The sequence below is a fragment of the Chryseobacterium sp. X308 genome, assembly GCF_020733145.1.
Lineage (GTDB): Bacteria > Bacteroidota > Bacteroidia > Flavobacteriales > Weeksellaceae > Chryseobacterium > Chryseobacterium cupriresistens.
Genome location: NZ_JAJFZH010000003.1, coordinates 57,672 through 164,970 on the forward strand (window position 1 = coordinate 57,672; position 107,299 = coordinate 164,970).

At 38.2% G+C, this 107,299-nt stretch carries 81 protein-coding genes (1 of these 81 running past the window's edge); 48 read left to right on the forward strand and 33 right to left on the reverse strand.

The genetic code is table 11. From position 1 onward, the window contains the following. Positions 1 to 92, forward strand: partial view of a hypothetical protein gene (locus tag LIV57_RS05750; protein WP_227941821.1) — the 3' portion only. 202 nt of this gene lie to the left of the window's left edge; the window shows 92 of its 294 coding nt (coding positions 203-294); its start codon lies off the left edge, out of view; the stop codon is at positions 90 to 92. Between the two features lie 207 nt (positions 93 to 299). Here the strand turns inward: LIV57_RS05750 and LIV57_RS05755 are convergent, their stop codons facing one another. From LIV57_RS05755 to queA, 7 genes are all read right to left on the reverse strand, one after another. Beyond that, positions 300 to 1,094 (reverse strand): hypothetical protein, encoded by a 795-nt coding sequence (locus tag LIV57_RS05755; protein ID WP_227941822.1) that lies wholly within the window; start codon positions 1,092 to 1,094, stop codon positions 300 to 302. A gap of 259 nt (positions 1,095 to 1,353) precedes the next feature. Next, positions 1,354 to 2,331, reverse strand: coding sequence for a polyprenyl synthetase family protein (locus tag LIV57_RS05760; RefSeq protein ID WP_110010439.1), 978 nt, complete (start codon positions 2,329 to 2,331; stop codon positions 1,354 to 1,356). Between the two features lie 71 nt (positions 2,332 to 2,402). Continuing rightward, positions 2,403 to 3,311 carry a hypothetical protein gene (locus tag LIV57_RS05765; protein ID WP_227941823.1) on the reverse strand — a complete coding sequence of 303 codons (909 nt, stop codon included), beginning with the start codon at positions 3,309 to 3,311 and terminating at the stop codon, positions 2,403 to 2,405. 230 nt (positions 3,312 to 3,541) lie between these two features. Continuing rightward, the gene (locus LIV57_RS05770; protein WP_062672048.1) at positions 3,542 to 4,492 is read right to left on the reverse strand and encodes a sterol desaturase family protein; all 951 of its coding nucleotides are present in this window, start codon (positions 4,490 to 4,492) and stop codon (positions 3,542 to 3,544) included. A 74-nt stretch (positions 4,493 to 4,566) separates the two neighbouring features. Continuing rightward, positions 4,567 to 5,601, reverse strand: coding sequence for a 23S rRNA (adenine(2503)-C(2))-methyltransferase RlmN (gene rlmN / locus LIV57_RS05775; RefSeq protein ID WP_120231776.1), 1,035 nt, complete (start codon positions 5,599 to 5,601; stop codon positions 4,567 to 4,569). A 32-nt stretch (positions 5,602 to 5,633) separates the two neighbouring features. After that, positions 5,634 to 5,981, reverse strand: a complete 348-nt coding sequence (locus LIV57_RS05780; protein ID WP_227941824.1) for a four helix bundle protein — start codon at positions 5,979 to 5,981, stop codon at positions 5,634 to 5,636. Positions 5,982 to 6,022: 41 nt separating this feature from the next. Beyond that, entirely contained in the window at positions 6,023 to 7,072 is a 1,050-nt protein-coding gene (queA, locus tag LIV57_RS05785) for a tRNA preQ1(34) S-adenosylmethionine ribosyltransferase-isomerase QueA (protein ID WP_034696367.1), read from the reverse strand. 154 nt (positions 7,073 to 7,226) lie between these two features. On the opposite strand from queA, the gene LIV57_RS05790 reads away from it, so the two are divergent. The 7 genes from LIV57_RS05790 to LIV57_RS05820 all read left to right on the forward strand — a co-directional run bounded on the left by LIV57_RS05790 (position 7,227) and on the right by LIV57_RS05820 (position 12,625). Continuing rightward, on the forward strand, positions 7,227 to 7,940 hold the full coding sequence (locus tag LIV57_RS05790; protein ID WP_227941825.1) for a hypothetical protein: 714 nt from the start codon (positions 7,227 to 7,229) through the stop codon (positions 7,938 to 7,940). Between the two features lie 31 nt (positions 7,941 to 7,971). After that, complete coding sequence (locus tag LIV57_RS05795; protein ID WP_047433734.1) at positions 7,972 to 8,664, forward strand: AIM24 family protein; 693 nt, start codon at positions 7,972 to 7,974, stop codon at positions 8,662 to 8,664. 56 nt (positions 8,665 to 8,720) lie between these two features. Then, positions 8,721 to 8,873, forward strand: a complete 153-nt coding sequence (locus LIV57_RS05800) for a hypothetical protein (RefSeq protein WP_227941826.1) — start codon at positions 8,721 to 8,723, stop codon at positions 8,871 to 8,873. Beyond that, the gene (locus LIV57_RS05805; protein WP_227941827.1) at positions 8,870 to 9,055 is read left to right on the forward strand and encodes a hypothetical protein; all 186 of its coding nucleotides are present in this window, start codon (positions 8,870 to 8,872) and stop codon (positions 9,053 to 9,055) included. Before LIV57_RS05800 ends, LIV57_RS05805 begins: the two co-directional genes overlap by 4 nt. Positions 9,056 to 9,274: 219 nt before the next feature. Further along, positions 9,275 to 10,672, forward strand: a complete 1,398-nt coding sequence (locus LIV57_RS05810; RefSeq protein WP_227941828.1) for a Gfo/Idh/MocA family protein — start codon at positions 9,275 to 9,277, stop codon at positions 10,670 to 10,672. Next, entirely contained in the window at positions 10,662 to 11,576 is a 915-nt protein-coding gene (locus tag LIV57_RS05815) for an NDP-sugar synthase (RefSeq protein ID WP_227941829.1), read from the forward strand. The genes LIV57_RS05810 and LIV57_RS05815 overlap by 11 nt, the downstream gene beginning before the upstream one ends. Continuing rightward, positions 11,567 to 12,625 (forward strand): phosphotransferase enzyme family protein, encoded by a 1,059-nt coding sequence (locus LIV57_RS05820; protein ID WP_227941830.1) that lies wholly within the window; start codon positions 11,567 to 11,569, stop codon positions 12,623 to 12,625. The genes LIV57_RS05815 and LIV57_RS05820 overlap by 10 nt, the downstream gene beginning before the upstream one ends. Positions 12,626 to 12,786: 161 nt before the next feature. Here LIV57_RS05820 and LIV57_RS05825 read toward each other — a convergent pair whose 3' ends face one another. Both LIV57_RS05825 and LIV57_RS05830 read right to left on the reverse strand, forming a co-directional pair. Further along, entirely contained in the window at positions 12,787 to 13,278 is a 492-nt protein-coding gene (locus tag LIV57_RS05825) for a DNA-deoxyinosine glycosylase (protein WP_227941831.1), read from the reverse strand. Positions 13,279 to 13,602: 324 nt separating this feature from the next. Further along, positions 13,603 to 15,597: a S9 family peptidase gene (locus LIV57_RS05830; protein WP_227941832.1), complete on the reverse strand. Its 1,995-nt coding sequence runs from the start codon at positions 15,595 to 15,597 to the stop codon at positions 13,603 to 13,605. Between the two features lie 276 nt (positions 15,598 to 15,873). Between LIV57_RS05830 and LIV57_RS05835 the strand changes: the two genes are divergently transcribed. Beyond that, the gene (locus LIV57_RS05835; RefSeq protein ID WP_062672070.1) at positions 15,874 to 16,128 is read left to right on the forward strand and encodes a hypothetical protein; all 255 of its coding nucleotides are present in this window, start codon (positions 15,874 to 15,876) and stop codon (positions 16,126 to 16,128) included. Between the two features lie 56 nt (positions 16,129 to 16,184). Here LIV57_RS05835 and LIV57_RS05840 read toward each other — a convergent pair whose 3' ends face one another. From LIV57_RS05840 to LIV57_RS05855, 4 genes are all read right to left on the reverse strand, one after another. Further along, on the reverse strand, positions 16,185 to 16,529 hold the full coding sequence (locus LIV57_RS05840) for a phage holin family protein (RefSeq protein ID WP_062672072.1): 345 nt from the start codon (positions 16,527 to 16,529) through the stop codon (positions 16,185 to 16,187). Positions 16,530 to 16,647: 118 nt separating this feature from the next. Then, on the reverse strand, positions 16,648 to 17,070 hold the full coding sequence (locus tag LIV57_RS05845; RefSeq protein WP_227941833.1) for a PaaI family thioesterase: 423 nt from the start codon (positions 17,068 to 17,070) through the stop codon (positions 16,648 to 16,650). Positions 17,071 to 17,191: 121 nt separating this feature from the next. Beyond that, positions 17,192 to 18,745 carry a GMC family oxidoreductase gene (locus tag LIV57_RS05850; protein WP_227941834.1) on the reverse strand — a complete coding sequence of 518 codons (1,554 nt, stop codon included), beginning with the start codon at positions 18,743 to 18,745 and terminating at the stop codon, positions 17,192 to 17,194. An 11-nt stretch (positions 18,746 to 18,756) separates the two neighbouring features. After that, on the reverse strand, positions 18,757 to 20,163 hold the full coding sequence (locus LIV57_RS05855) for an aldehyde dehydrogenase family protein (RefSeq protein ID WP_227941835.1): 1,407 nt from the start codon (positions 20,161 to 20,163) through the stop codon (positions 18,757 to 18,759). 102 nt (positions 20,164 to 20,265) lie between these two features. Here LIV57_RS05855 and LIV57_RS05860 point away from each other — a divergent pair, with 102 nt between their 5' ends. From LIV57_RS05860 to LIV57_RS05875, 4 genes are all read left to right on the forward strand, one after another. After that, on the forward strand, positions 20,266 to 21,135 hold the full coding sequence (locus tag LIV57_RS05860) for a helix-turn-helix domain-containing protein (RefSeq protein ID WP_227941836.1): 870 nt from the start codon (positions 20,266 to 20,268) through the stop codon (positions 21,133 to 21,135). Positions 21,136 to 21,227: 92 nt separating this feature from the next. Continuing rightward, complete coding sequence (locus LIV57_RS05865) at positions 21,228 to 21,650, forward strand: hypothetical protein (RefSeq protein ID WP_227941837.1); 423 nt, start codon at positions 21,228 to 21,230, stop codon at positions 21,648 to 21,650. 260 nt (positions 21,651 to 21,910) lie between these two features. Next, the gene (locus tag LIV57_RS05870; protein WP_227941838.1) at positions 21,911 to 22,765 is read left to right on the forward strand and encodes a helix-turn-helix domain-containing protein; all 855 of its coding nucleotides are present in this window, start codon (positions 21,911 to 21,913) and stop codon (positions 22,763 to 22,765) included. Between the two features lie 190 nt (positions 22,766 to 22,955). Further along, entirely contained in the window at positions 22,956 to 23,447 is a 492-nt protein-coding gene (locus LIV57_RS05875; RefSeq protein WP_227941839.1) for a hypothetical protein, read from the forward strand. A gap of 343 nt (positions 23,448 to 23,790) precedes the next feature. Here LIV57_RS05875 and LIV57_RS05880 read toward each other — a convergent pair whose 3' ends face one another. From LIV57_RS05880 to LIV57_RS05920, 9 genes are all read right to left on the reverse strand, one after another. Next, positions 23,791 to 25,917, reverse strand: coding sequence for a type IA DNA topoisomerase (locus LIV57_RS05880; protein ID WP_227941840.1), 2,127 nt, complete (start codon positions 25,915 to 25,917; stop codon positions 23,791 to 23,793). Between the two features lie 458 nt (positions 25,918 to 26,375). Next, on the reverse strand, positions 26,376 to 27,251 hold the full coding sequence (locus LIV57_RS05885; protein WP_227941841.1) for a pirin family protein: 876 nt from the start codon (positions 27,249 to 27,251) through the stop codon (positions 26,376 to 26,378). Between the two features lie 478 nt (positions 27,252 to 27,729). Next, positions 27,730 to 28,314 carry a Crp/Fnr family transcriptional regulator gene (locus tag LIV57_RS05890; RefSeq protein ID WP_227941842.1) on the reverse strand — a complete coding sequence of 195 codons (585 nt, stop codon included), beginning with the start codon at positions 28,312 to 28,314 and terminating at the stop codon, positions 27,730 to 27,732. Positions 28,315 to 28,324: 10 nt separating this feature from the next. Continuing rightward, the gene (locus LIV57_RS05895) at positions 28,325 to 28,636 is read right to left on the reverse strand and encodes a hypothetical protein (protein WP_227941843.1); all 312 of its coding nucleotides are present in this window, start codon (positions 28,634 to 28,636) and stop codon (positions 28,325 to 28,327) included. Positions 28,637 to 28,913: 277 nt separating this feature from the next. Continuing rightward, complete coding sequence (locus LIV57_RS05900; RefSeq protein WP_227941844.1) at positions 28,914 to 30,524, reverse strand: Na+/H+ antiporter; 1,611 nt, start codon at positions 30,522 to 30,524, stop codon at positions 28,914 to 28,916. Between the two features lie 401 nt (positions 30,525 to 30,925). Next, entirely contained in the window at positions 30,926 to 31,546 is a 621-nt protein-coding gene (locus LIV57_RS05905; protein WP_227941845.1) for an alpha/beta hydrolase, read from the reverse strand. A gap of 5 nt (positions 31,547 to 31,551) precedes the next feature. Continuing rightward, the gene (locus LIV57_RS05910) at positions 31,552 to 32,505 is read right to left on the reverse strand and encodes a VOC family protein (RefSeq protein ID WP_227941846.1); all 954 of its coding nucleotides are present in this window, start codon (positions 32,503 to 32,505) and stop codon (positions 31,552 to 31,554) included. 192 nt (positions 32,506 to 32,697) lie between these two features. Next, a complete protein-coding gene (locus LIV57_RS05915; protein ID WP_227941847.1) occupies positions 32,698 to 32,994 on the reverse strand; it encodes a GNAT family N-acetyltransferase in 297 nt (98 codons plus the stop codon). Positions 32,995 to 33,195: 201 nt separating this feature from the next. Continuing rightward, positions 33,196 to 34,128: a ring-cleaving dioxygenase gene (locus LIV57_RS05920; RefSeq protein ID WP_227941848.1), complete on the reverse strand. Its 933-nt coding sequence runs from the start codon at positions 34,126 to 34,128 to the stop codon at positions 33,196 to 33,198. Positions 34,129 to 34,674: 546 nt separating this feature from the next. Here LIV57_RS05920 and LIV57_RS05925 point away from each other — a divergent pair. The 5 genes from LIV57_RS05925 to LIV57_RS05945 all read left to right on the forward strand — a co-directional run bounded on the left by LIV57_RS05925 (position 34,675) and on the right by LIV57_RS05945 (position 41,020). Beyond that, on the forward strand, positions 34,675 to 35,673 hold the full coding sequence (locus tag LIV57_RS05925; RefSeq protein ID WP_227941849.1) for an EamA family transporter: 999 nt from the start codon (positions 34,675 to 34,677) through the stop codon (positions 35,671 to 35,673). 18 nt (positions 35,674 to 35,691) lie between these two features. After that, complete coding sequence (locus LIV57_RS05930) at positions 35,692 to 36,720, forward strand: methionine ABC transporter ATP-binding protein (protein ID WP_227941850.1); 1,029 nt, start codon at positions 35,692 to 35,694, stop codon at positions 36,718 to 36,720. After that, positions 36,713 to 37,369: a methionine ABC transporter permease MetI gene (gene metI / locus LIV57_RS05935; RefSeq protein ID WP_120231802.1), complete on the forward strand. Its 657-nt coding sequence runs from the start codon at positions 36,713 to 36,715 to the stop codon at positions 37,367 to 37,369. The genes LIV57_RS05930 and metI overlap by 8 nt, the downstream gene beginning before the upstream one ends. A 131-nt stretch (positions 37,370 to 37,500) precedes the next feature. Beyond that, positions 37,501 to 38,310: a methionine ABC transporter substrate-binding lipoprotein MetQ gene (gene metQ / locus LIV57_RS05940; protein WP_227941851.1), complete on the forward strand. Its 810-nt coding sequence runs from the start codon at positions 37,501 to 37,503 to the stop codon at positions 38,308 to 38,310. A 499-nt stretch (positions 38,311 to 38,809) separates the two neighbouring features. Then, on the forward strand, positions 38,810 to 41,020 hold the full coding sequence (locus tag LIV57_RS05945; protein ID WP_410673362.1) for a glycoside hydrolase family 3 C-terminal domain-containing protein: 2,211 nt from the start codon (positions 38,810 to 38,812) through the stop codon (positions 41,018 to 41,020). Positions 41,021 to 41,246: 226 nt separating this feature from the next. On the opposite strand, the gene LIV57_RS05950 is transcribed toward LIV57_RS05945, so the two are convergent. From LIV57_RS05950 to LIV57_RS05965, 4 genes are all read right to left on the reverse strand, one after another. Further along, positions 41,247 to 43,433, reverse strand: a complete 2,187-nt coding sequence (locus LIV57_RS05950; RefSeq protein ID WP_227941853.1) for an outer membrane beta-barrel protein — start codon at positions 43,431 to 43,433, stop codon at positions 41,247 to 41,249. Positions 43,434 to 43,751: 318 nt separating this feature from the next. Further along, positions 43,752 to 44,303 carry a DUF2652 domain-containing protein gene (locus LIV57_RS05955; protein WP_227941854.1) on the reverse strand — a complete coding sequence of 184 codons (552 nt, stop codon included), beginning with the start codon at positions 44,301 to 44,303 and terminating at the stop codon, positions 43,752 to 43,754. Between the two features lie 110 nt (positions 44,304 to 44,413). Then, a complete protein-coding gene (locus LIV57_RS05960) occupies positions 44,414 to 45,160 on the reverse strand; it encodes a metallophosphoesterase (protein WP_227941855.1) in 747 nt (248 codons plus the stop codon). A 121-nt stretch (positions 45,161 to 45,281) separates the two neighbouring features. Continuing rightward, on the reverse strand, positions 45,282 to 46,670 hold the full coding sequence (locus tag LIV57_RS05965) for an MFS transporter (RefSeq protein ID WP_227941856.1): 1,389 nt from the start codon (positions 46,668 to 46,670) through the stop codon (positions 45,282 to 45,284). Between the two features lie 142 nt (positions 46,671 to 46,812). Between LIV57_RS05965 and LIV57_RS05970 the strand changes: the two genes are divergently transcribed. Beyond that, positions 46,813 to 47,283, forward strand: coding sequence for an Lrp/AsnC family transcriptional regulator (locus LIV57_RS05970; RefSeq protein ID WP_131435042.1), 471 nt, complete (start codon positions 46,813 to 46,815; stop codon positions 47,281 to 47,283). A 78-nt stretch (positions 47,284 to 47,361) separates the two neighbouring features. On the opposite strand, the gene LIV57_RS05975 is transcribed toward LIV57_RS05970, so the two are convergent. Both LIV57_RS05975 and LIV57_RS05980 read right to left on the reverse strand, forming a co-directional pair. Continuing rightward, the gene (locus LIV57_RS05975; RefSeq protein WP_227941857.1) at positions 47,362 to 47,877 is read right to left on the reverse strand and encodes a hypothetical protein; all 516 of its coding nucleotides are present in this window, start codon (positions 47,875 to 47,877) and stop codon (positions 47,362 to 47,364) included. Positions 47,878 to 47,890: 13 nt separating this feature from the next. After that, a complete protein-coding gene (locus LIV57_RS05980; RefSeq protein ID WP_137904720.1) occupies positions 47,891 to 48,892 on the reverse strand; it encodes a hypothetical protein in 1,002 nt (333 codons plus the stop codon). Between the two features lie 500 nt (positions 48,893 to 49,392). Between LIV57_RS05980 and mnmE the strand changes: the two genes are divergently transcribed. The 5 genes from mnmE to LIV57_RS06005 all read left to right on the forward strand — a co-directional run bounded on the left by mnmE (position 49,393) and on the right by LIV57_RS06005 (position 55,656). Next, positions 49,393 to 50,778 (forward strand): tRNA uridine-5-carboxymethylaminomethyl(34) synthesis GTPase MnmE, encoded by a 1,386-nt coding sequence (mnmE, locus tag LIV57_RS05985; RefSeq protein WP_110010585.1) that lies wholly within the window; start codon positions 49,393 to 49,395, stop codon positions 50,776 to 50,778. Between the two features lie 268 nt (positions 50,779 to 51,046). Beyond that, positions 51,047 to 51,280, forward strand: coding sequence for an AAA family ATPase (locus LIV57_RS05990; RefSeq protein ID WP_227941858.1), 234 nt, complete (start codon positions 51,047 to 51,049; stop codon positions 51,278 to 51,280). A gap of 55 nt (positions 51,281 to 51,335) precedes the next feature. Then, on the forward strand, positions 51,336 to 53,291 hold the full coding sequence (locus tag LIV57_RS05995) for an AAA family ATPase (protein ID WP_227941859.1): 1,956 nt from the start codon (positions 51,336 to 51,338) through the stop codon (positions 53,289 to 53,291). Then, on the forward strand, positions 53,278 to 54,126 hold the full coding sequence (locus LIV57_RS06000) for an HNH endonuclease (RefSeq protein ID WP_227941860.1): 849 nt from the start codon (positions 53,278 to 53,280) through the stop codon (positions 54,124 to 54,126). Before LIV57_RS05995 ends, LIV57_RS06000 begins: the two co-directional genes overlap by 14 nt. A gap of 270 nt (positions 54,127 to 54,396) precedes the next feature. Continuing rightward, positions 54,397 to 55,656, forward strand: a complete 1,260-nt coding sequence (locus LIV57_RS06005) for a hypothetical protein (RefSeq protein WP_227941861.1) — start codon at positions 54,397 to 54,399, stop codon at positions 55,654 to 55,656. Between the two features lie 113 nt (positions 55,657 to 55,769). On the opposite strand, the gene LIV57_RS06010 is transcribed toward LIV57_RS06005, so the two are convergent. Next, positions 55,770 to 56,468, reverse strand: a complete 699-nt coding sequence (locus LIV57_RS06010; protein ID WP_227941862.1) for a DUF1826 domain-containing protein — start codon at positions 56,466 to 56,468, stop codon at positions 55,770 to 55,772. Between the two features lie 196 nt (positions 56,469 to 56,664). On the opposite strand from LIV57_RS06010, the gene LIV57_RS06015 reads away from it, so the two are divergent. Continuing rightward, a complete protein-coding gene (locus LIV57_RS06015) occupies positions 56,665 to 57,483 on the forward strand; it encodes a helix-turn-helix transcriptional regulator (RefSeq protein WP_227941863.1) in 819 nt (272 codons plus the stop codon). 2 nt (positions 57,484 to 57,485) lie between these two features. Here the strand turns inward: LIV57_RS06015 and LIV57_RS06020 are convergent, their stop codons facing one another. The 3 genes from LIV57_RS06020 to LIV57_RS06030 form a co-directional block, all read right to left on the reverse strand. Then, complete coding sequence (locus LIV57_RS06020; protein ID WP_227941864.1) at positions 57,486 to 57,929, reverse strand: YybH family protein; 444 nt, start codon at positions 57,927 to 57,929, stop codon at positions 57,486 to 57,488. 144 nt (positions 57,930 to 58,073) lie between these two features. Continuing rightward, the gene (locus LIV57_RS06025; protein WP_227941865.1) at positions 58,074 to 59,936 is read right to left on the reverse strand and encodes a T9SS type A sorting domain-containing protein; all 1,863 of its coding nucleotides are present in this window, start codon (positions 59,934 to 59,936) and stop codon (positions 58,074 to 58,076) included. Between the two features lie 70 nt (positions 59,937 to 60,006). After that, a complete protein-coding gene (locus LIV57_RS06030; RefSeq protein ID WP_227941866.1) occupies positions 60,007 to 64,899 on the reverse strand; it encodes a PKD domain-containing protein in 4,893 nt (1,630 codons plus the stop codon). Positions 64,900 to 65,432: 533 nt separating this feature from the next. On the opposite strand from LIV57_RS06030, the gene glsA reads away from it, so the two are divergent. The 19 genes from glsA (at position 65,433) to LIV57_RS06125 (ending at position 99,700) form a co-directional block, all read left to right on the forward strand. Next, on the forward strand, positions 65,433 to 66,446 hold the full coding sequence (glsA, locus tag LIV57_RS06035; RefSeq protein ID WP_227941867.1) for a glutaminase A: 1,014 nt from the start codon (positions 65,433 to 65,435) through the stop codon (positions 66,444 to 66,446). Positions 66,447 to 67,377: 931 nt separating this feature from the next. Continuing rightward, positions 67,378 to 74,418, forward strand: a complete 7,041-nt coding sequence (locus LIV57_RS06040) for a type I polyketide synthase (protein ID WP_227941868.1) — start codon at positions 67,378 to 67,380, stop codon at positions 74,416 to 74,418. 20 nt (positions 74,419 to 74,438) lie between these two features. Continuing rightward, positions 74,439 to 78,692, forward strand: a complete 4,254-nt coding sequence (locus LIV57_RS06045) for a type I polyketide synthase (RefSeq protein WP_227941869.1) — start codon at positions 74,439 to 74,441, stop codon at positions 78,690 to 78,692. Beyond that, a complete protein-coding gene (locus tag LIV57_RS06050; protein ID WP_034696900.1) occupies positions 78,680 to 78,979 on the forward strand; it encodes an acyl carrier protein in 300 nt (99 codons plus the stop codon). The genes LIV57_RS06045 and LIV57_RS06050 overlap by 13 nt, the downstream gene beginning before the upstream one ends. Then, entirely contained in the window at positions 78,970 to 79,752 is a 783-nt protein-coding gene (locus LIV57_RS06055; protein ID WP_227941870.1) for an alpha/beta fold hydrolase, read from the forward strand. The genes LIV57_RS06050 and LIV57_RS06055 overlap by 10 nt, the downstream gene beginning before the upstream one ends. Next, positions 79,745 to 82,147 (forward strand): glycosyltransferase, encoded by a 2,403-nt coding sequence (locus LIV57_RS06060; RefSeq protein ID WP_227941871.1) that lies wholly within the window; start codon positions 79,745 to 79,747, stop codon positions 82,145 to 82,147. Before LIV57_RS06055 ends, LIV57_RS06060 begins: the two co-directional genes overlap by 8 nt. Positions 82,148 to 82,162: 15 nt before the next feature. Further along, positions 82,163 to 83,434, forward strand: a complete 1,272-nt coding sequence (locus LIV57_RS06065; RefSeq protein WP_227941872.1) for a condensation domain-containing protein — start codon at positions 82,163 to 82,165, stop codon at positions 83,432 to 83,434. Continuing rightward, a complete protein-coding gene (locus LIV57_RS06070; protein ID WP_227941873.1) occupies positions 83,431 to 84,684 on the forward strand; it encodes a phthiocerol/phthiodiolone dimycocerosyl transferase family protein in 1,254 nt (417 codons plus the stop codon). The genes LIV57_RS06065 and LIV57_RS06070 overlap by 4 nt, the downstream gene beginning before the upstream one ends. Next, positions 84,681 to 85,229 carry a hypothetical protein gene (locus LIV57_RS06075; RefSeq protein WP_202839129.1) on the forward strand — a complete coding sequence of 183 codons (549 nt, stop codon included), beginning with the start codon at positions 84,681 to 84,683 and terminating at the stop codon, positions 85,227 to 85,229. The genes LIV57_RS06070 and LIV57_RS06075 overlap by 4 nt, the downstream gene beginning before the upstream one ends. 207 nt (positions 85,230 to 85,436) lie before the next feature. Beyond that, positions 85,437 to 86,267 carry a helix-turn-helix domain-containing protein gene (locus LIV57_RS06080; RefSeq protein WP_227941874.1) on the forward strand — a complete coding sequence of 277 codons (831 nt, stop codon included), beginning with the start codon at positions 85,437 to 85,439 and terminating at the stop codon, positions 86,265 to 86,267. A 46-nt stretch (positions 86,268 to 86,313) separates the two neighbouring features. Beyond that, the gene (locus tag LIV57_RS06085) at positions 86,314 to 86,730 is read left to right on the forward strand and encodes a hypothetical protein (protein WP_227941875.1); all 417 of its coding nucleotides are present in this window, start codon (positions 86,314 to 86,316) and stop codon (positions 86,728 to 86,730) included. A 315-nt stretch (positions 86,731 to 87,045) separates the two neighbouring features. Then, positions 87,046 to 87,570, forward strand: a complete 525-nt coding sequence (locus LIV57_RS06090; protein WP_142017356.1) for a hypothetical protein — start codon at positions 87,046 to 87,048, stop codon at positions 87,568 to 87,570. Positions 87,571 to 87,645: 75 nt separating this feature from the next. Continuing rightward, positions 87,646 to 88,449, forward strand: a complete 804-nt coding sequence (locus LIV57_RS06095; RefSeq protein WP_227941876.1) for a molecular chaperone — start codon at positions 87,646 to 87,648, stop codon at positions 88,447 to 88,449. Next, positions 88,442 to 89,470, forward strand: coding sequence for a hypothetical protein (locus tag LIV57_RS06100; protein WP_227941877.1), 1,029 nt, complete (start codon positions 88,442 to 88,444; stop codon positions 89,468 to 89,470). The genes LIV57_RS06095 and LIV57_RS06100 overlap by 8 nt, the downstream gene beginning before the upstream one ends. A 41-nt stretch (positions 89,471 to 89,511) precedes the next feature. Beyond that, positions 89,512 to 92,268, forward strand: a complete 2,757-nt coding sequence (locus LIV57_RS06105) for a hypothetical protein (RefSeq protein ID WP_227941878.1) — start codon at positions 89,512 to 89,514, stop codon at positions 92,266 to 92,268. 426 nt (positions 92,269 to 92,694) lie between these two features. Continuing rightward, positions 92,695 to 94,242, forward strand: coding sequence for a type I restriction-modification system subunit M (locus tag LIV57_RS06110; RefSeq protein ID WP_227941879.1), 1,548 nt, complete (start codon positions 92,695 to 92,697; stop codon positions 94,240 to 94,242). After that, positions 94,239 to 95,432, forward strand: a complete 1,194-nt coding sequence (locus LIV57_RS06115; protein WP_227941880.1) for a restriction endonuclease subunit S — start codon at positions 94,239 to 94,241, stop codon at positions 95,430 to 95,432. Before LIV57_RS06110 ends, LIV57_RS06115 begins: the two co-directional genes overlap by 4 nt. Before the next feature lies 1 nt (position 95,433). Continuing rightward, positions 95,434 to 96,606 (forward strand): AAA family ATPase, encoded by a 1,173-nt coding sequence (locus tag LIV57_RS06120; protein ID WP_227941881.1) that lies wholly within the window; start codon positions 95,434 to 95,436, stop codon positions 96,604 to 96,606. Continuing rightward, on the forward strand, positions 96,593 to 99,700 hold the full coding sequence (locus LIV57_RS06125; RefSeq protein WP_227941882.1) for a type I restriction endonuclease subunit R: 3,108 nt from the start codon (positions 96,593 to 96,595) through the stop codon (positions 99,698 to 99,700). Before LIV57_RS06120 ends, LIV57_RS06125 begins: the two co-directional genes overlap by 14 nt. A gap of 80 nt (positions 99,701 to 99,780) precedes the next feature. Here LIV57_RS06125 and LIV57_RS06130 read toward each other — a convergent pair whose 3' ends face one another. Further along, positions 99,781 to 100,188 carry a helix-turn-helix domain-containing protein gene (locus tag LIV57_RS06130; protein ID WP_227941883.1) on the reverse strand — a complete coding sequence of 136 codons (408 nt, stop codon included), beginning with the start codon at positions 100,186 to 100,188 and terminating at the stop codon, positions 99,781 to 99,783. 297 nt (positions 100,189 to 100,485) lie between these two features. On the opposite strand from LIV57_RS06130, the gene LIV57_RS06135 reads away from it, so the two are divergent. From LIV57_RS06135 to LIV57_RS06150, 4 genes are all read left to right on the forward strand, one after another. After that, a complete protein-coding gene (locus LIV57_RS06135) occupies positions 100,486 to 100,998 on the forward strand; it encodes a hypothetical protein (RefSeq protein ID WP_227941884.1) in 513 nt (170 codons plus the stop codon). Between the two features lie 1,601 nt (positions 100,999 to 102,599). Further along, positions 102,600 to 104,459, forward strand: a complete 1,860-nt coding sequence (locus tag LIV57_RS06140; RefSeq protein ID WP_227941885.1) for an McrB family protein — start codon at positions 102,600 to 102,602, stop codon at positions 104,457 to 104,459. Then, entirely contained in the window at positions 104,459 to 105,925 is a 1,467-nt protein-coding gene (locus LIV57_RS06145) for an McrC family protein (protein WP_227941886.1), read from the forward strand. The genes LIV57_RS06140 and LIV57_RS06145 overlap by 1 nt, the downstream gene beginning before the upstream one ends. A gap of 672 nt (positions 105,926 to 106,597) precedes the next feature. Further along, the gene (locus tag LIV57_RS06150; RefSeq protein ID WP_227941887.1) at positions 106,598 to 106,918 is read left to right on the forward strand and encodes a GIY-YIG nuclease family protein; all 321 of its coding nucleotides are present in this window, start codon (positions 106,598 to 106,600) and stop codon (positions 106,916 to 106,918) included. Positions 106,919 to 107,299 lie beyond the last annotated feature (381 nt).

The window sequence follows — 107,299 nt, forward strand, 5'->3', positions numbered from 1 at the left end:
ACACGTTTGAGAACATTGCGGATTATTTATTTTTAATCGCTTTATTTTGTATAGTTCTAGCCGTTATCATTGTAACCCTGAAAATTATTTAATTTAAATTTTTCGCTTAATTAAACAATCAAAGGTAATAAATAGGGATTATTATATGAAGATAAAAAAATTTATTAAGCAGCTCTTTCTCATTTTTATACTGAATCATTATCAGATTCTGAATTTAAAAAGAAAAGTGCTGTATATACATTTTCAGTTTCCCGAAAATCTATATACAGCACTTTAGTTTAATTAAAATAAAAATAGAATCAGATCTTCTGAACAGTTACATTGGTAACATTTCCACTTCCTGTAGATCCGGTTTCTGTCGAAATAATCGTAGAATTTTGATTCGGCGCTGCCGTAAAACGGATCTGATACCCGGCTGTAGGTGCAACAACCACGGTTGTATAATTCATCAGTTCACCTACAGTTCCCGAAGCAGCAACTGCGTTATAATGGCTTCCTCTTCCCAGATAATTCGCATCCGGTACAGGTCTGATACCAATGAGCAGCTGTGTTCCTGCGGGCATATTGGTAAAACTAGCCTGCAGCGTTACCAGATAATTTCCAGGCTGGTTAAAAGTCATCACCCCAGTTCCGGTATTATAAGAATAGAAAGGGGAAGTCGCTATCGGTGCAGCGAATAATAATGTCGTGATCGTAGAAGAACTGATGTTCTGGTTCGCTGCCAAACGCGCATGAAACAGTGAATAAGCTGTAAAATCTATGGTCTTCAGAATTCCGGTAGCATCAGCTACAACCACCCTGTCGGTGCCTCCGATACCTACATTCGAATTAATATTACGGATACGGGCATTTCCAGACGCTACATCCAATTTTTCAGTGGGTGAAACTGTACCAATCCCTACTTTAGCACCTGAAGTTACACTGAAATCATTATCCTGTTGAGCCACAGAAGGAATTCCTGTTGCAGGATTGTCTTTAGAACCGTCAATATGAAAAGTTGTCTGGGGATTTTGAGTACCTATTCCCACTTGTGCGTACGCGATGAAGCTTGAACTGATAGCACACGCTATCATCATAGTTTGAATTTTTCTCATTATTTGTTGTTTTTTTCTAACCACAAATAAACAAAAATTATATTGAAAATCAATGAATTATTAGTAATTATTTTGCTTAAGTAATGCAAAATGTTAATTTACAGTAATTTAATCTTACAAAAAAGCAAACTAATCACAACTCATTGAATTATTGGAAGATAAGATTATTTTTCTTTCAATAATGAGGATCCGTTACACCATGCGGGATTACAGGAAAAAGGAAAATAAAAAAATTAAAACTGACCAAAAAGTGTTACTATCAGAATTTTCTTTCAATGACATAATCCAGCATAATATGCAGCGATTTTCTTGCTTCAGAATCCGGAAACTCATTCAGAATATCTTTTGCTTTCTGCTGAAATTCTTTCATCACTGTAATGGCATAATCCAATCCACCTGAACTTTTAACAAATTCTATAAGCTCTTTTACACGCTTAGGATTGTTATTATATCGTTTTATGGTATCGAAATAGTACTTTCTGTCTTTTTCACTGGCGATTTTTAAGGTATGAATCAAAGGCAGCGTCATTTTCTGTTCTTTAATATCAATTCCAACAGGCTTACCGATAACATTTGAACTTAAATAATCGAAAAGGTCATCTTTGATCTGAAATGCCATTCCGGTAAAAGTACCAAAATCCATCATCTTTTTGGCTAAAGCTTCATCCGCATTGTTGGAAAGAACTCCTATTTCACAGCATGCCGCAATCAGTGTTGCTGTTTTCTGCCGGATAATTTCATAATAAACCTCTTCCGTAATATCCAGCTTTCTGGCCTTTTCCAGCTGAAGAAGTTCTCCTTCAGACATTTCACGGATCGTTCTGGAAATCACGCCAAGCAGATCATAATCTTTGTGGTCTGTAGATAGTAAAACTGATTTTGATAAAAGGTAATCCCCCACCAAAACTGCAATCTTATTTTTCCACAGTGCATTGATTGAAAAGAAATTACGACGTTTAAAACTTTCATCCACCACATCATCGTGTACCAGAGTAGCGGTGTGGATCAGTTCGATCATTGAAGCACCCCTGTATGTTTTTTCCGTCACCTCACCCACCAGTTTGGCACAAAGAAACACAAACATAGGACGCATCTGCTTTCCTTTGGTGGTAACAATAAAACGGGTTACTTTATCCAATAAAGCTACTTTACTCTGCATTGACTCATAAAACTTCTGTTCAAAAAGTTTCATTTCATCATTGATCGGTCGTTTAATCTCTTCTACAATGTTTGCCACAATCTGCGATGCTGGGTGAATAATTATTAATTCTCACAAAGATAATTTTTTTCGCTCAATTTTAAGGCAAATTAATCTTTGAGTTGTTCTTTCGGGATAAAATAAAATGAAGGTTTTGCAGTTCCCAACGGAGATCTGAACTTTTCCCCTGAAATATAAATTCCCGTTTCATCTGCACTTATTCCCTCAATCTGTGCTAATGAAAGCGCAGTCCCGAGGTAATAATGCTTTGGTTTTTCTTTAAAAAATATTCCGGGTTCTGTTTCTGTAAAAATATCTAAAAAGACTTCTGTTTTCCTGGTATATCCTACTAAGTAAAGCTTTTTATCAAAGTAAGAAGCATCTGTAACCACGAAGCCTGTTTTATAGGTTTCTATTTTTTCTGCTTTTTGCATTTCTGAGAGTTCAGGATCTACGATATAATGCGTGGTTACTTTTGAAGCCCATTCTTTGGTAAATATGTGCAGCTTTCCATTCAGATAAATCATGGCTTCTGCATCGAAATCGTTCTTTGTGTTTTTAGAAATAAACTCAGTCTGTTCGGGATAATAAAACAGAATTTTCGTTCCATCAAAGGCCCTTTCCGAACCTGGAATTTTAATAACATTAGACTCATCGAGACGCTCGTATGGAACTTTGTAAATCGTCAGATCCTTTCTTGTTCCGGTATTATTTCCGAAATCCCCGATATAAAAATTCTCTCCGTCATTGGCTAACGCTTCCCAATCTGTATTGATTAAATTGGTTTTCAGTATCCTGATAATTTCTCCACTTTTTTTATCCAATTCAAAAAGCTCGGCAGGATTTCCACTGTCATTGAATGTATACAGCTTTCCATTGAAAATATTCAGTCCTGAAGTTTCTTCAATTTTATCATCGAGATAATTAACTCTGTATTTTTTTATTTTCAGAAAATCAGTCCGCTGGGAAAATGCAGATTGGCCAACGAAAAGAGCAACAATCAGAAGGAGTTTTTTCATAAGACAAAAATAAGGTTTTATTGTGAGTTAGAGAGTTGAAGAGTTGGAGCTAAAAGCGTTTGCATGTGATGCGAGATACGAGTTTCGGGATGCGGGTTTGAGATAAGAGTGGAGATTCCTACGGAATATAAATACTGTAAAGCCTTCGAAAATTGCCCATTCTAAAAATAGAAAAACGGACTAAAAATAGCCCGCTTTTCCCTTAGATTTCTATTGATTTAAATCAGAAGTTAAGCCGTTTTCTGCTCTTTCTGATTTTGCTGTTGTTCTTTCTTTTGTGCCTGTCTTGCAAAATATTCTTTCTGGTACTGCCTTACGGTTTTTCCCGTCCCGTCATGTCTCCATCCCGGAGAATTAAAAATATAATTGATTCTGTCTGTGAATTTTAATCCTGGCTGCTTCAGATCTTTCCAGATTTTTCTCCATTCATAAAATAATACCGTATCCGGTCTGTTATCCGGCATTTTTGGATAGATTCCATATTTCACGGGTACATTCGGATCTTCTTTTTGGAAGGTCCCAAATATTTTATCCCAGATAATGAGACACATTCCCATATTTTTATCCAGGTATTTCACATTACATGCGTGGTGTACGCGGTGATGAGAAGGTGTTACCAGAATATATTCCAGGAATCCCATACTCTTCACAGTCTGCGTATGTACCCATGTTCCATATACTTGTCCTATGGCGTATGCCACCATAATATGCCAGGGATTGAATCCTAAAAATGCCAGCGGTGAAAAATATAGATATCTGTAAAGCGGCTGTAATACGGGACTTCTGAATCCTGTTGTCAGGTTAAAATATTCTGAACTGTGGTGCGTAATATGAACTGCCCAGAATGCTCTGGAACGGTGGTCTACATAATGCAGCACATAATAGGCAAAGTCTGTGATGATAAAACAAGCCAGCAAATACCATACGCTAAGGTCCCAAGAGAAAAGCCTGTGATGATAAAAGAAGAACATCACCCCCATGGCAAATGCCTTCATGATAAGGTCAAGGCCAAAGTTCATCAATGCAAGATAAACATTGGTGGCAAGATCTTTCCCGCTATATAACTTAGCTTCTGAAACGTGGCTGTAAATCATTTCCGCTAAAATAACAGTGGCATGCAATGGGATAGCCCATGCATACACATTTTCCAGCCCGTCCTCGCTCATAAGAAAATCCATCATCACAAAATAATTTGTGCAAAGGTAGGGTTTTAAGCTATTTTTTAAGAAAGTTTTAGGCTTTTTTTAAGGAAATTTTAATCTGTTGTTTTGTTGGCCAACTGCCCGCAGGCGGCATCAATATCACCTCCACGGCTTCTTCTGACCATTACGGTAATCCCTGCATTTTCAAGCTGACGGATGTAATTTTCTTCTGCCTGCTTGTTGCATTGGTCATATTTTCCGTCCCCGATCGGATTGTATTGAATCAGGTTTACTTTTGAAGGAACCTGTTTGCAGTATTTGATTAAAGCTTTAATGTCTTCATCGCCATCATTGATTCCTTTCCATACGCAGTATTCAAAAGTAATCACAGAACCTGTTTTTTGATACCAGTACTGAAGAGCCTCCATAATATCCGTCAACGGGAATTTATCAGAGAAAGGCATGATCTCATTACGCTTGGATTCGATAGCAGAGTGAAGGGATAAAGCCAGCTTCACGCGCAGTTCATCATCTGCAAGCATTTTGATCATCTTAGGGATACCGGATGTAGAAACGGTAATTCTTCTTGGAGACATTCCCAATCCTTCCGGCTGGGTAATTTTTTTGATGGCTTCCACTACGTTTTTGTAATTCATCATCGGCTCTCCCATTCCCATAAATACGATATTGGAAAGCGGTCTGTCGAAATACATTCTGCTCTGGCTGTCAATCAGGGCTACCTGATCTACAATCTCAGCTACTTCAAGGTTTCTCATCCTTTTCAGTCTTGCTGTAGCACAGAATTCACAGTTTAATGAGCATCCCACCTGCGAAGATACACAGGCTGTAGTTCTTGTTTCTGTAGGAATAAGAACAGATTCCACCATCAGTCCGTCATGAAGTTTCACTCCGTTTTTGATGGTTCCGTCAGAACTTTTTTGAAGAAGGTCTACGGAAACAGGATTAATGGTATATTCTTCCGAAATTCTCTCACGAAGTGATTTTGAAAGATTCGTCATTTCGTCAATCGAATGGAGGTTTTTACTCCATAGCCAGTCATAGACCTGTTTCGCACGAAACGGCTTTTCTCCTAAAGACACAAAGTAGTCTTTAAGCTGGTCTAGTGATAATGTACGGATATCTTTCATATTATTAAAGAGCCAAGTTAAAAGTAAAAGGTTTAAAGTTTAGTATTGTTAACTATTGCAGCCAAAATGTTTTTCAATTCGTTACTTTCATTTAATAAAGCTTTAAATTCCTCAGAATCATAACCATCTAATCCTTCTAAAACCCGAAGCCAAAAATGACTTTCTCTGGCTTCTCTTAAAGCAATTTTTACTTTATTTTTAAAATCTGCTTTGGAGGATCCTGCCTGGGATTCTTCATAATTAGCGCCTATTGAAGTAGCTGATTTCCCGAGTTGAAATCTTATTAATTTACTTTCAGAATCATTGGGGAGTGTTCTTAAAAACTTAAGACAATTAACTCCAAATGTAAAAGTTCTGATAAGTAAATCATTTTGTCTCATCTCTACTTGTATTACCTTTAACTTGGCTCTTTTTACTTTTTTTATAGAATTAACATTGCGTCACCGTAAGAATAGAATTTATACTTTTCTTTTACGGCTTCTTCATAAGCATGCATTACGAAATCTCTTCCGGCAAATGCAGCAATCATCATGATCAAAGTAGACTTCGGTGTGTGGAAGTTCGTAATCATTGAGTTAGCAACTCCGAAATCGTGAGGAGGATAAATGAATTTGTTTGTCCATCCGTTGAAAGCAGAGATTTTTTTGTTTGAAGAAACAGAAGTTTCCAATGCTCTCATGGTAGTAGTACCTACTGCGCATACTCTTCTGTGAGATTCAACTGCTTTATTAATGATCGCAGCATTTTTCTCATCAATGATAATTTCTTCAGACTCCATTTTGTGCTTAGAAAGATCTTCTACCTCAATCGGGTTGAATGTTCCCAATCCTACGTGAAGGGTAACCTCAGCAAAATTGATTCCTTTGATCTCTAATCTCTTCATCAAATGCTTAGAGAAGTGAAGACCTGCTGTAGGGGCAGCTACTGCTCCTTCTACTTTTGCATAGATTGTCTGATATCTCTCTGCATCTTCAGGTTCTACAGCTCTTTTGATATATTTTGGAAGCGGTGTTTCTCCCAATTCTTTTAGTTTTGTTCTGAATTCGTCGTAAGATCCGTCGAATAAGAATCTTAATGTTCTTCCTCTTGAAGTTGTGTTATCAATAACCTCAGCTACCAAAGACTCATCTTCAGTGAAGAATAATTTGTTACCAATTCTGATTTTTCTTGCAGGATCTACCAAAACATCCCAAACTCTGGTTTCTTTATCAAGCTCTCTTAATAAGAAAACTTCAATTTTAGCACCTGTTTTTTCTTTATTTCCGTAAAGACGTGCAGGGAAAACTTTTGTATTGTTGAAGATGAACAAATCTTCTTCATCAAAATAATCCACAACATCCTTGAATAATTTGTGCTCGATAGTCTGTGTTTTTCTATCAAGTACCATTAATCTCGCTTCGTCTCTGTGCTCTGATGGGTGTTCTGCTAATAATTCCGCAGGAAGATCAAAATTAAAATCTGATGTTTTCATTTTTTAAATTACGGTTTAAAAATTATTGAAATTACAAGGTGTAATTTTCGGAGTGCAAATATACGACATTGAACACCCCTTTGTCAAGTATTATTTACAATCAAATATAAAACCGTGATTTTACGGGGAGTTTCAAGACATAAAAAGAGTATTTTTGGAAAAATTAAAATTCAATATGGAACCTGTAAGTAAAATATACTTCATTGATAATCCGTATCCTGACGGTCATACAATTGAAAATTTCAGCTGGAGTGGAAGAATTGATGAATATGGATTTATCTGGTTTGATTTTCATTTAAAAACTGAAAAATATTATACCAATGACGATGAAAACAATGAAGAAGAAGACGAAGATCTGTCCGACTGGGACTCCAAAATCGTATGGAGAAACTATCATGCCTGTACACTCTCGTCCAACTATTGGGGTGAACAGAGAGGAATCAGAATTAATAATCTTGATGAAAAATTAGATTTCGATGCTGTTGTTCAAAATGATCTTTTCAGTAATGATCTTCCGTCTGAGCAACATCCTGATGATGATGATCTTGCTTTCAACATCTACCTGCTGGGGCATGACAGCTGTGCAGGACATCAGTTCCGGTTTTCAAAAAAAGAGAATCACCAGTATGATATTATATGGACAGGCAAAATAGCACTGACCTACGCAGGCGATCATGAGTTTTCACATGATTTCAAAGCAGAAATTTTCAATGCAGAATTTGAAGGTTTTCATTATCCTAAAACCTGGTCACTGGAAAAGGCAACTGAGATGTTCAAAACCAGACTTGCCGGTTTTGAAGCGTATGAATTTGTGGATCTGAATCCTAAAAGTAACAAAAGAGAGTATAAACTCGACAAACTAAAATAATAACACTACATCAACCAATAAAATTATCATTATGAGCAAATATTCGATAGAAGCATTTATCAACGAAACAAAAGAAAATCCACAGCAAAGAGATTATTTTGAGCTGGAAACAAAGCATCTTCTGGAAATCAACCTTAATAATCAGGCGGTATGGACCAAAAGAGGAAGTATGGTAAGCTATGTGGGAAATATCAATTTTGAAAGGCAGGGAATGCTTTCCGGAGGACTTGGAAATCTTCTGAAGAAAGCGATCAGTGGTGAAGGTGCCAGGTTGATGAAAGCAGAAGGAACCGGAAAATTATATGTTGCTGATTCCGGGAAGAAAGTCCGTATTCTCTACCTGAACAATGAATCTGTTTGTGTAAACGGAAATGATATTCTTGCCCATGAACAAAGTGTAAAAAGTGATATTACTATGCTGAAAAGCATCGCTGGAATGATGTCCGGAGGTCTTTTCCAGGCCAAACTTTCAGGAACGGGCCATATTGCTATTACGACTCACGGAGATCCTTTAACCTTGCTGGTGACTCCTGATACGCCTGTATTTACAGATCCGAATGCTACTGTGGCATGGTCCGGAAACCTCAGCCCGGAACTGAAAACCAATGTTTCTTTCAAAAGCCTTATCGGCAGAGGAAGCGGTGAAGAGTTTCAGATGAAATTCTCAGGTCACGGATGGGTACTGATTCAGCCTTATGAAGAGGTATATTATATGGAAAAATAAAAGAGACAAATTGTGAAGTGATTTAGTGTTTTTCGTAATAATTAAAATTGCAGCGCATGAATATTCTTATAAAGCTATTTTTCGTAATCATTATAATGCCTAACCTGATGATTGCACAGACTTCAAAGAAAAATTACGAATACACTATAGATCTTCTTCATATGTCCAATGACGAAGTCCGGGTATCTTTGATGAAATTACAAAGATGACCTATCCTGAAATACGTACATTTTTCAGAGATTATATAGAAGGCACCCATCATCTTATTCCTTTGAAAGAATACCTGGGAAAGGCAGGTTTCAACTATGATGAAACCACCGGAACAATAAGTACGCTGCCAAATCCGGATTCAAAACAGCTGACCTTGAGAAAGGCATGGATCAATCAATAAATTTCATGCAGATAACAAAATATTTTAAAAAAATACAAATGAGCAAAACTGCTAAAAAAGTGAAAATTAACAACCTATAATCCTATAACTATAAAACTGTTCAACTTTAAAATCCAATAACCCTCAAATTCTTACAAACCACCTTCATCACTTCATTCTCTAATTATCTATCACCTTACCGGGATTTACAAAAGTTTTAATATATTTAAAAAAAAATAGATGGACAATAGTAACTCCCGCAGAAACTTTCTTAAGACTGCCGCTTTAGCAAGCTTTGGGGCATTGGTTTTACCCAATTCTTTATTTGCTTATTCCAATGATTTTAAAACAGATAAAAAAGTCCGCGTCGGTTTTATCGGTGTAGGTCTTCGTGGCCAGGAGCATGTAAAATTACTGGCAAAACGTAATGATGTAGAGATTGTTGCATTTGCAGATCCGGAGAAAAGAATGCTTGCCGCGTCTCAAAAAATCTTAAAAGACAACAATAAACCGGCAGCTCAGGAGTTTTCGAACGGGGAATACGATTATAGAAATCTGTTGAAATTAAAAACAATAGATGCTGTTGTGATCGCTACTCCATGGGAATGGCATCTTACCCAGGGTGTGGAAGCTATGCGTGCTAAAAAAATTGTAGGCATGGAAGTTTCCGGGGCGATAAAGCTTCAGGACTGCTGGGAATTTGTAAAGGTATATGAAGAGACGAAAGTTCCTATCTTTATGATGGAAAATGTATGCTATCGAAGAGATATTATGGCCATCCTGAATATGGTCCGTAAAGGAATGTTCGGAGAACTGATACATGGAAGAGGCGGTTATCAGCATGATCTGAGAGGTGTTCTTTTCAATGACGGAGTTACTCCATACAATTCCGGCGCTGAGTTTGGAGAAAAAGGCTTCAGTGAGGCAAAATGGAGAACTGAACATTACGTAAAACGCAACGGGGAACTTTATCCTACCCATGGCCTAGGACCGGTTGCTATGATGATGGACATCAACCGAGGAAACCGTTTAACAAGGCTTTCTTCATTCTCTTCAAAATCCGTGGGGCTTCACAAATACATTGTTGAACATCCAAAAGGTGGAGAAAACCATCCGAGTGCCAAAGTAAAATTCAACCAGGGAGATATTGTAACCACTCAGATTGCCTGTGCCAATGGAGAAACCATTCTTCTTACTCATGATACAAGCTTACAAAGACCTTATGATCTTGGTTTCAGAGTTCAGGGAACTGAAGGGTTGTGGCAGGATTTCGGATGGGGAGATTTCAACCAGGGACATATTTATTTTGAAAAAACCATGAACCATACCCACCGTTGGGACAATACCGAAAAATGGATGAAAGAACACGATCATCCGATGTGGAAAAAGTTTGAAGCTACTGCTGCAGGTGCCGGACATGGCGGAATGGATTTCTTTGTAATGAATACTTTTATTGAATGTATCAAACGGAATATAGAGTTCCCGATGGATGTGTATGATCTTGCATTGTGGTATTCGATTACGCCATTAAGCGAAGAGTCTATTGCCAAAGGCGGTCAGGTAGTTGATATTCCTGATTTCACCAATGGAAAATGGAAAACCCGTAAACCTGTATTTGGAATGACCGATGAGTTCTAAGAAAACATTACTTATACTGGCAGGCGGATTAGGCAGCAGATACAAGGGGCTTAAACAGGTAGACGGAATACTCGATAACGGTTCGCCAATTCTTGAGTATTCCATCTTTGATGCACTGGAAGCCGGTTTCCAAAAAGTCGTTATTATTGTCAACAAACTGATTCCTGAAAGTTATATTGAAAGGCTCAACGGCATTTCAAAAGCTAAAAATTTTGAATTGATCTGGGTATATCAGGAGATAGACAGCATTCCTATTTCACTGGAAGGTTTTGATTATCCTGATCGTACTAAGCCATGGGGAACCGCTCATGCCGTACTTTGCGCCAAATATTCAATACAGGAGCCTTTTGTGATGATCAACGCGGATGATTTCTACGGAAAAGAAGTGTATCAGCTCGCTGCACATGAAATTAACCATCATCATATATCAGATACACAATTAGGGATGATTGCTTATCCTGTGGGTACAACATTGAGTGGAAACGGTACTGTAGCCAGAGGAATATGTACGCTGGATGCTGAAAACTACCTGATCAAAGTGGTGGAACAAACATCCATTCAAAGAATAAATAACTCAATTGTTTACATTGAAAACGGAGAAAGTATACAACTGGATCCTGACACCCTGGTATCGATGAATTTTTTTATTTTCCACCCTCACATTTTCTGTTATCTGGACACCTATTTTTATGATTTCATAGAATCTGATCCACTGCCTGATCAGGAATTTTATATTCCTTCTGCAGTACAAAGAATGATGGATGAAAACAGAGTAAAGGTAAAGGTGAAAGTATCTCCTTCCCCATGGATGGGAGTTACGTATGCTGATGATAAAAAGGAAGTTAAAGATTTTCTGATTTCAGAGATTAAAAACAACAGATACCCGGAAAATTTATGGAGCTAAATGATATTGTTGCTGAATTTATCGGTACGGACAGTTATGACCTTACTCCTATTACTGACGGGTTGATCAATACCACCTATCTTCTGGAGGATAAAGGCCAGGGAAAAAAGTTTATTCTGCAGAAAATCAACAATCATGTTTTTAAACAGCCGGAAGTGGTCGTTAATAACCATTTACTGATTAATGAAATTCTCAGGTCCAATCATTATCGCTTTCAGATTATTGAACCTATCCCGTCTCTGGCCAATGAGCTGCTGGTAGAAGATATAAATGGCCAGCCCTGGCGCATGCTCAATTTTATAGAAAACAGTATTACTTTTCTTACTGCTCCCTCTTTGCAGACGGCTTTTGATGCTGCTAAAACCTTCAGTTATTTTCTCAATACGGTAAATACTGAAAAACTGCCTGCTATTGAAGATTCTCTTCCCAACTTTCTGAATTTTGAGAAAAGGGTTACGGATTATAAAAATGCACTCAAAGATGCGGCTCCTCAGTTAAAAGAAAATGCTAAAGCTGAAATTGAAATCACCAATCAGCTTTTGTCCTTGCCCGATCAATGGATCAAAATGGAGAAAAACAACCAGATCCCAAAAAGAATCATTCATGCAGATGTAAAGATCAGTAATATTCTCTTTGATCAGAATCATCAACCTTTAGCGGTGATTGATCTGGATACCATGATGATATCCACTATTCTGTATGATTTTGGAACCATGATTCAGTCTTACACCAATACCACTCAGGAAGATGATGGAAGCGCCATAGACAATTTCAACCCTGAAATGTATAAAGTCGTAAAAGAAGGATTTTTATTTCACTTAAAAGAAAAACTGACATGGCTGGAAGCTGAGAATCTCGATTATGCAGCACAGGTCGCCATTTATATTCAGGGACTTCGTTTCTTAACCGATTATCTGAATGGAAGTACCTACTATTCTATTACGCATCCTGAACACAATCTGGACAGAACTAAAAACCAATTGGAACTGTTAAAAGGATTGAGAGAATATCTGGGAGCTGGTGGAGAGTCGGAGAGTTTGAGAGTTTGAGAGTTTGGTTTGTAAATGCATAAATTCTACGGAATGACAAAGTGTGCGGATAAATAAAGCGCTCTGTTTGCCATTCCGTAAGAATCTAGCTTTATCTTCTCACTCTCAAACTCTACCACTCAATATCCCGAATCTCGCAACCCGAATTCCAGAACTCCTAATCATCCCAAAAACTTCAGAACCCTCTTCCACTCTTCCAGCTTCTTTTCAAAGGAAACCGTATGAAGCGGACTGGTAGAAGGCAATAAAAAAACGGGAAGTTTATAATTTTTTCCCAACAGTTTTTGTACGTTTTTGTAAGACTTTCCGCCATTGCAGAAAATAGCTTTGATGTTCGGATGTTCTTCTAACAATTCTGCAATCTGATTGGCTTCTTCATTCCTGATTTCAGAATCCAGGCTTCCTTTTCTCTCGCAGGAATCAATCACATCCCAGAGGGCAATATGATGTTTCTTTATCGTTTCAATTCTTTGTATGTAATCATCAGTAAATTCTTCGTTCAGCAATTCAAAAATGATTTTCCAGAATTTGTTTTGAGGATGGGCATAATACTGCTGTTTTTCCAGTGATTTCACTCCGGGAATTGATCCTAAAATCAGAATTTCAGACTGAGCATCAATAATGGGTGGAAATGAAGAAATACGCTTTTGCATATTCAAATATAGAGATTTAATTTATTTTAATTTTTAATTAGGCTGGAAGCCGGGAGCTTGAAGAAGGAAGCTATTGAAGGTTATGAAAAACTGGTTATCTGTATTTTCATCTTTTTAATAGTGATATCATTAATTTATGAAAACCTCTATAAATGTTAAGATTAACAGCAACTTCCAGCTTCCCTCTTCCAGCTTCCAATAGCCTGAATTTAATTTGCTAAACCCAACGTAGTTTATTTAGGTTTTGGCTCTAAAGCCATTGGATTTTTTAATTATAAAAAAACGGGCTAAAGCCCGTTTCTATTGATATCTTATATTGTTTGTCTATAAAGTTTCCTTCAGCCAGTCGAAGAATTCTCTCTGCCATACCAACCCGTTTTGCGGATGAAGGACCCAGTGGTTTTCGTTCGGGAAGTAGACCAGTTTAGATTTTAATCCTCTTAATTTTGCAGCCTGGAAAGCTTCCTGACCCTGCTCGTAAGGAACGCGGAAATCAATTCCTCCCTGAACAATCATGATCGGCTTGTTCCATTTTTCTACGAAGTTGCTTGGATTGAATTCTGTGTATGCTTTTGGAAGTGGTTTTTCCCATGGAGAACCAAGATCCCAGTTGGCAAACCATAGTTCTTCGGTAGTCAGATACCATGATTTCATATCAAATAAACCATCATGAGCGATGAAAGTTTTGAATCTGTTCTCATGGATTCCTGCCAGCATAAATACACTGTATCCTCCGTAACTAGCCCCTACAGCTGCTACTCTGTCACCGTCCACGTATGGTAAAGTTTTCGCAAAATCTGTTGCCGCCAGATAATCTCTCATTGGCTGCCCGCCCCAGTCTTTTGAAATTTCTTCGTTCCATTTTGTTCCCCAACCCGGCATACCTCTTCTATTCGGAGCTACCACGATATAATCATTAGCTGTCATTAAGGCAAAGTTCCATCTTACACTGAAATATTGAGTAAGTGCAGACTGTGGACCTCCCTGGCAGTATACCAGCGTTGGGTATTTTTTGTTCGGGTCAAAGTTCGGTGGATAGTGGAACCAAACTCCCATTTCCTTACCGTCTGAAGTTTTCACCATTTTAAGTTCAGATTTCCCCTGAGCCAGCTTAGCATACGTTTCCTTGTTCGCTTCAGTTACCTGCTTCATTTCTCCATTCTTAACGTTTACAGAGAATAATTCTGTAGCATGGTTTACATCTGTTCTTCCTACCAGAAGTGAAGTTTTATTGTCTGTAAAGATTTCGTTTACGTCAAAATCTCCTTTGGTGATCTGCTGTACTTTTGCTGATTTTGAATCCAGCGAGAAAAGCTGTTTTGTACCTCTGAATGCCGCTGTGAAGTAGATCGTTTTTGAATCTGCTCCCCAAAGAACGTCTCCTGAAACACTTTCATCCCAGCCAGAGGTAAGGTTAGTGGTCTTCCCTGACTTCCAATCCAGGATTTTCACATCATTTTTATCTGCTTCATATCCATCTCTGGCCATACTCTGCCAGATCAGAGATTTTCCGTCCGGGCTGAATTTTGGGTTTACATCATATCCTTTGTTGGATTCTGTAAGGTTTTTGGTAGTACCTGATGCCAGATCATAAGCAAAGATATCGGTATTGGTACTTGTAGCATATTCTTTACCACTTTTAGGTTTGGTAACATATAAAAGCTGGGCAGAATCCGGGCTCCAGATAAAATCTTCAGCACCACCGAAAGGTCTCTGAGGAGAATCCCAGGTTTTTCCTTCCAGAAGATCTTTAGCTCCTTCTACCTTATCAGAAGTATTCACTACAAATACATGGTTGTACTTACCTTCATTGAAATAATCCCAGTGTCTGTGGTTCAGATCCGTGTATACCTGAGCCGTTGTTTTAGGAGTATCGCTGAATTTATCTTTCCCCATTACTTTCTCCACCAATACCTGCTTACTGAAAGCAATTTTCTTTCCGTCCGGAGAAATTACGATATTATCTGCTTCACCAATGGTATAAAATTCTGTCCAGGTTTTTCCGGCATCTTTGGAAAGATAGATTTTATCTCCTTCCTGAGCATAAATTCCGTTTTTATCCCACTGAATAAGTGCTTTTTTACCTAAATCAATTTTGGAAGACTGATGATTAAGAACATTCAGAAAATAGTTCTCGTTTTTCGTTTTCTCTGTTTTCAGGTCTACCTGTCCTACTTTATAGATAAGGGAACCCTGATCCGGTGAAACTGCCTGTACTCCAACTTTTTTCAAAGTCCAAAGGATTTCAGGCGTCATTACTTGTTGTGCATTCATTAAAAGCGGAGCTGCCAAAGCCAGCAGACTGTACTTAAGTTTCATATGTTGATATTCATTTTTTTAACGGATTTATGAAATTGCAGTGATTTCATTCATCCTTTTATTAAATTCAAAGATTGCCAAAGTTAATATTTAAAATAAAAACGGACGAAAGAATTAACATTAAAATTCTTTTTTCATAAATAAGCTCTTTTCGGGGAAAACACCTACTTTTTAAATATGGGGATTTTCTCTGTTACTCTGCCTGTCTGAAATAGTGAAATTTACAATATCAGACGTCCGATATAACCAATACCAACCTAGTTAAAATTTTACATTATGAGTACACCAGACACAGGCGATTTTAAAGCAACGCGTGTAGACGCAGGCGCACCCAATCTTTGGCACGTCCATGAAGGCCATTTCAAGTATGGATCTATAAAGGAAACGAGAGTCAATTTTGCAGGAAGGACTCTTGAACAGATCATGGCAAATATTGCAGAAAACGAACCGATTAATGCCCCTTACATGAAGAAAGATAACCAGAAACTGACTTACGAAGACTGTATTAAGTGGATTAAAAAGAACTGTTAGAAAAAGAATAGGCTGTCCTTTTGGACAGCCTATTGTATGTAATCGTTATTGGTATTCTATTCTCCATCTGAGAACATAGAGTTCGCCAGAGAAGTTACGATTGATAATAATATACTGAAGATAAATGCCCACCAGAACCCATCTACGACCATACTGTCGATGAAATAGTCTGCAATAAGGACAATTGCGGCATTGATTACCAGGGCAAAGAATCCTAAGGTTAGAATGGTCAGCGGAAGGCCAAACAGACTTAAGATTGGCTTTACAAATATGTTCAGAACCCCAAGTACAATAGCAAAGATGATGGCTGAAGAGAATCCTTCAAACTGTACTCCCGGTAAAATTTTGGTTAAAAGGTAAGCTACAATCGCTGTAATAAAAAGTCGGATAATTAAGTTCATTGTGATATTTTTTAATGTTTATGGGGTTTTTGGAGCAAAAGCCATTCCATTCCGGAAAAAAGAATTCTCTGAAATCCTTTATTGAAGTAATATTCCGGCTTTTATTTCCTTTAAATTCTTATTTTATTTTCATCATGGTAACTAATGAGGTCGCCACATGACTTTCTGAATCAGATCCTTCGATCTGAACATAGATTTCCGTTCGCACAACCACAATTTTTCCTCCACCTTTGATAACATAGGATTTTGAAACCAAAGCGTCTCCCATTGCAGGGCGAAGATAATTCACTTTCAGCTCAACGGTCACTACATAACAGTCTTCCGTATAGTGGCTCACAGCAGCATATCCTGAAGAAACATCTACCAGAGAGGCGATCATTGCACCATTGAACATTCCTGCTTTTCGGGTCATCATTTCCATTTTAGGGATCTTCATGGATATAAAATCTGTTTCTACTTCCAGCAGTTCTGCTTTATAGAATTTCAGGGTTTCCGAGCGGCTGAAGCTGTCTGTAATGAGTTTCTTTTTTTCTGGTGTCATGAATTTTATTTTAAACAAAGGTAAGCGCTATAAAGTTTTTGATCTCAATGATCTTTCAATTTTTCATTAAAAAGCCGCTTCATAAACATGAAACGGCTTCTTTTCAAGGTTTTAAACCTTCTTACACAACAAACGATAACTTTTCAGATGAACCTGACGCTTTCAGATGATGATCTTCTTTGATCATATCTGCTGCTTTTTCACCAATCATAATGGTAGGTGCGTTGGTATTTCCGGAAACCACATCCGGCATAATGGATGCATCTGCTACCCTTAATCCTTTTATTCCATATACTCTCAGTCTCGGATCTACTACAGAATGGCTGTCGATTCCCATTTTACAGGTTCCGGTCATATGATGATAGGTGGAACATGATTTTTTGATGTAATCCATCACTTCCTCTTTTGTTTTTCCTTCTCCGGGATAGATTTCACCGTCATTCCATTCTTTCATGGCTTCTGTTTTTCCCATTTCGCGGCATATTTCTACACATTGGTAAAGGGCTTCCAGATCAGATTCTTCAGAAAGATACATCGGGTTAATTTCCGGAGAAGCTGAAGGATCTGAAGACGTCAGCTTGATATACCCTTTACTGGCGGGTCTGATAAATCCTGCACAGAATGTAAATGCGTTTTGCGGCCCTGTGAATCCCGGACTGTAATAAGGAAGTCCCATAAACAAAGGCTGCAGATCAGGGAAAGCCATTTCTTCTTTGCTTTTCCAGAATAACTGGGCTTCCAGCAGATTGGCTTCCGGAGCAGGAATTTCTTTTTTAGCTTTAAAAATAACACTTGCCAAAAGATGATCCTGAAGGTTTTTTCCAACTCCTTTCAAATCTTTTACTACCGGAATTCCCACTGATTCCAGTTCCTGTTGATCACCGATTCCGGAAAGCATCAGAAGTTTGGCAGATTCTATGGTTCCACAGGATACAATGACTTCTTTTTCTGCTTCCACTTCTACTAATTCACCGTCTTTCAAATACTGAACTCCAATGCACTCGTTTTCTTCAAAAATCAGTTTCTGAGCCAGTGCATGGGTATGAATATGCAGATTGGGCCTCGATTTCACAGGATCTAAGAATGCTTTCGCGGTAGAACATCTTTTACCGTCTTTTCCTACACTGAGGTGGTTAAGACCTGCACCCCAGATTTCTTTATTAAAATCATCCGTCAAAGGATAACCAAGTTCCTTACATGCTTCAACAGCACTAACTGAAATGGCATTCGGGCGCTTGATACGGCTTACAAAAAGCGGTCCTTCCCCTCCATGAATGTCATCTTCACCTTCTTCATGGGTTTCTGATTTTTTAAAGTAAGGCAGAACACTTTTCCAGTCCCAGCCCACACATCCTTTATAAGCCCAACTATCATAATCCTGCTGATGCCCTCTGATGTAGATCATCCCATTAATGGAACTTGAACCACCCAATGTTTTACCACGAGGCCAGTATCTTGTATTCCCTCCTGCATGTTCCTGCGCAACGGTATGATAAGCCCAGTCTCTTTCGGTATTCCATATGGCGGGCCAACCGGCCTGTTCTTCCACTTCAGTTACTTTATCATCGGGACCTGCCTCCAGCAGAAGGACATTTATATTTTCATTTTCACTTAATCTGTTAGCGATTACAGCGCCTGCCGAACCGGATCCGACAATTATAAAATCGTATTTCATGAGTTCTAACTTTATTTTTTAATGCTGATGACTTTAGGAACGGTAACTGCTTTTAATCCTTCTATTCCGAATTCTACTCCATAACCAGATTGTTTTACGCCTCCGAAGGGAACAAACGGGTGAATAGCACCATGCTGATTGATCCAGACAGTTCCTGCTTCCAGTTGTACAGCGACTTTCTGAGCTTCGTCAGGATCATCACTCCAAACGGAAGCTCCCAGTCCGTTTTCTGAATCATTGGCTTTACTGATGGCTTCTTCCAACGTTTTATACTTAATAATTGGTAACACAGGACCAAACTGTTCTTCGTCTACAATTCTGTCTCCGTTATCTACATTTCCCACCAGAGTTACGGGAATAAAATAGCCTTCCAGATCAGGTTTTTGCCCTGTGAATATGAAGTCTGCCCCGATGTTTTCGGAATCATGAATCAGATCCTGAATCTTATCGTACTGCATTTTATTCTGGATAGGTCCCAGAACACTGGTTTCATCCGCTCCGTTCCCCATTGGAATATTGGAAGAATAGTCTGCCAATGCTTTAACGACTTTTTCGTAATCATTTTCATGAACGTATAACCTCTTTAAACAGGCACAGGTTTGTCCCATATTCAGAAAAGCGCCCCAGAAAATTCCATCAATATACTTAGAGACATCAAGCCCCGGTAAAATAATTCCTGCATCATTTCCTCCACATTCAAGAGTTAATCGGGCCATATTTTTAGCAGAAGCTTCAATGACTTTCTTCCCGGTGGCTATGGATCCGGTGAACATAATTTTCCCAATTTCCGGATGTGAGGTAAGGTAACTTCCCACTTCTCCTCTGCCGGTAACTACCTGCAAAATATCCTCAGGAAGGACACTGTTGATCACTTTTAACATTTCCAGACTGCAGAAAGTGGTATATTCCGAAGGTTTGATGATGACTGCATTTCCCATTCTCAGTGATGGAATAATCTGCCAGATGGCAATCATCAAAGGCCAGTTCCAGGGAGCAATGGCTGCTACTACTCCAATCGGATTTCTGTATACAACATCTTTCCGGGTTTCGTCTTCGAAAACAATTTCTTCGGGTAAATCCAGTGATGCTGGAACCTGTGTCCAGCCTATACAAGCCTGCATTTCGAAATTAGCTCCAGGACCATTCAACGGTTTTCCCTGCTCACGGGTAATCCATTCTGCCAGGTGTTTTGAATTTTGCTGTAAAGCTTCCGCTACTTTTAATAAAATCTCTTTTCTTTCTGCATCCGGTCTTGCTGCCCATAGTTTCCGGGCTTTTTTTGCTTTCTCAATTTTAGCATCAATCTCCTCTCTGGAAGTATTGATAACTTCACCTATAACCTCTAAGGTAGAAGGATTTACGGATAAAAACCGGGTATCTGGAGTATGGGTTTCTTTGGCTGCTGATGTATTTTCCATTGTTTTAAATTATTTTGTATTTTACGTAATCCGAAAATGGCAATAACATGGTATAAATTATTTACTTATTCTCTATTTTTTTTAACCTAAACTCTACCTATCATGGAAAAGATCGAAGAAAGAACTGTTTTCAGCATTCCTTTCGGTGAATTGAATGTGTTTGAAACAAATTTAGTCTGTCATGATTTTCCTTTCTTTTTTGAAGAGCCTGTTATCACGCTTATGCTGAGTGGCAATAAGATCATCCGCAGTGAGGATGAAACTTTTGAGTTTAAGGAAAGAAGTGTATTTATTCCGCCCTGTAACAAGGAACTGAGCATCGATATCCATCCCGTTTTTAAAGAACCTACGAAATGTCTGGTATTGAATATTGAGCAGGAATATATTGACAGTGTATTCTCTGAGGTGATTGAAAACTGGCATCCGGACTGGGACAGAACAGGAATTATGATGAAAGAAAACACTGTGAAAAAGTTCATCAGCTCGGATGAATCTTTGTGGAGAAGCCTTACCAACCTTTATAACAGAAGAATTGACGGAAATCTTCATGGCACCTCAGATTTTCTTTTAAGTTTAAGTCTGAAGGAATTGATTTATGAGCTGATGAAAACCAATGCAAAGCATATCCTCCTCCATTCCGGAAAGGCAGAAAATATGCAGAACGGACTTCAGGAAGTGGTTCATTTCATCAAAAACAATTACAGAGAACCAATTACCATCAGGAGACTTGCTGTGCTTGCAGGAATGAGCGAAGCCAATCTGTTTAAAAAGTTTAAGCATTCCTACAATTGTACTCCGGTAGAATATATTATTCAACTGAGAATAGAACATGCCAAGCAATTGCTGATCAGCAATCCTGAAATCGGGATTAAAAATATATGTTTTGAATCAGGTTTTAATACATTGGAGTATTTTTACAGAAAATTTACCCAGATCACCGGAAAGTCTCCGAAGAAGTTTAAGGTAGATTGATAAGGGCTGGAAGATGGAAGAAAGGAAGATGGAGGTTAATATTGGCCTTTTCATTTCTGGCAGTTATCAATATTTAATAAAGTAATCATCTTATGTACTGTAAAAAAGTGTTTATTGTTGTAAGCCTTCTCTTATACTGTATCTTTTATGCGCAAACTCTGCATTTGTATGGCGGTGCAGATCAAAAAGAATATCTGGGATGCTTAAACTGTGACAATTTTGATAAAAATTCGATATGGAATAAGTTTGGTGATTACGGAAATGTTTTCAGCTCAAAATCTATCTGGAATACGTATGGAAACTATGGTAGTACCTATGGCCCCTATTCACCATGGAATGCTTATGCTTCTTATCCTCCGGCGATTGTTGATCAGGATGGAAATTTCTTCGGGTTTCTTACTTTGAATCCTTATCAGTCTGACAGGTCTGAACTGGAGCTGGCTGTGATTTTATGTAAGCATCATGAGGAGATTAAAAGCGATGTTGGCGCCTGGTATGAAAAGTTGTTCCGGTAAACCACCAGTCAAAAAAAGTGTAAAGCGGCATTCCTGTTGAATGCCAAATACAAGCTTAGTCTTATTCATCACAATGTCATGCCACAGGAATCTCTGTATATTTTGGCTGAAAAACGCAAAGTCCCAAATTGTTGCCAAACTATATGTTTTTAAGTCGCAAAGATTTTATCTCCGATACAATCAATTATTGCTTTACATTTACAATGAAAATTTATTTAACTTTTCCTGATTATTGAATTCAAAAACTCACGTACTCCATTATGCTGAATGATTACAAAAAACACGAATTATTTGGGAAAACCCTGATACAGAAAATTGATATATCAGGGTCCTTCAGGTATGATTTTCCGGTTTCGGAGCAAGCCTGCTTTCTGTATGTGCTTAAAGGTGAGTTTCAATATAAAACAGAGGAGCAGGAGTTTAATGTTTCTGCAAATTATTCTCTTTTTCTGAACTGTATCAACTCCGGAAAACATATTCAGAATTCAGCGTCAGAAGATCATTGTGAGATTGTGATCGTTACGTTCTATCCTGACATCCTGAAAAAAATCTATGACAGAGAATTGCCTTTATTACTGCAAAAACCTTCCGATATCGTTTCGAATAAATCCAATGAGAAAATAAACAATGACTTTCTGATCCAGAAGTATGTAGAAGGGCTGCTTTTTTATTTTGAAAACCCTTCCCTCGTTAATGAAGATATATTGGTTCTGAAGCTCAAGGAAATCATTTTGCTGCTGGCTCAGTCACAGAATGCTAAGGCCGTTCAGCTGATCCTGTCACAGCTTTTCTCTCCCACCACTTATTCTTTTAAGCAAATCATTGAAGCGAATTTATTTTCACAGCTAACAATCGAACAGCTTGCTGAGCAAAGCAATCTAAGTGTATCATCTTTCAAAAGAGAATTTGCAAAACTTTACAACGATACCCCTGCCAATTATATAAGAAACAAAAAACTGGAAAAAGCCGCCGAATTACTTTTAATATCCGATGAACGCATTACCGATATCGCATTCGAATGCGGATTCAACGATCTGGCCACTTTTACCAAAAACTTCAGCGATAAATTTCATGTAACGCCCTCCAATTACCGCCAGGAACGAAAAGGAAGATAAATTGTATTTTTTAAAAGATTATGAATGCATTTCCTGTTTTGATAAGGAATTTTTTTTTGAACCAAAATCCCAAATTCTTGAACTAAATCCCAAAATCATTTTTGTATTTCTATCGCAAATTTGTACCGTCAGTTACAGGGAACAGTAATATACCTGCAGCTTATAAGTATCAATTTAAAATACAATCAATATGAATCTATCAGGTTTAGGAATTTTCCACACTATTATCGGCGTAACAGCTCTTGTTGGCGCAGTGATAGGATTTATCAGATATGGTAAAATCAATCTGGCTCAGCCGTCAGGAAAAGTCTATTTTTATGCGACGGCCGTCACTTCACTTACAGCATTAGGTATCTCCAAAAACGGAGGTTTTAATGCAGGGCATGTATTCTCATTATTTATCCTTGTTTTGATCGCTGCGGCCTATTTTCTTTTTGCCAATAAAAAAGAAAGTAAGAAAGCCAGGTATTTTGAGAATTTCCTGTTGTCATTCAGCTTTTTCCTGTCGCTGGTTCCCACTGTTAATGAGACATTCACACGGGTTCCGATTGGACATCCTTTGGCTAAAGATATCAAAGATCCCATCATCGGGCAGACTCTTCTTATTATTCTTCTGCTTTTTATTGTTGGATCTGTTTTTCAGTTTATCAAACAGAAAAGAGAGAATGTTGAAATTTCATGATGACAGGTTATTCAAGAAACTGTAAAACCACCCCGGCAAAAATTCAAAGAATTTTTGCCACCCTCGGGAAGATGGGAATTTGTTACGTATTCAGTTAGGATATTGGTACACAAATTGGATAGAAAAAGGGTAAGGCGGGATTCTTTCAGAATGACAAATACAACGCATAGTTTATCCATACAGTTTGTCATTCCGTAGGAATCCCGATATAAAATAATCTATACGCTTAATTCAGTATTGAAAAATCATGGGTTCGAATCCCGTATTCTCCACTTATTAATAATTTTAGTTACATTGTTTTTTTCGAATGGTAATTGACGATGTGGATTAAATATGCTATTGATTAGCTCAGTTGTACCTGGAAATCATTACTTAAAGTCAAAACACCTTCTGTGACCGCTTCCGGATGGGTAGAGAAACCTTTTAATTTTGAGGTTTTCCCTTTTAACACCAAATCTAAAAGTTGTTTATCAGATAGTTTCTTGCCGAAGATTTCAAAGGTAATTTTAAAGCCGCAGTTTTTGAAATCGGAGCATCCTACGGCGGTTTTTCCTTTGATCAGATTATGTTCTTTACATTTAGGGCATTTCGTTTCTTCCCAGGACTGCAGTTCTTTTTTCTGTGCGGGTTCTCTTTTTTTCTTCTCCTTCACTTCTTCTTTTTCTTCTTCCTGGAGGGTAATTACTTTCCCTTTTCCGTACACTACTTTTTCAGTCAGTTCTGTCACCATCTGAATCAGTTCTTCTTTGAAAAGATTGGCTTCATATTCGCCTTTTTCAATTTTACGAAGTTTGGATTCCCATTCACCAGTCAGTTCGGGGCTTTTTAACAGCTCATCTTCGATGGTATCGATCAGCTGGATTCCGGTTTGGGTAGCAATCAGATTTTTTCTTTTCTTCTCGATGTATTTTCTTTTGAAAAGGGTTTCTATGATATTGGCACGAGTAGATGGTCTTCCGATACCGTTGTTCTTCAGCATTTCACGCAGCTCTTCATCTTCAACCTGTTTTCCGGCTGTTTCCATGGCTCTCAGCAAGGTTGCTTCGGTGTAAGGTTTTGGAGGCGTCGTTTTTCCTTGGTGAATCATCGGATCGTGTGGTCCGGTTTCTCCTACAGTAAATTCAGGAATGGTTTGTTCTTCCTCTTTTTCTTTTTCCTTATCGGTGGTTTCTTCTTTAGGTTCTTTGGCGTAAACGGCTCTCCATCCTGCTTCAAGAACCTGTCTTCCGCTGGTTTTGAAAGGAATGGTTCCTACTTTTCCTTCTACCAGGGTATTGGAAATTTTACATTCCGGATAGAATACCGCAATGAAACGTTTTGCAATCAGATCATAAATCAGTTTTTCTTCCCTGCTCAGATTCTGAGAAGGCGGAATTTCCGTAGGAATGATCGCATGGTGATCCGTTACTTTTGTATCATCGAAAACCGCTTTTGATTTTGGAATCGGAGCTTCCAGCAACGGAGCGATAAGATCCTGATAAGGATACATTTTCTGAAGGATTCCTGCAATTTTCGGATATAAACTATCTGATAAGTAGGTGGTATCAACACGCGGATAGGTTACGTGCTTCTTTTCATAAAGACTTTGAACATAATTCAACGTATTTTCTGCCGAATAACCGTATTTTTTATTGGCTTCTACCTGAAGTCCGGTCAGATCGAAAAGGCGTGGATTTTTTTCTTTTCCTTCTTTAATTTCGAAAGACACGATCTCAAATGGATTGACTTTAAGGTATTCCAGTCCTTTTTCTGCACGTTCCAACGTCTTTAAACGATCTATAGCTGCACTGAAAAGGACATCACGGTATCTGGTTTTCAGCTCCCAATATTCTTCTGTGGTAAAGGCATCAATTTCTTTCTGACGCTGAACAAGCATCGCCAATGTAGGAGTCTGCACTCTTCCAATGGAAAGAACTGCTTTATTTCCTCCGAATTTCTTCGTAAAAAGCCTCGTAGCATTGATTCCCAACAACCAGTCTCCTATCGCTCTGGCATTTCCGGCCAGATACAGATTTTTGTAGTCTTCTGCAGGTTTTAAACTGGCAAACCCTTCTTTAATAGCATCTTCCGTTAGTGAAGAAATCCATAAACGCTGGATGGGTTTGTTGCATTTTGCTTTCTGCAATACCCAACGCTGAATGAGTTCTCCCTCCTGCCCGGCATCCCCGCAGTTAATGACCTCATCACATTCTTCTACCAGTTTCTCAATCACTTTAAACTGATTTTCCACGCCTTTGTTCGGGATCAGCTTGATTCCAAAACTGCTGGGAATAATGGGCAGTGAAAAAAGATTCCAGGATTTGAACTGCGGACCGTAATCGTGAGGTTCTTTTAAAGTACAAAGGTGTCCGAACGTCCATGTTACGCAATAGCCGTTCCCTTCCATATAACCTTGTTTAGGCGTGGTAGCGCCCAATACTTTGGCGATATCTCTGGCAACACTGGGTTTCTCGGCAATACATAATTTCATAAACTCGGGTTTATTGAAGGAGTGCAAAAATCGGGATTTTTTTTGACTTTTCAAATTTCGTTGAGGATTGAGGTCTTAAAGTTGAGAAAGAGCAAATTACGTTTTTATATTCTAAAGAACTAAAGTTTTACAACATATGTAAACGCAAAGGTTATTGGATTCTATTATTTATTTGAGGGAGCAAAGAATTGCGACTAAAGTCGCTGATGAAGCGAAAGGATATTACACAAGCTTAGAAAGGATCAATTTCATTGATTCCAACTTTGCTTCCTTAGAATTTTAAAAAAGGGATATTAAACTTTGTGTTTAAAAATTACTTGTCAGATATGTAATCGTGATCATATTTTTTATACAAAAAGCCCCCTTAAAAAAGGAGGCTAAATCAACAATGTAATGAAACAAGGTTCATTATTTTTTTATTTAAAGGGCATTGGCCATCCAATAGACTTTTAGTAATCTTAAAGCGTCATGGGTACATCCATTACCAGGATTTCCGTGCCTTCTTTAAGGGCTTTGATATTGAGATCCTGGATATCCCATACTCCGAATCCGTCACGTTCTTCTAAAATTTCACCGCCTATTTCTGCACTTCCTTTCAAAATGAAAACATAGACTCCGTTTCCTTTTTTTCTGATCTGATAATGGGTTTCTGTATTCTGCTCAAAAGTTCCCAGATGAAACCACGCATCCTGGTGGATCCAAACCCCTTCGTCATCTGCATTGGGGGAAAGTATTTGCTGAAATTGATTGTGACTTTTTGTTTTGTCTAAAGTCATCTGATCATATCTCGGCGTCACATTTCTCTTTTTCGGGTAAATCCAGATCTGAAGGAATTTTACAAGCTGATCGCTGTTTTTGTTGAACTCACTGTGCATAATTCCTGTTCCGGCACTCATCACCTGAATATCTCCGCTTCTGATCACTGCTGTATTTCCCATGCTGTCTTTATGTTCAAGGTCACCTTCCAAAGGAATACTGATAATTTCCATATTGTCGTGAGGGTGGGTTCCGAAACCTCTTCCTGCTCCCACTTTATCATCATTCAAAACCCTCAATACTCCGAAGTGCATTCTTTCAGGGTTGTAATAATTGGCAAAACTGAAAGTGTGCTGGCTCAACAGCCATCCGTGATCCGCTTTCCCTCTTGAGTCGGCTCTGTGGATCACAGAGTTTTCTTTTATTTTTGATTCTGTATTGGGAAGATGATTGTATCCGATCGGTTCTAATGGTTCGATCTCATCGATGTCATTTTTCATAGCGCTGGCCAGAGAAGCTGATGCTACAAACATTCCTGTTCCCAATAATCCTTTCTTTAAAAAATCTTTTCTGTCCATATCAGATTGTTATTTGTTCTTGTTTGATAGGACAAATTTAGAGAGACCGGAAACCCTGCACATTTAACTAGTTTAATAAATGACTCTGCAGCAAAAAAAATTCAGGAAACTTTGTATCTGGCAGTATGAGTATATTGGATTGCTTTTTGTTGGAAAGCACAAGAGTCTTTTACTCTTAGGAACTATTTAATTTGATATAATATTTTAAAGAATAACTTCACTTAGATTCCTACGGAATGACAAACTGTGTGGGTAAGACCGTTATTGCAACTGTGTCATTCCGTAGGAATCTCTGTATGAATGATAAGCAAAAAAATAATTGGAAAACGCAAAGACGCGAGTTGTTTTTTAAGCTAAATATTTTTAAGGCGCAAGGATTTTATCTCCGATAAAATGGGTGACTATAATTTCACAGGAATATTCACACCTGTAAAATCCATGCAAATCTCTGCAATCTGCAAGTATAAAAAACTAAGATTTATTTCTCCTTTGAAGCAAGGCGTTTTCTGATGGTGCTTACAAATTCTTTTGAAACCCCAAGGTAAGAAGCAATATAATACTGTGCTACTCTTTGTGGGATGGAAGGGTATACTTTAATAAATTCAAGGTATCTGTCGGATGCCGTTTTGGAAATAGTATCTACCAATCTGCTTTGCAGAGTGGCAAGATTCCGTTGAACCAACATTCTGAAAACTCTTTCGAATTTGGGAACTTCCTGCAGCAATTTTTCTTTTGTTGCCGGGTTCAGCATGTAAATTTCAGAATCTTCCAGCGTTTCGATAAAAACCTTAGAAGGCTTCTGTTCCTGAAATGATGCAATATCACTGATCCACCAGTCTTCAATGGCAAACAGCAATGTGACTTCGGTTCCATCATCATCCAGACAATACATTCTCAAACATCCTTTATGAATATACCCTTCAAACTGGCAAATCTCTTCTTCTCTCAGTAAAACTGTTTTTTTAGGAAACGACTGACAGACAAGCAGGTCTGTAAAAGTTTTTTCTTCTTCGGGAGTGATTGAAATAAATCGCGTAATATTTTTGATGATGTTTTCGAACATAATGCAGAGTTTACCCCTGCAAATTAGGAAAAAGACTGTAAACTTCGTTCTTTAAAAGTCCACTTCCTCCACCATAATGATCAATTACTTTCACCTCTTTATCCAAACCGGCACAAAAAACTTTTATATCTTTCTCAAAATCATCATCCAAGCCAGAACTTAAAAGGACAATGTCCACCGTATTTTCCTTTATGTATTCATAACAGAAATTTTCATCACTTTGTATTTCTGCTGTCCAGCCCTCATTATTTTCGATAATTCTTTTTAAAGTATCCAGAATTTCCTGGTTCTTTCCAATCACTAAAAAATGTAATGTTTTCATCTTGTTTAAAGTTTAAAGTTCAAGGTTCAGAGTTTAATGTTTAATGTTTATATTGTTCACGAAGGGTAATGACGATTTGGATTCCTGCGGAATGACATAGTGTGTGAATAGATAAAGTGCTTAGTTTATCCTTCCCCAGGAATTTACATTCCAACAATTTCAAACGCATCCAACCCCAAGCTCCTCTACTCAACATCCTAACCTCGAAACCTCGCACCCACTCTCAAACTCTCTTACCCTCAAACCCGAAACCCGAATCTCGCATCTCGCAAAACCGCTACAAATGCTTATTCCCTGTAATTTTCAACTCATTCAGGTCCAGCTGCGATTCTGCTTTCCTTATTTCATCATCGCTGAAGAGTTTTTCGCGTTTCATTTTAAAGAGTTCTTTTCTCTGTAAGGCAAATATATCCATCATTACTTTATGATATTCGGCCATATCGTTTTGCCTGTTGGTACACATTTCAATAGAATTGAGATGATTCTGGTGAAGTTTGATATCACTTTCCAGCGTCTTTTTAAGATTTTCAAGGAGGCTATTGCTGTTCACCGCCTCATTATATTCGTTATCAAGCCTCTGTACAGCAAGCTTATCCAATCTCATTTGAATCCCGGCCTGCTGTTCATGGGAAGGAAGGATATGATCGATCTCCCCTATTTTTGTTAATTTAATAATCAGAGGTAATGTCAATCCCTGAAAAACCAATGTCACAAAAATGACGACAAATGTGATGAAAATGATCAGGTTTCTCATGGGAAATTCAGCCTGTGAATTCATCATAACCGGAATGGACAGTGCTGTTGCCAGTGAGACCACTCCTCTCATTCCTGCCCATCCAATAATCAATGGGTTTTTCCATCCCGGACTAGGATCACGGCGGGCTTTTTCACTGAACCACCTTGGAAGATGGGCCACGGGATAGATCCATAAAAGACGTACCACAATGACAATCAGACTTATAATCAAACCATATTTGATTCCTTCCATTACTGAAATTTCACCCAATCCATTGATTATATCAGGAAGTTCAAGACCTATTAATACAAAAACCAAAGCATTTATCACAAATATCAGCGTATTCCAGACTCCTGTCATGTTGATTCTCGTAGTTCCTGTTTTAAAAATTTCATGGGCACGGAAAGACATAAACAATCCTCCGCTCACCACCGCCATCACTCCTGAAAAATGAAAGTGTTCCGCTGAAAGAAACAGAATATAGGGCGTCATTACGGTAAGTGCTGCATCAATCGCTGGTGTTGTAGGTAGAAAACGGTGAATGGCATAAAAAACATGACCGCCCACAATCCCAACAACAATTCCCATTCCTGCTACCAGAAAAAACTGCCCGGTAGCTTCATGCATTGAAAACGCTCCTGTCATTACAGCAGCAAGGGCAAACCTGAAAACAATCAGTGAGGAAGCATCATTAATCAGACTTTCTCCTTCCAGTATAGCGAGGGTACGTTTTGGTACTTTTAATCCTTTTAAAACCGTAGTGGCTGCCACAGCATCCGGTGGTGAAACAATTCCTCCCAATAAAAAGCCTAACGCCAGTGTAAATCCCGGAATCAGCATTTGTGAAGTATAGGCAACCACCAGAGAAGTCAGAAATACCAGTCCAAAAGCCAGCAAGCTGATGGGACGTTTCCATTTCCAGAAATCATTCCATGAAGTGTACCAGGCTGCTTCGTACAAAAGTGGTGGTAAGAAAATCAGAAATATAATCTCCGGATCAAGCTTTAAAATGGGCACTCCGGGAATAAGGCTGATCCCCAATCCGGCAAGCACCAAAAAGATAGGGTAAGCAATCTTAATCTGCTGTGCCAGCATCACCAGCATCATGACGAGTAATAAAAGCCCAAGGATTAAAAGGAGTTGTTCGTGCATGTTTTTTAGAAGTTAGAAATTAGAGGTTAGAAGTTAGTTTTCAGGTTCGAATGATTTAGGTTGGGGCTAAAGCCAGTGATTTTTTGTTTTTTGTTTGGCGGGCTAAAACCCGCCACTATTGAATGTTAATTTATTTATTGAGACTCCTACGGAGTGACAATCTGTATGGATAGTTAATCCTCATACTTTGCCATTCCGTAGGAATCTCCACTTCACTAGGTTACTTAAAATGTAATAACCACAAAAGCACAAAGTTTTTGTTTTAAAATGTTTGTAAAGTTTAATAATATACAATATAAAGATCACATGAGAGAAAAATCAAAGATTTTTATAAAACTTAAGTGTTCTTTTTAAGCGTTCAATATTTACTTATCAAATCTTTTGTGACTTTTGTGGTTAAACTATTTAAATATAACTGAATTCGCTATTTCAATTTCTTCCTCGTTAATAGAATGTCCGAAATTAGCATATACTTTTTCAGTTACCTCTGCATTCATTTCTCTTAAAATATTGGCTGTAGCATATACCCTTTCTACGGGAACATGAAAATCAGGGTTGCTGGTTCCCAGGAAAACCGGAGTTCCAGCAAAATCGCCTTTATAATTTTCACGGTTGATTTTCTCTCCTATCACTCCGCCAATAATAGCAGCCGCACCACCGAATTTCTGAGCGTTCCGGACTAAAAATTCAAGGGTAAGACAGGCTCCCTGGGAAAATCCGAAGAAGTAGATGTTTTCGGGCTTTATTCCTGCATTGACAGCCACTTTTACCGTTTCTTCAACCATTTCAAGGGCCGATGATAACCACGGTTCGTTTTGTTCTACCGGTGCTATAAATGAAAAAGGGTACCATGTGTGATTCAAAGCCTGTGGGGCCAGCAGTGCATAATCTTTTACATTCAAATGCTGGGATAAACTCAGAATATCCTGAGCGCTTCCTCCGCGTCCGTGAATCATGATCAAAGCTTTTTCCGCCTGATTTAAGGGTATTCCTGCTGTTTTTATATTTAAAGTATGACTCATTATTTCTATCTGAATTTTTCTGTTGGATAATCAATTTTAGGAAGAACTTCGTTCAAACGTTCTCTTCTTTTTTCAAACTGTAGCGGCAATTGCAGATCTTCGCCTAAAAATGCAGCTTCTTCATCTACATCGAAGCCTGGGCCTGAAGTAGCAATTTCAAACAAAACGCCTCCCGGTTCTTTAAAATATACGGAAGTAAAATATTTCCTGTCTTTCACTTCGGTATGCTCCAATCCGTATGCGTTGAGTCTCTTTACCATTTCCAGCTGGGACTCTGCGTCGGGAGTAGCAAAAGCCACATGATGAACGGTACCTCTTCCTGCTAAACCTTTTAAAGCATTTGGGGTAGAAAGCAGATCGACATATTTCCCCGGCATATTTTCTGTTCCCAGTCTCAATCGGTCAGGGCTTTCTTTGATCACTTTATGATCCATCTGGGTGGTCAGAAGTGCTGCTGTTCTTTCATAAGCATCCTGCCAGATTTCCACATGATGAATCCCTTTGATGGCATAATCTTTTGGAATATAACCATTATAATAACCTTTTCTTTCGTCTTTATCATTAAAAACCAATTCCAATCCCAGTCCGTCAAAATCTTCAAGATAAATGAAAACTTCATCAGAAAATCTTTGCTGCGGCTGTTTGAAGGGAATATTAAACTGTTCCAGACGGTTCATCCAATAATCCAGGGCATCTATAGAAACTGAAAAAGCAGTGGTGTTAAGCATTCCTTTTCCATGTCTGCCATTGATAAGATCTTTACCATAGGGAAAAGTAGTCATAATCGTTCCCGGTGTACCGTATTCGTCACCGAAATAAAAATGATAAACATCCGAGTAATCAAAATTGACTGTTTTTTTGACCAATCGAAGTCCTAAAACTCCGGTATAAAAGTCTATATTTTCCTGTGCATTGCCGGTAATTGCCGTTACGTGATGCAGTCCTGTGATAAGTTTCATTGTGATAAAATTGTTAATTGGTTATTTAATAGGATGCAAGATTTTCGGGGTTCGGGATTCGAGTTGATAAGTTCGGGAATAACTTTATTCATCTTCTGTTTTTAGCTCAAGACACTCTCAAACCCTCTTCCCCTCAGACTCTCAAACTCGAATCTCGAAAACCCGCATCCCGAAACCCGACTCTCAAACTCCCTACAGTTCTTCCTTCAGCCATACATCATTATATTCTTCCGGGTGACGCTTGAACTGAGCGTGAACATAAGGACATAGCGGTAGAATTTTCAAATCATTTTCTCTTGCGTAGGAAACCAGTCTTTCCAGTAAGATTTTGGCAAAACCTTTTCCTTCATATTCCGGATTCACTTCGGTATGGTAAACGGTCAGTTTTTTTCCTATAACTGATATGTCCATTTTACCTGCTTTATGATCGTCTGAGAAAAGCTGAATCTCTCCTTTTCTTCCATCTAAAACTATTTCTGTTCTTTCCATTTTTTATTTTTTTTGTATTAAATCGTGCTTTTTTTAACGCGAAGATTTAATAATAATCCTTCATATTTTAAGTTGACTTAAGAATGGATCAACAAGTTGATTCGATGAAGCGTCCTGTTACAATTACTTAAAATAAGTTTATATTCCGGATGTTTAAATCTTTATTCAAAATTAGCATCTTTATAAAATATGACCGATGATCTATGATAAGTTCGGCAATACTCCTTCTATTTTCTCACGCATTCCTTCGTATTGAACAGGAAGTTTAAGGTTTGTTCCCAACTCATTCAGAGGCTCATCTACAGTGAATCCAGGATTATCAGTTGCAATTTCAAATAAAACTCCACCCGGCTCACGGAAATACAGTGAATAGAAATAATCTCTGTTGATTTTCGGAGTGATGCTTAATCCCGCAGATAAAGCCTTTTCACGATATTCCATTAAAACATTATCATCTTTTACCCTGAATGCAATGTGGTGATTGGTTCCCGCTGCATTTCTTCCGGATGGAATGGTTTCGTTTTCAATAATGTCCACAATATTAGCGGTATCAATGGCATCAGTAGCCAGTCTGTATCTTTCGCCCTCCTGTTTCTGCAAGTCGTATCCTAAAATATCCGTTAGAACTTTGATGGTAGGATCTGCTTTTTTCAAGGTTAAAGTCACATTATGGAAACCTTTTAATGCATTTTCATCCTTGATATCATACGTTGTCCATACTTTTCTGTTGTCTTCAACTAATGGTTCTATCAACTGTAACTGAAGGCCGTCCGGATCTTTAAAAGAAATCATCTTTTCGCCGAATATTTCTCCTTCTTCTGCGGCTACATTAAGGTTTTGTAAATGGTTTTTCCAGAATTCAAGGCTTCCTTTCGGTACTGAATATCCGATATGAGTTGCCATTCCGCTTCCGTTGTTTCCTTTTCCTATTCCTTCCCAGGGAAAGAATGTAAGAATGGTTCCCGGGGTTCCGTTTTCATTTCCGAAATAAAAGTGATACGTTCCGGGATCGTCAAAGTTTACTGTTTTTTTTACCAGTCTTACTCCTAAAACTTTGGTATAAAAATCTAAATTTCTTTTCGCGTTGTCTGCAATAGCAGTAATATGATGCAGACCTAAAATTCTATTGTCCATGTCTTTTAATTTTGATGCTAAATTACAGCGAACAGAAATCCTGCGCATTTAACTAGTTTAATAAATGCAAAACCTCTTTTTCTTTACCGGAGTTTAACATTTACATAATTCTCATCAATTTTAATTTATATTACCTTTTCCATAACGCCTGTTTTAATCAAAATCTGATCTTTTCTTACCAAAACATTATAAAATAAATCTATTTAATACTTTAAATCCAATACAAAACAGTATATAAAAAATTGATTTACAAACAATTAATCTATTAACAATAATTTAATGTTCAAAATGTCTACTTTTTTAGTGGACTAATAAAAATTATATTCTATATTTGCAAACGTATTCAGGAAATAAAACAAAATGAAGGCAGAATTAAAAAATAATTCAATGAAGAAACATACCATCAAAAATATGATGAAGGATATCTGTATGCCTGTACATCAAGAATACTGTGGTTGACCTTACTTTTATTTAGACATATTTTCGAAGGCTTTACCACGTGGTAGAGCCTTTTTTTATTTGAACAACAACATTAAAAACATAAAAATGAGCAATTCTAAAAACAAATGGTTGGTTCCATTGGCTTTTACAAACATCTATGTGATATGGGGAATTACGTTTTTAGCTATTTCATTTGGCTTAAAAGGTTTCCCACCTTTCATTCTTTCCGGATTGAGATTTCTGGTAGCCGGAATTCTCATGATAGCCTATCTTCTTTCTAAAGGAGAAAAGGCAAATTCACTGATCAACTGGAAGAAAAATGCCATTACAGGTATTCTTATTCTTACCGGAGGAACAGGGCTTGTAGCCTGGGGAGAGCAATATGTAACCGCTTCTGAGGCGGCTATTGCTATCGCAACAGGCCCATTCTGGTTCATTGCCATTGATAGGAAGAACTGGAAATATTATTTTTCGGATAAATTCATTCCAATAGGATTGGTGATTGGTTTCGCAGGACTGGTTATGTTTTTAAAAGGCAGTGTACACTCAAATGCTGCTCATGCTGTTGTTAATGAAAATTTACGGATTACAGCATTTGTAGTTCTGGGATTAAGTTCGATCGCATGGGTATTGGGTTCTTTATATTCAAAGAAAAATCCGGCTTCCCAATCTACGTTTATGAATATTGCTCAACAACTTATAGTAGCGGGATTAGCCTCTTTTCTCATCGCTTTTTTCAGAAGAGAATGGACTGATTTTTCAGTTTCTGCGGTTCCGCTATCGGCATGGTTTGGGGTTCTATTTTTGATCTTCTTTGGATCGATAATCGCTTATTTGTCGTACATTTGGCTTCTGTCCGTAAAACCCGCTGCTTTGGTAAGCACCCACACCTATATCAATCCTATTGTAACAGTGATTGCAGGCTGGATTGTTGCCCACCAAAGCATCAATGGAGGTCAGCTGTATGGTTTATTCATTATATTGCTGGGAGTACTTCTAACCAATGTCACCAAGTATTTCAGACTTTCAAAACGGGCCAAGGTCAAAATCAGAAGAGTAAGAAGATTTTTAAACAGAACAGGCAGAAGATATCAGCCTATTTAAAAAGTATATAAAATCAGAATGATAGAAATCAGAAACATATCAAAAACATTTCATCAGAAAAAACAGTCTTTCAAAGCACTGGATAAGGTAAGTCTTACTATAGATAAAGGAGATATCGTAGGAATTATCGGTTTTTCAGGTGCAGGAAAAAGTACGCTGATCCGTACCGTTAATTTATTGGAAAGGCCGGATGAAGGACAAATTATTATTAATGGAAAGGATTTTACCAAACTTAGCTCCAAACAACTGGCTGAGGAGCGTAAAAAAATCGGAATGATTTTCCAGCATTTCAATCTTCTTTCTTCAAGAACTGTTTTTGATAATGTAGCGCTTCCTCTGGAACTGGATCATACCAGCAAGGACGAAATCAACAGAAAAGTAAACGAACTCCTGAAGATCGTAGGCCTTGAAGATAAAGCCAATGATTATCCAAAAAGCCTTTCAGGCGGGCAGAAACAAAGAGTGGCCATTGCCAGGGCATTAGCCAATGATCCTCACCTTTTGCTTTGTGATGAAGCAACCAGCGCACTGGATCCGGCAACAACACAGTCTATTCTGCAGCTTTTAAGAGATATCAATCAGAGACTGGGAATTACCATCCTTTTAATTACCCACGAAATGGAAGTCATCAAATCGGTCTGCAACCACGTTGCTGTGATCGACAAAGGAAAATTATTAACAAAAGGAACTTTAAGCGAGATTATTTCGGATAAAGAACACCCGATCATCCGCCAGTTCATCAATTCAGACATCATGACCCTGCCACAGGAACTCAGCAGCAGACTGCAGAAAGAACCAAAAGAAGGTTTATTTCCGCTGGTCGAAATAGAACTTAACGAAAACATCAGTGTTGAACAGATTCTTTCAACACTATACAGCCAATATAAAATCCCTTATAAATTGTTAAAGGCAGATGTAGAATATTTTGGAAATTCCAATTTCGGTAAACTACTTTTACAGCTTCAGGGTGAGACTGAAGAAAACCAGCAGGCGATCTATTATTTCAACCAAAATAAAATTCAAAATACAGTAAAAGGATATGCTTAGTGATACGGTAATTGCCCTTTTGGCAAAAGGAACCTGGGAAACGGTTTACATGACATTTTTATCCGGATTCTTTGGATTTGTACTTGGACTTCCGGTAGGAATCATGTTATTTTTAACCAGAAAAGGACAACTGCTGGAAAATACCGCCTACCATAGAGGATTATCTATTCTGGTTAATATTTTCCGTGCCATTCCCTTCATTATTTTAATTGTATGGATGATTCCTTTCACAAGGATTCTGGCAGGAACTTCCATTGGAGTGAATGCTGCTTTGGTTCCGTTAAGTGTGGGAGCTGCTCCTTTTATTGCTAGACTTGTAGAAAACAGCCTTATCGAAGTTCCACACGGTCTTATAGAGACGGCAAGAGCTTTGGGAGCTTCTCCGCTGCAGATCATCAGAAAAGTATTGCTGCCCGAAGCACTTCCTTCATTAATCAATAATGCGACAATCACTTTGATTACCTTAGTAGGTTACTCTGCAATGGGTGGTGCTGTAGGAGCTGGCGGACTTGGACAGGTAGGTTACCAGTACGGATATATCGGATATGATATTGTAATTATGAATACCGTTTTGATTCTGCTTGTTCTTTTGGTTTTCATCATCCAGTTTATGGGCGACAGATTGTCAAAAAGATTTGATCACAGGTAGTTTTTGGGTGAGAGGGTTTGAGAGTGGGAGTGTTTGAGGGTTTGAGATTTGGGGTGCGAGTTTCGGGATATGGGGATGGATAAGATCACTTTTTACTCCTTTGCTTCAATAGTATTTAAATAAAAAATAGAATGAAAAAAATAAAGATTTTTGGTTTAGTGGCTGCCGGAATATTGCTGTTCAGTGCCTGTTCGGGAAGAAAGGATGACCCGAACTTTATCCGTGTCGGCATTACTTATGGACCGGAACAGGAAATTGCTGAAGTAGCTAAAAAAGTGGCTAAAGATAAGTACAATCTTGAAGTGGAACTGATCCCTTTCAACGATTATGTAGTTCCCAATGAAGCTTTGACTAACGGAGATATTGATGCCAATGCCTTCCAGCATATTCCTTATTTAACGGAACAGTCCAAGCAGAGAGGTTATAACCTTGCTCCTGTAGGCAATACATTTGTGTATCCTATTGTAGCCTATTCAAAAAAAATTAAAAACGTTGGTGAATTACAGGCAGGCAATACAATTGTTATTCCCAATGATCCTACCAACGGAGGACGTTCCTTACTTCTTTTACAGAAAAATGGCCTGCTGAAATTAAAAGACGGAGTTGGACTTCTACCCAAAGTAACGGATATTACAGAGAATCCGAAACAGCTTAAAATTATGGAGATTGAAGGAGCACAGATTCCAAGGGTTCTGGATGACAGAGATGTTGTTGTGGGGGTAATTAATAATAATTTTGCAGCACAGGCAGGTCTGGATCAGGAAAAGCAAGGTATTCTTGTTGAAGACAAAGATTCTCCTTATGTGAATGTAGTAGTCGCCAGACAGGATAATAAAAACAGCCAGAAAGTAAAAAACTTTGTAAAAGCCTACCAGTCTCCGGAAGTGGAAAAGAAAGCTAAGGAAATCTTCAAAGGAGGTGCTGTGAAAGGATGGGATTGATGAGTTGGAGGGTTTGAGTGTGGGAGAGTTTGAGAGTTGTGAGAGTGGATTCGGGATACGAGTTTTCGGGTTGGAGAGTAAGAGGGTTTGAGTGGAGACTCCTTCGGAATGGACAAACTGCACGCTATACCTATACGTCCGCCTTGTCTTCCGTAGGAATCTAAACACTGTGTTAGGAGCGTTGTAAGATTCGAGGTGTTGAATGAAAGTATACGGGAGTAGCTTCATTCGTCTTTTACCGTTTTGCAATTTTGCTTTTAGCCTTTTCACTTTGATGTCTCAACATCAACTTCTCTTCAGTTTTCCGCATTTACAAATACAATATTTAATAATAAGCTGTCTGCAAATAATCAGGCAGTTTTTTTATTTGTCAATTTTTTATTTTCTCAATTTGAGATAATAAAAATTTTCTCTATTTTTGTTTTTAATCAAATAGAAAGGCATTATGTTAAAGAAAACCGTCATTATAAGTTTATTCACCTTTATTTCTGCTTCTTATATGGCTCAGACCAATACTACCATTCCTGTTTATCTGGATGAATCCAAACCTGTTGAACAGCGCATTCAGGATGCATTATCAAGAATGACCCTGGAAGAAAAAGTAGCTATGCTTCACGCACAGTCCAAATTCAGTTCACCGGGTGTGCCAAGATTGGGAATCCCGGAATTCTGGACCACTGATGGCCCGCACGGGGTTCGTCCTGAAGTAATGTGGGACGAATGGGATCAGGCCGGATGGACCAACGACTCTATTATCGCCTACCCTGCCCTGACTGCTTTATCTGCAACATGGAACAAAAAAATGTCATGGAACTATGGGAAAGCATTGGGCGAAGAAGCCCGTTACAGAAAAAAAGATATTCTTCTGGGACCTGGAGTTAATATTTACAGAACTCCACTAAACGGCAGAAATTTTGAATACATGGGTGAAGATCCTTATCTGACATCCAAGATGGTGGTTCCTTATATTAAAGGTGTACAATCTAACGGAGTGGCAACTTCTGTAAAACATTTTGCTCTGAACAATCAGGAAATGTTCCGTCATACAAGTAATGTGAATGTAGATGACAGAGCGTTGTATGAAATTTACCTTCCTGCTTTTAAAGCAGCGGTAACAGAAGGTGATTCGTGGACGATCATGGGAGCTTATGATATGTACAAAGGTCAGTATGCCAGCCAGAATCAATATCTTTTAAACGATATTTTAAAGAAAGAATGGAATTATAAAGGCGTAGTGGTATCCGACTGGGGTGCTGTAAACAATACAGAACAAGCTATCCACAATGGTCTTGATCTTGAATTCGGTTCATGGACCAACGGACTTTCTGCAGGAACTAAAAATGCCTATGACAATTATTATCTGGCAAAGCCTTACCTTGATTTGATTAAAGCAGGAAAAGTAGGTACTAAAGAATTGGATGACAAAGTAACCAGATTACTTCGTCTTGCTTATAAAACAACAATGAACCGTAACAAGCCTTTCGGAAATATTGCTTCCGAAGAGCATAAAGCGGTTGCCAAAGAAATCGGAGAAGAAGGAATTGTTCTATTAAAAAATCAGGGGAATATTCTTCCGATTGATCTTAACAAGGCTAAAAAAATAGCGGTTATCGGAGAGAATGCCATCAAAATAATGACTGTTGGCGGTGGTTCTTCATCTTTAAAAGTGAAATATGAAACGCTTCCTTTAGACGGAATCAAATCCAGATTCGGAAAACAGGCTGATGTACAGTATGCAAGAGGCTATGTAGGAGATATCGGAGGAGAATATAACGGAGTAAAATCCGGACAGGATTTAAAAGACACCCGATCTGAGGCTGAATTATTGAATGAAGCCGTAGAATTGGCAAAAAAATCAGATTACGTCATTTTCGTAGGCGGACTGAACAAAGCGGACTTCCAGGACAGTGAAGGAAACGACAGAAAAAGCTATGGACTGCCTTACAACCAGGATCAAATCATCTCTGCTCTGGCCAAAGCGAACAAAAACCTTGCTGTGGTTTTAGTTTCCGGAAATGCAGTGGCTATGCCGTGGATCAAAGAAGTTCCAACGGTTGTACAAGCCTGGTATCTTGGTTCCGAAGCCGGAAATTCTATTGCTGCCATTTTAGCCGGAGATGCCAACCCGTCAGGAAAACTTCCGTTTACATTTCCGGTAAAGCTTGAAGACAATTCAGCACACCAGCTGGGAGAATATCCGGGGCAGAAAGATGAATTGGCAGCAGGAAAAGGAAAAGACCAGAAAAATCCTATCAATATTACGTACAACGAAAGCATTTTTGTAGGATACCGCTGGCATGACACAAAGAATATAAAACCACTGTTCAGCTTCGGGCATGGATTGAGCTACACTACTTTTGAATTCGGAAAGGCCAAAGCAGACCAGACTACTATTTCACAGGACGATAAAATCACATTTACAGTAACCGTTAAAAATACAGGTAAAAAGGCAGGTGCTGAAGTGGCCCAGCTTTATATCAGCGATTTAAAATCTTCTGTTCCACGCCCTGCAAAAGAATTGAAAGGTTTTGAAAAAATATACCTGAATCCGGGAGAACAGAAAGAAGTGACTTTCACCATTGATAAAACGGCTTTAAGTTATTTTGATGCTCAAAAACACGATTGGGTAGCTGAACCCGGAGACTTTGAAGCTCTGATTGGAAATTCTTCAGATGCCATTAAAACCAAAGTAAAGTTTACCCTTAAATAAAACTGAGATTTAAGAGTATAAACACTATTTATAATTATTTGATAGAATGCAAACAGATCCCGGATTGGGGTCTGTTTTTTTTAATTTTTCTCCCAAAGATTACAGAGATTGCACAGATTTTTATAGACAATCAAGGACGTACCTCACTACTTCCAGCTTCCAGCCAAAAATAAAAAGCAGATTCCCAATTGAAAACCTGCTTTTAACGTATCTAACAAATCCTGAATTATTTTCCGCCGCCGCCGTTTTTCTCTACGTCGGTTTTTGTATTTTCCTTTACCTTCTGGTTTCCGAAACGCTTTACAAAAGTAAGGGAAACACCATACCAGTCCCATTTTGAGTATTCTCTGAAAGTCCCGTCCGCGCTGTATGTTGTGTTATCGCCATAAGGCCTTTTAAAGATATTCATCAGCTGCATGCTCAGCTCCATCTGGGTTTTCGGGAATATTTTAGTCACTGAAATATTATGGAAAACATTGGTATTGTTGGCATATGAGTTACCGTTATTCTGATTGGCAAGTTCCATCCATGCGCTTACATTAATGTTTTTATTAAACAGATTAGTATAAGATATATTCGCTGAAGCTCCCCAATAGCTGATATAATCCTTAGCTCCCAATTTATTCTTCTCGTTAAAATCCTTATTATTAATGTAGTACCATCCAAATCCGGCATTCACATTCAGTTTATTTTTCAGGAAATTCTGATTGGTATTGGCAAATAGGTAGTATTTTTCAACCTTTCCATCAAAGTTCCCCGGCAATGAAACTGTTCTGCCGTTTTCCGTAACGTACGTCGTCCAGTAATCCTGATTCGTATGCATGTATCTTGCAGAGATAAAGTACTTTTTCAGAATTCCAAACTTCAGATAAAGCCTGTCATTCGGGTTGGGATTCAGATAAAGGTTTCCTCTGGAATACGTTCCGTTAATTTCAGGCATAAGGAAGGGATTAAATTCAGAATACCAGGGTCTCCAGATGCTTCGGTTGTAGGTAAGACTCAGGTCAAACTTCTCTGAAAAACTATATTTCAGCAATAAGTTGGGAAGAAAAGAGCCGTAAGAATCCCTTCTTTCCGTACCTGCCACATCCTGTCTTACTTTATAATCAATATATTCGTAACGGATTCCGACTCTGGTTTCCAGTTTTTCAAAAAATGTCTTGCTGTAATTGGCATATAAGGAGCTCAGATGATCTTCATAATGGAATCTGTCATTGCGGGAAAGATTAGCGAATTCCGGGATGGCATTATCAATGCTGAATCCATACAGGCTGTTAGGAATAACATGGTTGTTTATTTCGGTCTTCCCTCCTACTTCCATGGTGCCACCCGATTTACCAAAAGGTTGTGTATAATCAACTTTCAGATAATAATTACGCATCTGATTGCTACTGATAACGCCCAGCTGCTGATGGGTTATCACCCCTTGCTTAGTAATTTGCTTGTCGATCAGATTATCATTATTATCACTGGAATAATTGGTTCCTAAATTAATATCTAAAATCCTGTTTTTCTCTTTATCATAATATTTATAGAAAGCATTAGTCCCCAGATTACGGCTGAACCCCCAGTTGTTTTGGTTCTGGAGGAAAGATTCTCCCGGATCTCCGTCTTTTGTAGTGGTCCCATCAGATTCTGCAGTATGAAAATTCCTGTTTTGTGAATATTCCAGTACAAGCCCGAAGTTATTTTTATCATTAATTTCAAACTCCGAAGTGGAAGAAACAGAAGGGCTTTCATTTCTCATTACATTGTTCAGATTAAACTGCGTAAGTTTATTTTCCGCATAGCGGTTATCCCATGTCTGATTCGTCTGTACATAAGTTCCGTTATTATAACCTCCTATAAGGGTTTGGGTAAACTTTTTCTTATGGTAGTTAAGGTTGAAATTCGTGTATTGCGAGTTTTTGGTACTTTGTCTGTTGTTGAGAGATATGCTTCCTTTTAATCCTTCATCATCCCTTTTTTTAAGGACAATATTGATTACGGAACCGGAAGTTTCATAACGGGAAGACGGGCTGGTGATCACTTCAATTTTCATCAGGTTATCGGCAGGAATTGTTTTAAGATATTCCTTGAGCTCCTTGCCTGTAAAAACAGATTTCCTATCATTGATATATACGGTAACCAATTGTCCCTCAGCTTTTACCTCATCATTGTTATCAATACTTACCAGAGGAGTCATTCTCAGCACATCCCATGTTGTATTTCCCGCCAGAATTGCACTATTCGCTACATTAAATACAGTTCTGTCTACTTTAGATTCTACGGTTGGTTTTCTGGCAACCAGCGTAACCGCTTCTATTTCTTTTGCATTTCCTTTTACAGTATCGTTGGCAGCCGGAGCTGGAGCCTGTTGGGCCATTGCTGATACGCCTGCTAATATTGCTATGGGAAATAATATTATTTTCATGTGAAATTATAGTTTTTTCTATAAGACCACTATCTTCATTAATATGTTACATCAAAAAATAAAAAAAAATAAAATAATTATTTAATTTTCAAGCATATAACAATTAAAACGTAAACATAAATTTAAAAATGATGTAAATTTTTCAATAAATCAAACCAATAAAACTCACTTCCATTATAAATATTCTTAAAAAACAATATTTATACGAAATTGAAAATTTTATTTAAAATTCCAATAGTTTGACCAGCAAAAAAGCCCGGATCTCACCCGGACCGTTAGCAATAGCAAATTGACAAGGATTACTATTAAAAATATATGCTAGTTTACACTTTCAAAGTAATGAATAACACCTACCTCAGGCAGACGAAACGGATCTTTATTAAAACCGGATTCTTTATTCCTGCTGCTTTCCAGAAAAGAATTACTGAAAAGTGCATAAGAAGGCTGTTCAGCGACTCCGTTTTTCAGAAGCTGATGAGCCTCCACGATTGTTTTTCCATATAATTTTCTGAAGTTTCCGATATTGTACTGTGAAAAAGATCCGTAGTGGACAATAAACTTGAGAGCCAGATCAATTTTTGTGCTTAGGCTTTTACTGAGCTCTTCAATTTTCCTGTTGAAAGCAGTCCGCATCTTCCACAGCATTGTTGAAATACTCTGGTAAGACGGATTTTCATCATAACGGTAAAATAAAATGGCATCTCCCTCAATCTCGGAAATTTCAAAATACTGATCGTTCACATCAATGAGTGTCGACAGTAATTGCCGTACAATATACTCGCCTGTATACAATTTTGTATTGAACACAAATTCGGTAAATCCGCTGAAATCCGGAATAAGAATAATCCCCTCCTGTATAGTTGTTTTCATAATGATAATGGATTAAAAACCTGCTTCATCATTACAGACGAAGCAGATTCAATTTTACTTTATCATTTTAAGACATTAAAAAAAATCCTGTGGAAATTTTACTTCTATTTTTAAACAACAATCATCAGCTCCTTATCATATCCATTATACTTTTCGTCAATATAACCATGAGGATTACAGATAATTTCCGTTTCTCCGATCTTATATCTTACGGGAGTATGAATATGCCCGTGAATCCAGTACAGAGGCTGATATTCTTTGATGAAATCTTCCAGATCAGAAGCATAGGCCGCTGTTAAAGGATCATTTTTGTAATGTTCTGGAACTGACTGTATGCTGGGTGCATGATGGGTAACGACAATATTTTCAAGTCCTTTTGAGTCTTCAAGACTTTCTTTTAGCCATTGTTTTGAAAGCTGATGAATTTTAAAGGTATCCAATGTTCTCATTTTCGAATAGGAAGGATCTCTTCTGATCATTTTATAGTCATTCATCTTAGATTGACAAAGCATTCCGTACTGAACAGGATTTCCAAAGATGGAAAAATCCGTCCATAAAGTGGCTCCATGAAAACGAATACCTTCAATGTCTATAAATGAATTTTCCAGCACATAAACATTGGAACCCAGGGCTGCTTCTTTAATCTTGTGAAGTGTTTTCGGATATGAGCCTTTATAATATTCATGATTGCCCAAAACATAGATGACAGGTTTATCGGATATAGTTTCTTTTATCCATTCAATTCCTTTGGTTCCCAGATTGACATCTCCTGCCAGCACAATTATATCGGCATGATCAAAACATAATTCCGTACTTCCAAATTCCCGGTGAAGATCGCTGATAACCTGTATTTTCATGATATATAGTAAACAGCAAAGGTAATAAAGGGAAGCAGAATAACAAAAATCAAAAAAAAAGAACCGGCACCTAAGCACCGATTCTTTCGTCATATAGTTTGTGTATTTTTAAGCCCGCTCGTTATGAAACGGCTACTTCTGCCTGCTTCACTTTTATGCTTTTCAATATAAAATAAAATAACATTCCTAGAGCCAGTAAAGCGTAACTGATCAAAATAATCAGATTCAGGCTTCCCACAGAAAGTTCTGACGGAAAAATCTGGCTCATTAAGGTCATAAACGACAATCCGATTCCTGCTCCCAAAAAGTAACTTGTAGAGCTCAAACTTGATGCCAATCCGTAATCTGAAGGTTCAACATCCTGAATTCCCATTACTGAAAGTGCGGTAAAACAGAACGTCATTCCTATTCCTGAAATACATGCCGCTCCAAGCAAAACCATAGTCAGCGGATGTCCTGCGTATACAGAAATTAAGAGCAACAAACCACCGGCCAGCATAAACAACCATCCTAAAACACCCATTTGAGAAGAACTCAGACGTTTTGATATGTGTGGAAGAATAAATTTAGCCGTTAAAGCTGACAGAATACTGAACGGAACAAGCATTAATCCTGCAGAAGCAGCGCTGTAGCCCATATCTTTCTGAAGCATCAGTGAAATCAGGAATAAAAATCCGATAAAAAATGCTCCCAGAGTAAAGAATACAGCATTGGAAACTACTAAAGATCTGTGTTTAAGCAGTTTTAAATCTACCAAAGGCTCTGCAACGGATTTTAAACGGTAGTACACCATAACAAGAAGTACTAAAGCGAGTATTAAAGAACCTGTTACCAGGAAAGGCTGTTCTTTGATGTGAACCAATTCGTGCGTTCCGTAAGTCAGGCTTAGCAATCCGAGCACCATCAATATTCCTGAAACTATATCGGTTTTCTGAGCGGTTTCGCTTTTTTCATCTGTTGGCAGATAATAGTACGACAGCACCAATGTGATCAAAAGAATAGGAACATTGATCAGGAAAACCCAATGCCAGCTCAGGTAAGTACTGATGATTCCTCCTACTGAAAGCCCGCTCCCTGAACCAATGGCAGCAAATGAACTGAAAATTCCGATGGCGCGGTTTCTCTCCTGCTCTCCTCTGAAAGTATTGGTCACGATTGACAATGCAGAAGGCATTACCAATGCTGCTCCCAGTCCCTGCAAAGCACGGAATACGGCCAGCACTTCAAAGTTCTGAGATAGTCCGGCTCCTAACGAAGTCAGCATAAAAATCAGCGCTCCCCATAAAAACATTTTTTTTCTTCCGATCTGATCTGAAAGCTTTCCCCCAATGATCAGAAATCCGCCAAAGAATAACACATAAAGCGTCTGCAGCCACTGAACTGTCTCGGCTCCAATCTGAAACTGCTGCTGAATAGAAGGAATGGTCAAATTAATAATGGCAATATCCAACGCCTCTACAAATGTTCCTACCGATGCTAAAATTAATATTACATTCTTCCTTGTATCCATGTTTCAAATTTCCTGCAAAATTAAAATTAACAGAACATATTTGAAAATTTAACCTTAAATTTGGAACAATATTGAATATTTAAAATATCTGAAAGAACAAAACATCTGATACACCATAAAAAACCTATAAAAACAGAACAAAATGGCAACTGAAAATTATATTCCTGATGAAAAAGACTTATCCATCCTCCGTCTGCTTCAGAAAGACGCAAAGATGAGTGTCCGTGATATTTCGGCCAGGATCAACTTAAGTCCTACACCTACGCATGAGCGTATCAAACGTATGGAAAAACAGGGAATCATTAAAGAGTATACTGCTGTGGTTGACCGTAAAAAGGTTAATAAAGGAATGATGGTGATCTGTATGATCGCTTTAAATGTTCACAACAAGAAAACTGCGGGAAAATTCATTGAGGAAGTGGGCAGATTGAAGGAAGTGGTAGAATTTTACAATATCAGCGGGGATTTTGACTTTATGCTGAAGATCCTTGCTCCCAATATGGATGAATTTCATGAGTTTTTCGTGAACAAATTATCAGAAATTGAAGGAATCGGCCAGACGAAGAGTATTTTTGTCATGAACAGCATTAAGGAGAGTGCACAGATTGTTTAAGACAAATTAAAAAGCAGCTGCGTGAAAACATGCAGCTGCTTTTTATAATCAATCAATATTAGATTAATTTTTCATCATTTATTTCCAGTAATTCCAGACTGATCCGTCAAATACCGCCAGTGTTTTACTAACTGTATCATAGCACATCATACCCGGATAAGGATTTTTCACATTAAGATGCGGTGCTGCTATCTGAGGAAGAATCATCGCTTTATTCTGAGATTCCAGAACCAATACGCCATCGGCAGAACTTGCAGCCTCCCCCATAATGACTCCTTTTCCCGTTTCTGCAGAATTATTATTGATAACCACACTTGAATTACCGGCATCTGACAGGGATTTCCAAACATCATTTTCATACATTTTTACTTTGTTATCCGTGACATCAAAGATGAATGTTCCGCTCTCTAAAGATCCTGCAGGAAAACCAGATGTTGCGGGAAGAATTATACCCTTTGTATTTCCTGCCACGTTATCAAAATCCAAGACCGTACTGTTTCCATCCACGGATTGTTTACCAATCGCAACCTGAGCAAAAAATGTATGGGAAACAACCAAAGCAGCTGCTATACTTATTTTTTTTATATTTTTCATACTTATTATCGGCTTAATCATTACAGCTTCTTTCTACACATTTCCATTCCGTACCGTTGTACAGTTTTACACATTTATCCTGAATATCATACAGAAGCATTCCTTCTTTCGGTTCTGCGATGGCATCTCCGGGCTGTGGCGTCTGGCTTACATGCTGAACCCTGGTAATGACAAAGCCTTTATTTTTTGATTCCATAGCCAGGAACCCGTTAGGTATATTTTCAGGCCACGAATCGCTTTTCTGCTGTATGGTAATTCCAAATTTTGTATATCCGTCAGGAGTTCCTGAAATTCCGGGCTTTGTACAAAATCCGTCGATCTCATCAATAATCACGGGAGCATTTCCACAGCTTGTTTTGTCTTCTGATAGTCCTTCGGGCCAGAGAGCAGGACACATGGCTTTGGTTGCATTGGGTCCGCAGAAGCTTGAATTCCCCATTCCCAATCCTATAACAGATCCCATGGCAATGGTTACGATCTGGCTGTCATCACTGATAATGGAAGCTCCACCACCACCACTTACGTCTGCTTTTGCAATACAGTACGCTCTTCCGGTAGGAACACCTACATATTCAACAGAAGGGTATGTCGTAGACTGCTGGGTAAATGTTCCGCAAATTTCTACCACACTGCTTGTTCCCATTTCAATAACGGAAGTTGTTCCGGGATAGAAACCGCCAAATGTCGGGTCTTCCTGAATCACTGATCCTACAAGAGATAAGAAAGATTTGGTTCCCAGTTTAATTTTTGAATTTTTCTGAGACCCGAAAGTTCCTACTTTCACAGTTCCTGTACATTTAACACTTGTTCCGTCAGTAATTTCCAGAATCCCATCAACCTGAATACTATTGGATTGCAGCTGTCCGGATTGTATAATAAGGGCAGCCCCGTTCGGAATGCTGATATTGGTACTTACACTTAGGTTTCCATTGAGGCAATACGTGTTTCCGCTTGTCATGGCCTGCCCTGTATAAGGAATACACTGAGCATAGGCTACAGCACTGAAAATGAGCATTAATAAAAAAATCAATTTTTTATTAAAATTTAAAAAAAATAGTTTATTCATATACATTTATAATACTTTAACAAATTATTACTGCTTTAATAATAAATTTTTAAACTTTCAACATCATCGACCCCACTAACAACAATTAACATACCAAACAATTGTTTAATTTTTTAATACTTACATGATATTTTACCACCCTACATCATTACCGGCGTTGTTAAAAAACTCTTATAAATGTTACACCACAACCAACTACACCTTACAAATTCTGTTTATATTCAGCAGAATTATTTTTCAAATTTTTACATTTCAAATCGTATTTTCACCCTGTGTTTAATAGAAATAATTCTGCACTTGTTGATATAACAGGTACTTCTTTATACAGCAAGCCTTTCAAAACCTAGCTTGTTTTTAAAACCTACGCAGTTTTTAACTGAATACAGCAATAGATAATCTGAATAGCAGATCTGAATGAAAATTCACATTAAAAACCGTAAATTTGCAGCATGAATAACGATACGATATGCGCGCTGGCTACGGCCAATGGAATAGGTGCTTTAGGCATCATCCGTGTTTCAGGAAATGAAGCTTTATCTGTAGTTCAGAAAAGTTTTCCGGCTAAAAATCTGGAAAAACAGAAATCCCATACCATTCATTATGGCTATTTTATGGATGAGGAGGAAGCGATTGACGAAGTGATGCTTTCCATTTTTCTGGCACCGAAAAGTTTCACCACTGAGAATTCTGTGGAGATTGCTTTTCACGGCTCTCCGCATATCGGAAAACGTATTCTTGAAACCCTGATCAAAAACGGAGCGAGAATGGCCAAAGCAGGAGAATTTACTCTTCGTGCCTTTATCAATGGGAGAATCGACCTTTCCCAGGCAGAAGCGATTGCCGATGTGATTGCTTCTGAAAATGAAGCTTCGAGAAAAGTTGCGATCAATCAATTGAAAGGGGGAATTACCAACGAAATATCTGTATTAAGAACGGATCTTTTAAATTTCGTTTCCTTAATTGAGCTGGAACTTGATTTTGCGGAAGAAGATGTGGAATTTGCTGACAGAAGTGCTTTAAGTGGATTATTGGATAAAATTGAAGTCAAACTAAATTCTTTGATTGAAAGTTTCCAATACGGAAATGCCATTAAAAACGGAACTGCTGTTGCCATCATCGGAAAACCGAATGCCGGAAAATCTACGCTGCTGAACTCTCTTTTGAAGGAAGAAAGGGCGATTGTGAGTAATATTGCCGGAACAACGAGAGATACGATTGAAGAAGTTCTTCATATTAAAGGTCATGCTTTCCGGTTAATTGACACTGCCGGACTTCGTGAAACGGTAGATGAAATTGAAGCAATCGGGGTAAAAAAAGCTAAAGAAAAAGTAGAAAACGCCAATATTCTGGTGTATCTGGCAGATGCTGCTACCGAGGATTTTTCTGAGGATATTGAAATGATCCAATCTTTGTTAAGAGAAGATCTGAAGCTGATTATCTGCGCGACAAAAATTGACGAAGTAATTCCCACAAAATACGAAACGGTAGAAGATATTTTCAGAAACGCCATTTCCCACGATTTTGATTTTATTAAAATCTCAGCAGTTGAAAATCAAAACATCCAGGATCTGAAAAATGAGCTTTCTTCGTATGTGGAACATTTGAAAACTGAAGAAAATAATGTTGTGATCACCAATCAACGACACTTTGAAGCCTTAAGAAAATCCATGGATGCGGTTCATAAAGTAAAAGAAGCGATCTCTTTCCAGATCTCTACAGAATTACTGGCGTACGAGCTTAGAAATGCACTGGAACATCTTGGAGAAATTTCCGGAGAGGTGACCAATGATGAGGTGCTGGGGAATATTTTTTCTAAGTTTTGTATCGGGAAATAACCCCAATCTTCTTTATCATATTTTAAGAATTTTGAATTCAAAATATAAAACAGCCTTTTTTAGGCTGTTTTTTTGTTTATTGAAGTCTCTGTTTGAAAATTTGGAATTTTGTTGCCTCAAAGTCAGGAGACTTTGCGGAGCGGTGATTTTGTGTAATAGAATTTTAGTAACTAATATTTTTCACCTATCATATTAAAAAGTAATTTATGGTTAACCATAATAAATATGAATAGTAATTTATTATTTTTGATTAACAAAACAGCCATGAATGAAAATTAAATTTGTAGAAATTCAGAACTTTAGAAAATTGCAATCATGTAAAATTGATTTTTCAGAAAAAGAGACAATTTTTGTAGGAGCAAATAATAGTGGTAAGACGACTGCTATGGATGCTCTGATAACATTCCTTAAAATCAAAAATTTCAAAACACAAGATTTCACTTTGTCTAATTGGAAGAAATTAAATGATATTGCTGGGATTTGGTTAGTAGTAAAGAATTAAGCGATGAAGAAAAGTCTGTTTAACAAATACTTGGAAATTATAAGTCTTTTTAATTATGAGTAGAATATCTGAAAAAGTAAAGAAAGAATTATTAAAAGTTCTTTTGCAGCAAAAAGACTTATTTGGCGAAAAAGATGAACTTTTTATAGTAAACTTATTAGATTTATTGTTAGACCTTAGATCATTACCTTCACAAGATAATAGATTTGAAAATGCCTATGAAGATACTAATCAACATTTTATTATTAATAATGATTGGGAAATAGATTATCTATTACAAGAAAGGTTTAAAATAATAGAGAATGATGAAATTTTCACCAATTTTCTAAATTATATAATTAGTCCTGAAATTAGAGAAAGTGAAGATAATATAATTAAATACTATTTATTAATTACACCCTATCTTGAAAATGAAGGCTTAGCGTATGTAATATCTAATTACTCAGACAGTAATTTGCCAATTTATGAGTTGGGAGTAAAAAAAAATAATAACGGACTACCTTATGATTTAATAACCAACAAAATTAACTTTTATGTTTTTCATAGACCCGAAGGTAAGAAAGGCTATCCTCATTATGATTTTTATCCTAGTGAATATCCATCATTCGGACTTTATCATAATAGTGGCTGGAATGATTTTAGTAATTTTTCAGAGTATGAGTTATTCTACTTTACAACTCAAGAAGATTCTATGAGTATTGGAAATGTTAAAATCATAAAAACAGATAGCAATAATACTCCTGACAACATTGAAAATAATTTTTCGAGTTTATCTGAAGAGTATTGTTCTTTAGGACAATCCATTGAGTATTATGAAAATTTTAAGAGTATTTTTGGCAATGACTTTTTATCAAAATTATGGGCTTTAAAGGATGCTGCATTTTTCACAGATATTCAGGAGAATTTTGAAAATGATTACTATTTTAAAAACTCACTGATTAGATATGATGAACAAGAGCAAATCTTAAGAAGTATTAAATATCGTATTTATGATTATGATCTGAAAAATCTTTATAGTTTTAAATATCATTTTCAACCTAAATATTCTGAAAGAGGTATAGGCATAGATTTTAATTTTGATAGTGAATCAGAAGTACCTAATCGTATTTATGCATTGATAGGGAAGAACGGAACAGGGAAAACACAATTAGTATCAACTTTACCCTTAGATATTTCAAGAAAAAGGAATCAAAGTTTTATCCCCAAAACACCTTTGTTTAGTAAAGTTATTGCTGTATCATATAGTATATTTGATAAATTTGAAATTCCTCAAAAGAATTCTAGCTTTAATTATGTTTATTGTGGACTAAGAGAAACTGATGGTGAGTTGTATTCTGAAAAAGGATTAAAATTAAGATTTCATAATTCATGGAAAAAGATTAAATCTAATAGGAGGTTTGAGAAATGGATGAATTTGTTACCCCTCTTTATGGATACTGATTTAGTTAACGAATTTATAGTTGAGGATGAAGATGACCCTCTTTCACATACGGTTGATATAAAGGCTTTTAATGGAGTTTCTGGCAAATTAAGTTCTGGACAAAGTATTTTATTATATATTCTTACTGAAATTGTTGCCAATATACGCTATGATTCATTGATTATATATGATGAGCCTGAAACTCATTTACATCCTAATGCAATATCCCAACTAATGAATACTGTTTATGAATTAACCAATGAATTTCGATCTTATTGTATTATTGCAACACATTCACCACTTATTGTTAGAGAAATTTTATCTAAAAATGTGTATGTTCTTGAAAAAGAATCAAACATCTTAGTAGCCAGGAGGCCACTAATAGAAACTTTTGGTGAAAATCTTACTATAATTACTGAGGAAATCTTTGGAAATAGAGATGTTCCAAAACAATTTAAAATTATTTTAGAAAGATTGGTAAAAAAAGGATATTCTTTTAATGAGATTATTGATTTATTACAATCTGGAAATATTCCACTTAGCCTAAATGCAATGATATTATTAAAAAGTATATTAAATGAAGAATCTTAATTCATATACAGCTGATACTTGTGTTTTTTTGGATGATATAATTAACGCAAAAAGATACTCTAAAAAAGATCCTGATTATAAAGTTAGATTAAATCCTCTTATTCCTAATGTGAAGGTTTGTTATGGGGAATATTTGAGAGCTCATAATGCTAATAATCATTTAAGTCTAATTTCTTATGATTACAAAGATCAAAATAAATCTGATTTATTAAAACTATACTCTCCCCAAAATAGTAAATTAATAGATTTTAAAAACTCAAGAACTACTGTTTATGATAATAGAGTAAAGAAAATATGCCAATATTGTACAATAAACTCAGCAAATACACTAGATCATATAATACCCAAAGAAGAATACTCAGAATTTGCTGTCAATCCTTTGAATTTATTACCTGCATGTTCGGAATGTAATGGTTATAAAGGAGAATATTGGAAAGATGGAGATCGCAGACTTTTTTTAAATTTATATACTGATGTTTTACCAGATGAGCAATATCTTTTTGTTGATTTTATATTTGATGTAGGGCTAATTGAAACAAATTTTAAACTTGATAACAGGAATGGGATCGATACAAATTTATTCAATCTTATATCTTCTCATTTTTCAAGAATGCATTTATTAAGTCGATTTAGCATAAAATCTTCTGATATAATATCTGAGTTAACCAATTTAATAATATCTAGTAAGTCCAAATTAGGTGAAGAAGATGTTAGAGAAGTAATTTTAAATAAAATACAAAAAGACAAAGATATATTTGGAAATAATTATTATAAAAGCATCTTAGAAGAAAGTCTGGTTAATTCAGTTGATTATATGAAAAAGTTTTTTCCATAAAAGCACAATATTATTTAAACTAAGAATATCAAATACTGTTCACTAATCGTGATACTATTTTTCTGTAAACCTACATCAGCAGGAAGTAGTGCACATTCCGTATCGAGAAGTAAATTCTATCACCACTCAAAAATTTCAAATCCGCAAACATAAAAACAGCCCTTCCAAGGCTGTTTTTTAATTTATTAAAACCTCTTCAACAAAAAAATAGCGAAAAAGGGTAATTTCCTGGTACTTGTCTACACGGTACCTTTATCAAAAATAAGTATCATGAACGCAATTATTAAAAAACTATCCATTTTAAGTGTGCTGATTTCACTGATGAGTTTCTGTTCCTTCCTGTTTGCGCAGGTTTATCCAATCGGACAGATGTTTTTGACTACTTATGGTCAGTCTTTTACCATGTATAATACAGGAGTGATTGTTCAGGATGGCAATCCGGGAAATGCCGGCCAGGCCGTATATGATCAAACCGGAATTAACTATTTACTCTTGCCGTCTGCCATTCCTTACCAAAAGGCTTTTTTTCTGGATTTTAATAAAAATATTATAGAGCTGGATTACAGATATGGATACCGCATCGTGGGTTATTCCAATATTCCAGTTCCTCCACCGCCGCCTATGTATCTGCCAAAGCCTACGTACGATAATCAAATAGGAATTGAAACCGCTAACGGATTAAGACCGCTACCCACCCAGATTATTGACGAGCAAAAACCTTATGGGGATGTCATGATGACCAGTGAGCAGAATGCCGTGGATTGTTATAAAAATTCTTTGAATTTTGATGGCTCATTAAACCAGTTGAAATTCGGGGACTGTATGGTAACGAATATGGCAGGGCAGAAAGAACTTGAAATTTATAAATGTGCCAAAAACTCAGCTACCATGGAAGAACAAAGCCTTTGTATGCTGAGTATTTTAGGCGGTTCAAAAGAAAAACAAATTACCCGGGATATGTTGAAGTGCTATAAAGAATATGGCGGCAATTATGAAATGTATCCCCTTTGTTTCGCTGATAAAGTCAATGATCCTGAACTCAAGCAATTAGTTTCCTGCTTTAAAGATCAGGCCAACAGTGGCGAAATATCTTTCATGGGAACTGCCGTTTGTTATGGAGCAGGTAAGCTTAATCTGAATACGGAAGCTCAAATAGCCGTAGAATGTGCGGTAAGCACCGGGGGCCAGCCGTATGCATTTGCAGGATGTGCGGGCGGCCAGTTAACCTATCGTGAATTAAATAAATGTCTAACAAACGGAGTTGGTGGTGACAACGGATGTTTCGGAAAAAATAATACGATTGTTAAAGGATTAAACCAGATTGGAGACGCTTTAAAAGGTCAGTTTGGTCCTAATAACGATATCGTCAAAACATGGAATACGACCGTTCATGATTTACAATATGGCCCCGGAAAAAATCATGAAGCGGTAAAAGTGGTCAGAAACATTAGTAACGAGCTTGGGAAAGCAGGAACTAATGTAGCCAAAGAAATAAAAAAGGTAGTGCCCAAAATAAAAATAAAATGGTAAAGCTGATCTTCTGAAAATAAAAACTGATATGTAACTCTTTTTATCAACGATGAAATCCAATATCCTGAAGATGTTGGATTTTTCATGACCTCATTGATTTGGTGCAAATTGAATTAACAAATCAGGAGAAGTCTGTATTCACCATCATTTTCCACAGGTGCCCTGTGAACACATGGCAAAGCGGATTGCTCAGGATGATCTACTGCAATACGCCAAAGATGGCCAATTCCTAAATTGACAGGCTCTGCATCGGGCTTAGGCTGATAATGAAGATCAAAGAAATACTCTTTCAGGAAGTCTTCAAATTCGTCTTCAGTGCCATCATATAATTTTTTGAGCTGTTCCCGGACTTCAGGAATTAAAATTTTCTGTTCCACCTGATCATTAGCGATGATATCACTCGCTGTTCCGTGATAAGTGCATAGAAAAGTATCTGTTGCAACAGGCGAACGGTCTACATGATACGAGTATACATCCGTTGAAATAAAACCAAGCTCTTCATCCCGTTCATAGTTTTTAAGCAAATTAAGAACCGGTGAAGCTCCGAAATCTGTCAACAATTTCAAATCATGTAAGATAATTCCTCTCGCCACATTCCCCTCTTCCGTCAGCTGCAGTGCTAAGAGATCGTCTGAAGAAACTACTGTGATATTCTCTTTCAAACGAAGCTTGGAAACAATTTCTGTAAAATCACCGGCCAGGTTTCTCTGCCAGCAAACCGCATTCCGGGCTCCCTGAAAAGAGGTATTTACAAGTTCGGAAAAAGAAGAAACCACCTCTATTTGAGGATTGTCAGAAAATGTATCGCTCATATTTTTAAATAAACCCTTTTAGCGGGTTAATTCTCTGCAAAAATACGGAATAGGTTGTTTATAAACCTTCACTACAAAAATCCTGATATCTTTTTATAATGGAATTTTATTTTACCAATCTTCTCTTGAATTCATATCATATTTATTCCTAAATTCGAACAGACTATCCGTCAATGAATTAACCCCTACAACAGCTATGCAAATTTTACCATCCGCCAGCTTAGCACCTTATATAAAGAGTTATACTATTGTTACCATTGATAAGGACCTCCGGGATGAAGTATTTTACCCCAGCGGATATGTAGATCTGATTATCAATATCTCCGGTGGTTTTGCTGCTACCACAATCAACGGTAAACAAAAAGATACTCCGGGTATAGAATTACTGGGACATCTCACTGTTCCGACCCGTCTCAGCGCAGCAAAAGAAACTTCAGTCCTTATAGCAAGGATCTACCCACATGCCGGCAGCTTATTTTTTTCTGATCCTTTGTCAGAATTTACCAACTATGCCACCGATATGTACGACGTAACAAAGAATGAGAGCAGAGAAATATACGACCGTATCATGCAGGCTGGCGATCTTTATTCAAAAATCAGTGTTTTAGAAATGTATTTTCTTCAACAGCTGAAAAAAAATGAATCCCAGATAAAGAAAGCCGCAACAATCCAGGCACTCAGCCAACAGTTTTTTATGAATGAACACTCATTAGATTTACCTGCCATGGCGCAAATTTCAGGGCTGTCAGAAAGGTATATCCAAAAGCTTTTTCTTGCTCATATCGGGATACCCCCTTCATCTTTTGCTGCGGTTACCAGATTTAACAAAAGCCTGCCCATGGTTCTCAACACCCGGAAACCCCTTACAGCGATAGCTTATGAATGCGGGTATTATGACCAGGCACATTTTATTAAAGAGTTTAAAAAATTTACAGGCATTACCCCTTCCGCATCCAGACATTCACTGATCAAAAATGATACGGATCTTCAGCAGGCTGTTAATATTGGTTTTTAGCCTTATTTTGCTGGATGATTACTGCTGAACATATCACGATGCATCTTCCATCCGTCTTTTGTATTTTTCCAGATGACGATCACTTTTCCGTCATCCAGTTTTTTACCTTCTAAATCTGTCATTTCATAATAACTTTCTTCGGTAACCGAGGTTCTGCCATCTCCGTACAGGTTTTGAATCATGAACTTAACATGTACTTTCGGGCCGTTTTTAAAGAAAGAAAGTATTTGTTCCTTTCCGCATAATGGCGCAGCATTGGGTGGAAAAAGACATGCATCATCAGTATATCGGGTCAGGATAGAACCGTCATTTTTATTAGCCAGATCAGCATAGATTCCGTTACTGGCTTCTATGGTTTTTCTTACTGTTTTCATAAGATCAGTGTTTTGAGCATTACACCAGAATGCAAATAGTAATAATCCGCTTAGAGTAAGTAATTTTTTCATTGTAAAAATTTTATACAAAACAATGCATTTCCGAAATCCCAAAATTGTAAAATTGCGAACAGACCGATCTTTTTCAACAAAAACGGTGTTTTCCAATGGAAACACCGTTTATATATAAGGTTATTGATTTTCAGTTTTGTTTTTTTACTTCTTCAGTATCTTTTCTGTTACTGTTGAAGATTTTGTTTTAAGTTTAATATAATATACTCCTGTCTGAAGAGAAGATAATACGATCTGTTCCTGCATCATATTCAAAGTTCCCTGTTTTACCAGTTGTCCCGTAGTTCCAAAGATTTCATAGGAAACCAAAGGCTCTTTGCTCCTGATGGTAAGCACATCCTGAACCGGATTCGGGAATAATTGAATTCCTGCCTGTACGGCTGTTTCCTCTACCGACATCTGGCTGCATGCTGACTTGGAATATTTTGTAATGAAAGACTGGGATTTTCCTCCCGTCACATTTACTGTCATGGTATTGACATTATCATTGGAATCTGTAAAGAGCTGGTCATGAAAAAGACCGCCTAGTACATAGTTTCCATCTTTATCTACAGCAATGGCTGTAAATTCATCCTGAACCTGAAAATTACTATGAATTTCTCCGGTACTAATTACTGCACCCGTATCTTTATTGAAACGTACCAGCAAAGGATCTGATAAATCTGAATTAGGACGTGTCATTGAAAAGCTTCCCCAAATCTCATTCCAGCTTCCTTTGGCGAAGGCCAGTTCATTTCCGTTCAGTGCCAGCTTTCCTTTCATGAAACGGTACGCAGAAAAGCTTGTAAGCCCATCCGGAACTTTTGCCCATTGTACAGCTCCATCAGCATTCAGCTTCATCACAAAAGGAGTCTGTCCCTGATAATTTTGTACAGGAAAAGAATAGTTTCCGAAAGTGGTAGGAACTGTTCCTGAAAAAAAACGTCCGGAAATATAAATATCCGAAGAACCTGAACCTTTGATTACGGAATGAATTTCATCATCCATAAATGCCGGTAAGCTATTGTCAAATTCTTTTCTCCATAATTCAGCTCCGGTACTTCCGTTAAAAGCAAGTATATAGGCATTTTTTGTAAAAGGAATATTATTGTACGAAAGACTTTCCATAGTACTGCTGTAGTTTCCTACCATTCTTTTTCCTGCCAGATAATATCTGTTTAAGCTTTCATCGTACAGCAGATTTACTTTACCATCAGTTCCTCCTGCAGTTAATCCTCCGCTTATAGGAAGCAATAGTGGCGTTGCAGGTGTCATACTCCCGTTATCATAGTTGAATTTAACAAGATAGTACTGAAAGGAGGTAGTATAGGTTGAAGGTACGGTAATTAAACCATTTAAATGATTTCCTGCTCTGAAACCCATAACAGCATGAATATTTTTGGATGAATCCATATACATCATCTGAACATCACAGCGTCTGCTGAGATAACTGACATCTCCCTGCAAAGCTTTACTCCAATCCAATGTTCCGTCAGAAGTTTTATATTTAAGCAGATATGCCGCTTTATGCGCCGGTTCTACTGTCTGATCATAATAGGTATACAAAGGCATGGTGTGAGTCGCATCAAAATGCATAGGAAGAGCGGTAGGATCGCCGCTGTAAGAATTATTATAAAGAGTAGCCATTACATATAAACCACCATTATTATCCACTTCAATATGCCAGGCATTTTCACCATCTTCTGATCCGCCAATAACGGTAGACCACAGTGCATTACCCTGACAATCCGTAGCAAACAAAATAAGATCACGTAGTCCATAATTAGGCACAGCTACCCCATTCAGATTCTGGCCTCCATTCCATACACTTGCGAGATAATAGGTATTGTTATTGTTATCTACAACAATATCCCGTATAGATTCATCAAATTGGTAATTAAACCCCGGATCGGCAGAACCGGATTGGCCGCCGGCCTGTTTTGCCCATTGCCACTGGTAAGTCTGGCTGAAAGATAATACCGGCAACATCAATAGTAATCCCCAAAGCTTGTTTTTTAGTTGTATCATATAAATTCATTTAATTATCACATACTATAAAAAACAGTGCTCTCCGAAGAGAACACTGATTTATAAGTCACTAATTTTTAATTAGTTTCCCTTGTAATGATGTATCTCCCGTTTGTACAATAACGATATAAACGCCTTGCAGCCAGCTGGAAACTTCCACGTCTACCTCTCCGGAAGCCGCTTTCACTTCTTTACGGAATTTGACATTGCCCATGGCATCAAAAACTGTAATCTGTTTTGCCAATAACTTTTCGTTACCTGTATTGTATGAGATTTTCACTTTTTCCTTCGCAGGATTTGGTATCATTTTCAGAGAAGAAACTGCAGCAGCGGTAACACTTCTTGATGCACTTCTCATGCCTATCCATTCCGGATCTACCGCTTTGGTACTAAACTTACATGTCTCATTATAGAATAAAACCTCGTCTGTACCCTGGAAGTTTGGATTTGGATAGAAAGCTAATGGATTAGCATTCAAATCATACACTCCTCCTGCAGGAATGGTAATAATAGACGGAATATAAGTTCCGTATCCGTTAACACTTGAAACATTAAGACTTATTGGCTGTCCTCCGGCATTGTGAATAATACCAGAAACAGAGTAATGGTCTCCTACCCACTTCATTGGTTTAATATCTCCTTCAATCTTACAATCTGTTTCGTATCCACAATCTTTACCTGGATAGTAATTCATGGTTCCTGATGTATACTGGCATCCTAAGTGATTTACCTGTAATTGGTATGTACCAGGCGAGCCAATATATAACGGGAAGATAAAGTTATTGTTCCCGGTTTGAATACTGTTTCCGAACAACATCCAGTCATGATGATCAAATACCCCTTTTGGTCCTATAATGTAATTCTTCTCTCTGAGACATTCATCATAGCATCCTGTAGGGAATACCCACATCAGGCTTTCAAGGCTTAATGGTACTTCCACAGAGCTGGATACTTTACAACCGCTTGGCGCAGTATAAGTAACCTGGAATACACCCCCTTCATTGACTGTAATTGTCTGACCAGACATTCCATTACTCCAGTTATAATTTCCTGTAGATGGTCCTGATGCAGTTAACTGGATTTTATAAGGCTGGCAGCTCACCAAACTATACGTTGCCGTAATAGATGATGGCGGATTACTTACCGTAAGGGTAAAGTTTTTAGAGCTTACACATCCTGATGTACCCGGAGTTCTTACCTCAAGAGTATAAACATAGGTACCTGCAGCTAATGATCCTGTATTAAGAGTGATCGGATAAGGAGCAGAAGTCCATGGTATAACTACTGAACCTGCTTTCTTCCATTGGTATTCTAATGTATTATCTGTTACAAGACCAGTCAGTATGGTAGAAGATCCTGCACAGATAGTAGCTTTACCGGAAATATTTACATATGGAGCATTTTTAACCGTTACTGTTGCAGGTTTAGTACTCATGATGCTTGTTTTACAACCATCAGGTGATACCAATACCGGCCAGTAAGTTCCCGACTGAGTAGGCGTGAATGTCATTGAATTTGGAGCTCCAGGCACCGGCTGTGAACCATTCATCCAGATATACTGGCTGGCAGTTCCTACCGAACCATTAAATACAAGTGTAGGAACAGATCCTGCACAGGCAACTACGTTAACAGGTGAAATATTACCATCAATGGAAGCTTCATTCACGCTAATGTTTGCAATTGGTGAAATATATACACATCCGTTAGGAGTAGTTACTTTTAGCTGTATTGTCTTGGCACCACTTGTATTATAGGTAACCGTAGCAGTTGCTCCCGAAGCTACATACGCTGTACCATCAAAAAGCCATGTGTAGGTATTAGCCGAGTTGTATCCCGGTGCAGTGAATGTAATAGGTTCACGTACACATAGCCATGCCGGAACCAGGAAGCTGGTACTAGGAACCGGTGCTAATGTAATCGTCTGTGTAGTGGTACACGCTGGTTTCCCTGGCGCAGACATTGTCATGGTGAAGGTATAAGTACCTGGCGCAAGGTTGTTATAAGTAGCCGTCTGTCCTGTTTGAGTTGGCTGACCCGGGCTGGTGAAAGTATACGTAATAGATGACTGGTTAATCTCAAATATAGTAGAACTGTTAAACAGAGTCACGTTATATCCGCCTCCGCTGCACACCGTGCTTACACTGAATTTAGGCTCGTAGTTCTTTCTTACTTCTACTGCTTTGCTGTACCAGCATGAACCATATCTTAAACGTACAAAAACAATATGTGCTCCTGCAAGTGTAGTCTGATACGTTGCTGTAGGCTGTCCCTGAGGAGAAGTTAAAGTAAGTACGTTGTCTGATGACCATTCTATCTGATCAGGAGTTCCGTTATACGTTAACCCTGATGTTGAAATTGTATTACAACCTGACCACGCAGCTGTAAAGTTGATCTGAGGATCTGTATTACAAGTTCCGCTGCTTGGGCAAAGCTGGCTCACATTAATATTCTGTGAAGAAACCACACAACCATTAATATCTACAGCCTGTACTCTATAAGTTCCAAAAGCACCTGCACCGCCTATGGTGTATGAGTTGGTGGTAGCACCTGGTATAGGTGAATTGTTTTGGAACCACTGCCAGGAAGTAATATTGGTAAGTCCTGTAGAACTATTTGCCGTAAGTGTATACGGTGTCATTGTTGTAGGATCACATACCAGAATATTATATACCGGAGAAACTGTAATAATAGTTTCAGGATAGATTGTAAAGTTTGCGCTTGCAGTAGGCTTATAGTTACATCCGTTAGTTCCTGTATAAGTTACTGTAACCGTTTGAGAAACGTTACTTCCTGATCCGTTTTGAATATATCCGTTATTCGGGAAGCTGTAATTTCCTGATGGATTATAAGTGGTATTATAGGTATTTCCGTTTGCAAAAGTGAAAGTTACACCCGTTGCTGAAGTGATTGATCCCTGATTAACAGAGAATGTAAGGTTGGAACCTAAACAGATTCCTCCAACATTTGTAAAGCTTACCACAGGAAGCGGTAATAAAGATACCGGAACACTGATGATTTTTGTAACTCCACATTTTACAACTCTCAGGTTCAGCATAGTGCTGCTTGTTGTAGAGATTTCGTTGAAGTTGACAGTAATGTTACTGGTACCCTGCCCTCCTACAACACTTCCGAAGTTAGGACTTGCGAATGTCCATTCCATAAAATCAGGAACAATACCGTTCAGATTTGCAGTAAATGTCTGTGTACTGCTCGGACAGAAAGGTCCGCCCGGATTAGGATTAACCGTAATAGTATTAAGATCTAACGGCGCTACACTGAACGAAATCGGAGCAGAAAGACATCCTGCATTACTCATCGATTTATTCTGTGCAGATACTGAATAGGATGAAGCACCCGTATTAAAGATAACCGTTACAGAAGATCCTGCATTACTACCCTGGATTGTTCCGTTAGTAACACTCCAAACCGGAACCATTCCCGGATCTACTGAACTGATGGTATACACATAAGGTTTTCCAGGACATACTTTTGTCTCACCTGAAATAGTTCCTGTAGGCGGCTGCGGAATTGGTAATACCTTAATAATTCTTGGGTTACTTTCACAATCTCCTCCTTGCTTCACAGCAACGATAGTATAGGTTCCCGCGGTGTTAAAAGTATAGCTGAATGGCCCGGATACTACTCCCGAAGTCACAGTAGAGCCTCCGGTAGTTACTTTCCAGATAACAGGTACGTTAGGGGTAGCTGTAAATGTCTGGCTTGTTCCTGCACAGATCTCATCCGTACCGCCGCTTATTGTTACAGGCTGTTCAACAGTGATATCAATAGAGGCATTTCCTTCACATGCTAATAAAGTATTGTAGTAGGTTGCCTCAAGGTGATATGTTCCGGGCTGAGTAGCCGAAAAAACAATTTCATTTCTCTGCTGGGTATTGACCAGCAGCCCTGTTCCAGGACCTGATACATTCCAGTTAACTTTTGTCGTAGGCCATTGAGGAATAGAATAGGTATATTGCTTCCCTGCGCATACTTTATCCTGTCCTTTAACTTTTGCATTCTTTAAAATCACTGGGATTTTAACTGTAGTCCATTCAGGGCAGGCACATTCAGACATATACATGACATATCCGAAGCCGTCCAGAGGATCTACCTGATCCCAAACTACTTCAATTTCGTTACCGTTATTGTTTATAATGTTTCCACCAATAACTTTCCATTGTCCTTTGTTACATCCATCCTGAGCATTGTATTTCTCAGTACTTCCTTCACATACTACAGAAGCACAATTGATCTGTACAGGATAAGATTTTACTACCTTGATTTCCTTTCTGTACTTGCTCTGGCATCCGCACTTATTGGTTACGGTAAGCTGAATGGTGTAAATACCGGGATTAGTGTAGATATGAGACGGCTCAAAAGCTGTGGAAGTGGAAGTAGTTCCATCTCCGAACTGCCAGAAATAATTGACAATATCTGACCCTCCGTTTTGCTCGGAAAGGTTATCAAAATACACCGTTGTATTATTACATACCGTGTAATCCAGATTAAGCAATTCAAACTTAGCAATAGGTCTGTTGATTTTTTCAATACAGATGGTCTGTGTTTCCACAGTTCCGTCATTGTATGTGATAACAGCCTGTAAAGATCCATTACCGGCGGCACCCCATGTAACATACGCCAGGGTATTTCCGGTTCCGGAAATTGTGGCAGTTCCTCCTGAAACTGACCATTGTACATTAGAAACGTTGGATCCCTGAACAAGATATTTGACAGGGTCTATCGATTTCTCGCAGACGCGGAGGCACTGCGCAGAATTGATGTAGGAACTGGCGATACCGTTGTCAGGAACCTGACCTTCTTTTTCGCCGCGGAATTCCTGGCATCCGACCTCTTCGGTCCATGTAATTTGAGCTTGTGCTTGCAGTACCCAGGGTACCAGAAGCCAACATAGCAGGAGCCATCTGAAGACGTGCTGCCTGCCAAAGTAGGTGTTGTTTTTCATAGTTATTAAAAAAGTGTTATTAATTTTTTGTCAAATTAATAAAAATAATAATACAAAAATCATTTAATCGTGAAAAAATAACATTATTTCACAACTGAATTTCAACAATATAAACAAATTCGTGATTATATGCTATTTCACCAACATATTAGTTATGTAAAAAAATCCTTATGCTACGGTCAATGTAGGCGCTCTAACCTCATTTTGATAGAATAAAATCATTCATTTTAGCTTATTAAAAATCAAAACAAACAACAAAAAAGTAAATAAAATTAATTTTTTACTTTAAAACAATAATTCAAATTAAAATTAATCACATATAAAAACAGGTAAAACAACAAACTTTTATCCATTTCTTTTCTTAAAAATTTCTCATGTAATCCGACAATTTAATCTTCTTCTATAAGCGACACCTATACCCACCTGCACCGATATTCATAACCACGATAAAGAGAATTGCTGACAAGATTAAAATACTTTATCTTTGTTTTTCAAGGCTTATCATCAACATTATATTTGAATACACCTTCCCTATGAAAAACAACAGCTTTTTATTTTCTGCTAAAGGAATCTGTACAGCAGCTTTTATTTCCTTAAACACAATTGTTTATGCTCAGAAAACCGCAGATATCTCAACCATTTCGGACAAAACCCTAAACAGTATCCTGGAGAAGAACAGAGCTTATTACAGCCAGGGAAAAGTAGCCGATTACATTCCTGAACTGGGAAAAATGGATGCTAAAGCAATAGCCTTTTCAGTGGTAGACAAAAATGGGAAAGTATTCAAGGCCGGAGATATCAATAAAAAATTCACCATGCAGAGCATTTCCAAAATCATATCATTAATGGTGGCTGTCAATGAAAAAGGAGAAACCAATATCTTTGATAAAATGGGATATTTCGGTTCCGACAAACCTTTCAACCATTTTTCCAACCTTGAAACTACAGGAAAACCGCTCAACCCTATGATGAATGCAGGGGCAATTCTTACTACTTCATTAATTTCCGGTGACGGAGAAAAACCATTCCTGAAAATACTGGATATGGTAAGGTACATCACCAAAAACCCATCCATAGATTACAACAAATCAGTTTACGAATCTGAAAAATCAACAGGACACCGCAACCGTGGGATGTTTTACATTATGAAAAACAGCGGGCTGATTTCGGGAAATGAAGACCAGCTGGACAATTATTTCAAACAGTGTTCCATTGAACTTACCGCTGAGGATCTTGCCAAAATAGGTTACTTTTTTGCCAACCAGTGTGTAAGATTCGACGGAGATACCACTTTTAAAAATGCCGATATGGCCAAACTGATCGAATCACAAATGCTGACTGCCGGAATGTATGAGTTCAGCGGTGAATATTCCAGAATGGTAGGACTGCCAAGCAAATCCGGTGTAGGAGGCGGAATTACCGTTAGTGTTCCGGGAAAAATGGGAATCGGAGTTTTCAGTCCTGCTTTAGATCAGCATGGAAATTCTCTGGCGGGCTATCATATGATTTTAGATCTGGCCAAACAGTATGGATTAAGTATCTTTTAGTTTTTTTAAAAAAACAATAACTCACCAGCAATCCTGCTCACTGAAAGGAATTTCACTTCAATGATCCCGCAAAGCATGCCAATGGCTTATTAACAAAAATAACAACAATCGACACATAAAAAAAACAGTAAGTGTATCAGACATTTACTGTTTTTTTATGAATTTCGAAAAGATATATTAATTATTCTTAAAATTACGTATCTGTTTATTTATCAAAAAGATAGAAAAAATTCATAAATAATTTAAATTAAATCACAATATATTGATTAATTTTATATAAATTTGCGCTGTCCATTTATCAGATTGACAAAGGAGATTCTTACACTTTCCGACTCTTATCACTGTATATTATCTTTTTGTAATATTACTCGAAACAAATCTCTTGTTTTTGAAATATTTTATTTTTTATTCCTATATTTGCTTAACATTTTTTTAACTATAAATAGTTATAGTTAAAATTACTAAGATTGTATCGTCACGTTTCTAAGAATAATAAAACAATAAATATACTTTAATAGCATTTGAATAATTATACTTTTTATATTAAAAAATAGTTATCAAATTGCATTTATGATTAAATATATAATACAATTTTATTATTTTTATTTCATCGTAACAAAATATCATTGTATATCCCAGTGATATTGATGTTTTGTTATGAAACAACATTAACTATCCCAATACCGTAAATGCTATGAAAAACTTGACCAAAATCAGGCTGATGCCCTTTGAACAACCGGACTCTAACCTTGTACTATGCAATCTATTCCAAACCAATAGATCATTAAATAATTACCATAAAACGATTCAATTCGTTAACGATCTAACAAAAACCAATTTTATTATATCATAATGATAAGCAATTGCCTTATTACAGAAAGGCAAAGCATGTTGTTATGAATCTCTGCTATCATTCAATAATTATCACGCCATGAAAAACTTAACCATTATTGGACTGACGCCTTTTGAAAAGCCGGACGTTACTCTTATATCCAGACTACACCAGGCGGGTGCATTTCCCGTTTTAAGTTTAGGAAATGAGATAACGGCTGCACAGGAAGCGTTACATCAACTTGATCAGATAGACGTACCATCTTATGGTATTTATTTTTCTGCAGACAACTTCGTCTCTCTTCAAATTCCTGAAAAGGTAAGATTTGCGATCCTTCCATTCGGAATGTCTAAACCCTCTGCGCTGCCTGCAGTTTATCAGGTAACCAGTCTGGAAGAAGCAAGACAGGCTGAACAGGCGGGAGCAGAAGGAATCATTATCAAAGGAAATGAAGCAGGCGGATGGGTAGGCTATGAATCCACGTTTGTATTATTCCAGCGTGTGATCAAAGAAATCCAGAGCATTCCGGTGTGGGTACAGGGAGGAATAGGTCTCCATACCGCAGCGGCAACAAAAGCTTTGGGAGCAACAGGAATTGTACTGGACAGCCAGCTAGCGCTGTTCCCCGAAAGTTCAGTTCCTCAGGATCTGAAAGAAGTATGCTCAAAACTGAATGGTACAGAAACTAAGGTGATTGCCAACCATCGTGTATTGGTGAGACCCAACTCACCTTCCTTACCCGAGAATGCAACTGCCGGAGATCTGAAACAATATTTTACAGGCCTGGATCTCAGCACTTGTTACATTCCAATGGGACAGGACATTTCGCTGGCCACAGATCTGTATGAAGACTTCAAAACACTGAAAAAACTTATTTTCGGTTTCAAAGAAGCCATGTATGGACATCTGAAGCAGGCAAAAGCACTCAAAGTAATTGATAAAGGAAACTCTTTAGCTCAGGAACTGGGACTGCAATATCCTATTGCTCAGGGCCCGATGACCCGTGTGAGTGACGTTCCTTCATTTGCCAACGCGGTAGCAGATGCCGGGGCGTTACCTTTTGTTGCTTTATCCTTATTGAAAGGAGAATCTGCAAAGTCTTTGGTAATGGATACCAAAAAGCTGGCCGGAGAAAAAACATGGGGAGTAGGGATTTTAGGATTTGCCCCTCAGGAATTAAGAGATGAGCAAACCTCTTATATCTTGGAAGCAAAACCTCCGGTAGTTTTAATTGCAGGAGGAAGACCCGCACAGGCTAAAGTATTTGAAAAAGCGGGAATAAAATCATTCTTACACGTTCCTTCCCCTGCTCTTCTGGATATTTTCCTGAAAGAAGGAGCTAAAAACTTTATTTTTGAAGGACGTGAATGCGGAGGTCACGTAGGACCTCTGTCCAGTACTGTTCTTTGGGAAAAACAAATTGAACGTATTTTAAAAGAAGAGCATCCTGAAAACATCAGTGTATTTTTTGCAGGGGGAATCCATAACGCCTTTTCAACAGCATTTGTTTCCATCATGACAGCCCCGTTGGCTGCAAGAGGAGTAAAAATCGGGGTATTGATGGGTACAGCCTATCTGTATACTCATGAAGCTGTACAGACAGGAGCCATTCAGGAAGAATTTCAGTCCCAGGCTATGCAGGCAAAAGATACGGTCTTGCTGGAAACAGCTCCAGGACACGAAACCCGTTGTTTAAATACAGCTTTTGCCCACCATTTCAATACCGAAAAAGCAAAACTTCTTGCTGCCGGAATGGATAAAAAACAAGTCTGGGAACAGCTTGAAAAATTAAATGTAGGCCGTTTACGCATTGCTGCTAAAGGCATAGAACGACAGGGTGATAAGCTTGTCAATATTCCTAAAGAGGATCAGCTGGACTTAGGAATGTATATGATCGGACAGGTAGCCACCATGCAGAATCGTGTGATCTCATTGGCAGCACTTCATCAAAGCGTTGTAGACAATTACGAACATATTCAGGAGGCGGCATTACCGGAAGAACCCGTTTCTACTGAAAAACCGCTGGACATCGCCATCGTAGGAATGGAATGTATTTTCCCGGGAGCTAAAAACCTTGATGAATACTGGAGAAATATCATTTTAGGAAAAGACAGTGTCACTGAAGTACCCGACGAAAGATGGAATAAGGAATTATACTACCATCCGGATTCTGACGGACCGGATGTATCCCACTCCAAATGGGGAGGATTTATTCCTAAAATCGATTTTGATCCATTGGCATTCGGTATTCCGCCACAATCTCTTGCCGCTATTGAACCTACTCAACTGTTAACTTTATTGGTTGCCAAGCGTGCCATGGAAGATGCAGGATATGGAGAAAAACACATCAACAGAGACAACATTTCTGTCATCATAGGTGCTGAAGGAGGAAATGATCTTGCCAACAGTTATAGTTTCAGAGGATATTATAAGCAGGTTTTCGGAGAACTTCATGAAGAAGTAAAAGAAGCCTTCCCACATACGACTGAAGATTCTTTCCCGGGTATTCTGGCAAATGTAATCGCAGGTAGGATTACGAACAGATTAGACCTTGGCGGCAGAAACTTTACAGTAGATGCAGCATGCGCTTCTTCTTTGGCAGCCATTGATCTGGCATGTCAGGAACTTGTATTAGGAAAATCTGATATGGTTCTTGCCGGAGGGGCAGACTTACACAATGGAATTAACGATTATCTGATGTTCTCCAGCACGCATGCCCTATCCAGAAAAGGAAGATGTGCTACATTTGACAGCGATGCAGACGGTATTGCTCTTGGAGAAGGTATTGCTATCCTTGTTTTAAAAAGATATGAGGATGCCGTACGTGATGGAGACCGTATTTATTCAGTGATTAAAGGCGTTGGAGGATCCAGTGACGGAAAAGCATTGGGCTTGACCGCTCCAAGACAGATAGGTCAGGTAAGAGCATTAGAACGTGCTTACACCCAGGCAGGTATAAGCCCTGCATCTGTTGGATTAGTGGAAGCTCACGGTACAGGAACGGTGGTAGGTGATAAAACCGAATTAAGTGCACTGACTAATTTATTCAGCCGTTCAGGGGCATTACCGGGGCAGACTCATTTAGGATCTGTAAAAACACAGATTGGTCATACAAAATGTGCAGCAGGATTAGCAGGATTAATCAAAGCTTCTCTTGCAGTATATCATGGTGTAAAGCCACCTACCCTTCACCTTCAGCAGCCTAACGCTTATTACAATGCAGAAACCAGTCCGTTTGCATTCCATGCAGAAAGTGGATTATGGGCGGAGAAAAACCGTTATGCAGGAATCAGTGCTTTCGGATTTGGAGGAACAAACTTCCACACCGTTATTGCGAACCATCCTAAGCAGGATGATTCAATTGTCATGCAGTCATGGCCTTCAGAACTGTTTGTTTTCCGTGGAGATACGTATGAAGAAGCGAAAGAACAGTCCGGTCAGATTAAAACTTTATTAGAAATTAATGATGGTATTCCGTTACAGGATATTGCCTATAGCTTAAGCATCAGTTCAGAAAAGCCTATCCAGTTCAGCATTGTGGCTGATACGGTTGAAGATCTGATGATGAAGGTTGAGCTGGTATTGCTAGGGATTGAGACTAAAGATACATTTACCGTAAATAAAAAAGAAGGTAAAGTAGCGTTCACATTCCCTGGACAAGGCAGCCAGAGAATCAATATGGCCCGTGACTTATTTGTCGTTTTCCCAGCCATGCGTAAGATTATTGATAATTATCCTGAGCTTGAAAAAGTGGTTTTCCCATCTAAAACTTTTAATGAAGCTGATTTAAAACAACAGAAAGAAACCATTAAAGATACCCGTTTGGCACAACCACTTTTAGGAATTGTAGACCTTGCATTGGCTCAATTCTTAGAATCATTGGGTATTATTCCAGATATGCTGGCAGGCCACAGCTACGGTGAAATTCCGGCTTTATGCTTTGCAGGAGTATTTGATGAAAATAAACTGGTAGACTTAAGTGTTCAGAGAGCTCAGTCTATTTTAAATTCTGTGGAAGGAGGAGATCCGGGTTCGATGCTGGCAGCAAGCGCTACAGCGGAACGTTTGCAACCGATTATTGCTAAAGTAGAAGGATGTTATCCTGTCAATTTCAATGCGCCAACACAATGTGTGATCGCCGGAAGTACGGATGCCATCAATAAACTGCTTGAGACGCTTAAACAGGAAGGGATTTCCGCTAAAAAACTGGAAGTTGCCTGTGCCTTCCACAGTCCGTTGTTAGCAAAATCCAAGGAATTATATGCTGAGGTATTGAAAGATATTCCTTTCGGGGAAATGCAGATTCCAGTGTGGTCCAATACCACTGCAGAAGTATATCCGGCAGATCCGGCAGAAATAAAAGAAAGACTTACTGACCACCTGGTACAGCCTGTGAGATTTGTAGAACAGCTGCAGGCCATGTACAATGACGGAGCAAGAATCTTCATTGAAGTAGGACCGGGAAAAGTTCTTACCGGATTAACCAAATCCTGTCTGGAAAAAGATCAGCTGACCTTATATATTGAAGACAACAGCCACAATAAATTCAGTCACCTGCTTTGTATGCTGGCACAATATTTAGGAACCGGCCGAAGCTTTAATATTGAAAAACTTTTTGATGGCCGAAACGTGAAGGTTATTGATCTTAACCAACCTGAGCTTTATAAGAAAAGTTCAGCCATCTGGCGTGTTAACGGGCAGACTGCCCATCCAACTCATGGTAATCTGCCTTCTAATGGTGCATTACCACTCATAAACCCTATTCCCATGAACAATTTTATTACGAATCATCAGGCACCGGCAGCTGAAGCGCAATCTACCGCTGAACGTATGCTGCAGGAATATTTAAACAGTATGAAATTAATGATACAGGCACAACGCGATGTGATGCTTTCCTTTATGGGACAGAATCCTCAGGCGTTTCATGCTCCGGTTTATCATGCTCCGGTTTATCAGGCTCCGGTTCAGGCTCCGGCTCAACAGCCAGTTTCTGCTATTCCGGTTCAGCCTGTTCAGCAGGAAAGACCAGTAGCCGTTGCAGCCGTGAAACAAGCACCTTCAAAAGATATCAAATCCTTATTACTGCAGGTGGTAAGTGACAAAACAGGATATCCTCAGGAAATGCTGGGTATGGAAATGGATCTGGAAGCGGATTTAAGTATCGATTCTATTAAAAGAGTTGAAATCATCGGAACACTTCGTAACGAACTGGGAACTCTGGGCAACGGAAACACCAGCGAAGACACCGTTATGGAGCAGCTGGCAGGTATAAAAACATTAAGCGGATTAGTTTCATGGCTTACTGAATTCTCAGGTGCTGAAACAACTGCTGCCACAGAAAAAAATGGATCTGCGGCTGAATCAACAGCCTCAAAACTACAGGCTCAGCCGGCATTTTCTCTTGAAGATCTTCAAAATGCGATTCTGAATATCGTAAGTGAAAAAACAGGATATCCGAAAGAAATGCTGGGTCTTGATCTGGATCTGGAAGCAGATTTAAGTATAGATTCCATCAAACGTATGGAAATTATCGGTGATCTTAAAACCAAGATCGGTTTTGGTCAAAACCTTGAACAGGCGGATGATGTGATGGAAAAACTGGCTGCGATTAAAACCCTTCGTGGTCTAGCAAGTTGGATCAGTGAAATGAATGGTGAAACCAACGAAGCAACTCAGGAAGTGAAAACAGAAAATACAGCAGAACCAGCTCAAAATGTACTTTCACGTCTTCGTTTTGACATCACGCCTACTGATCCTTCTTTAGTACAAAACACAGAAGTATTGCAGGGAAAACGTTTTGCCATTACCCAGGATAACAGCACCCATACCTCCGCAATCAAAGAAGCTCTGGAAAAACACGGAGCTATCGTAGAAGTGGCAGATACAGAAAAAGATCTTTCCAACATTGACGGATTAATTATGCTGGACCTGTTCTCAGCAGCAGATAAACCAAGCATTATCGATCATGTGGATCTGATCAAAAAACTGGATTTTGATAAAGCAAAATGGGTATACCTGATCTCAGATATTCCTGCACATCTTCAGGAAATCACAGATGTAAGCATATTGCGCCATCATCAGGGTTATCCGGGACTTTTCAAAAGTCTAGCCAGAGAATTTGACAATACCGCCTGCAGACTGATCAGCCTTAGCACGCCTCAGGAAGTGGATCAGATTGCTGAAATCACTTTAAAGGAAATCCTTACGAATGATAAACCCGCTGAAATCATTTACAAAAATGATCAGAGACATAAAATAGACATCATTCCTTCTCCATTATCAACAAGCTTACATGAAGCACATATACAATTAGATCAGAAATCTGTGGTATTGGTACTTGGAGGAGCACAGGGAATCACTGCCGAACTGGTAAAACATATGTCTCAGGCTTATCCTTGTACCTATATTCTGGTAGGAAGATCCGCAGACCCTAGAAATGAACTTTCTGCGAAAGATTTTCAGGGAATGAAAACCAAAGAGGAAATCAGAGGATTCCTGATCAGATCCGGACAATTCACTTCTCCGGCAGAGATTGAAAAAGAAACAACGAAAATTTTCAAAAACAATCAGATTCTTCGCACTATCCGTGATATGGAAGAACTTGGAAATACGATCATTTACCAATCACTGGATCTTTGTGACGAAGAAGGTTTGAGCAGATTAATCAGCAATATCTATGAAAAATACGACCGCCTGGATGGTGTCATCCACGGAGCAGGTCTTTTAGAAGATAAATTATTCAAACAAAAGACCACAAGCTCTTTCGGACGTGTATTTGATACCAAAGTGAAACCACTTCGTGTATTGGCAGAGCAGCTTCGTTCCGACTGTCAGTTTGTAGTATTATTCTCAAGTATCGCTTCCGTATACGGTAACAAAGGCCAGACAGATTATGCGGCAGCCAACAGTGTACTGGATGATTACGCCAATGCTTTAAACAAAAGATTAAAAGGAAAAGTAATCTCTATCAACTGGGGACCATGGAAAGGAGCCGGAATGGTTTCTTCCACCCTGGAATCTGAGTACGAACGCAGAGGTATTTCCATGATTCCATTGGATGAAGGAAAAGAAATCTTCCTTAATGAGATCAAATATGGAACTGAAAGCCAGGTGCTGATCATGTCAGGAAATAATTGGTAAAACCTCTGTAGAAACTAAGTATGAAAAAAACAGATGTTGCTGTAATTGGTCTATCCTGTGTCTTTCCCGGGGCACAGGATGCCAACATTTTCTGGCAGAATATTGTCAATAAAGTCGATTCTACCGAGCTGGCTCCGGCGGATCGGATAGATCCTGTTCATTTCAGTGATGCCACAAGTCCCGTTGACCGTTTTTACTGTCAGCGCGGAGGATTTATCCCTGATTATACATTCGATCCTACCGCATTCGGTATTTTACCGCTTGCTGTTGAAGGAACAGAACCCGACCATTTGCTTACCCTTGATCTGGTACAGAAAGCACTGGAAGATGCAGGTATATTTCAAAAGAATGCTTCTCTTGAAAAAGCAGGAATCATCATCGGGAAAGGAAACTATACCGGTCCGGGAGCAACCCGTGCTATCGAAATTGTAAGAACCGGAGAACAGATTTCCTCATTATTACAGGAACTGTTACCTCATGTTTCTTCTTCCGATATTGAAAGGGTAAAACATGCTTTTCAGGAACGTAAAGGCCGTTTTGCAGCAGATACCGCCATGGGATTAATTCCCAATCTTGTTGCTTCACTTGTCGCCAACCGTTTCAATCTGGGAGGTGCTGCATTTACCGTGGATGCCGCTTGTGCCTCTGCTTTAATTGCTGTAGATCATGCCGTACAGGAACTTCAGAGAGGCCGTTCCGATATCATGATCGCAGGAGGTGTACACACAGGACAAAATGCTGCTTTCTGGAGTATTTTTGCCCAGCTGGGAGCCATGTCACGCCAGCAGCAGATCAAGCCGTTCAGTAGTGATGCTGACGGGTTGCTGATTGGTGAAGGTTGTGGTTTCGTTGTGTTAAAAAGACTGGAAGATGCCGTTCGCGATCAGGATAAGATCTATGCGGTCATTAAAGGCGTTGGAGTAAGCAGTGATGGTACCGGAACCAGCGTAATGAGTCCGTCCGTAAAAGGTCAGCTGAAAGCGTTGGAACAGGCATGGATCAACGCAGATTTAGATAAAAATAAAGTCGGTTACCTTGAAGCTCACGGCACAGGAACCCCGCTTGGAGATAAAACAGAACTTCAGACCCTGGCTCAGTTCTTTGGAAAAGAAGAAGCAGCTCAGGCAGCAGGTATCGGATCTGTGAAATCCAATATCGGACATGCTATGCCGGCTGCAGGCATTGCAGGACTGATTAAAACCTGTCTTGCCTTACATCACGATACTTTACCACCAACCCTATATTGCGAAAATCCGACTTTGGAGATGCAGAATACAAGGTTTGAACCGGTACAGGAAGCCAGAAACTGGTCAAAAACGGGGCTGCCAAAAGTAGCTGCGGTGAATGCTTTCGGTTTTGGAGGAATCAATGCACACGTTGTTCTGGAAGGCTATGATATGCCGAAAAAAGATCAGGTGCTAATTCTGGCAAGACCAACACACGAAGAATTGCTTTCCGCATTACAAAATAATGAAACAACCATTGGTGAAGGGGATTTTAGAGTTGCGATATTCGATCCAACTCCTGCAAGACTTGAAAAAGCCATTAAAATTGTTTCCAAAAATATCACCTGGAAAAACAAACAGGATATCTGGTACACTTCTACTCCATTATTAAAAGATGGCGGAAAAGTAGCCTTTGTATTCCCAGGATTAGACGGACTGGCAAAAGGTGAAGTAGAAACGGTAAGCCGTTATTTCGGATTATCAGCACCTATCGAAACAGAAGGTGAAGGTCTTTTAACCGATGCCTTAAACATTTTCAATAACTGCAGTATCCTTGATAATTCATTAAAAAAACTGGGAATTATTCCCGATATGAATGCAGGGCACAGTTTAGGAGAATGGCTGGCAGGATATTCGTCCGAGCTCGCAGAAGCCAATTCTGTAAAAGCCTTAATTGATGTACTGAATCCTGAAACTTTTGAACTAAAAGATTCCAAGTTCATTGCCATAGGAGCCGGAATTGAGGTGATAAAACCTTTTATTGCTGAAATTTCAAACCTCTATGTTTCCAATGACAACTGCCCTAATCAGGTGATTCTTTGCGGAAGCAATGCAGCTCTGGATGAATTGGTTCCTCTGTTAAAAGCAAAACAGATCTTCCATCAAGTTCTGCCGTTCCAGTCTGGATTCCACTCTCCTTTTATTGCAGATAAGCTGGATGTGATCCTTGCGGGAATGGAAAAAGCACAGTTCCAGCAGACGAAAATCCCATTGTGGTCTGCTACCACCCTAGAACCTTATCCTGCAGATCAGGCAGCGATCAGAAAACTGAGTGCAGAGCATTTGGTTCAGCCTGTCCGTTTTCGTGAGCTGACCGATAAATTATACGAAGAAGGCGCAAGAGTCTTCATTCAGGTCGGAACTGGCGGTCTGATTGGATTTATTGATGATACGTTAAAAGGAAAAGCATTCAGTACGATCGCTTCCAGCGTTCCGACCCGTTCTGCATTGGCTCAATTACAAAGAGTAGTTGCTTCATTATTTGTAGAAGGAAAAACAATTGCCCTTGACTTTTTAGAGATTCAAAATCATTCGAAAAAAGCTTCAGGAAAAGGCATTAAACTGGAATTAGGTTCACCTATCATCCGGAATTTTAAAGAGGTGAAAGCGTTGGCTCAGTCTTTTGACACGCCAAAACAATATGCAGCAACAGCTTCAGCTATTGCCACAAAAAGCGGACATCCTCTGGTACAGGCATTCCAGGATAACGTTGCCGATATGATCCGTATGCAGGAAGAAGTATTGACTTTATTCCAGAACCGTCCGGAAATTACCATCCAAAGACCTGCACCTGTAGCTCAGGCAGCTCCACAACCCGTAAGAAGTACAAATTTTACAAAAGATTTATATGTAACGCTGGAAAGTCATCCTTACCTGATCGATCACAGCTTATTGAGACAGCCAAAAGGATGGGCTCATGTAGCAGATATGGAACCGGTTATTCCAATGACGATGATTTTTGAGCAATTAGCAGAAATCGCAGAAGCAGAAATCCTGGGAACATTGGTTCATAAAATCATGAATGTAAGTGTATTCCAATGGATGAACGTGGCCAAACCTTTCGAAAAAACCGTAAAAGGAGAATGGCGTTCACCGAATCATGCCTATCTTGACATTGAAAACTTTGCCAACGCAGAAGTAGTCTTAAAATCTGCTCCTGTTCCAACACCTGACTTCAATCTTTCCATCGGTAATCTTTTACCTATCGAAAGAACCCCTGAAGAAATCTACGACATGCACATGTTCCATGGAGACCAATACCAGGGAATTACTGAAGTTTCTGCCGTTGGAGATAAAGGAATCATCGGGAAGATAAAAGGAAACGGAGGTAAAGGTTCTTTACTGGATAATGCAGGACAGCTTTTCGGGCTTTGGCTTCAGCTTACTTTGGTGAAAGACCGTATTGCATTCCCTGTCAAGATCAGAGATATTGAATTCTTCGGCGATATGCATGATCAGGAAGGTATTTTTGAATGTACCTGCATGCTCACCGAATTGAATGATGAATTCGCCATCGCCGATATCATCCTGAAAAGAGACGGCAAAGTATGGTGTGCGATTACCGGATGGCAAAACAGAAGACTGGAAATTGATGCCGCTTTATGGAATGTTTCCATGTCACCACTGCACAACAGGCTTTCGGAAGAGATTGCTCCTGATGTATTCTTCTTCCACCAAGCCTATACAAGAGTCGCTTCGTGGGATTTTATCCTGAAAAGATATTTCAACCAAACGGAAAAACAGCATCACCAGCAGCTATTACCTAACAAAAAGAAAAACTGGATGGTAAGCCGTGTAGCGGTGAAAGATGCCGTAAGAAATCTTCTTCGCAAAGAAAAAAATCATGCCTGCTTCCCGATCACGTTTGAAATCCGTTCCGATGAAGCAGGGAAACCTTACCTCATCAGTGATTTTACAGAAAATATTCATATTTCACTGGCTCATAAAGGAAAAGAAGCTGTGGGAATCGCGAGATATGGAAAATCTGTAGGAATTGATATGGAACTGATGGAAGAACGCAGTTCAGGATTCTACGACATGGTATTTACCGACAAAGAATTAGCCTTATTAAAAGACAGAGACCAGGCAGAATGGACTACCCGTTTCTGGGTAGCCAAGGAAGCTTACGGAAAGTTCCTGGGAACAGGACTCAAAGGAAATCCTAAAGCCTTCGAAGTCGAAGAAATAAAAGACGATCACCTATGGATCAACAATATTGAAATCAAAACTATTAAACATAAAAATTATATTATCGGATGGACACTGTAAACGCAACATTAAAAATGAACCACGAAGAACTTTTTACTTTATTAAAAGGCTTTATTACTGAAGTGATAGGTGCTGAATTTGTAGAAGAGATGGACATTACTCCTGAAAGTTCATTCACCAGAGATCTTGAAATGGACAGCATCGAGATTGTCTCTTTCTCTGAAAAGATCAAGGCGCATTTTGGCGATCAGATCGACTTTACAGGTTGGTTGTCTTCTATGGATCTTGACCAGCTGATCAATCTTGACCTTAGTATGATCATCAATTATATCTACGAATGCCAATAATCACTGTCAATAACAGACAAGTTCATATACAGGAACTCAACAAAGGAGCCGGACAAACCGTGGTACTCATCCACGGTATGTTCAGCAACCTGTCCATTTATTATTTTAATATTGCCCCTGTGCTGGCAAAACATTTCCATGTGGTGATGTACGATCTGAAAAGCCACGGTATGAGTGAGCGTTTTCTGGATGGCTATGACCTTGATAACATGTCTTCCGATCTGATAGGTTTAATAGATCATCTTCAACTGGAAAAAGTACACCTTGTCGGCTACAGCTTCGGAGGCCTTATCGCTTTAAAAACAGCTTTAGAATACCCGGACCGCGTGAATCAGCTAGTGGTGATCGAAGCGCCGGATCCTCAGGATGAAAAAGCCCGTAACATCATTGATGAATACAGCAAGGAATTTCTTGAGCACTACGTAGCCAACTTTACAGACACCACCAAAGTGCAGATGGGCAAAAGACAAATGGAGAAGAACCACCGTATGTATGAATTTTTGTTTAACCAAACCAGCATTAAAGCAGATATGATTAAGGAAAAACAGTTCCTGGGTGAAACCGACTTCAACAAACTGATGGGTCCTACTCTATTGCTTTATGGCGCTGATTCCAACTGCAGACCTACAGGTGAATGGCTGCAATCTAAAATCAGCCAGTCTGAACTTGAATTAATCCCGGGTGATCACAACATTCCTATCCAGGAACCAAATCTGATTGCAGAAACGATTGCTCAATTTTTATCTAAAATTTTAACACAAAACCATGGCTAAATTTGCATTTATAGTTCCACCATTGACAGGTCATGTCAACCCTACTTTAAGCATCGGTGCTACCCTGCTGGAAAGAGGACATGAAGTAGCCTGGATCAGCCTTGACCCCACTTTAGAGGCTAAACTTCCCGAAGGAGGAAAATTATTACTGATCCAATATGATCAGACCGACGAAGAAAAGAAAGAAAGCGAACAATATCTCGATATTATTTCAAAAAAAGTAGTGTATGGTATAGACAGCGTTAAGTTCCTGTATGAAGAGGTTCTTATCCCGCTGAACAGACATTGCTATAATGGTATTGTTACTTTATTAAAAATAGAGCAGCCCGATTTGGTTATCGGGGATCATCAGTTATTTGCAGCTCCGGTTGCAGCCAAAACTCTTGGTATTCCTTACGCCACTTCCGTTACCGCTCCGGCAGCTATTAAAATCATGAATGAGCTTCCAAAAGTACACGAATGGGAAGTGAATCAGATCATCGATTTGCAGAAAGAACTGGGTTTCCAGGAAGAACGCTCTCTGGCGACTTCAGATTTGCTGACACTTGTTCTGACTTCCGGTTATTTCTTTGGGGAAATGGAAGATCTGCCGTCTCAATACCGGTTCACAGGTCCGGTTCTTACGGAAAGACGTGTTTCATGTGAATTCGACTGGGAAAAGTTAAAAAGCAAAGACAATAAAAAGATCTTAGTAAGTATCGGAACTACCTTCGATCACGACCATAAAAAAGCATTTTTCCAGAAGGTTATTGATGCCTTCAAAGACGAAAATTTAACCGTTGTAGTGGTTTCTGATCCACAGCTTTTTGAGCAATGGCCGGACAATTTTATGGTGTATCAGCAGGTTCCTCAGCTGGATCTGTTACCTCATCTTGACGGTGTAGTTTGCCATGGCGGCCATAATACCGTTTCTGAAACATTATCCAACGGGATTCCTTTGGTGGTGATTCCTATTGCCTACGATCAGTCGCATGTTGCAGGGCGTGTGGTGCGTACAGAAGCGGGTGAACGTCTTAATTTTAACAGATTTAAAGCCAATCACCTGAGAGAAGCCGTACACAAGATTTTAAATACTCCGGGCTACCGTGAAGCGGCTCAGAAAGTAGGAAAGTCTTTTGTGGAAGCAGGAGGCGCTGCTACAGCAGCCAACCTATTGGAACAGGCTATAGTAAAGGCTTCAAAACCTGAAAAACCGTCTAAATTTTTATTTGTAGTTCCTCCGTTTTTCGGACATGTAAGTCCTACTTTAAGTGTGGGAGCCAGCCTGATTGCCCGTGGACATGAAGTAAAATGGTTTGGGATTACCCCGTTAGACAGCAAACATATTCCTGAAGGAGGTTCTTATTTCTACCCTGAAGAAGATCTTGTTCCGTATCAGGAAGAAATTGCCCGTATATTGAAAAGGCAGGATGACGGACCTGCATGCTCCGGTCCTGAAGTAATGAAGCTGGCACTGGAAGAAACCTATGTTCCTTTCGCTAAAATGATGATGCCGGGATTAACGAGACTCACTGAAAGCTGGATGCCGGATGTGATCGTGAACGACTGTATTACTTTCGGAGGGGCTCTTTTCGCTCATAAAAACAATATTCCTTGTGTAACGACAACTCCTGTACCACCGGATGTGATGGGAGATACTGAAAAAAGTGCTCCAAAAATCTGGGAATGGCAGCAAAACCTGATCAAAGACCTTCAAAAAGAAGTGGGAATTCATGAGGAAGGTATTTATATCCATTCTCACAAACTGAATATGGTATTTACCTCACAGGCTTTCGCAGGATTTGAAACCGTTCCGCCTCATATGAAATTTGTAGGCCCGGTAAAAGGACGTCCGAACGATGCTCCGTTTGACTGGGATAAACTGAATGCATCTACCACTCCAAAAATCTTTGTATCATTAGGAACACTTCTGGTAGACATCAGAAAAGCTTTTTTTGAAAAAATCATTGCAGCTTTTAAAGACCAGCCGGTGACCGTGATTGCTGCTACTCCACCGGAAATTTTTGAAGAATGGCCGGATAACTTTATCGTGAACAGCTTTGTGCCACAATCGGCCGTGATGCAGCGAATGGATATGGTAATCTGCCACGGTGGTTTCAATACTGTAAATGATACTTTCCGTAACGGATTGCCCATGCTGATCACGCCTATTGCCTATGATCATTTCCATATTGCCAAACTGATCGAACAGGCAGGCTGCGGAATCAGCATCCGGTACAAAAGACTCCGCGTAGAGGCCCTTCGTGAAACCGTTTTTGAATTATTGGAAAATCCTAAATACAGAACTGCCGCTCAGGAAGTAAGAAATACATTCACCCTTGCCGGAGGAAATGACAAAGCGGTAGAGCTGTTAGAAAATTTTGTAAACGAACATTCAACATTAGCTTCTGTGTAGCCTATGAATCAACCTATGAAAAGAAGATTGCTATTTGGTGAGCGTATGTTACTGGGAGACGGAACAGAACCTTTTAACGCGGTCATTCCGTTCAGACTGAGAGGAACTTTTACCTTAAAAGAGATCCAGCAGGCTCTGGCCCGGATTCAAAACAAACATCCATGGCTGAGAGCATTGATCAGCCATGATGAAAAAAATATTCCCTGGTTTAACGTTCCTGAAAAAACGGTTTCCATTCCTGTAAGAATCGTCACCAGACAAAGTGAAGATCAGTGGCAGGAAGAATCCAGGAAAGAATGGAACACCATCTTTAATTACGAAAAATTACCCCTGATCCGGTTTATCTGGATCAAAGGGGAAGACGTTTCTGACATGCTGTTTGCGTTCCACCATTGTCTTTGCGATGGTGGTTCTGCAATGGCTTTCTTAAAAGAGTTTTTAATAGCTCTGGACAACCCGGCTGCCGATATCGGGACAGAAAATCCTATCCTGGGGATCGAAGATGTGGTTCCTGCCCATATCCTGAACAGCCGCAGACAGAAACTGAAAGCCAGATTTATCGGAAGACTGGCTGCTACCGCCATCAAATGGATTCCGGTAGGCAAAAAAGCTGTGGAAAGACAAAGTGATTACCTCATCCATTGGAAGCTGGATGAAACGGTAAGCAAAGAATTAATCGCTTACTGTAAATCCCAGGGCGTGACAGTCAATACATTTTTGAGTGCAGCGGTATTGCAGGCATTTAAAAAAGTAAGAGGAGAAAAATCCTTCAATAAAGTTTCCTGCCCGGTAGACATCAGGCGTTTTGCCCAACAGATCAAAGAAGACCATATCTTCGCTTTCGGGCTGATGATTGTGGTGTCTGCTGATGAAAAGCTAAGCTTTACGGATAATCTCCGTGCCATGCAGAAATCTGTGGAACAGAAGACCTCAAAGCTGAATCCTTACCTCACCATGATGGTTATGGAATCCGGACATGATGCGCTTAAGAATTTTACAAAGCTTTTAAAGAACGGGAAATCATCCAACGACTGTATGTTTTCCAATCTGGGACGTATTCAGATTCCTCATGAGTACAAAGCGTTTACGGTGGAAACCATCCTCAGCCCGTCCGTCATTGGCCCTTTGGGGAATACCACTACCCTGGTGGTTTCTACTTACCGTGGAAAAATGGATTTTTCTTTCATGGGAAGCGAAGGCTACTTACCATATACCGATGCCACAGCAGTACGTGACGAAGTTATGCAGACCATTCATTCACAACTAAAACAAATGGCAGTATCATGATCAAAAGACCTTTAATGATGGTGGAAAGGATCATGTATGTAGATCCTGAAACTCCTTTAAACTGTATCTATACGGCAAGAATCAAAGGAGAGATTCCTGAAGAAAATTTTAAAGCTGCTTTAATAAGAATCCAGCAGAAGCATCCTATTCTAAGAACGAATATTGATCATAACATCGGAAACTATCCTTATTTTATGGGGCAGAAAGATATTGAACCTATTCCGCTTCGCATTGTAGAACGCACAACAGACGATGACTGGTTCAAAGAATCCGAAAAAGGATGGTTTAAACTTTTTGAAACCCCCAAAAAACCATTGGCCGAAGTAGTCTGGGTAAAAGGACACGATACTTCCGAAATCCTTTGGGTCATGCCTCACTGTATATCCGATGGAACCACCGGAGTAACCTTACTGCGTGAACTTCTGAGTTTGCTGGACAATCCTTATGCTCCATTAATTCCTTATGTTGCTTTTGAATCTGTTGATGATTTCCTGCCTTCGGATTTTAATACAGCAATCAAAAAATATAAGGCCGGCCTTTACCTTCTGTTCGCCAGAATATTCTTTTCCATGCAGCGAAAAAGCAAAAAAAGAAACCTGGGAAAAAGCTATACCATTCACTGGAAAATGACTCCGGAAGAAACGAAACTGATCACTGAAAAATGTAAAGCCAACCAGATTTCTGTGCATGCTTTGCTGTGTTCTTCCGTGATGCAGGCCTTCCGGGATGTTCAGGGGGACCGTGCCAAAGGTAAAGTGATCAGCCCGGTAGATGTGCGTCATTTTATTCCGGAAATTAAAGAAGATCATTTATTTGCTTTTGCCCCAACCGTGGAGCTTTCCATCAGGAAAAACAACAATGATGTGATGGACAATGCCAGGCAGATCAAAAAAGATCTTACCGCAAAAATCAATAAGATGGAAGCCCGTGAACTCCTTTGGATGGGAGAACATATGCACCCTGTTGTAGGGCGGATGATCAATATGCTGAAATCCAGCGAAGGCGGGCATGATATTACCTTATCCAATATGGGCAAGATCAATATCCCGAATGATTATAAAAACTTCAGTCTGGAAACTATTTTTAGTCCTACCGTGGCTTTCCCATGGCTGAACTCAAATACCTTAGTCACCAGCACGTACAACCAGCAGATGGACTTCACCTTCATGTCCAATGAAAATTTTCTTCCCAAAGAAGAAGCTCATCTGATAAAAGATAAAGCCATCGAGCTATTGACAACTTCTCTATGAAATTTAAAATAAAGCCTCCGAAGCCCAGACTGATAAAGAAAACCACCCTCAAACGCTTTCTCATAAAGCGTACGATTTATTATGTCCTTCCGAATGTGTTTTTTAATTTCATTATTGCTTACGCCAGTTTCAAGGAATTGGGCTACACCCATTTTTTTTCAGGAACTCAGAATTTGGCCCGTCTTACCCTGCCGATGGCCATCTTCCTTCCGGTGGTTCTTACCATAGACATCATCAAAAGAGTAACAGATGCTGCCAGCCAGGAAGCCATAGAGTTTACGGTAGACGAACAGCTTAATATCAAAAAGCTGATGACCAGACTGAGCATCTTACATGGATTGATTACAGGATTATTGGTATTGTCGCTGCTGTTTATAGGACAGTATAATTTTTCAAAAGATTACAAACTGGATGCAACGGCAATGGCTGTGGTAGTGGGAACGCTGGCGGGAATTCTGTCTGTGGTTTTTGTATACTTACCCGTATGGAGGTTAAGAAAATGGATGTGCAAAGTAACATCAGTCCCAGCTGATTTAAACACATAATTTCCCAATAAAAAACATACATCATTGTCTATCATTGAATTAACAATGAAAAAAAGTATAACAATACCCGGCTGATCATGAGGTCACCGGGTATTTTCACGAATACCCTAACTTAATTTTTTCCTTTAAAACTCACTATTTGGTAAATTTTTTATATTTATATAATAATTTACAAGAATTTTTCTTGAACAGAATGATTAATAATGTATGTACAAAATCACGGATCAGTTAAAAAATATAGGATTCAGTATCAATCGTTTAGATTTTATTATCGCCCGAAATAACAACAAAAGAGAATTCAATACCCTGGAATATTTTTGCATTTATATTATTCTGGAAAATATCCAGCTAACGGTAGAGAATGTTCCATACCCTTTAAAAAGAGGAAGTATTGCCTTCGTAGGGCCGCAAAAGAAAATAGTTTTTGGTGAAACCAAAAGATCAGATGTGTATTCAATTGCTTTTTCATCCAGTTTTTATGAAAGATCGAATAAAGACAGTCTTTTTATCAATTCTCAGCTTTTTTATAATTATAATTCCGATATATTTATAGCACCTTTCCTCAATGTAGAACAGATGAGAGTGGTTTTTCTGGAGCAGATGGAAAGTTTCCGGAAAAAGGATGAAAGCTTATATATTGCGGCTGCCCATAATGCTATAGAACGACTGATGCTGGACGCCCTTCTGCATATTCCTACCGAAGAAATCAAAAAGGAAATCAAATTTGACTATATGTATTATGTCAACCGGTTCAAAGTTCTGTTGCAAAGAGATTATAAAAAGGCAAAAAAAGTGGCTTATTATGCGGAAGAACTCAATATCTCATCAAGGAAACTGACCGAAATGACAGAGTATGTACTGGGAAAAACAGCCAAACATATCATCATTGAAAAACTCATTACCGAATGTAAAAAGGCCCTGAGCTTCTCCAACTCAACGATTTCTGAGATATCTTACGATCTGGGTTTCAGCAATGAAGGAAACTTTACTAATTTTATTAAAAAACATACGGGAAAAAATCCCTCCGAAATGAAATAATTTGTATATTTACATAAGTAACCTTTTGGGGAAAAATATAGGTTATATGCTTGCAAAGTATATTTTATTCATTTTGCTTTATTTTGCTTTTACAAAATCATTTGCACAGGCAGCAGACGGTTTAAGGCTTAACGTTAGGCTTTATCCCGTACAGATGCTTGCTGTAGGCACAGGATTTTCGGACGAGGGAAACGAGTCTTCCTTCCGGGAGGTTCAGTCTGTAACCATATCAAGTCCGTCCGGATTTCAGCTGAAAGCAGAATATGATGAAGATCGTGATACGTCCGGTACTTCCGAAAGCAACAGGGAAAGATCTGGTGATTACCCTCTTATCAGCCATCATAAAGGAGTGGTTCAGGAGAGATATATCATCGATCATGAGTTAGAAAATGCAATGGAAGATTTAAGTTCCAACAGCAGTGACGAGCAAAATTTTTTAATATTAACTCTAATTTCTCAGTAAAAAATTAAGCAACGCTTAAAAAAAAATTACTATGCATTGAATAACAATTCTGCAATTTATTCATTCCCTATATATTAAGTAAAATTAATGTTTAAGATTAATAAAGCATTTATTTTACTTTATGGTGATTTTATCAGCATTTAAACTATACTTTTTGTGTAATTATTCACAAAAGGTATTTATTCCTGCGCGCTTATTTCTCCGTAAAAATTCACAAATAATAAGTATTTTTTCACAAAGATCCTGATGTTCTTTGTATTTACCTTTGCAACCGCAATTTTAAAAACAATTAATACAAAAAACATTCTTAACCTTATGAAAAATTTGATCTTAGCTTCTTTTGCTATCCTGGGATTCTCAACATTAAAAGCACAACAGAATGTGACCCTTAACGTGAGACTTAAACCTATTCAGACTCTTGTTGTTAACAACGCTCAAAAAATCGTTAATTTAGATTACGTAACTAAAGATGACTATGCCGACGGTGTATCTTCTCTCAACGCAGATCACTTAAGCATTTACAGCACAGGAGGATTCCAGGTAAAAGTAAAAGGTGGTAACGATGTATTACAGCAGGGAGGTAAAAACATCCAGGCTAACACGATCCAGATTATTGCAAGCGCAGGCTCTGAAGCTGTAAACGGCGCTCAATATGCTCAGAATGTACATTTATCAGCTAACGAAGCTACTTTGGTAACTTCTTCTACCGGAGGGGTAGACAAAAAAATCAATATTGAATATAAAGGTGCAGGAGCTAATACTTACCTGGATAACTACATCGCGGGACAAGATCCAACAGTATACACTACTGAGCTGACGTATACGATTATTTCTCAATAATAGCTATCATTATGTAATGATAAAGTGTTGTACCTACCCCAACACTTTATCAACATTTAAAAACTAATCTCCGTCATGAGCAGACTCTCTCTTTTCCTTTTCAGTCTTCTTTTCCTATCCTCTTTTCGCGGATACGCACAAACAGGAGTTTCGGTTTCACCGCCAAGACTGTACTTTGAATCGGGAAACGGAAACAGCAATACCCAGACAATAACGGTAACGAATGTAAGTGCCAAGAATTCTCTGGACCTGGCCGTAAGCCTTGGAGATTGGGAGTATGACAAAAAAGGTGAGAATGTAACCTATCCCGCCAATACCCTTCCCACTTCCTGCGCAAGTTGGGTTTCGGTCAAAAAGGAAGATAATTACTTTACTTTGGCTCCGGGAGAAAAAAAAGATATTGAGGTAACCATTACGGTTCCGAATGCGCTTTCAGACCAACTGGCTGCCCATACAGCCGTTTTGTATGTTAGTCAGATGAATCCGGTAGATGATGTGGACCATAAAGGCGCCAACATCAAAGTGAGCATCCGCTCAGGAATCAAATTATTCCACAAGCTGCCTGCCGCCAAAACTAAAAAACTTGAAATCCAGAATCTGGTATACGGAAAAACGACCAATACCATCAACCTCTTTTTTGACAATCAGGGCGATATATGGGGAGACGGAAAAATTTTCACCGACTTTGTGAATACCCAAACCGGAAAAAAAGTATCACTGGATCCCATTATCTTTTACACCATGCCCGGAAACAAAAGAGAAATGGATATCCCGCTTCCGGCAAGCCTTGAAAAAGGGAAATATACCGCTTCTGTAATGATCGATTACGGAGACAACAACAATCTGGAATTAGGAGAATTAAGTTTCAGCTATGAATAGTAAAAAATTCTTCTGTTTCTTTCTGCTGATCTCTCTGAACTGCTTCTCACAGGTCAATTATAATTCCTGGATAAACAGCTACTTACAGATTAATTCTTACAGCGGAAATACCAATCCTGATGCTTATACCTTTACCCTGGCCGGTAATGGAGCATTTAATATTCCTTACTGGAAAATATCCATGAGGCTGAAACAGCCTATTACTTCTACAGATGGAAATTATACGATGCCTGCCAACAAGATATCATTTCAGCCCGTTTCCACTTCAGGACAGGCTTATCCGGGACCCGTACCCACCATTCCGCAGATCGGAATGCCGTTAAATACTTTTCTTCAGGCCAACCAGGAAGTCTTTTTAATTCCGCAATCCAATGCAGCACTATACAACCAGCCGCCACATCCCAACGGTTACTATAACCTGCAGGTAAAATACAGCCTGACCGTTATGGGAGGATCTTATCTGGGAAGCTACCCTTCCTGGACCAGATTTACTGTTCCGGTGCAGTTTACAGCATATGACCAGTACAACAATATTATTGGCAGGGCTGATCATAATTTTCAGATTCACATCGGACCGCTCAGCGGAACTCCGACCGATGTACCTGAAATGTCGCTTCAGTTTTCTGCAAAAGCGGTCAACGGATCACTGGAATTCAAAAGCATGCCGGATTATATCAACGGAGTAAGTGTCACTTATTCCAATGGACTGATTGTAAAAAGCAATACCAATTACCAGATCAAATTACGTTCTCTTCAGGGACAGTTCAGCTCTCCGGCCGGAAACTACATTGCTTTAGGAACCGTAAAAATGAATCTCATCCCCGTTTCCGGAAACAATGGGAATGTATATCCTATCCTGCTGAGTGCTTCTCCGCAGCTTATTGCGACAGGAGGCTCCACGGGAAACTCCAGCCTGTATTACGATATCCGATATTCCACCAAAGCCAATGATGAAAGACTGATTAATGCCAAATCTGAAGAATATTCCACCACCCTTCAATACGAGATTATCCCCCAATAACCATGCTTCAAGACCTGTTCAAAAAAATCTTTTTCATTTTTTTGATTTCGTTTCAGATATGGATTCCGGCGCAAAGCAGTTCCGGGATAAGTCTTGATATCCGTAATGAATCCAGAACAGATAAAACAGGGATACTGGATCTGATCCTCGTCCTCGACAATCAAAGCACAAATGATTTCAAAGGAAAAATAAATATTACCATTCCTCAAGGTTTCAGGAATATTTCGGGCAACAATCTTCAGGTGGAAATGAAATCCGGGGAGCATCTTTTTATTCCGGTAAAGATCGTGGTCAGCAATAATGCCGTTTCAGGAGAATCACGTCTGGGTTTCCGTCTTTCGGACCAGCAGAATAAAACAATGGCGGAAAAAGAAATACCTTACACTGTTACTGAAAACAATGCCATGCGCATCACGGCAGAAACCCCTCTGATCTATGTGAATAAGGCTACCGATTCGGTAGAAGTAAGGGCAAGGGTTTCCAATCTTGGGAACAGAAAGCAGCATGTAACGGTTGTCTTTAAAATTCCGGAAGCTGAGCAGGGAAATGCTTTTATAGAGAAAACAGGAAGTATTGGCGTGCAGAAAGATTCAGTCTTTGTGTTCCGTTTTCTGCCTTCCCGAATCAGATCCCGCAGCACTCAGATTTCCGTTAATATTGCAGGTTTCAGAGAGCCGGACAGAGAGATATTCGGCAACACTACGGTATCTGTGCAAAATGTTTCTTCGGTACAGCGTTATGAGGATATGGAATCCACCGCTTTTTCCAACTTTACCAGGAATACCATCACGGCAAGTTACAGGCATGCCGGAGAAAACCTGGACATGTATCAATTGGTAGGTTCGGGAGGCTTCAACCTTCCTTCAGGATATATTTTCATCCGGGGGAATATCTATACCATGAAGAATCAGAGCGATCCTATTGTCAATAATACCTATCTGACCTATCACAGGGAAAACAGTGAATTCACAATTGGAAATATCAATAAATTACTGGAACTTTCCATGTTTGGAAGAGGGCTCGAATATGCCTACACTTCTCCTGATAAAGACAAAAAAATTGAAGCAGGTTTCGTAGACCAGACCTACAGCCTGATCGAAAGAAATTCTTTTCTGAAGTATGGTTATGGATTTTATACCCGGGGAACTCTTGGAGCTCAAAACGCTTCCCATAATATCTCCGGAACGTATATTTTCAGGGATGATCCTTACGAAAAAGCCAGACATCATGTAGCCGGAACAGATCTTCAGTATGCTTTCGGCAAAGACTGGAGAACCAACACCAAGGTGTATGGCGGACTGAGTTTCTACGAAAATAACCAGCCCACCAAGCCTTCTTTAGCTTTGGAATCCCAATATTCCGGAATGATCAAAAAGATCAATCTGAACGGAAATTATTTCTACAGCACAGATTATTATCCCGGAAACAGAAGAGGAATTTTACAGATTCAGCAGAATTTCTCTACCATGATTTTCAAAGATCATTATGTGTATGCCAACATTACGGCTTCCCATTTTTCACCTAAGTTCTACTATTACGACAACACCCTGAATTCGAGCAATCTAAGACTGGATACGGGAATCAACTTCCCTAAAAAAGGGAATTTCGGGATGGGACTTGGCTATCAGTACCAGGAAGAAAATTCCAATTCTTATAATAATTTCTTCAATGCCCAACCTTACGAGAACACAAAACAGCTGAAAGCCCAGCGTTTTACGGAATACCTTACCTGGCTGAGTCCTGATAAGCAACACACCTCCATCTTAAGCATGGAAACAGGATTGGCACAATATCCGGACAACGATAAACAGCAGTTTCAGATGAAAGTAAGCGGAACCTACAGCTACAAATGGCTTACCGTGAACGGGATCTATCAGCACGGAAGTTATTTCCTTTCCGAATATGCTTTTTCAAAAATGATGAACCAGAGCACTCCCTACGAAAAGCTTTCCCTTTCTGCTTTTGTGAATAAAAATTTCTTCAACCGTCAGCTGAATGTCACCTCAGGGGTTTCTTATACGGATGATGTTCTGTATGGAAAATCGCCTTCCGGCTTTATGAACCTGAAGTATTCAAGGGAAAAGTATGCCCTGTATCTGAACTCTTCCTACTTCAGCTATACTGCAGGAAGCTTCACCAATAATCTGTTGACCGTGGAAGCCGGTGTGACCGTCAACCTTAGAAACAGCACCCTTGATCCAGGTAAAAAAGGTGATATCAAAGCGTTTGTCTATTATGACCTGAACGAAAACAATATCTATGATGAAGGTGACAGAGAAGCGGCAGGCTACCTCATTATGCTCAATAATATTTCATTTAAAACCGACCCGTCAGGTTCTATCAGCTACCGTTCTATCCCTTACGGAAAGTATGCCCTGAAACAGGTGATCCAGCAAGGCTGGTATTATGATGAAACTGAATTTACGGTAGACAAACACCACTACTCTTTTGAGATCCCTCTTCATCAAAACGGAACGACCCAGGGAAAAATAACCTATGATTTTAACACTAAAACAGCAGTAAATTTCACGCCCAAAGTCGGAGGGGTTCTCTTCAATATTTACCGAAACGAACAGTTAGTACATCACATCATCACCGATGACAACGGTGAATTTGCCTCTTTCCTGCCCTCCGGAAATTACAGGATTGAACTGAACAAAAACTCTCTGCCTTCCAATACCTATTGCGAACGCTCTACCGATACTTTCAAAGTAGAAGCCGGGAAAATAGTACAACTGGAGCCCTTTGTGATTAAGGTGAGGGAGAAGGTGATTAGGGTGAAGAAGTTTGGGAATTAGAATAATGAATCCATTAATTATTATTGTATTTAGTAGTATTTTTGTATTCGCAAGTGTGAAGACTCAGGATGCGGATGTTTAGAAGGGTGAATATGGCGGTATTGGAAATTATATAATTAAATTCAAGGGCTTAAATATTAAATTATTTAGAATCTTTTAAACCATCACATATGTTATATTTAAATTATAAATAGATGACGAAGTAATTTCTAATAGAATTTATGTAATTTTTCCAATAATCTTAAATAAAACAGGTCATTATTAAAGTTTAATTTTAGTAGATAAAAATGTTATAACGATATATTTTATAGTAAATTTGTCTTCTTTTTACCAGCAAATAGGTTATAAAAACATTGCCATTAATAGTCTTAAAGACTGTTATGTTATATATAATCAGTAGGTATAAGATATAAAACAAAATAAAAAATGACAAGCACAGTTCAAAGAGATATATTACAAAGTAAAATATGGAAAATTGCCAACGATGTACGTGGCTCTGTAGATGGTTGGGATTTTAAACATTTTGTACTAGGAACACTTTTTTACAGATACATTAGTGAGCATTTTGCAAATTATATGGAGGGCGGTGATGAGAGTGTTGATTATGCAAAGCTACCAGATGAAGTAATAACGCCTGAAATTAAAGCTGATGCGGTAAGAACAAAAGGCTATTTTATATATCCTAGTCAATTATTTGTAAACATTGCTGAAAAAGCAAACACAAACAAAAACCTCAATACAGACTTAAAAGCTATTTTTGATGCTATCGAGAGTTCTGCAAATGGCTACCCTTCTGAAAATGATATCAAAGGACTTTTTGCTGATTTTGATACAACAAGTACGCGCCTAGGAAATACAGTAGAAAACAAAAACAGCCGTTTAGCCGCTATATTGAAAGGAGTGGAAGAGTTGAATTTCGGAAGTTTTGAAGACAACCAAATCGACCTTTTTGGTGATGCTTACGAATTTTTAATTAACAACTATGCTGCAAATGCCGGAAAATCGGGTGGAGAGTTCTTTACTCCACAAAACGTATCAAAACTTATAGCACAGTTGGCAATGCATAAACAAACGGAGGTAAATAAAATATATGATCCGGCAGCGGGTTCGGGATCTTTGTTGCTTCAAGCCAAAAAACATTTTGATAATCATATTATTCAGGAAGGTTTCTTTGGACAAGAGATTAACCATACAACATATAATCTGGCTCGTATGAATATGTTTTTGCATAATATCAATTATGATAAGTTTGATATTGCGTTGGGCAATACTCTAATCGATCCACAGTTTGGCAATGAAAAGCCTTTTGATGCTATTGTATCCAATCCTCCTTATTCAGTTAATTGGATAGGATCGGATGATCCTACCTTGATTAATGATGATCGTTTTGCTCCTGCTGGTGTGTTAGCTCCTAAGTCTAAAGCCGACTTTGCCTTTGTATTGCATGCCCTTAGTTATCTTTCAGGTAGAGGAAGGGCAGCTATAGTATGCTTCCCAGGTATATTTTATAGAGGTGGTGCTGAACAAAAGATTAGAAAATATTTGGTAGACAATAATTTTGTGGAAACTATTATTGCTTTACCGTCCAATTTGTTTTATGGGACTTCTATATCAGTAAATATATTGGTACTTTCCAAACACAAGACTGAAGCTAAAACCCAGTTTATAGATGCTACGGGTGAAGATTTCTTTAAAAAAGTAACTAACAACAATATGCTTACTGATGAACATATTGACAAGATTATGGAAATGTTCGATAGCAAAGAAAATGTTCCACATGTAGCAACATTTATCGATAATACTAAAATTGCTGGAAACGACTACAATTTGTCAGTCAGCTCTTATGTGGAAGGAAAAGATATTCGTGAAAATGTAAACATAGATGAATTAAATACAGAGATCTCTGAAGTCGTAAAGAAGATAGATAAACTAAGAGCTGATATTGATATAATTATTAAGGAGTTTGAAAGATGAAAGAACATTTAAAATCACAAGATACTGAGAAGGAATTCTTTACAAAAATATCACTCCAAGGAATTGATGTACAATATGAGAGTATTGGTAATTTAATTTCTAGAGTTCGAGAAAAAGGGAAACATAATAATAACATAGCAACTGTTTATTCTGTAAGTAATTTTCTTGGATTAGTAAAAGCTGAGGACTTTAGAAATAATACTATTCATAGTAGTGACCTCTCTAATTATACTATTGTAAAACCTGGTATGTTTGCCTATAATCCAGCTAGGTTAAATATTGGTTCTATAGGATACTTGAAAAATGATTTATCAGGTCTAGTTAGTCCAATGTATGTAGTTTTTGAAATTGATGAAAACAGAATAACTAAAGAATATTTATATTTATTCATTAAATCTAAATACTGTATTAATAAAATTAGTTCTTTAACCGAGGCTGGAGCAAGATTTAGATTTGATTTTGAAAGATGGAGTCTTATCAAGATACCTCTCCCTTCAATCATTCTCCAAAAAGAAATTGTGCGAATTTTGGATATTTTCACGAAACATATAGATGAGCTTACAGCTGAGCTTATAGCACGTAAACAGCAATATAACTATTACAGAAAACAGTTATTGAGTTTTGAAGAAAAAAACGTGGAGTGGAAACCCTTGAGAAATTTAGCAGAAAATTTAGACTCGATGCGAAAACCTGTAACGGGTGGCTTAAGAGAATCTGGTAATATACCATATTATGGGGCATCGGGTATTGTGGATTATGTGAAAGATTATATTTTTGATGGTGATTTTTTGTTAGTTTCCGAAGATGGAGCAAATTTAATCGCGAGAAACACACCTATAGCATTCAGTATATCAGGAAAAAGCTGGGTAAATAACCACGCACATGTATTGAAATTTAATACTTATGCTGAAAGAAAATTTGTTGAGTACTTTTTAAATAGTATTGACTTAGCTCCATATATATCTGGTGCAGCTCAACCCAAATTAAATCAGAAAAACTTAAATAGTATTAAAATACCAAGTCCGTCACCTGAAGTAAAAGAAAAAATTGTTTCCATCTTAGACAAATTCGACACCCTTACTACTTCCGTAAATGAAGGTTTGCCAAAAGAAATTGAATTAAGACAAAAACAATATGAATATTATAGAGATATGTTATTAACATTTCCAAAAGATAATTTAGATGCATAATATGGCACAATCTTTAACTCAAATAGCACAATCTTTAAAGGACGCCAATAAAAAAGTGCAATTAATTTATGCATTTAATGGCACTGGTAAAACACGTTTGTCACGGGAGTTCAAAGAACTAATAGCTCCCAAAAAACAAGACCCCGAAGAAGAGGATGCAAAAATCAAAATATTATACTACAATGCATTTACTGAAGATTTGTTCTATTGGGACAATGATCTGGGTAATGATGTAGATAGAAAATTAAAAATTCAAACTAATACATATACCTATTGGATACTTAAGGATCAAGGGCAAGAACCAAATATAGCAGCTCATTTCCAGCGCTATACTAGTGATAAATTAACACCTAGTTTTAATGATGCTTTTTCTGAAGTCCGTTTTTCATTTGAACGTGGCAATGACTCAGGTTCAGAATTTGTAAAAATTTCTAAAGGCGAAGAAAGCTGTTTTATTTGGAGCATTTTTTACAGTTTATTAAAACAAACAATTGATGTATTGAATGTAGCGGAAGAAGCCGACCGAGAAACAGATCAATTTAATGATTTACAATATGTTTTTATTGATGATCCGGTAAGCTCATTAGATGATACACACTTGATTGAATTGGCTGTAAATATTGCTGAATTAATAAAGTCCAGCCAATCCGACCTTAAATTTATTATTACAACCCACAATCCATTGTTTTATAATGTATTGTTCAATGAATTCAATAATGCTGATTCAAGTTCTGGTTATAGAGCTAGACAATCTAAAAAATGGCGTTTTGAAAAATTAAATGATGGTACTTTTACACTAATTGAACAATCAAATGACTCACCATTTTCATATCATCTTTTCCTTTTATCTGAAATTGAAAAAGCTATAGAATCAGGGGATGTTCGAAAATATCACTTTAGTTTTCTTAGAAATATTTTAGAAAAAACTTCTACTTTTCTTGGGCATGCTCATTGGAAAGACCTTTTACCTAACGAAGTAGAGGGGTCCCGAGAAGGATATTATAACCGTATAATTAATCTCTCAAGTCATAGTAAATTTTCAGGAGAAGAAATTTCTTTGATTCAAGATAGTGAAAAAAGTATGCTGGATCACCTAGTGCATCAAGTGAAAACTATGTACGGTTTCAAATCAAAAGTTAATCCAAATGTAATTGAAGAAGATGCCACAGTATAATACCATAGCAGAGTCAAATAATTTCATCGTTCTCGATAAATACGACAAATATTCAATATTGAATGAGCCACCTGCAGTCTACCAAACAGAAGCTGCTCTTGAGCGAGAATTCATCCAGGATTTAATCGCTCAGGGCTACGAAAATCCATCTAATCTTACAACACAACAAGCCATGTCAGCTAATATAAGGCAACAACTGCAGGCACTAAATAATATGGAGTTTACAGATGCGGAATGGATTCGCTTTGTAGAGGAGTATTTGGATAAGCCTGGAGATAGTATAGTTGATAAAACAAGAAAGCTTCATGAAAACTATATTTACGATTTTGTATTTGATGATGGGCACATCCAAAACATTTATTTAGTAGATAAACAGAACGTCGTTCGCAATAAAGTACAGGTAATTTCACAATTTGAACAAAAAGGATCACACGCCAATCGATATGATGTAACCATCCTAGTGAATGGTTTGCCTTTGGTACAGGTGGAAATAAAAAAACGCGGAGTTGCTATCCGTGAGGCGTTTAACCAGGTACATCGTTACAGCAAAGAAAGCTTCAATAGCGAAAATTCTCTTTTTAAATATTTGCAGGTATTTGTTATCTCAAACGGCACCGACAGCCGTTATTTTGCCAACACTGTAAAACGGGATAAAAACAGTTTCGACTTTACCATGAACTGGGCAAGAGCGGATAACTCTTTGATTAAAGACCTGAAAGATTTTACAGCCACTTTTTTTCAGAAACATACGTTGCTAAATGTATTACTCACCTATTCTGTTTTTGATACTAGCGATACATTACTCATCATGCGTCCGTATCAGATAGCAGCAACAGAAAGAATGTTGTGGAAAATAAAAAGTTCTTATGAATCCAAAAAATGGTCTTCTGCAGAAGGTGGCGGATTTATATGGCATACCACAGGCTCAGGAAAAACCCTGACCAGTTTTAAAGCGGCAAGACTGGCAACACAGCTTGACTTTATAGACAAAGTATTCTTTGTTGTGGATCGTAAAGATTTAGACTTTCAGACCATGAAAGAATATCAGCGTTTTTCGCCCGATAGCGTAAACGGTTCCGATAGTACTGCCGGTTTAAAAAGAAACATAGGAAAAGAAGATAACAAAATTATTGTTACCACCATACAGAAGCTAAACAACCTCATGAAAAGTGAAGGTGATTTAGCCATTTATCAAAAACAAGTAGTATTCATCTTCGATGAGGCGCACCGTTCTCAATTTGGTGAAGCTCAGAAAAACCTAAAGAAAAAATTTAAAAAATTCTATCAGTTTGGGTTTACCGGTACACCAATCTTTCCTAAAAACGCTTTAGGCGCTGAAACTACAGCAAGTGTATTTGGTCGCGAATTGCATTCCTATGTGATAACCGATGCAATTAGAGATGAAAAGGTATTGAAGTTCAAAGTAGATTACAACAATGTACGTCCACAATTTAAGAAAATAGAGCAAGAGCAGGATGAAAAAAAACTGAGCGCTGCAGAAAACACAAAAGCATTACTTCATCCAGCCCGTATTAAAGAAATCTCGCAATACATTCTGCAAAATTTCAAAATTAAAACCCATAGAAATCAGGGTAGCAAGAAAGGATTTAATGCCATGTTTGCCGTAAGCAGTGTAGATGCTGCCAAATGCTATTATGAAGAACTGAATCGTCTGCAAAAAGAAAGTGAAAAGCCGTTGAAAATAGCAACCATTTTTTCTTTTGCAGCCAATGAAGAACAAAACGCCATTGGTGAAATTCCTGATGAAACTTTTGAACCATCAGCAATGGATATTAGTGCAAAAGAATTCTTATCCAAAGCAATCAATGAGTATAACGCTATGTTCAAAACCAGTTTTGGAGTTGAAAGTAAAGAATTTCAAAACTACTACCGCGACCTTGCAAAAAGAGTAAAGAGCAAAGAAGTAGACCTTATCATTGTAGTCGGCATGTTTCTTACTGGATTTGATGCCCCTACACTGAATACGCTTTTTGTAGACAAAAATCTGCACTATCATGGGCTAATGCAGGCATTTTCGCGAACCAATCGTATTTATGATGCTACAAAGACCTTTGGTAACATTGTTACATTTAGAGATTTAGAACAGGCAACCATTGATGCCATCACTTTATTTGGAGATAACAATACCAAAAACGTGGTGCTTGAAAAGAGCTATAAAGAATATTTGGAAGGTTTTACAGATGTTGCTACTGGTGAAGCCCGCAGAGGTTATATTGATGTTGTAAATGAATTGAATGAAAGGTTTCCCAATCCTGATGAAATCATTACAGAAAAAGACAAAAAAGAATTTACGAAACTTTTTGGTGAATATCTACGTGTAGAAAATATTTTGCAGAATTACGATGAATTTACTCACCTTAAAGCATTACAGATTATAGATATAAATAATCCTGAGGCAATCAAAGCATTCAAAGAAACTTATTTTGTGACAGACGAAGATATTTCAGCAATGCAGGAAATCGCTCTATTACCAGAAAGAACCGCTCAGGATTATCGCTCAACGTATAATGACATACGCGATTGGTTAAGACGAGAGAAAAATGGAAAAGAAGCCGAAGCATCTAAAATTGATTGGGATGATGTTGTTTTTGAAATAGACTTATTAAAATCTCAGGAAATAAACCTGGATTACATTCTAGAGTTAATTTTTGAACATAACAAAAAGACAAAAGACAAAACTGCTTTAATTGATGAAATTCGTAGAGTAATTCGTGCCAGTATTGGACAAAGAGCAAAAGAGAGTCTTGTAGTCGACTTTATTAATGAAACAGATCTTGATAAAATACAAGAAAAACCAAATATTTTAGACGCGTTTTATACTTATGCAGGTGAGAAACAAAGAGCTGAAGCTTTTGAGCTGATAACAGAAGAGAATTTAAATGAGGAGGCGACAAAGAGATATATAGCTACATCATTAAAACGTGAATTTGCCAGTGAAAACGGAACAGAACTGAACGCTATCTTACCTAAAATGAGCCCGTTAAATCCACAGTATTTAACCAAGAAACAAAGTGTTTTTCAAAAAATTAGTGCCTTTGTCGAAAAATTCAAAGGAATAGGAGGAAAGCTTTAAGTAAGAATCAGATAACAGTATAAATTTAAATATGAAAAGCTCAACATTCTGTTGAGCTTTTCACTTATAATATTGCAAGTTTATCCTTTTTCAATCAACCTCTCCAGTCTCCCCATCATCTCATCCTTCTCCTTCAACATCCTTTCATAAAGTTCCATCTTTTCTTCATGCAACTTTTTTATTTCATCAATTGGACTAAAATTGAAAGTTGAATTTGGGTTTCCAACACACGCATTATCACCAAACGTATTAGAAATAATATTCACCGCCTGCTCCTCATCAAAATTCTGAAACGCTTCCACCGGAATTTTCAATACTTCAGAAATTCTTTTCAGTAAAGGGTCTTCAATAATTTCTTTCTGTTCCAGCAGAGAAACTTTCTTCTGGTTCCAGTCGTCTCCAAGGTCAAAAGCCAGTGCTTCCTGCTTGATGCCCAGCATTTCTCTGAATCGTTTTACATTGCGTCCCTGATGTATTGTATGTTCCATGATAAATCAACATTTATGAGGTTTAAATATAGAAAAATATTTATAAAAATGCCTCTTAAAAAACAGCATAATTACAATCTCTGTTCTTCATGCTGATACTGTGAAACGAGCCTTCTATCCTATTTCGCCATTTCCGTTTTTATGCCCGCTTTTTTTCATCAAAAAGTCAGAAAAAATAAACCTTGTTATCTAGTTTTCACTTTCTGGTGAACATGCTCTGAAAATCTTATATCCCTCTATTTTTCTATGCCTGGCACTCCCTATATTTGATCATACAAACCAAAAAAACACAATATTATGGCACTAGACAATTTAATCAGTGTAAGCTTTTCAAAAAGTGATCTGGAAACGATTGATAAAGCAATTCAGGACATCCAGTCTGTACTGTTGGGAAAAACCATCAACCTTACTCCGGATCAGCGACAGCAATACGGAAGAATTGCAGAACAAAACAAGCTCTTCGTGAATAAAGCCAAAATCTATATGGAGCAATATGCCCAATATGTTCCTAACTTCCTGGATAAAGCAGAATTCGATAAAGATTATATCGCCAGAGAACAGATTGAACAAAGATTACAACAGCTGGATTCTTTAACAGAACAGCTTTCAGACACCAAGGTATTGCTGGATCACGATAATTATCATAACGCCATCAGTTTCTATCGAAGCATCAGATACCTTTCCGAAGAGAATGTACCGGGTACCAATGTTATTTATGATGATATGAAGCAGTTTTTTGTGACGGCACAAACTCCTCGGCAAACTCAGGTTCCTCCGTCCTCAGCAGATCCTGATACATCTTCTAAGTAAAATAGTGTTACATTAAATACATCCTCTCTCAACATGAGCACGTGAAAAACGTGCTTTTTTTGTGATGATCCATCTGCTTATTTTTGGTTGGAAATCGCAAAGACGCAAGTTCTTATTATAGGGACGCTGTTTAAGGCGCAAAGATTTTATCTCCGATAAAATTGCTGTACCCAATATACTTACCTGCTGAAAATCTTTGATTTTCTTGCGCCTTACAAAACATATCAATGGTAAAACTTTGCGACCTTGCGTTTAAAACAAAATAATAAGCCATTGTATTAATCAGTAAGAATAAATACTTTTTTTAGAGCACGTGAAAAACGTGCTTTTTTTGTGATGATCCATCTGCTTATTTTTGGTTGGAAATCGCAAAGGCGCAAGTTCTTATTATAGGGACGCTGTTTAAGGCGCAAGGATTTTATCTCCGATAAAATTGCTATAACCCAATATACTTACCTGCTGAAAATCTTTGATTTTCCTGCGCCTTACAAAACATATCAATGGTAAAACTTTGCGACCTTGCGTTTAAAACAAAATAATAAGCCATTGTATTAATCAGTAAGAATAAATACTTTTTTGAGAGCACGTGAAAAACGTGCTTTTTTTATGATGATCCATCTGCTTATTTTTGGTTGGAAATCGCAAAGACGCAAGTTCTTATTATAGGGATACTGTTTAAGGCGCAAAGATTTTATCTCCGATAAAATTGCTATAACCCAATATACTTACTTGCTGAAAATCTTTGATTTTCTTGCGCCTTACAAAACATATCAATATTGAAAACTTTGCGACCTTGCTTTTAAAACAAAATAATAAGCCATTGTATTAATCAGTAAGAATAAATACTTTTTTGAGAGCACGTGAAAAACGTGCTTTTTTTGTGATGATCCATCTGCTTATTTTTGGTTGGAAATCGCAAAGGCGCAAGTTCTTATTATAGGGACGCTGTTTGAGGCGCAAGGATTTTATCTCCGATAAAATTGCTATAACCCAATATACTTACCTGCTGAAAATCTTTGATTTTCCTGCGCCTTACAAAACATATCAATATTGAAACTTTGCGACTTTGCGTTTAAAACAATAATAAGCCATTGCATCTGAAGAAACAGAATATTTTAAAATGCAAAGGTTTTATTGATTCGAATTGATGATTGGAGGGAGCAAAGAATGGCGGCTACGCCACTGATGAAGCCAGATGAATAGTGCTCATGATTCTTACAATAGTATTTTACTCCTCTTACCTTCCTAACACCCTCCAGGTAGTATAGCAACCGTCTCCGCCCCTTTGGACAACGGTCTCTACCCTCTTATATAAGCAGGTGGAGCCCCTTATCCAAGTCCGTCTACCCCCTTACCCAAGGGGGTATAGCCCCTTCATGAAGGGGGTGGAAACCGCTCATGAAGGCCCTCCAGAGGCTTGGTGAAGAGGTTAGAGGGACTTCCGAAGGGCCTATGGGTATTTCTGAGCAATATTTATAGTGACTTTCAAGAAAATTTACGCTTTCCCGTAAGCAGAAGCTGGAGATTTTTATTATTATTGCGATCTTAATTGGATAATACAGCCTAAGCTGTTTGTCAGAATATGAAAACTATAGCCAAAAATGACTTTTACAGAATTAATTGACGAAATAGAGATCTGGGAACCTTGGAAGGTAGAATATAACCGTTTTGTTCCTCAGTTTGTAGCAGAGGCAAGCACAGGAAAAAATTGGGAAGATTGGAACAACGAACTTTTTTACGAGTTTTTTATGCGTTCTGCAGACCAATGTGTTTCGTCTCTGAGACAGGGATATTTTACCCATGCAGAAAAAGACCTTATCAAACGTAACTGGCCTGAGCTTTCCGCATTGTTACAGAAAATTGCCTTAAGCCAGGAGCAACCTTTATTTGAGACTTATCATCAGATCAAAGAACTGATCCGAATGTATACAGGCAATAATAAAAAAGCCGCTACCAACAGACTGATCGCCGGTTTGCAGCCTCAGCTGTTGTGCACCATTGTCAATCAGGACAAACTGGGACAGCTGGTGTACCTGTTGAATACCCATGTTGAGGATTTCAAAATGGAACTTACCTATGACTGGTTTGAGGATAGCCATCATCTGCTTCAGATATTCAAAGAAAAGCTCAAGAAAGACGGTTTTGAAATTGTGACCCTGCCATGGCAGGTTTACGATTATTTTCAGGAACAAAATACCCCATCTTCCGAAGAACAAAATAATATGAACAAAAATAAACTGGAACAGCAGATCCAAATCTTAGAATATAAAAAACAAATCATCCTGCAAGGCCCTCCGGGAACCGGGAAAACCAGACAAGCCAAAGAACTGGCTGTTGAATTATTGGGATTGAATAATACTAAAGAATTAAAAAATCACCCCCAGTTTAAACTTATCCAGTTTCATCCTAGCTATAGTTATGAAGATTTTGTAAGAGGAATTGTAGCGAGACCTGACGAGGAAGGAAATGGAATTATCTATGAGGCTGAAAACAAAGTTTTAGGTGATTTCATCAAAAGAGCGTGTGAACACTCTCAACTTATCAACGAATTCCCACATGCAGAATGGCTTGATGAAATGTTTGAACATTTTAAAACTTCCATAGAGGAAGAGTTGATTGCCAACGATCATAAAATACAACTTACCAATAAACTCTTTCTAACCCATATCGGAGAGAATTCTTTTCACATTTCCAGTGAAGGATGGAAAGGAGATCGATTAAAGTTTAGTGAGATTAAAAAATTATACAAATATAATATCACAAGAAAAGGAGAAACAATAGGATTTGATGATCTTGCAAAAACAGTGTATCACAGAACATCATATTATTTCCCAATGGTAGATAAATTTAGAAATTTTTTGGAAGGTAAATCTGCACCTGTTGATAATAAATCGCAATCTCATTCAGAGAATTATGTTCTAGTAGTCGATGAAATCAATCGTGCTAACCTGTCTTCTGTATTAGGAGAATTAATTTACGCTCTTGAATACAGAGGCCAAGCAGTAGAAAGCGTATACGAAGTGGATGGTAAAAGGGATCTCATTCTTCCTCACAACCTGTACATCATCGGCACCATGAACACTGCAGACCGCAGTGTAGGACACATTGATTATGCGATCAGAAGACGTTTTGCTTTTATTGATGTATTGCCGGAATCTCTTGAGCATGATACCAGTATTCATTTTAATACTGAAGGTTTTGAAAAAGTTTCGGAGTTATTCAAAAATGGAAATGTAAGTGGCGAATTTGAAGCTAAGGATGTTCAGTTGGGACACAGTTATTTTATTGCCAAAAATGAAGATATACAGGATGGGTATACAAAAGAGGAAATTTTCAGAATGAAAATGAATTATGAAGTAGTTCCTATTCTTCTTGAGTATGTGAAAGATGGAGTTCTTATCGGAAGCCATGACGGAAAAGATATTAAAGAATATATCAATGATCTGAAAACAAATAATTAATGGGAATTTTACTTTCAGAACATAAAAGTTTTCTGATCAAACGGGTTGCTGTTGAAGAGTCTTTCACCAATATAGCAAACGAACTGCTGCATCTTGATGACGACTCTTTTCAGCTGTTTGCGGCTTTGGAAAGTAAAAAGTTCGACCATCAGTCTTATTCTTTTTCGGTGGTAAAAAGAGAAAATCATTGTGAGATTAAGGCAGATTATTTTGTAGGTATTGACTGGCTGGGAAATACCGGCAGAACCATTTATGTAGAACCCAAGATCAATGCAGGTTTGTCGCAGTACTTCCGGAACTGCCTCAATGAAGAAGAAAATTCTGTTCCCCTCCCTGAAAAATATCATAGCAAGGAAAAGACAGAGACTAAAGAAGTCAATTATCTTAAAATTCTTTTGGATGTCATGGCTTTGCCACAAACTGCACACTATTCAAAAGATGTTATCCAAATAGACTGGGATGCAAAATATATTGAAATAGATCAAAAAGATGATCGCTTGACCCCTTTTCTTATTATACAGTTTTTGCAGCATTTGAAAATAATTGTAAGAAAAGGATTGAAAAAGGCATATTATAAAGTCCAGGAAAATCTTAATAGTAGAGTAAGGGGCAAAATATTAATAGGTCCACATATAAAGAAGAATGTTTTTAAAAATAAACCCACGTCTGCTTTTTGTGAATTTCAGGTTTTTGGTGAAGATTATTTTGAAAACAGGTTTCTAAAAAAAGTATTGGTGTTTGCAACCAGCTATATCGAGAACAATCCTTCACTATTTTCTTCCAATATAGAATCTGTTCAACATATTTTAAATTATTGCAGGCCGGCATTTGAACATATCAGTACCGATGTTGATGAACATCAATTAAAACACGGCAAAAAAAATCCGTTCTTCAATGAATATGGAGAGGCTTTACGAATAGGGAAATTTATTCTGAAACGGTTCTCGTATACGATTACGAAAACGACGCAGAAAAAAATAAAAACGCCTCCCTTCTGGATTGATATGCCCAGACTGTTTGAACTTTATTTTTATTATCAATTGATCAAAGCTAATCCTGAAGACGCTCATCATATTCATTATCAATTCAAAACCTACGGAAATCATCTGGATTTTCTGATTAGTAAACCGGGCTATGAAATGGTCATTGATACTAAGTATAAATTAAAATATACTAAAAGTCATATCCACAAAGACATCCGCCAGGTTTCAGGGTACTCCCGTTTAAAGAAGGTTATCAACGAAATGAAAAGTAAAAATAAGGATTGGAAAGAAGATCAGATATTGGATTGTTTGATTATTTACCCGCATCTTCACCAGCCTGATAATGAAGATTCTAATAATCCTCCCTCATTATTGCATAACTTTTCAATTGAAAACATAAAAAGACAGTTTGATAATACTGATAATCAAATCACTGCTTATCATAAAATTTTTAAACTGGGAATAAATTTGCCTGTAAGCTAGTAAGGATGCTTAGTGGCAATGAAGGTTTAAAATAATGTATCTATAATATTTAGATTCCTGGAATGACACGGTCGGTGCTTATTTGCGCGTGTATAGTCTCTGACAATAGGTGATGACAATGTAAGAGTCGAGATTCCTGCACAATGACAAAGTAGGCGCTTATTGGTGTGTGTAAGTGAATAGTTACTTGCTTCACACATACTACAACCTATTCACTTAGCTTATACACAACGTTTGTCATTCCGTAGAAATCCAGGCATAGAAAGCTTTCTGATGATAAATGAGGATAAACTATTGTTTAGATTCCTGCGGAATGATAAAGTTGGCGCTTATTTGTGTGTGTATGCATAGTTACTTGCTTCAACATATTACAACCTATTCACTTAGTCTATCCACACCGTTTGTCATTCCGTAGGAATCCAGGCACAGAAAGCTTTCTGATGATAAATGAGGATAAACTACGGCTTAGATTCCTGCGGAATGATAAAGTGGGTGCTTCTGTGTGCGTGCATAGTCTCTTGTTTACTCTATACATATAAACCATTCACTTAGACTATCCACAACGTTTGTCATTCCGATTTCTATGACAAAAGGTGGAATAAAAACAATTAAATCCAATTGAAAAAACAGTGGTTCTATATTTTTTGTAACTTTTGTAAAACAAATACACAAATGACTGCATTTTCAAAAGGAAGATATACCTACTATATCTATATTCTTACCAATAAAAACCGAAGAGTACTTTATACGGGTGTTACAGGAAACCTGCACAGGAGATTGTATCAACACAAAACAAAGCTCAATCCACGCAGTTTCACAGCAAGATATAATCTTGAATTTCTCATTTATTATGAAAAGTATGATTGGATTCATCATGCCATTCAAAGAGAAAAGGAAATTAAAGACTGGTCAAGAATTAAGAAACTTGAATTGATAAGGAGCACAAATCCTAATTTAGAATTTTTGAATTATTTGTTTGAGAATTGGCTTTGATATGAACTGTTCCTATGAATTACCAATTGGATATCGTCAGATTAATAAAGTAAACAGTTCGTAGAGAATATTTTAATTCGGAGGGTAAAATAAGAGCTTAGATTCCTACGGAATGACAAGGTGGATGCTTCTGTGTGCGTGCATAGTCTCTTGTTTGCTCTATACATATAAACCATTCACTTAGACTATCCACACCGCTGGTCATTCCGTAGGAATCCAGCCATAGAAGCGTTCTGATGATAATGATGATAAACTAACAGTGTAGATTCCTGCGGAATGACAAGGTGGGCGTTTATTTGTGTGTACGTGAATAGTTACTTGCTTCAACATACTACAGACTATTCACTTAGTCTATCCGCAACGTTTGTCATTCCGTAGGAA

Coding starts and splice junctions, on each gene's coding strand:
- LIV57_RS05755 (WP_227941822.1), bottom strand. CDS start 1,094: ATGAGAAAAATTCAAACTATGATGATAGCGTGTGCTATCAGTTCAAGC.
- LIV57_RS05765 (WP_227941823.1), bottom strand. CDS start 3,311: ATGAAAAAACTCCTTCTGATTGTTGCTCTTTTCGTTGGCCAATCTGCA.
- LIV57_RS05770 (WP_062672048.1), bottom strand. CDS start 4,492: ATGATGGATTTTCTTATGAGCGAGGACGGGCTGGAAAATGTGTATGCA.
- rlmN (WP_120231776.1), bottom strand. CDS start 5,601: ATGAAAGATATCCGTACATTATCACTAGACCAGCTTAAAGACTACTTT.
- LIV57_RS05780 (WP_227941824.1), bottom strand. CDS start 5,981: ATGAGACAAAATGATTTACTTATCAGAACTTTTACATTTGGAGTTAAT.
- queA (WP_034696367.1), bottom strand. CDS start 7,072: ATGAAAACATCAGATTTTAATTTTGATCTTCCTGCGGAATTATTAGCA.
- LIV57_RS05795 (WP_047433734.1), top strand. CDS start 7,972: ATGAGCAAATATTCGATAGAAGCATTTATCAACGAAACAAAAGAAAAT.
- LIV57_RS05800 (WP_227941826.1), top strand. CDS start 8,721: ATGAATATTCTTATAAAGCTATTTTTCGTAATCATTATAATGCCTAAC.
- LIV57_RS05805 (WP_227941827.1), top strand. CDS start 8,870: ATGACCTATCCTGAAATACGTACATTTTTCAGAGATTATATAGAAGGC.
- LIV57_RS05810 (WP_227941828.1), top strand. CDS start 9,275: ATGGACAATAGTAACTCCCGCAGAAACTTTCTTAAGACTGCCGCTTTA.
- LIV57_RS05815 (WP_227941829.1), top strand. CDS start 10,662: ATGAGTTCTAAGAAAACATTACTTATACTGGCAGGCGGATTAGGCAGC.
- LIV57_RS05820 (WP_227941830.1), top strand. CDS start 11,567: ATGGAGCTAAATGATATTGTTGCTGAATTTATCGGTACGGACAGTTAT.
- LIV57_RS05825 (WP_227941831.1), bottom strand. CDS start 13,278: ATGCAAAAGCGTATTTCTTCATTTCCACCCATTATTGATGCTCAGTCT.
- LIV57_RS05830 (WP_227941832.1), bottom strand. CDS start 15,597: ATGAAACTTAAGTACAGTCTGCTGGCTTTGGCAGCTCCGCTTTTAATG.
- LIV57_RS05835 (WP_062672070.1), top strand. CDS start 15,874: ATGAGTACACCAGACACAGGCGATTTTAAAGCAACGCGTGTAGACGCA.
- LIV57_RS05840 (WP_062672072.1), bottom strand. CDS start 16,529: ATGAACTTAATTATCCGACTTTTTATTACAGCGATTGTAGCTTACCTT.
- LIV57_RS05845 (WP_227941833.1), bottom strand. CDS start 17,070: ATGACACCAGAAAAAAAGAAACTCATTACAGACAGCTTCAGCCGCTCG.
- LIV57_RS05850 (WP_227941834.1), bottom strand. CDS start 18,745: ATGAAATACGATTTTATAATTGTCGGATCCGGTTCGGCAGGCGCTGTA.
- LIV57_RS05855 (WP_227941835.1), bottom strand. CDS start 20,163: ATGGAAAATACATCAGCAGCCAAAGAAACCCATACTCCAGATACCCGG.
- LIV57_RS05860 (WP_227941836.1), top strand. CDS start 20,266: ATGGAAAAGATCGAAGAAAGAACTGTTTTCAGCATTCCTTTCGGTGAA.
- LIV57_RS05865 (WP_227941837.1), top strand. CDS start 21,228: ATGTACTGTAAAAAAGTGTTTATTGTTGTAAGCCTTCTCTTATACTGT.
- LIV57_RS05870 (WP_227941838.1), top strand. CDS start 21,911: ATGCTGAATGATTACAAAAAACACGAATTATTTGGGAAAACCCTGATA.
- LIV57_RS05875 (WP_227941839.1), top strand. CDS start 22,956: ATGAATCTATCAGGTTTAGGAATTTTCCACACTATTATCGGCGTAACA.
- LIV57_RS05880 (WP_227941840.1), bottom strand. CDS start 25,917: ATGAAATTATGTATTGCCGAGAAACCCAGTGTTGCCAGAGATATCGCC.
- LIV57_RS05885 (WP_227941841.1), bottom strand. CDS start 27,251: ATGGACAGAAAAGATTTTTTAAAGAAAGGATTATTGGGAACAGGAATG.
- LIV57_RS05890 (WP_227941842.1), bottom strand. CDS start 28,314: ATGTTCGAAAACATCATCAAAAATATTACGCGATTTATTTCAATCACT.
- LIV57_RS05895 (WP_227941843.1), bottom strand. CDS start 28,636: ATGAAAACATTACATTTTTTAGTGATTGGAAAGAACCAGGAAATTCTG.
- LIV57_RS05900 (WP_227941844.1), bottom strand. CDS start 30,524: ATGCACGAACAACTCCTTTTAATCCTTGGGCTTTTATTACTCGTCATG.
- LIV57_RS05905 (WP_227941845.1), bottom strand. CDS start 31,546: ATGAGTCATACTTTAAATATAAAAACAGCAGGAATACCCTTAAATCAG.
- LIV57_RS05910 (WP_227941846.1), bottom strand. CDS start 32,505: ATGAAACTTATCACAGGACTGCATCACGTAACGGCAATTACCGGCAAT.
- LIV57_RS05915 (WP_227941847.1), bottom strand. CDS start 32,994: ATGGAAAGAACAGAAATAGTTTTAGATGGAAGAAAAGGAGAGATTCAG.
- LIV57_RS05920 (WP_227941848.1), bottom strand. CDS start 34,128: ATGGACAATAGAATTTTAGGTCTGCATCATATTACTGCTATTGCAGAC.
- LIV57_RS05925 (WP_227941849.1), top strand. CDS start 34,675: ATGAGCAATTCTAAAAACAAATGGTTGGTTCCATTGGCTTTTACAAAC.
- LIV57_RS05930 (WP_227941850.1), top strand. CDS start 35,692: ATGATAGAAATCAGAAACATATCAAAAACATTTCATCAGAAAAAACAG.
- metI (WP_120231802.1), top strand. CDS start 36,713: ATGCTTAGTGATACGGTAATTGCCCTTTTGGCAAAAGGAACCTGGGAA.
- metQ (WP_227941851.1), top strand. CDS start 37,501: ATGAAAAAAATAAAGATTTTTGGTTTAGTGGCTGCCGGAATATTGCTG.
- LIV57_RS05945 (WP_410673362.1), top strand. CDS start 38,810: ATGGCTCAGACCAATACTACCATTCCTGTTTATCTGGATGAATCCAAA.
- LIV57_RS05950 (WP_227941853.1), bottom strand. CDS start 43,433: ATGAAAATAATATTATTTCCCATAGCAATATTAGCAGGCGTATCAGCA.
- LIV57_RS05955 (WP_227941854.1), bottom strand. CDS start 44,303: ATGAAAACAACTATACAGGAGGGGATTATTCTTATTCCGGATTTCAGC.
- LIV57_RS05960 (WP_227941855.1), bottom strand. CDS start 45,160: ATGAAAATACAGGTTATCAGCGATCTTCACCGGGAATTTGGAAGTACG.
- LIV57_RS05965 (WP_227941856.1), bottom strand. CDS start 46,670: ATGGATACAAGGAAGAATGTAATATTAATTTTAGCATCGGTAGGAACA.
- LIV57_RS05970 (WP_131435042.1), top strand. CDS start 46,813: ATGGCAACTGAAAATTATATTCCTGATGAAAAAGACTTATCCATCCTC.
- LIV57_RS05975 (WP_227941857.1), bottom strand. CDS start 47,877: ATGAAAAATATAAAAAAAATAAGTATAGCAGCTGCTTTGGTTGTTTCC.
- LIV57_RS05980 (WP_137904720.1), bottom strand. CDS start 48,892: ATGCTCATTTTCAGTGCTGTAGCCTATGCTCAGTGTATTCCTTATACA.
- mnmE (WP_110010585.1), top strand. CDS start 49,393: ATGAATAACGATACGATATGCGCGCTGGCTACGGCCAATGGAATAGGT.
- LIV57_RS05990 (WP_227941858.1), top strand. CDS start 51,047: ATGAAAATTAAATTTGTAGAAATTCAGAACTTTAGAAAATTGCAATCA.
- LIV57_RS05995 (WP_227941859.1), top strand. CDS start 51,336: ATGAGTAGAATATCTGAAAAAGTAAAGAAAGAATTATTAAAAGTTCTT.
- LIV57_RS06000 (WP_227941860.1), top strand. CDS start 53,278: ATGAAGAATCTTAATTCATATACAGCTGATACTTGTGTTTTTTTGGAT.
- LIV57_RS06005 (WP_227941861.1), top strand. CDS start 54,397: ATGAACGCAATTATTAAAAAACTATCCATTTTAAGTGTGCTGATTTCA.
- LIV57_RS06010 (WP_227941862.1), bottom strand. CDS start 56,468: ATGAGCGATACATTTTCTGACAATCCTCAAATAGAGGTGGTTTCTTCT.
- LIV57_RS06015 (WP_227941863.1), top strand. CDS start 56,665: ATGCAAATTTTACCATCCGCCAGCTTAGCACCTTATATAAAGAGTTAT.
- LIV57_RS06020 (WP_227941864.1), bottom strand. CDS start 57,929: ATGAAAAAATTACTTACTCTAAGCGGATTATTACTATTTGCATTCTGG.
- LIV57_RS06025 (WP_227941865.1), bottom strand. CDS start 59,936: ATGATACAACTAAAAAACAAGCTTTGGGGATTACTATTGATGTTGCCG.
- LIV57_RS06030 (WP_227941866.1), bottom strand. CDS start 64,899: ATGAAAAACAACACCTACTTTGGCAGGCAGCACGTCTTCAGATGGCTC.
- glsA (WP_227941867.1), top strand. CDS start 65,433: ATGAAAAACAACAGCTTTTTATTTTCTGCTAAAGGAATCTGTACAGCA.
- LIV57_RS06040 (WP_227941868.1), top strand. CDS start 67,378: ATGAAAAACTTAACCATTATTGGACTGACGCCTTTTGAAAAGCCGGAC.
- LIV57_RS06045 (WP_227941869.1), top strand. CDS start 74,439: ATGAAAAAAACAGATGTTGCTGTAATTGGTCTATCCTGTGTCTTTCCC.
- LIV57_RS06050 (WP_034696900.1), top strand. CDS start 78,680: ATGGACACTGTAAACGCAACATTAAAAATGAACCACGAAGAACTTTTT.
- LIV57_RS06055 (WP_227941870.1), top strand. CDS start 78,970: ATGCCAATAATCACTGTCAATAACAGACAAGTTCATATACAGGAACTC.
- LIV57_RS06060 (WP_227941871.1), top strand. CDS start 79,745: ATGGCTAAATTTGCATTTATAGTTCCACCATTGACAGGTCATGTCAAC.
- LIV57_RS06065 (WP_227941872.1), top strand. CDS start 82,163: ATGAAAAGAAGATTGCTATTTGGTGAGCGTATGTTACTGGGAGACGGA.
- LIV57_RS06070 (WP_227941873.1), top strand. CDS start 83,431: ATGATCAAAAGACCTTTAATGATGGTGGAAAGGATCATGTATGTAGAT.
- LIV57_RS06075 (WP_202839129.1), top strand. CDS start 84,681: ATGAAATTTAAAATAAAGCCTCCGAAGCCCAGACTGATAAAGAAAACC.
- LIV57_RS06080 (WP_227941874.1), top strand. CDS start 85,437: ATGTACAAAATCACGGATCAGTTAAAAAATATAGGATTCAGTATCAAT.
- LIV57_RS06085 (WP_227941875.1), top strand. CDS start 86,314: ATGCTTGCAAAGTATATTTTATTCATTTTGCTTTATTTTGCTTTTACA.
- LIV57_RS06090 (WP_142017356.1), top strand. CDS start 87,046: ATGAAAAATTTGATCTTAGCTTCTTTTGCTATCCTGGGATTCTCAACA.
- LIV57_RS06095 (WP_227941876.1), top strand. CDS start 87,646: ATGAGCAGACTCTCTCTTTTCCTTTTCAGTCTTCTTTTCCTATCCTCT.
- LIV57_RS06100 (WP_227941877.1), top strand. CDS start 88,442: ATGAATAGTAAAAAATTCTTCTGTTTCTTTCTGCTGATCTCTCTGAAC.
- LIV57_RS06110 (WP_227941879.1), top strand. CDS start 92,695: ATGACAAGCACAGTTCAAAGAGATATATTACAAAGTAAAATATGGAAA.
- LIV57_RS06115 (WP_227941880.1), top strand. CDS start 94,239: ATGAAAGAACATTTAAAATCACAAGATACTGAGAAGGAATTCTTTACA.
- LIV57_RS06120 (WP_227941881.1), top strand. CDS start 95,434: ATGGCACAATCTTTAACTCAAATAGCACAATCTTTAAAGGACGCCAAT.
- LIV57_RS06125 (WP_227941882.1), top strand. CDS start 96,593: ATGCCACAGTATAATACCATAGCAGAGTCAAATAATTTCATCGTTCTC.
- LIV57_RS06130 (WP_227941883.1), bottom strand. CDS start 100,188: ATGGAACATACAATACATCAGGGACGCAATGTAAAACGATTCAGAGAA.
- LIV57_RS06135 (WP_227941884.1), top strand. CDS start 100,486: ATGGCACTAGACAATTTAATCAGTGTAAGCTTTTCAAAAAGTGATCTG.
- LIV57_RS06140 (WP_227941885.1), top strand. CDS start 102,600: ATGACTTTTACAGAATTAATTGACGAAATAGAGATCTGGGAACCTTGG.
- LIV57_RS06145 (WP_227941886.1), top strand. CDS start 104,459: ATGGGAATTTTACTTTCAGAACATAAAAGTTTTCTGATCAAACGGGTT.
- LIV57_RS06150 (WP_227941887.1), top strand. CDS start 106,598: ATGACTGCATTTTCAAAAGGAAGATATACCTACTATATCTATATTCTT.